Origin of the sequence: uncultured Sphingomonas sp. (genome assembly GCF_937871615.1) — a bacterium.
In the GTDB taxonomy this organism is placed as follows: domain Bacteria; phylum Pseudomonadota; class Alphaproteobacteria; order Sphingomonadales; family Sphingomonadaceae; genus Sphingomonas.
The window spans coordinates 1-115,343 of the sequence record NZ_CALMPA010000012.1; the positions used below are offsets into that span (position 1 = coordinate 1).

The window sequence follows — 115,343 nt, forward strand, 5'->3', positions numbered from 1 at the left end:
GCGCGGCGCGGTCGGCGCGCGCCTGTGCAACGGCGCCGCGCCGGGATTCGGCTGACCGCTGGAGCGCGGAGACCTCGCCCGCGGTCGCGCTGGTATCGGGCAGCGCGACGATCGCGGCCTCGGCCTGCGCGACTTCGGCAGCGACCACATCGCGCTCCGCGCCGGTTTGTGCGGCGCGCGCAGCAAGATCGGTGCGCTGCCCGGCGAGCCGCTCGATCTGATTGGCCGCGCGGTCGATGCGCTGCTGGGCGTCGCGGGCGGCAGCTTCGGCGCGGGAGAGGGTGGCGCGTGCGGTGCCGGCGGCGGTGCGCGCGGCGGCGATCGCGGCGTCGATCGTGGCAAGCGCGGCGTCGGCCATGGTTACGGCGGTGCGCGCGGCGGGTAATTCCTCCTCGATCGCGGCGAGCCGATTGAGCCGTTCGAGCCGCTCCGCCGCCGCTGCTCCGCCGCTCCGTGCGACGAACCCGTCCCAGCGACGAAGCTGCCCCGTCAGCGTCACCAGCCGCTGCCCGACCGCGAGCGCGCGCCCGTCGTCCGCCGGGACGACGATGATCTGCGCCAGCCGCCGCGCGAGTTGCGGCGGCGCGGCGACATGCGCGGCAAGTGCATCCCCGGCGGGCGCGGGATCGCCGGGCAGCGCCGCCGCGCCCGCCCAATGCGCTTGCGCGGCGATATCCAGCCCAACCTCCAGATCGTCGCCCAATGCCGCTGCGAGCGCACGTTCGTAGCCGGGCGTGGCGCGGACGTGATCGAGCAACCGATCGCGGCCCGAACGCTGCGTCGCGCGGGTGAGCGTGGCGGCCTCGCTCTCCAGCGCGGTGAGTTCCGCGCGCGCGGCGGCGCGGCGGCTCTGTGCCTCGTCGCGGGCGGAGAGGGCGGATTTCTCCTCCTCCTCGGCGCAGGAGAGATCGCGCCCCGCCTGTCCGGCGTCGGTTTGAGCGGTCGCCAGCGCCTGCTCCGCGCCCACACGGCCCTCCTCCAGCGGCCCGGCATCGGGCAAAGCGGCGAGAGCGGTGGCGGCGGCGCGTGCCTCGCGTTCGGCGCGTTCGGCGCGGGCGCGCGCGGCGGCGAGTGCCGCATGGGCAACGCGCGTTTCCGCCGCCTCGCTCGCCTGTCGCGCCAGCGCCTGCGCGAGCGCCACCTCGGCGTCGCGCGCGTCGCGCTCCGCTTCGGCCTGCGCATGATCGAGTGCGGGCAGATCGGCGGCGGCGGCGGTGATTTCCGCCTCCAGCGCCTTGCTCTCGCCGGTGAGCCGCGCCAGCGCCTCGGCGGCATCATTGGCGAGTTGCCCCTCGCGCTCGCGATCCGTGGTGATCCGTGCGGCTGCGTCCGCCAGTTCGGCGAGGCGGCGTTCGATCCCGGCCTTTTCGGTGGTGAGTGTGGCGAGCCGGTGCGCGACATCGGTCACCCGATCGCGCGCGGCGAGTGCTGCGGCGCGCGCCTCGGCCAATGTTTCGGTCGCCTGCATCTGATAGGCGGCGGCGGCGTCTTGTGCTTCTCCGGCGCGGGCGACGCGTGTTTCGGCCTCGGCGGCTTCGGCTTTTGCGGCATCCGAAGCGCCTGCCGCCTCGCGCCAGCGGCTGAAGATCATCCGCGCCTCGGCGACGCGGATTTGCGCGGAAAGCACGCGATAGCGCTCGGCCTGTCGCGCCTGCCGCCGCAGCGCCGCCGCGCGTGTTTCCTGATCCGCGATCACTTCGTCGAGCCGCTGGAGATTTGCCTCGGTCGCGCGCAGCTTTTGCTCGGCATCCTTGCGGCGGACGTGCAGGCCAGCGATCCCCGCCGCTTCCTCCAGCATCGCGCGGCGCTCGGCGGGCTTGGCGGAGATCACCGCGCTGATCCGCCCCTGGCTGACCAGCGCGGGCGAATGCGCGCCGGTCGCCGCGTCCGCGAACAGCAACGCCACGTCCTTCGCGCGCACGTCGCGCCCGTCGATGCGATAGGCGGAACCAGCGCCGCGCTCGATGCGGCGGACGACTTCCTTCTCCTCGCCCTCAAGCTCGGCGAGGATGGAGACTTCGGCGAAATCGCGCGCCGGGCGGGTCGCGGTGCCGGCGAAGATCACGTCTTCCATGCCAGCGCCGCGCATCGACTTGGGCGAATTCTCGCCCATCGTCCAGCGCAACGCCTCCAGCAGATTGGATTTGCCGCAGCCATTCGGCCCGACGACACCCGTAAGCCCCGGCTCGATCCGAAGATCGGCCGGGTCGACGAAGCTCTTGAAGCCCGAAAGCCTCAGCCGCTTTATCTGCATCGCGCGCGCCCCCCTTTGACGCCGATGCCGCCGGGATCAGGCGCCTGCGTTCTTCAGCGCCGCTTCGATCTGCGGCCAGGTGACCGATCCTTCGAGCGGCTTGCCGTTGAGGAAGAAGCTCGGCGTGCCGGTGACATTATGCTGCTGCATCCCGGCCTCGGTGATCTTGGCGATCGCTTCCAGCTTCTTGCCATCGGCGAGGCAGGCGCGGGCCTGCGCCTCGGTGACGCCGCGCTGCTTCACGAAATCGAGATAGCCGAGATATTCCACCCATGCGGTCGCCTGCTGCGCCGGGGTCATCGCCTGAAGCTTCTGCTGGAAATCGGTGGGGAGCTTTTCGAGCTTTTCGAGGAACTTGGGCTGCTCGACATACATTTGTTCGAGCAGTGGGAAGAACGGCGCCTCGCCGACGCATTCGCCCAGTGCCGCAACGCCAAGATCGGGGGCGTGGACGAGGAAGTCGCGGAATTCATACGAGACCTTGCCGGTCTTGACGTAATTTTCCTCCAGCGGCTTCATGCCCGTCTGGCCGAACGCGCCGCAGGTGGGGCAGGTGCGCGAGCCATATTCCACCAGCTTGATCGCCGCATCGGGATTGCCCATCAGATAGCCGCCGTCGGCGGTTTTCGAGACAACCTGGGTCCAGTCCTGCCCCGCCGGCGCGGCCACGGCGGCGACCGGCGCGGCAGGAGCGGAGGAATTGCCCGCGCCATTGCCGCCACAGGCGGAAAGCAAAGCGAGCGCGGCGGCCGAAACGGCGAAACGAAGCGTCATGGGTGGTTCACTCCAGAAATTGTCATTTGGCCCGAAGGGTTCATTTGGCACCGGCGGCGCGCAGCATCGGTTCGAGCTTTGCCCAATCGACGCCCTCGATCAACTTGCCGTTCAGTTCGAATGCCGGGGTGCCGCGAATTCTGCCGGCGATCGCGGTGGCGCGCTCCATCACCTTTTGCGCGACGCCGGGGTCGGCGAGGCATTGGTCGATCGCGGCCTGCGACATTCCCGCCTCGCGCGCGATTACGTCAAGCCCCGCGCCCTGCGCGATCAGCCGATATTGCGCCGCCGCGCCGTACAGCCCGAGCCGCTGGGCGTTGGCGGAATCGAAATCCACCGCGCGTTGCAGCCATTGTTCCTGCTGGGCGAACAGCGCATCGTGCAGCTTCGGGAAAATCGCCGGGCCGGAGCAGTGCGCCAGCATCGCCGCGACGAGATCATAGCGATCGTGGATCGAACTGCGAATTTCGAGGCTGAGCGAGCCGGACGCGATCATCCTGCCTTTCAGCACCGCCGCCGAATCGCGCGTGAAATGCATACAATGCGGGCAGGTGTAGCTGACATATTCGACCAGCTTCACCCGCGCCGCCGGATTGCCGATGACATAGCTGCCCTGCGCGGCGGGCGCGGCAACGCTCGCCCATGGGCGCGGCGCGGCGACGAGCGGGGCGGAAAGCGCGAGCGCGAGGATCGGGAGCAATCGTTTCATCGGATGATCGGCAGCCTTGGTGTCGCGACGCCGGAGGCAAGCGCCTCCAGCACCGCCTTGAGTTCGGGATCGCCGATCGCGCGCAGGCTCTCGCCCAGTTCGGCGGGGACGGGGCGTGGCTCGGGGCGCGGGCGGGGAATTGCGCGTGGCGCGACATCGCCCTGCCGGATCGAGACGCGCGCGATCGCGGCATAACCGAAGAAGCGGTTCACCCGCTCGATGATCTCCGGGGTGATATGGCTCATCATCGCGGCATGGGCGCCGCGCACGGTGAGCGTCAGCACGCCATCCTGCTTCTTCCCCTGCGGGAAGCGGATCGATTCGGGGCTGCTGGCGCGGGCCAGCTTCTCGCCAACGATCTCCGGCCAGCGCGTCACCACGGCGGACTGGACGAAGCCGAACCTGCGAAACGCCGCGCCGCCGATCGCCGGCAGCAGTTCGGCCACCTGTCGCGCCCGGTTCTGCCGCACTGGCTCTGGCTGTGGTGCACGCGGGCGCTTGCTCATTCGGCTGCTCATGCCATAGCCGGGGCGTGGACGCCAAGCGCTCGATCAGTGACGATTTGCTTATCTGGTATGACGCGCATCGCCGTGACCTGCCATGGCGCGCGGCACCGGGCGCCCGCGCGGATCCCTATCGCGTCTGGCTGAGCGAGGTAATGCTCCAGCAGACGACGGTGGCGACGGTGATCCCGCGCTTTTCCCAATGGATCGCGCGCTGGCCGGATATCGCCAGCCTTGCCGCCGCCGACGAAGCGGCGGTGATGGCCGCCTGGGCGGGGCTTGGCTATTACGCCCGCGCGCGCAATCTGGTGAAGGCGGCGCGCATCGTTGTGATCGAGCATGGCGGCAGGCTGCCCGATACGGAGGCGGCGCTGCGCGCTTTGCCGGGTCTCGGCGACTATACCGCCGCCGCGATCGCCGCGATCGCCTTCGGGCGGCGCGCGGTGGTGATCGACGCCAATGTCGAGCGCGTTGTCTCGCGGTTGTTCATGGCCGCCGGCAAATCCGCCGTTCGCGCCGCCGCAGAGGCGATCACGCCCGATGAGCGCGCCGGTGATTTCGCGCAGGCGATGATGGACCTTGGCGCGAGCATCTGCACGCCGCGCAGCCCGCGCTGCATGTTGTGTCCGCTCGCCGGGGATTGCGGCGCACGGGCGGCGGGGGCGCAGGAAAGCTATCCGGTGAAGCCGGCGAAAAAGCCGCGGCCACAGCGTTACGGCACGATCTTCTGGCTGGAGCGCGATGGCGCGGTGCTGCTCGTGCGGCGCCCGGCGCATGGGCTGCTTGGCGGGATGCGCGCCTTGCCGACGGGGCCATGGGCCGACAGCCAGCCCGCGCTGGCCGATGCGCCGGTGGCGGGGGAGTGGCGGCTGCTCAACACGACGGTTAGCCATGTTTTCACGCATTTCGCGCTCGAACTCGCGCTTGCCGTTGCCCGCGCGGACGCGCACAAACCGCGCGAGGCTGAGGAATGGTGGCCGGTGGAGACGATTGATTCGGCGGGCTTGCCGACCGTCTTCGCCAAGGCCGCACGGGCGATTAGGGGAGTGTGATGCGGTTAATCCATCTGATCGGCGCCGGTGGCGCGCTGGCGATGATCGCCGCCGGGGCGAGCATCGCGCGGCAGGCGGAGCCCGCGCCGGCGGTGCAGACGCCCGCGATGCCGACGGTCGCTGCGCGCACCAATTCGATCCTGCCCAATATGCAGGCGCTGTTCGATGGCTATGTCGCGGATGGCAAGATGCCCGGCGTGGTCGGCGCCTTCGGCTTCGGCGATCGGCCCACCCTGTTCGTTTCCGCCGGCCGGATCAGCGATGATCCCAATGCCGCGCTCGCCGGGCCGGATAGCCTGTGGCGCGTCTATTCGATGACCAAGCCGATCACCGGCATGGCGGCGATGATCCTGGTGCAGGAAGGCAAGATCCGGCTCGACGATCCGCTCAGCAAATACTTCCCCGCCTTTGCCAAGATGCGCGTGCTGACCAGCCCGGATACCTCGCTGGACAGCGTTCCGGCGAAAAGCCAGATCACGATCCGCGAATTGCTGACCCACACCGCGGGCCTCAGCTACAACATTTCCGCCAAGGGGCCGTTGCTCAAGGAATATGAGCGGCTGGGCATCCTTCCCGGTCAGGTCAATGCGCAGATGGAGGTGCAGGCACGCAAAGCCCGTCCGGCGACGCTCGCGGAATTCGCCGATCGCGTCGCACAGGCGCCGCTGATCGCGCAGCCGGGGACGAAGTGGAGCTATTCGATCGGCCTCGACGTGATGGGCGCGGTGATCGAAAAGGCGAGCGGGATGCCGTTCGATCGCTTCGTCCAGACGAAGCTGCTCGATCCGCTCAGGATGACATCGACCTATTGGACCGTTCCCGCGCGCGAGGCGGGGCGCCTGTCGACCAATTATGTTTTCGTTGGTGACCAGCGGATGCCGATAGATCCGGCGGCCACATCGGTTTACCTTCAGCCGCCGAGCTTTCCCTATGGCGGCGCGGGGCTGGTAAGCTCGGCGCGCGATTATGATCGCTTTCTCCATATGTTGCAGGATGGCGGCACGCTGGATGGCGTGCAGGTGATGAAGCCCGAAACGGCGGCGCTGGCCATGTCGAACCTGCTGCCGGCGGGAGTGATCTTCGGCGGGCTGGGCGATGGCACTGGCGGCAACATGTCCGCGAAGATGGGCTTCGGCGCGGGCGGTTCGGTCTATCTGGAGGATGGCCCCGGCGGGGTGCCGGCGAAGGGCACCTATGGCTGGGGCGGTGCCGCCGGCACGATCGCCTGGGTCGATCCGGTGAAGAAGATACGCGGCACAGTGATGGTGCAATATTTTCCGTCGGAGAAATGGCCGTTGCGGCAGGAAGTGGTCGCAGCACTCGCCAGGGATGTCGCGAGGTTCCACCGATGATCGCGACGGGATTTACCGGCGGCACGCTCGATCGCGCCGATCACATGCGCCACGATGCGGATGCGCTGGCCGCCGCGATCGGCAATTGGCAGGCGCGGCTGCTCAAGCTCGAAGGCTGGGAACCGGAAGTAACCGAGGATGGCCGGCTCGGCTGGACGATGCTGACCGAGGCATCGGACGAGGCGGAGTTCGTGCTGCTCGGGCTGGACGAAGGGCGCCCGCGCTTCGCGGCATACGAACCGGCGGCGGGCGCCGCGCCGCCTTTTCGCTCACCCAGCCTGTTCGGTATGCTCGATCAGCTTCAGGAGGGGGAGGCGGCCACCTTCGCCGCCGCGCGCTCGGTGCTCGATTGGCACGCGCGGCACCGTTTCTGCGCCAGTTGCGGCGGGCCGACGCGGATGTTTCGGGCCGGCTGGGCGCGGCGCTGCGACAATTGCAATTCGGAGCATTTCCCGCGCGTCGACCCGGTGGTTATCATGATCGCCGAGCATGACGGTCGCGCGTTGCTTGGCCGCCAGCCGAGCTGGCCCGCTGGCCGCTATTCCGCGCTGGCCGGTTTCGTCGAGCCGGGGGAGTCGCTGGAAGAAGCGGTGCGCCGCGAGATCGCCGAGGAAGCCGGCGTGCGCGTCGGCGAGGTGCGTTATGTCGCGAGCCAGCCGTGGCCGTTCCCGTCGCAACTGATGATCGCCTGCGTCGGCATCGCCGAGGGGGATGCGCTGACGATCGACAGAAACGAACTGGAAACTGCCGGCTGGTTCACCCGCGACGAGGTGCGCGCATCGCTCGCGGGCGAAGACGCGCCGTTCACCGCGCCGCCGCGCTACGCGATCGCGCATACGCTGCTAACCGAATGGGCGCGGGGATAGCGGGTGGCGGCGCGGGTAACGTCCGCCCCGCGCTCATCCGCCGGTGAACGTCATCCCCGCCTTCGCGATCAGCCGCTTGCGCAGCGCATCGCCCATGATCGCGCCCGGCGTCCATATGCCGCCGCTGCCCGCCACATCCTCGACCAGGCAAAGCGCGCTTTCCGCGAGCATCTTGCTGGTGGAGCCATAGCCCGGATCGCGATCGCCGGTGACGACCGCGTCGATCCGCGTGCCATCGGGCATCAGGCCGATGAACAGCACATCGTAATGCCCGCTGTCGCGTTCTTCCTTCGACGGGCCTTCGCCGGGCTTCGGCCCCTTGTCGCCGCCCAGCGGGTTCATCTTCGCGATCGCTTCGGCGGCGGCCTTGCCGATATCGCCCAGCCCCGCGACCATCATCTCGTCATAAACGAAATCGCCGCCGTATTTCTGCCCGAGGAGGAAATTGGTGCGATGGACGTTCTTGGTGTTGATCGGCGCCATGATGAACGGCGCGACCCAGGCGTTGATCGTCGGATCATATTCCGGAATCAGCCCGGTCGGCTGATGCGGGCCGCTGTGGCCGGGGGTGAGCGCGAACGGGCTGGTGAGCAGCGCGAGCAGCGAGGGATCGCGCGCGGCGGCGGCCAGCGTCGCCTTCAGGCTCGCCGCGGTGCCGCCGGAGAATTTGCCCTTCATCGTCCGCACGCGGCATTTCACGCGCGGCGCGGGTTTGCCGAAGCGCTTGATCGCGGCCTCCTGCAAGGTCAGCACACCCAGATCGAACGGAATCGAATCAAAGCCACAGGAAAAGACGATCCGCGCGCCGGTTTCCTTCGCCCGCGCTTCATGCGCGTCGATCATCTTGCGCATCCATCCCGGCTCGCCGCACAGATCGACATATGCCGTGCCGGTCTCGACGCAGGCGGCGACGAGATCGCTGCCATAGAGTTGATACGGCCCGACGGTGGAGATCACCACGGTCGCGCGGGCTGCCATCGCGCTGAGGCTGGCGGGATCGTCCGCATTGGCGGTGATTAGCGACACCTCGGCGGCGACGCCCATTTCGTCGCGTACTTCCTGAAGCTTGGAGAGCGAGCGCCCGGCCATCGCCCATTTCGGGCCGCCCGCGCCATAGGTTAGCTGGAGATATTCCGCCACCAGCCGCCCGGTGAAGCCGGTTGCGCCATAAACGATCACATCGAATTCGCGGGCCATTGCAGCTCTCCTTGTATTTTCCCCCAATAGGATAGGGACATTTGTGTACCAACCAAGCCCGTCATTTCCGCGAAGGCGGGAATCCTGAGGCACTTGTGTTTCGCTTCTATCAGATCGTTCAGCGTGAATGGATTCCCGCCTTCGCGCGAATGACGGGAGAGCGGCCTGCGCTACGCCGCTTCGCTGAACTGGAGGCTGGCGAGCCGCGCATAAAGGCCGCTGCGCGCCATCAGCGCGGCATGGGTGCCTTCCTCCACGATCCGCCCGTCGTCCATCACCACGATGCGGTTAGCGGCGCGCACGGTGGCGAGGCGATGCGCGATGACAAGCGTGGTGCGATCGGTCATCAGCCGGTCAAGCGCCTGCTGGACGAGCAATTCGCTTTCCGCGTCGAGCGCGCTCGTCGCCTCGTCGAGCAGCAGGATCGGCGCATCGCGTAGCAGCGCGCGGGCGATCGCCACGCGCTGCCGCTGCCCGCCGGACAGCCGCGCCCCGCCTTCACCGAGATAGGTATCCAGCCCATCGGGCAGCGCGCGAAGGAAATCGGCGGCATTGGCGGCTTCGGCGGCGGCCCAAAGCTCATCGTCATGCGCTTCCCAGCGGCCGTAGCGCAGATTGTCCCGCGCGGAGGCGGCGAAGATCACCGTCTCCTGCGGCACCATCGCGATATGCGAACGGATCGCGGCGGGATCGGCATCACGCAGGTCGATGCCGTCGATCGTGATGCGCCCGTTCGCCGGATCGTAGAAGCGCTGGAGCAACTGGAACAGCGTCGTCTTCCCGGCGCCCGACGGGCCGACCACCGCCACGGTTTCGCCCGGCGTGATCGCCAGGCTGAAATCGTGGAGTGCCGCTGTATCCTGTCGCGTGGGATAGCGGAATTCGACATGCTCGAACGCGACCGCGCCGCGCGGCGGCAGCGGGAGCAGCAGCGGGGCAGGGGGCGCGGCGATCTCGGGGCGTTCGGCGAGCAGTTCGGAAAGGCGCCCGGCGGCGCCTGCGCCACGCAACAGATCGCCATAAACCTCGGTCAGCGCGCCGAATGCGCCGGCGACGATCCCGCCGGTCAGCACGAAAGCCGCGATCGCGCCGCCGGAAAGGCGCCCCGCGGCAACGTCGATCGCGCCCTCCCACAGAACCAGCGTGATCGAGCCGAAGATCAGCCCGATGACGATCGCGGTCATCATCGCGCGCACCAGGATGCGGTGGCGGGCGGCGGCCATCGTCGCCTCCACCGCGTCGGAAAAGCGTTGCGCCTCGCGTTCCTCCTGCCCGAACGCCTGCACGATCTTCATCGCGCCGAGCGTTTCGGTCGCCATCGCGCCGACATCGGCGATGCGATCCTGCGAGGTGCGCGAATAGGCGCGCACGCGGCGCCCGAGCAGCGCGATCGGCAGGATCACCACCGGAATGCCCAGCACCAGCATCCCCGCGAGCTTGGGCGAGATCGCGAACAGATAGATCAGCCCGCCAAAGCCGGTGAAAAGATTGCGCAGCGCGACGGAAACGGTCGATCCGACGACATTCTCGATCTGCGCGGTATCCGCCGTCAGCCGCGAGGCGATTTCGGACGGGCGATTTTCCTCGAAGAAACGCGGGGTGAGCGTGAGCAAGTGGCGCTGCACGCGGGCGCGGATATCCGCCACCACACGCTCGCCGAGCCATGACACGAAATAGAACCGGATCGCCGTCGCCACCGCCAGCACCACGACGATCATCAGCAGATAGTGGAACGGGCCGGCTACATCGCCATGCTCTCCGGGGCCGAAGCCGCGATCAATCACGCGCTTGAAGCTATAGGGGATTGCGATCGTCGCCAGCGAAGTGACGGTGAGCGCGGCGCAAGCCGCGGCGATCCTGCCGGGATAGCGGCGCGCGTGCTCCCACACCAACGCGAGATTGCCGAGACGGCGGCGAGGGGCTTCGGTGGGCGCTTCGGTGGACATGTATCGCGCCTAGCAGGGGCGCTCTTCCGGCTCAACGGCGCGGGCGTGCCAACGGAGCGTGCCGAAAGCTGCTTCGCGATTGCAGCATTTTAATTTGTCATCGACCCGAAACGGTTTACCTAGTTTGAATTCAAAGGTTCGGCAGCACAGGATACCCGATGCTCTACGACGCATATGAATTCCAGCGATCGGTGCTCGCCAGCGCGGGGGCGTGGGCCAATTTCGGCGCGGGCATGTTGCAGAATCCGGCAAACCCATTCGCCTATTTCGGCGGCGGCACGGTGATGGCCTCCGCGCTTGAGGTGTTCGCCCATGCCGCCGCGCCGCGCGGCAAGCCGGCGTTCGGGCTCGATCGCACTATCGTCGATGGCCGCGAAGTCGATGTGATCGAGGAAATCGTGCTGCAAAAGCCGTTCGGCCAGCTCAAGCGCTTCGTGCGCAAGGGCGTGACGGGCGGGCCGAAGCTGCTGATCGTCGCGCCCATGTCGGGCCATTTCGCCACGCTGCTGCGCGGCACGGTGGAGCGGATGCTGCCGACGTGCGATGTTTACATCACCGATTGGCGCGATGCGCGGCAGGTGCCGCTGTCCGAAGGCTTCTTCGATCTCGACGATTATGTCGATTATCTCGTTGAATTCATGGAGGCGATCGGGCCGGGCGCGCATATGCTCGCGGTGTGCCAGCCTTCGGTGCCCTGTTACGCGGCGGCGGCGCTGATGAGCGCGGACAAGAATCCGTGCCGACCGAAGACGCTCACCATGATGGGCGGCCCGATCGACACGCGCGAAGCGCCGACAGCGGTGAACACGCTCGCCACCGAGCGGCCACATGCGTGGTTCAGCCAGAATGTCATCGCCACCGTGCCGATGATGTATCCGGGCGCGGGGCGGCGGGTCTATCCCGGATTCCTCCAGCTCACCGGCTTCATGTCGATGAACCTTGGCAATCACATGATGAGCCACTGGCAGATGTTCAAACATCTCGTGCGTGGCGATGGCGAAAGCGCGGAGGCGACCAAGGAATTCTACGACGAATATCGCTCGGTCTGCGACATGACCGAGGAATTCTACCTCCAGACGATCGACGTGGTGTTCCAGGAACACAAGCTGCCGAAGGGCGAGATGACGCATCGCGGGCGGGCGATTGATCTTGGCGCGATCACCGATATCGCGTTGCTGGCGGTGGAGGGCGAACGGGACGATATCTCCGGCATCGGGCAGACCAAAGCGGCGCTGACGCTGGCGACGAACCTTCCGGACGAGAAGAAGCAATATCTGCTTGCGGAAGGCGTTGGCCATTACGGCATTTTCAACGGCTCCAAATGGCGCGATCGCATCGCGCCGGTGGTGGAGCGGTGGATCGCCGATCACGACTGATCGGGTTGCGCGTGCCCCGGCGCGGCCGGGGGCGTATCGCGGCTTAATTCTTGAGCCGCCAGCCGGTGCGAAACACCACGGCGATCGTGGCGAGGCACGCGGCAAGCAGCCCGAGCGTGACGGTGAGGCTCACCGCCACCGCCACGTCGCTGGTGCCGAAGAAGGTCCAGCGAAAGCCATTGATAAGATAGACGACCGGGTTGAACAGCGTCACCGTCCGCCATGGTTCGGGCAGGATATGCACCGAATAGAATGCGCCGCCGAGAAAGGTCAGCGGGGTGACGATCAGCAGCGGGATCACCTGCAATTGTTCGAAGCCCTTGGCGAAAATGCCGATGACGAAGCCGAACATGCAGAAGGTGACCGAAACAAGCACGAGATAGCCGATCATCGCGAACGGATGCTGGACGGTGAGATCGACGAAGATATGCGCGGTCGCGAAGATGATGAGCGCGATCAGCAAAGATTTGCTCGCCGCCGCGCCGACATAGCCGAGCACCGTTTCGAACGGCGATAGCGGCGCGGAGAGCAGTTCATAGATCGTGCCGGTGAAGCGCGGCATATAGATGCCGAAACTGCCGTTCATGATGCTTTCGGAAAAGATCGCGAGCAGCATCAGCCCCGGCACGATGAACGCGCCGTAAGGCACGCCCGACACTTCGCGCATCTGCGATCCGATCGCCGAGCCGAACACGATGAAATAGAGCGAGGTGGTGATGACCGGCACCAGCAGGCTGGTCCAGATCGTGCGGCCGAAGCGCGCCATTTCAAAGCGGTAGAGCGCCCAGACGCCGTTGAGGTTCATCGCCGTTCTTCCCCCACCAGATCGACGAATATGTCCTCCAGGCTCGATCGCGACGTTTCCAGATCCTTGAATGCGATCCCGCGATCGGAAAGCGCGCGCAGCAGCGAGGGGACGCCGGTATGCTCGGCCTGCGCATCGAAAACGTAGCGCAGGGTGTGGCCGTCATTCTCCAGGCGCGGGCTCCATTGCTCCAGCCCGTCCGGCAGCGCCGCGAGCGGCTCGACCAGCGCCAGTTCCAGCTCGCGGCGCCCCAGCTTGCGCATCAGCGCGGCCTTCTCCTCGACCAGCAGCAGCTTGCCACGGTTGATTACGCCCACGCGGTCGGCCATTTCCTCGGCCTCCTCGATATAATGCGTGGTGAGGATGATCGTCGCGCCCGCATCGCGCAGCCGATGGACCAGCTTCCACATATCGCGGCGCAGCGCGACATCGACGCCGGCGGTCGGCTCGTCGAGGAACAGGATCTGCGGCTCATGCGCCAGCGCCTTGGCGATCAGCACGCGGCGCTTCATCCCCCCGGAAAGCTCCAGAATCCGCGCCTTGCGCTTGTCCCACAGCGAAAGATCACGCAGGATCTGCTCGATATAGGCCGGGTTCGGGCCATGGCCGAACAGCCGGCGCGAAAAGGTGACGGTGGCGAGCACGCTTTCGAACGAATCGGTCGAAAGCTCCTGCGGCACCAGCCCGATCGCGCGCCGCGCCGCCTTGTAATCGCGGATCGCGTCATGCCCGGCGACGGTGATCGTGCCCGCCGATGGCTTGACGATGCCGCAGATGATGCTGATGAGCGTTGTCTTGCCCGCGCCATTGGGGCCGAGCAGCGCGAAAATCTCCCCCTTGCGGATCGCGAGATCGACCGGCTCCAGCGCGGTTACGCCGCCGGCATAGGTTTTGGCGACGCCCTCAACGCGGAGGATCGCCTCGCCGGTCACGAACGCGCGGCCCGCGCGGCGGCGATCGCCTCCTGCAATTTGTCGAGCGGCAACGCGCCGGATAATACGCGATCGCCGACGATCCAGCTCGGCGTGCCGCGCATCCCGAGTTTGGCGGTGGTGGCGAGGTTGTTGCGGATTTCGTCGTCGGCATCCGACGGCGTCTTGGCGAGATCGACCCCGGCGGCGCGCGCGGCGGCGGCGATCGTCTGGTCGCTCACCGGGCCGCCGGCATAAAGCGCGTCGTGGAATGCCTTGAACTTGCCCTGCGACGCGGCGGTGAGCGAGGCGCGCGCGGCGGTGAGGCTGGTTTCGGCCAGCACCGGCATTTCGCGGAACACGATGCGCAGCTTCGGATCGGCCTGCACCAGCTTTTCCAGCGTCGGCAGGCTGGCGCGGCAATAGCCGCAATTGTAATCGTAATATTCAACCAGCGTCACATCGCCGTTCGGATTGCCCATATAGGCGTTGCCATAAGGCGTCTCGATCGCCGAGCGCATCGAGCCGATCACCTTGGCGTTCTCGCGATCGTTTAGCCGCTGCATCGCCTCGGGGATGATATCCGGATTGGCGAGGATATAGTCGCGCACGGTGTGTTCGATGCGCGCGCGATCGCCATCGGAAAGCGCGCCCGGCGCGATACGTTCGGCGAGCCAGGTGCCGCCCGCGCCAAACGCCGCGCCGATCACCACCAGCGCCACCAACAGGGTACGGTTCATCTGGATGAAGTCTCGGCTTGAAAGGATAGCGCATCAAACGACACCCCGGCCATTCCCGCGCGGGCGGGAATCCGGAAGCACTGCGGTTGCGGCTCCATCATGGAGACCTGCGAGAATGGATTCCCGCCTGCGCGGGAATGACGGGGCGGCGATTTCATTTGCGTTTATACTTCTTCGGGTTGTCGTTCATGTCGTTCTGCGCCGTCATCGCGATATCCTGCGCGCGAATCCAGTCCGGCGTATTCTGCGGGATGCCGGCCATCGCGATCCGCGCGGTATAGGCGGCGGTGCGCATGTCGCCGTTCATGCTCGCGGTTTCCGCGGTGGCGAGCGCGGCGCGCGCCTGGTCGCCGCTCTGTTCATAAGCGGTGCCGAGTTGATACCAGGCGAAGGGATTCTCGTCATCGCGCGCCACCGCCGTGCGCAGCACCTTGATCGCTTCGGGCAGATTGGCCTTGTTCTCCGTCGCGATCAGCGCGTGGCCGAAGGTGGTGGCGATCAGCGGATTGTTGCGTGACAATTCGGTCGCCGCGCGCAGCGGCGCCAGCGCCTCGTTCGGCTTGCCCGCCTCAAGCAGGATCTGGCCTTTGATCTCAAGGAAATATGGGTCGTTCGGCGCGGCCTTTACCAGCGCGTTCGCTTCCGCATCGGCTTTGTCGGGGAAGCCGGCCTTGTGATAGGCATAAGCCCGCGCGTAATGCGCGTAGATCGACTGGTTGCTTTCGGGATAGGCGGCGAGCGTGCGTGGCGCGGGGTTCACATAGCCCGCGAGCTTCGCCTTGACGCGCAGGAACCGTTCCTGAAGCGCGGGATCGGGCGGGGTGTTATAGGCCGGGGAGGCGGTGATATCCGCCGTCATCGTCTGGATGCGATCGCCCGACAGGGGGTGGGTCTGCATGAACGGGTCGATATTGTTGAGCCCGTAGCGATATTCCTGCTGTTGCAGCGTCTTGAAGAAAGACAGCATCCCCTTGCCGGTGATCCCGGCGGTGTTGAGATATTTCACCGCGCTGGCGTCCGCGGTCGATTCCTGCGTGCGGGTGAAGGCGAGGAACTTGCCCAGCGCGGCCTGTTGTCCAGCGGCCATCACGCCCATGCCCGCTTCGCCCGCACCAGCGGCGGCGGCGGCGATGCCCAGCACCATGCTGAGCAGATAGATCGCCATCGCGGGCTTCGTCCCCGCGCTCGCGTTGACGATATGGCCGTCGGCGATGTGGCCGAGTTCATGGGCGATCACGCCCTGCACCTGATTGGCGTTGTCGGCGCTCTGGATCAGGCCGGAGTGGATATAGACGATCTGGCCGCCGGCCACGAAGGCGTTGATCGAATCATCGTTGACCAGCGCGAATTGCACGTCGCGCGGGCTTAGCCCGGCGGCCTTCACCAGCGGCGCGGACATGTCGCGGAGCAGGGATTCGGTTTCCGCGTCGCGCAACAGCGATTGCGCATGGGCCGGTTGCGCCCAGATGAGGATGGCCGTGGCAAAGGCGGCCAGCGTCCGCTTCATCGAAAGACTTCTTTCCTGCGCATGGCCCGTAAATGGGCGGAGACGACCGGGTTTCTGCGACGGTTGCGATGAACCGACGCTGAAACCCGGTCGCCCACGATCACGCGCCGAACGTCCGCTGCCACCAGCCGCGGCGTGGCGCGCCGGACGCATCGTCTGCGGCGTCACTCTCGCCAGCGTTCGCCTCGGCGGCATCGCTTGCGGTCGCGGCGGCGGGCGCTTCGGCCTCCGCCGCTGCGTCCGCCTTCTTGCGGCGAGTGCGCTTGGGCTTGGCGGGCGCTTCCGCTGCTGCATCGGCAGCGGGTTCGGCGGGCGTCGCCGCAGCGGCGACTGCCGCCTCCGCTTCGATATCCGCCTTCTTGCGGCGGGTGCGCTTCGGCTTGGGCGCCGGCTCCTCGGTCGGCTCCGCAGGGGCCGGAGCCTCGGCTGCGGGCGCCTCCGTGGTGGCGGTTGCCTCCGCCTTGCCGGCAGCGCGCGCGCGCGGGCGGCGGCGCGTTTTCGGCGCGGCTTCCACTGCGACCGGGGCCTCGACGGCTTCCGGCTCGGCGGTCACGACCGCGACTGTTTCTTCCGCGACCGGGGCCTCCTCGTTCGCCTCTTCGGAGGTCACGCCCGCTTCGTCGCGATTCCGGCCACGGCCACGGCGCCCGCGACGGTTGCGACGACGACCGCCCTCGCGCTCGCCCTCGGCCCGCGCCTCGCCGGCTTCGTGATGCTCGTCGGCGTCGGCTTCCGCCTCGTCATCGGCGGCCTCATCGGCAACGCCATCCTCGGACACCTCACCCTCGGGGCGAGCCCGACCGCGACGACCACGGCGACGGCGACGGCGACGCCCGCCTTCGCCTTCCTCACGCGGGCGATCGGTGCGGCGGTCCTCGGCGGCTGCTCCCTCCTCGTCCTCGGCGTCGATCTCGTCCTCGAACTCCTCGGGGTAATCCTCCTCGATCTCCTCGACCGGGGCGGCGAACTTCGGCGCATAGGCGGGCGGCGGGCCGGATGCCTCGACCGACATGCGCGCGCCTTCCTGTTCCCCATCGGGGAGGATTTCGACGCGGACGCCGTAGCGATCCTCGATCTCCGCGATATCGGCGCGCTTGCGGTTGAGGACATAGACCGCCGCCTCGACGCTGGCGCGCAGCGTGAGCAACGAGCCGCGACCGCGCGCCGCTTCGTCCTCGATCAGCCGCAGCGCGGAGAGGCCGGCGGACGATGCGGTGCGGACGAGCCCAGTGCCCTCGCAATGCGGGCAGGCGCGGGTCGATGCCTCCAGCACGCCGGTGCGCAGGCGCTGGCGGCTCATTTCCATCAGGCCGAAGGACGAGATGCGGCCGACCTGGATGCGGGCGCGATCGTTCTTCAGCGCCTCCTTCATCGCCTTCTCGACCTTCCGGACATTGGAATTGTTATCCATGTCGATGAAGTCGATCACGACGAGGCCGGCCATGTCGCGCAGGCGCAACTGGCGCGCGATTTCGTGCGCGGCCTCAAGATTGGTCGCTGTCGCGGTCTGCTCGATATTGTGCTCGCGCGTCGAGCGGCCCGAGTTGATGTCGATCGAGACGAGCGCCTCGGTCGGGTTGATGACCAGATAGCCGCCGGATTTGAGCTGCACCACCGGATGATACATCGCGGCGAGCTGATCCTCGACATGGCTGCGCTGGAACAGCGGGATCGGATCGCTGTAATGCTGCACCCGCCGCGCGTGGCTGGGCATCAGCAGCTTCATGAATTCCTTCGCCTGGCGATACCCCTCATCGCCCTCGACGATCACCTCGTCGATATCCTTGTTATAGATATCGCGGATCGCGCGCTTGATGAGATCGCTGTCGCCATAAACCAGCGCCGGCGCGGACGAGGAGAGCGTCTGCTCGCGGATACCATCCCACAGCCGGGCGAGATAATCGAAATCCCGCTTGATCTCGACCTTGGTGCGCTGCAACCCGGCGGTGCGGACGATGCAGCCCATCGACGATGGCAGCTTCAGATCCGCCATGATCGCCTTCAGCCGCTTGCGATCGCTCGCGTTCGAAATCTTGCGCGAGATGCCGCCGCCGTGCGACGTATTCGGCATCAGCACACAATAGCGGCCCGCGAGGCTGAGATAGGTGGTGAGCGCCGCGCCCTTGTTGCCGCGTTCTTCCTTCACGACCTGCACCAGCAGCACCTGGCGGCGGCGGATCACGTCCTGAATCTTGTAGCGGCGGCGCAGGTTCATGCGGCGCTGGCGCAGCGCCTCCACCTGATCGTCGTTGACGGTCGAGCGGGCCGGGCGCGCTTCGCCATCTAGCTCATCGGCGTCCGTGCCGCCATTGTCGTCGAACTGCTCGCCATCCTCGTCGGACGCCTCATCGGCCTCCTCGGCGGCTTCCTGTTCGGCGCGCAGGGCAGCTTCCTCGGCGGCGTGCTCCGCCTCCTCACGCAGCAATGCGTCGCGATCCTCCTTGGGGATCTGATAATAATCCGGGTGGATTTCCGAGAAAGCGAGGAAGCCGTGGCGATTGCCGCCGTAATCGACGAACGCCGCCTGAAGCGATGGTTCGACGCGGGTTACCTTGGCGAGATAGATATTGCCCTTGAGCTGCTTGCGCTCGGCGCTTTCGAAATCGAATTCCTCGATCCGGTTACCCTTGACCACCGCCACGCGGGTTTCTTCCCGGTGGCGTGCGTCGATCAGCATACGCATTGTCATTGAATAGTCTCCGCGCACGGGCGCCGAATGGCGGCGCTGCCGTGCGATAATCTGGCGCGGGCCGGGCGACGTGCCCGACCGTGCGAATTGTTGGTGAAATCGCCTTCGTCCGCGCCGCACGCCGGGGCGCGTCGCCCCGGAACAAGCCCAAACCCGCGCCGCCGGCGAGAGCCGGGCGGTTCAGCGGTGGGGAAAGATGCGGCATGTGAACGTCAACCTGATAGCCCGATCCCGCGAAAAAGCGGGCGGGCGGTGGGCCGGAAGTGAGCGCGAACAACACGCGCCTTTCCGGTCAAGGTGGTGACTAGCACCGGACTTGTCACGCATCAACCGGCACGTCCTGCCGCAAAACGCTCGTCGCGGCGTCAAGCCCCTGTTAACCCGTATAATGTCAGGCTTTATGGTGAATCGCCCCAACGCAGGGAGGGGCGGGAAAGGGCGATGAGGGCGGCACGGATGGTGGGGCGATGGGCCGATACGGTCGCGCGGCGATGGTGTCGCGCTTCGGCGGCGGTCGTCCTCGCGCTGCTCGCCGGTGTCGCCGATGCCGCGACCGTGCGGCAGATCGAAATCGAACATGATCGCGTGCTGATCCATTTCGATGATGCGGTCGGGCAGGCATCGAGCTTCGTGCTCGATGCGCCGCGCCGGATCGCGATCGACATTGATGGCGCGCGCCCCGGCCCGTCGCTGGCGGGGGATGGCGCGGTTGCCGCGATCCGCCAGGGCTGGCGCGGCAGCGATGGCGCGCGCGTCGTGCTCGATCTGGAACGGCCGATGATCGTTTCGGGCGGCGAGTTTCGCGATGCCGGGCGCACGCTGGAACTGACGCTGGAGCGGGCCAATGCGCGCCGCTTCGCTGAGGCGAGCGGGGAACGCCCGCTGAGCTTTCTGCCGTTTCATTTCGGAGACAGTAGGCCGAAGTACAAGATTTCCGTTCCTGTTCCGCCGGCGAAGCGCGCGCCGTTGCCGCGCGTGTCGGGCGCTGCCGATCGTCCGCTGGTGGTGATAGATGCGGGGCATGGCGGGGTGGATCCCGGCGCGATCAACACCGAGAGCGGGTTGCGCGAAAAGGACGTTACGCTGAAGATCGCACGGGCGATCCGCGACAGGCTCGTCGCCTCGGGCCGCGTGCGGGTGGCGCTGACGCGTGACGACGATCGCTATCTGGTGCTGCGCGAACGCTTCGGGATCGCGCGGCGGCTGCACGCCGATCTGTTCATCTCGATCCATTGCGACAGCGTGGGCGCGGGGGATGCCAGCGGCGCGACCGCCTATACGCTGTCGGAAGTCGCGTCGGACAAGGAAGCCGCGCGGCTGGCGGCGCGCGAGAACAAGGCCGATATCATCGCCGGGGTCGATCTCGATCAGAACCCGGATGTCTCTTCGATCCTGATCGACCTCACGCAGCGCGAGACGATGAACGCGTCCGCAGGTTTCGCCCGATTGCTGGGGCGCGAGGCCGCGCCGCTGATGCCGGTGAAGGCGAATTTTCATCGCATGGCATCGCTAATGGTGCTGAAGGCGCCGGATATGCCCTCGATCCTGTTCGAGACGGGATACATCTCCAATCCGCAGGATGCCGCCTTCCTCGACAGCAAGGCCGGGCGCGAGCGGATCGCGGAGAGCGTGAAACGCGCGGTGGAAATCCATTTCGCGCGGCGCGTCGCCGCAAAATAGCTGTCGTGCGACGGGTGGTCGAGGCTTGGGCTTCCCCAGCCGGGCAATCCTGCTAAACACCGGCGTCGCGTATGGCGTCTTCTCCTCCCGAACCCGCGACGATCAAGCTGCATCGTAATTCTGGCCGCCTGCGTCAGGCGCTCGGCGAAGCATGGGCGAAGCGCTGGGTGAAGCTCGTCGCTGCGCTGGCCGCGCTGCTGGTGGTGGCATTTGGCGTGTTCTGGCTGATCTTCGCGCGCGATCTGCCGTCGGTCGATCAGTTGCGCACTTATGAGCCGCCGCTGCCCACCAACGTGCGCGGAATCGACGGCGCGCCGATCTATTCCTATGCGCGCGAACGCCGGGTGGAGCTGTCGTTCGCCGAATATCCGCCGCTGCTCGTCAAGGCATTCCTCGCGGCGGAAGATAAAAGCTTCTTCGAGCATCACGGCGTCGATTATCCCGGCATCGCGGGCGCGGTGATTGATTATGTGTCGAAGCTCGGGTCTGGCCGGCGCGCGCGCGGTGGTTCGACGATCACCCAGCAGGTCGCGAAGAACCTCTTGATCGGCAACGCTTATTCGCCGACGCGCAAGGTGAAGGAAGCGATCCTCGCGTGGCGGATCGAGAATGCGCTGACCAAGCAGCAGATTCTCGAACTCTATCTCAACCAGATTTTTCTCGGTCGTAACGCTTATGGGGTGGAAGCTGCGAGCCACGCTTATTTCGACAAGGAACTGAATGAGCTGACGCTGCCGCAGATGGCCTATCTCGCCATCCTGCCGAAGGGGCCGGCGAATTACGATCCCTATCGCGATACCGAGCGCGCGATCACCCGCCGCAACTGGGCGCTGGGCGAGATGGCGAGGAACGGCTTCATCACCGCCGCCGAGCGCGATGCGGCGCAAGCGCAGCCGATCGGCGCGATTTCGCATCGTATGCCGAAATTCGAAAGTGTCGGCGGCTATTTCGTGGAGGAAGTGCGTCGCCAGTTGATCGACAAATATGGTGAAACGGCGCGTGACGGGCCGTATAGCGTCTATTCTGGCGGCTTGTGGGTGCGCACCTCGCTCGATCCGAAGATTCAGGCCTATGCCGCGCAGGCGTTGCGCGATGGCCTGATCCGTTACGATCGCGGGCGCGGCTGGGCGGGGCCGTTGCGGCATGTCGATTTCGAAGGCGATGGCTGGCTCGGCGCGCTGATCGGCACCAACATCGGCATCAACTATGCCGATTGGCGTGCCGCGATCGCGATCGCGCGGGATGGCGATGCGTGGCGCATCGGCTTCATCAACGGGCAGACGGGCGAGTTGCCGCGCGATCTGGCGCAGATGCCGGTGCGCGGGAAGGGCGGCAACGCGTTCGCGGCGATCAGGCCCGGAGATATTATCGCCGTCGCGCCCGAAGGGGGGCGGTTCGCGCTGCGCGCGGTGCCGAAGGTTTCGGGCGGGTTCGTCGTGCAGGAGCCGGCGACGGGGCGCATCCTCGCGATGCAGGGCGGCTTCGACAGCTCGATCCAGCCGTTCAACCGCGCGACACAGGCGATGCGGCAGCCGGGATCGACGATCAAGCCGATCGTCTATTCCGCCGCGCTGGAACACGGGATGACGCCGGCCTCGATCATCATCGACGGTCCGTTCTGCGTCTATCAGGGCGCGCGTCTGGGGCAGAAATGCTTCCGTAATTTCGGCAACAGCCGTGGCGCCGGGCCGCACACGTTGCGCTGGGGAATCGAGCAATCACGCAACCTGATGACGGTGCGTCTCGCCGCGCAGACCGGGATGACGAATGTTGTCGGGCTGATGAAGGCGATGAACATCGGCGATTACCAGCCCTATCTCTCCTATGCGCTCGGCGCCGGCGACACCACGGTGATGCGGATGGTCAATGCCTATGGCGTGCTCGCCAATCAGGGGCGCTGGCATTCGCCGACGCTCGTTGATTTCGTGCAGGATCGCCACGGCAAGGTGATCTGGCCGGAAAACTGGCGCGCGTGCGATCGCTGCAACATGCCCGATTGGGATGGCAAGGCGATGCCCCGCCCGGCGTCGCGCGGGCGCCAGGTGGTCGATGCAATGACCGCCTATCAGATGATCCACATCACCGAAGGCGTGATCCAGCGCGGCACCGCCACCGTGTTGCGCGATCTCGATCGCCCGATGTTCGGCAAGACGGGCACCAATTCCGGGCCGACCGACGTGTGGTTCATCGGCGGCACGCCGCAGATGGTCGGCGGGCTCTATATGGGCTACGACACACCGACCAACCTCGGCGGCTATGCGCAGGGCGGCACGATGGCCGCGCCGATCTTCAAGGAATTCGCGATCAAGGCCTATGACGGGCTGGAGAAGCTGCCGTTCCGCGCACCGGAAGGCATCCGCATGGTGCGTATCGACCGCGCATCCGGGCAGCCGGTGTTCGGCGTGTGGCCCTCGACCGGAGACCCCAGGCCAAGCGTGATCTGGGAAGCGTTCAAGCCGCAGAGCGAGGCGCGCCGCGCGCCGCGCCGCCCGGAAGCGGCGCCCAGCGCCGCCGCCACAACGGCTGCGGGGCCGCGCACGCAGGCCAATGACAGCGAATTCTTGCAGCGGCAGGGTGGAATCTACTAAGCCCCGCCGCCACACTTACGTTATCCCGGCGTGATCTGGCACTTCACGTTCGAAACGCGGGGTTTTGCCGCGTCGGATGATGCGACCTTTGGAGAATTGAAATGCGCGCCGAGGCGCAGGCCCATGTCGAGACGATCAAGGAGGCGCTGGCGCTGTTGCGTCGGTTCCTCGATTGGGACCGCGCGCTTCGCCGGCTCGACGAACTGAACGCACGGGTCGAAGATCCGACGCTGTGGGAAAATCCCAAGGCGGCGCAGGAAGTGATGCGCGAGCGTCGGCGGCTGGACGAGGCGATCGGCGCCACGCGCGCGATCGAGCGCGAACTCGCCGACACCAGCGAACTGATCGAGATGGCCGAGGCCGAAGGCGACGAGGAGATGGCGGGCGAGGGCACGCAGGCGCTCGCCCAACTCGCCGTGCGCGCGCAGCAGGACAAGGTGAAGGCGCTGCTCGCCGGTGAGGCCGACAGCAACGATACCTATCTGGAGATCAACGCCGGCGCCGGCGGCACCGAGAGCCAGGACTGGGCCGAGATGCTCCAGCGCATGTACACGCGCTGGGCCGAGCGGCGCGGCTACAAGGTGGAACTGGTGGATTATCATGCGGGCGAACAGGCCGGCATCAAATCCGCGACGCTGCTGGTGAAGGGTGAGAACGCCTATGGCTATGCCAAGGTGGAAAGCGGCGTGCACCGGCTGGTGCGCATTTCGCCCTATGACAGTTCGGCGCGGCGGCACACCAGCTTCTCGTCGGTGTGGGTCTATCCGGTGATCGACGATTCGATCGACATCGAGATCAACGACAGCGAATTGCGCATCGACACCTATCGCGCGTCGGGCGCGGGCGGGCAGCATATCAACACCACCGATTCGGCGGTGCGGATCACGCACTTGCCGACTGGGATCGTCGTCGCCTGCCAGAACCAGCGCAGCCAGCACAAGAACCGCGCAGAGGCCTATAACCAGCTCCGCGCGCGGCTCTACGAGCATGAACTGCGCAAGCGCGAGGAGGAGGCGAACGCGGTCAACGCCACCAAGACCGATATCGGCTGGGGGCATCAGATCCGTTCCTATGTGCTCCAGCCCTATCAACTGGTGAAGGATCTGCGCACGGGCACGACCTCCACGTCGCCCGGCGATGTGCTCGACGGCGATCTCGACGATTTCATGGCCGCAGCCCTGTCGCAGCGCGTGACGGGCGAGACGGTGGAGGTGGAGGACGTCGATTGAGGCTGGCGCCGCTCTCGCTCGTTCTGCTTGTGCTTGCCGGTTGCGACGGATCGCAGCCGCTGATCCGGCATAACGATCGCGAGCCGGGGCCGTTTCCCGCCGCCGATCGCCCGGTGGCGCATATCGTCTCCGCGCGCTGGTCGACCGAGGAAGCGCGCGATCGGCTGAACGAGGCGGGCGAGGTGATGGCGCGCGCGCGGATCGCACCCGGCATGACGGTCGCGGATATCGGCGCGGGCGAGGGCTATTACACGGTCCGCCTCGCGCAGCGCGTCGGCAAGGACGGGCGCGTGCTGGCGGAGGATATCATGCCGGCGGTGCGCGATGCACTGGCCGAGCGCGTCGCGCGCGAGCGGCTCGACAATGTCAGCGTCCGGCTGGGCGTGCCGGCGGACCCCAAGCTGCCGGAGGCGAGCTTCGACCGGATATTCATGGTGCACATGTACCATGAGATCGAGCAGCCATATGAGTTCCTGTGGCGGATGCGCCCGTCGCTTCGCCCCGACGGGCTGGTGGTGGTGGTCGACGCGAACCGACCGACCGCCGATCACGGCACGCCGCCCGCGCTGCTGAAATGCGAATTCGGCGCTGTCGGCTATCAATTGGTGAAGATCGAGAACATGCCGTCGGCGGGCGGCTATTTCGCGACGTTCAAGGCATCTGGCGCAAGACCGGACCCAACCGCGATCAAGCCCTGCCGCCAGCAATCGCTAGAGCAGGCCCCTGGCGCGAAGGCTGATGATGCGCCCACCCGCCAGCACCAGATGGTCGACGAGCCGGATTCCTAAGGCGTCCAGCGCCGTGGCGATCCGGCGCGTCGTCGCCAGATCGTCGCGCGTAGGCTCGGGCTTTCCCGATGGATGGTTGTGCGCCATCATCACCTGATCCGCGCCAAACGCCAGCGCATCGCCCGCGATCGCGCGGATCGGCACCTCCACTTCGGCGGCATGGCCCGACGGGACGTGACGCAGTGCGAGCAATCGTCCGGCCGAATCGAGATAGGCGAATATCGCGATCTCCGTGGTGGCGCGTGCGATCGGCAAAAACAGGCGGGTTATTTCCGGGTCGATCATCGCGGCACGATGCGGGGCGGCGAGGCGTTCGCCACCGCTTATCATCCGAAACGGATTCAACTGCGCCAATAACGGCGATGCCCTTGCGGCACGTGCCGGGGGCTGTCACTGCTGCGGCATGAGCGATGGGCGGCATTACGAGGATCAGTATCTGCGGCTGCTGCGCGACGTGTGGGAACACGGCGACGAGCGGCGCGACCGTACCGGCGTCGGCACGCGATCGCTGTTCGGCCCGACGCTGCGCTTCGATCTTTCGGGGAACCGCGTGCCATTGCTCACCACCAAGCGCGTCGCGTGGAAAACCGCCGCGCGCGAGATGCTGTGGTTCCTCACCGGCGACACTAATATCCGCGAACTGGTGCGCCAGAAGGTGCATATCTGGACCGACTGGCCGCTTGACCATTATCGCCGCGAAACCGGCGAGGCGATCGACCGCGATGCGTTCGAGGCGCGTATCCTTGGCGATGATGCGTTCGCCGCAGCCTGGGGCGATCTCGGCCCGGTCTATGGCAAGCAATGGGTGAAATGGGACACCTATGAACCGGCGGGCGAGGGGCTGTTCCGGCGCGGTGCCCCGGTCAACCAGATCGCGGAACTGGTGCACGCGATCCGGCACAACCCCAGCTCGCGGCGGCTGCTGTTCACCGGCTGGAATGTCGCGGAGCTTGGTGGGATGGCGCTGCCGCCGTGCCACATGACCTATCAATATCATGTCGCGGGCGGGCGTTTGTCGGGCATGTTGTGGCAGCGTTCGTGCGATCTTGGCCTTGGTTTCGCGTTCAACGCCTTTTCGGCGGCGATGCTGCTCAGGATGCTGGCGCAGCAATGCGATCTGGAGCCGGGCGAACTGGTGTGGAGCGCGGGCGACGCGCATATCTATCTCAACCACGCGCATCTGGTGGAGGAGACGCTGGCGCGCTCCCCGCGTGGCGCGCCGCGCCTTCATATCGCGCGGCGGCCCAACTCGATCTTCGATTACCGGATCGAGGATTTTTCGGTGAGCGATTATGATCCGCATCCGCATATCGCTGCGCCGGTGGCGGTTTAGGGCCGACGCGACATTCAACCCATGCCGGCCTGCAAATGGCGGTTTCCCGCGCTTTTCGGTGCTCACGTACCTTTAGTACGCTGCGCTTGCGGGTCACGGAAACCACCATTTTCCGCTCGACCTGACCTGAATGTCGATTGGCCCTAGAACGCCGCGTCGGCGAATATCTCGCGCAGGAAGGCGATGAACGCGGTGACCGCCGGCAGGACGGTGGGCGCGGCGGGATGGACGGCATAGATGCCGACATCGGCCGATCCCTCCCATTGCGGCAACACGCGGACCAGCGCGCCACGCTCCAGCGCGTCGCTCACATCCCATAGCGAGCGCAGCGCGATGCCGGACCCGGTCAGCGCCAGTTCGCGCACGATCTCGCTGGAATTGGTGGCAACCGCGCTCGGCTGATCCACCGTCGCGCGGCGCGTGCCGCTCACCAGCCGCCATGGCATTTGCCCGCTCGCGGCGAGCAGCCGCTGCTCCGCGAGCGCCGCGATCGTTTCCGGCGCGCCATGCCGCGCAAGATAAGCCGGCGCGGCGCACAGCAGACGGTGGCTGGTGCCCAGGCGATGCGCGACGAGGCCCGATGCGATCTGTGGCGCGATGCGGATCGCAAGGTCTATGCGCTGGGCCAGCAGGTCGTCGAACCCGTCGGACAGGTTGAACTCCAGCGCGACAGCGGGATAGGCATCCAGAAAGCGGTGGAGGCGCGGCGCGATATGCAGCCGCCCGAACGACGTGGGTGCGGACACGCGCAGCGGGCCGCCGGGCGCGGCGCTCACCCCGGTGAGGCGCGCCTCCGCCGCCCGAACATCAGCAAGGATCGTCGTAAGATCGGCGTGGAAACGGGCGCCCGCCTCGGTCAGCGCGAGGCGCCGCGTGGTGCGATGGACGAGGCGCACGGCGAGCCGTTCCTCCAGCCGTGCCAGCCTTTTCGACACCATCGCCGGCGAGATGCCGAGCGCGCGACCGGCGGCGGAAAGGCTGCCGGCTTCGACAACCTGCGCGAAAAGCTCATAATCCGGATCGAGCATCATTCATTCCGTTTTGGAAAAGCTGCTTCAATTTCTTCAAGTCTACCGATCAGGTGGTGGATGGTCTATCCGGGGCGTCAAAGGAGCGTGCGATGGCGATGGTCGACAAGGCGGGCTTACGGGTTGCGGAAGAACTGGCGCGGTTCGTGGATGGGCGGGCGTTGCCCGGCACGGGGATTGCGGCGGAGGATTTCTGGCGCAATGCAGCGGCGATCTTCGCCGATCTCGCCCCGGAGAACCGCGCGCTGCTGGCCGAGCGCGAGCGGCTGCAACAGGCGATCGACGCGCGTTACATGGCCGGCGAAGCGGTGGACGCGGCATTCCTGCGCGGCATCGGTTATCTCGCCGACGAGCCGGCGCCGTTCACCGTCGCCACCGCCAATGTCGATGACGAGATTGCGCGGCTCGCCGGGCCGCAACTCGTCGTGCCGATCCTCAATGCGCGCTTCCTGCTCAACGCGGCCAATGCGCGCTGGGGTAGCCTCTATGACGCGCTCTACGGCACGGACGCGATTCCCGGCACGGCGGCGGGCGGCTATGATGCGGCGCGTGGCAGCCAGGTGATTGCCTGGGCCAAAGCGTTCCTTGATGAAGCGGTGCCGCTCGCGCGCGGTTCATGGGCGGAGCTTGCAGGTGATCCGGTGCTTCGCGATCCGGCGCAACTGGTGGGGCAGACGGATAAGGCGCGGCTTTATCGCCACAACGGGCTGCATATCGAGGTCATATTCGATCGCGATCATCCGATCGGGCGCGACGATCCGGCGGGGATCGCCGATGTGGTGCTGGAATCAGCGCTCACCACGATCTGCGATCTGGAGGATTCGGTCGCGGCGGTGGATGCGGTGGACAAGGTGGCGGCCTATGCCAACTGGCTGGGGCTGATGCGCGGCGATCTGGAGGAGACGTTCGAAAAGAACGGTCGCCGCATGACGCGGCGGTTGAACGATGACCGGCGCTATATCGCCATTGATGGCTCCTGCCTCACCTTGCCGGGGCGCAGCCTGCTGCTGGTCCGCAACGTCGGCCATCTGATGACCAATCCGGCGGTGATGCTGCCCGACGGCAACGAGGCGCCGGAGGGCATTCTCGACGCGATCGTCACCAGCCTGATCGCGCTGCATGATCTCAAGCGGCAGGGCGGGATGGCGAACAGCCGCGCGGGGTCGATCTATATCGTCAAGCCGAAGATGCATGGCCCCGCCGAATGCGCGTTCGCCGATCGGCTGTTCGATCGGGTCGAAGACCTGCTGGGGCTCGCGCGCCACACGATCAAGGTGGGGGTGATGGATGAGGAGCGCCGCACCTCCGCCAATCTCGCGGCGTGCATCCACGCGGTGAAGGATCGCATCATGTTCATCAATACCGGGTTCCTCGATCGCACCGGCGATGAGATGCACACCGCGATGCGTGCCGGCCCGATGATCCGCAAAAGCGAGATGAAGGCGGCGCCGTGGATCGCGGCTTATGAGGATCGCAACGTCCAGATCGGCCTTGCCTGCGGTCTTTCGAGGCGCGCGCAGATCGGCAAGGGCATGTGGGCGGCGCCAGACAGGATGGCCGAGATGCTCGATCAGAAGATCGGGCACCCGCGATCGGGCGCCAACACCGCATGGGTGCCATCGCCAACCGCCGCGACTCTGCACGCGACGCATTATCACCGCGTCGACGTGTTTGCGCGGCAGCGGGCGCGCGCCGCCGAGCCAATCGCGCCGCTGGAAAAGCTGCTGACCGTTCCGGTCGCGAGCGGACGCAATTGGCAGCCGGACGAGGTGCGCGAGGAACTCGATAATAACGCGCAAGGGATCCTTGGTTATGTCGTGCGCTGGATCGACCAGGGGATCGGCTGCTCCAAGGTGCCCGACATCCACGATGTGGGGCTGATGGAAGATCGCGCAACCTTGCGTATCTCGTCGCAGCATATCGCCAACTGGCTGCTGCACGGCGTCGCGAGCCGGGAGCAGGTGGACGAAGCCTTCACCCGTATGGTCGCGAAGGTCGATGCCCAGAATATTGGCGACGCCGCTTACCGGCCGATGGCACGGGAAGGGGATGCGAATCTCGCGCTCCGCGCGGCGAAGGCGCTGGTGTACGAAGGCGTCGCGCAGCCGAGCGGCTATACCGAGCCGCTGCTTCACCGCTTCCGTGCGGAGGCGAAAGCCCGTGGGTAGCGCGCTTCCGTTCGACGCGAGATTCCCCTAACCTTCCGCGCATGATCGCATCGGTTCACCCATCGTTCAGCCGTATTGACTACATACGTAGTCAATACTTGGGGAGACGGTGCGATGCGAGACTATCTCATCACGATCATCACCGCCACGGCGGCGGCATGGCTGCTCCAGCATACGGCGCCGCCATCGCCGGTGGTCGCGGCCCGCGCGACGGCGCCAACGGGTGCGGCCACGCACTGAAACGGGGGTGGCGGGCATGACGCGGGTGTCGCTGCACCTCGCGCGCGCCGACAATGGCGTGATCGGCCGCGATGGCGGGCTTCCGTGGCATCTGCCGGCTGACCTGAAGCGCTTCAAGGCGCAGACGATGGGGCGCCCGATGATTATGGGCCGCAAGACTTTCGAGAGCTTTCCCGCGCCCTTGCCGGGGCGGCGCCACATCGTGCTGACCCGCGATCCATCGTGGCACGCGCATGGCGCCGAGATCGCCTCCACCGTCGCGGAAGCGCTGGCGCTGGCGGGGGAGGATGCGGCGGTGATCGGCGGCGCGGAGATATTCGCGCTGTTGCTGCCGTTCGCCGAGCGCGTCGAACTGACCGAGGTGCATCTTGCTGCGGAAGGCGATACGATCGTTCCGCCGTTCGATGGTTGGTGCGAGGTGGGGCGGGAAGATCACCCGGCGGCGGATGCGCGGCCAGCCTATAGCTTCGTCACACTCGCGCGGAAGGCGGACTGACGCGGCGATGCGCGTTGGTGTCGCGGCCTGGGCTGGCGCGGCGGGGATTGTTCCCCGCCGCGCGCCCTATCATGGATTGATGCCGATTAGGCGAGGCTGACGCGCGCGGCATGGCGATGCTTGCGCCGCAGCACGCCGCCGATCGCGCCAAAGCCGAGGATCATCAGCGCCCAGGTGGCGGGTTCGGGCACGGCGCCCGCAAGCCCCGAGATGCTGAACGCCGCGACCTGATCGGCGTGGAAACCCGCACCGGCCTGATAGAGTTGCCCGCCCGCCTTGGCATAACCCGGCACGCCGAGATTCGTCGGGCTGTAGAAACTCACGTCATAGCTGCCGGCGCCAAGCGCAAGGCCAGGCAGCGCGACCGTGATGAGCGCGGTATTGTTTCCGGTCAGCGTGGCCGAGACGAAAGCGGATGGATTGAACGTATAGGACGCGATCGTCGAGCCCGGCAGCCCGCCCGACAAAGTGTGGAAGCTGACGGTAGTTGCGGTGGGATAATTGTAATTCGCCTGGACCGCGAAGGTAATGCTGTTGAGCGTCGATGCGCTGCCGAGCGAGAAAGTGTCGAAAACCTGATAGCTACCGCCGCAACTGCTGCACCACGCATTGGTGGCGGGCGCGACCGTAAGATCGGGAAGCGACTGGAACAGCGTTGCCGCGGAGGCGGCGGCCGGCATTGCCAGGGTGAGCGCCGCTGCGGTGATTAAAAGGCGATTTTTCATTGGACCCCCTTGGTCGGGATCGGCGCCGGGATCGTGCTCCGATCAGGTTGTTAATCGCTCGTTAACAGGAATTGTCGCGCCTGGATCGCGTAATTTTCTGTCGCGCGGCCGAATGGCGTCCCAAATATGGATGAGGCGAACATGAGCGTTTTGAAACGAAAACAGCCGCCGCCCGCATCGCGGACGACGGCCCTTTTCGAACCGGACAAATGACTGCCCGGATCAGTCGTTCAGATATTCGCCCGCGGCTTCATCGCTGCCGTCCCCCGAAGCGACGACCGCGGCGAGTGGATCCTGGCCGCCGCCCTGCGCATCGCGCGTGGAACGGGCCAGTTCGGCGGCGTGCTCCTGCGCCGCGCTCACCGGTGCGGTGATCGCCATCGCCTCGGCCAGCTTGCGCTGTTGCACGCGGAGCGCCGCATCGCGCGAGGATGCCGCGACGCGCAGGCGGTTCATGCCCGCGCCGGTGCCCGCCGGGATAAGGCGGCCGACGATCACATTCTCCTTCAGGCCCATCAGGGTGTCCTGCTTGCCCTGAACGGCCGCCTCGGTGAGGACGCGCGTGGTTTCCTGGAACGACGCGGCCGAGATGAACGAGCGGGTCTGCAACGACGCCTTGGTGATGCCGAGAAGGATCGGCTTGCCCTGTGCGGGCTGCTGATTCTTCGCCAGCTTGTCGTTGGTCGCGTCCATCTCCTCGCGATCGACCTGCTCACCCTTGAGCAGCGTGGTGTCGCCGCCTTCGGTGATCTCAACCTTCTGCAACATCTGGCGGACGATCGTTTCGATGTGCTTGTCGTTGATCTTCACGCCCTGGAGACGATAGACCTCCTGGATTTCCGATACGAGATATTCGGCCAGCGGCTCGATCCCCATCGTTTCCAGAATGTCGTGCGGATTGGGCGAGCCGCCGATCAGATTGTCGCCGCGCTTGACGTAATCGCCTTCCTGAACGTCGATCACCTTCGACTTCGGCACCAGATATTCGACGACCTCGCTGCCATCCTCGGGCTGGATGCCGATCTTGCGCTTCGCCTTGTAATCCTTGCCGAACACGACCCGGCCGGAAACCTTGGCGATGATCGCCGCTTCCTTGGGGATACGCGCTTCGAACAGTTCGGCGACACGCGGCAGACCGCCGGTGATGTCGCGGGTCTTGGCGCTTTCGCGCGCGACACGCGCCAGCACGTCACCGGCCTGCACCGTGGCACCATCCTCGACCGACAGCACCGCGCCCGGCGCCAGCATATAGCGCGCGGTTTCGCCCGAACCCTCATCAAGCAGGGTGATGCGCGGACGCAGATCCTCCTTCGACTTGGTCCCGGCGCGGAATTCGGTGACGACGCGCTGGGCGATGCCCGTCGCTTCGTCGACCTGCTCGGCGAGCGTCTTGTTCTCGACGAGATCCTGGAACTTCACCGAGCCACCGGTTTCCGTAATCACCGGCATGGTGAACGGATCCCATTCGGCCATGCGATCGCCCTTGGAGACGATGTGGCCGTCGTCGAACATGACATAAGCGCCATAGGGGATGCGATCGACCGACAACTCGCGACCGTCCATATCCATGATCGCGATTTCGCCCGAACGGCTCAGCACGACGCGGCGGCCGCGCTGATCCTCGATCAGGCGCAGATCGCGGAATTCCACCGTACCATCGGCATGAGCCTCAAGGTTCGAGGTTTCGTTGAGCTGCGCTGCGCCGCCGATGTGGAAGGTACGCATGGTGAGCTGCGTGCCCGGCTCGCCGATCGACTGCGCCGCGATGACGCCCACCGCTTCGCCGATGTTGACCGGCGTACCGCGTGCGAGATCACGCCCGTAGCATTTGCCGCACACGCCGACCTTGGATTCGCAGACCAGCGGGCTGCGGATCTTGACCGCCTGAACGCCGGTGCCTTCGATCACCGTGACTGCCGCCTCGTCCAGCAACGTGCCGGTCGGGATGATGATCGCGTTGGTCTTGGTGTCTACGATATCTTCTGCCGTGGTGCGGCCAAGGATACGCTCGCCGAGCGACGCGATGGTCGAGCCGCCCTGCACGATCGCCTTCATCTCCAGCGCGCGCTCGGTGCCGCAATCTTCCTCGACGATGACGCAATCCTGCGAAACGTCGACGAGACGGCGGGTGAGGTAGCCCGAGTTGGCGGTTTTCAGCGCGGTATCCGCAAGGCCCTTGCGAGCGCCGTGGGTCGAGTTGAAATATTCAAGGACGGTCAGGCCTTCCTTGAAGTTCGAGATGATCGGCGTTTCGATGATCTCGCCCGACGGCTTGGCCATCAGGCCACGCATACCGGCAAGCTGCTTGATCTGCGCCTGCGAGCCACGCGCCCCGGAGTGCGCCATCATGTAGATCGAGTTGATCGGCAGTTCACGGCCCGTTTCCGGATCGTGCTTCACCGCCTTGATCTCGTTCATCATCGAATTCGCCACCTGATCGCCGCAACGGCTCCAGGCGTCGATCACCTTGTTGTACTTCTCCTGCTGCGTAATCAGGCCGTCCTGATATTGCTGCTCGAAGTCCTTCACCTGATCGCGCGTTTCGTCGACCAGCTTCTCCTTGTCGCCCGGAATGACCATGTCATCCTTGCCGAAGGAAATGCCGGCGCGGAACGCGTGGCGGAAACCGAGCGACATGATCGCGTCCGCGAACAGCACCGTTTCTTTCTGGCCGGTGTGACGATAGACCTCGTCGATAACGTCGGTGACGTCCTTCTTGGTCAGCAGGCGGTTGACCGTCTCGAACGGCACCTTGTGGCTCTTGGGCAGGCATTCGCCGAGCAGCATACGGCCCGGCGTGGTTTCATACCGCTTGAGATACTGGTTGCCCTGCTCGTCGGTCTGCGGAACGCGGCTGATGATCTTCGTATGCAGCGTGACGGCGCCGGCATTCAGTGCCTGATGCACCTCCTGCATGTCGCTCAGCAGCATCCCTTCGCCCGGCTCCTTCTGCTTCTCGATCGAGAGATAGTAGAGGCCCAGCACCATATCCTGCGACGGCACGATGATCGGCTTGCCGTTCGCAGGGCTCAGGATGTTGTTGGTCGACATCATCAGCACGCGCGCTTCAAGCTGCGCCTCAAGGCTCAGCGGAACGTGCACGGCCATCTGGTCGCCGTCGAAGTCGGCGTTGAACGCGGAGCAGACCAGCGGGTGAAGCTGGATCGCCTTGCCCTCGATCAGCACCGGCTCGAACGCCTGGATGCCAAGACGGTGCAGCGTCGGCGCGCGGTTCAGCAGCACCGGGTGTTCGCGGATCACCTCGTCCAGGATATCCCAGACTTCCTTGCGTTCCTTCTCGACCCACTTCTTCGCCTGCTTCAGGGTCATGGAGAGCCCCTTGGCGTCGAGACGCGCGTAGATGAACGGCTTGAACAGTTCGAGCGCCATCTTCTTGGGCAGGCCGCACTGGTGCAGCTTGAGTTCCGGCCCCGTCACGATGACCGAACGGCCCGAATAGTCGACGCGCTTGCCGAGCAGGTTCTGACGGAAGCGGCCCTGCTTGCCCTTGAGCATGTCGGACAGCGACTTCAGCGGGCGCTTGTTGGCGCCGGTGATCGTGCGGCCACGGCGGCCGTTGTCGAACAGCGCATCGACCGCTTCCTGCAACATGCGCTTTTCGTTGCGGACGATGATGTCCGGCGCGCGCAGTTCCATCAGCCGCTTCAGGCGGTTGTTGCGGTTGATGACGCGGCGATAGAGATCGTTGAGATCCGACGTCGCGAAGCGACCGCCATCGAGCGGCACCAGCGGGCGCAGCTCAGGCGGGATGACCGGGATGACCTCAAGGATCATCCACTCCGGCCGGTTGCCGGATTCGAGGAAGCTCTCGACGACCTTCAGCCGCTTGATGATCTTCTTCGGCTTCAGTTCGGACTTGGTGGTGGCCAGTTCCTCAAGAAGCTGCGTCTTCTCGCCCTCGAGATCGAGGCTTTCGAGCATGATACGCACGGCTTCCGCGCCGATCCCGGCGGAGAAAGCGTCCTCGCCATATTCGTCCTGCGCTTCGAGCAGTTCGTCCTCGGTGAGAAGCTGATACTTCTCAAGCGGGGTCAGGCCCGGCTCGATGACGATATAGGCTTCGAAATACAGTACGCGCTCAAGCTGTTTCAACTGCATGTCGAGCAGCAGGCCGATGCGCGATGGCAGTGATTTCAGGAACCAGATGTGCGCGACGGGCGCGGCCAGTTCGATATGGCCCATGCGCTCGCGACGGACCTTGGAGACGGTAACCTCCACGCCGCACTTTTCGCAGACGATGCCCTTGTATTTCATGCGCTTGTACTTGCCGCACAAGCATTCGTAATCCTTGATCGGGCCGAAAATGCGGGCGCAGAACAAGCCGTCGCGCTCGGGCTTGAACGTGCGATAGTTGATCGTTTCCGGCTTCTTGATCTCGCCGAACGACCAGGAGCGGATACGATCCGGGGAGGCGATGCCGATCTGGATCTGATCGAAGGTCTCGGGTTTCGCGATCGGGTTCGCGAAGGGGGTCATCTCGTTCATAATCTCATCCCTCTAGAGGGTAATTCTGCTGGGCGAAGGAAGGGCGGGGCGCCGCCAGCCGGCGACGCCCGCACCCGTTATTCCGCCGCTTCCGCGAGGCCGTCGTCCTCGTCCATCGACTTCAGGTCGACGTTGAGGCCGAGGCTGCGCATTTCCTTGACGAGCACGTTGAAGCTCTCCGGGATGCCGGCCTCGAACGTGTCGTCACCCTTGACGATCGCCTCATAGACCTTGGTGCGGCCGACAACGTCGTCGGACTTCACCGTCAGCATTTCCTGGAGCGTGTATGCCGCGCCATATGCCTGCAGCGCCCACACTTCCATTTCGCCGAAGCGCTGGCCGCCGAACTGCGCCTTGCCGCCCAGCGGCTGCTGGGTGACGAGGCTGTACGGCCCGATCGAGCGCGCGTGGATCTTGTCGTCAACAAGGTGGTGGAGCTTCAGCATGTAGATGATGCCCACCGTCACCTTGCGATCGAACTGATCGCCGGTGCGCCCGTCGAACAGGTCCGACTGGCCCGAGGTGTCGAGGCCCGCCAGCGCAAGCATGTTCGCCACATCCGCCTCGACCGCGCCGTCGAACACCGGGGTGCCCATCGGGACGCCGCCCTTGAGGTTCTGCGCCAGCTCGACGATCCCGTCGCCATCGCGGCTGTCGATATCCGCGAGATAATGCTCGCCATAGATCGTCTTGAGGCGATCCTTCACCGCTTCCGGCATCGCGCCGGCCTTGGCATCTGGGTTCGCCTCGCGCCAATCCTCCAGCGCCTGCGAAACCTGCTGGCCCAAGCCGCGCGCGGCCCAGCCGAGGTGGGTTTCGAAGATCTGCCCGACGTTCATGCGCGAAGGCACGCCCAGCGGGTTGAGCACCAGATCGACCGGGGTGCCGTCGGCGAGGAACGGCATGTCCTCCACCGGCAGGATGCGGCTGATGACGCCCTTGTTGCCGTGACGGCCGGCCATCTTGTCGCCCGGCTGAAGCTTGCGCTTCACCGCGACGAACACCTTGACCATCTTGAGCACGCCCGGCGGCAACTCGTCGCCACGCTCCAGCTTCTCGCGCCGGTCGTGGAACTTGTCGGTGATCCGCTTGGCGGCCTCGTCATACTGCGCCTTGACGGTTTCCAGATCGCTCTGGACCTTGTCGTCGGCCACGGCGAACTTCCACCATTCGTGGCGGTCCACCGAGTCCAGCACATCGGCGTCGATCGTCACGCCCTTCTTGAGGCCCTTGGGAGCCGCGGTCGCGACCTGATCCAGCAGCATCTCGCGCAGGCGCGACCAGGTGGCGCGGTTGAGGATCGTGCGCTCGTCGTCCGAGTCCTTCTTCAGGCGCTCGATCTCCTCGCGCTCGATCGCCATCGCGCGCTCGTCCTTGTCGATGCCGTGGCGGTTGAACACGCGCACGTCGACGATCGTGCCCGCCACGCCCGGCGGCAGCCGCAGCGAGGTGTCGCGCACGTCGCTCGCCTTCTCGCCGAAGATCGCGCGGAGGAGCTTTTCCTCCGGCGTCATCGGGCTTTCGCCCTTCGGCGTGATCTTGCCGACGAGAATGTCGCCCGGCTCGACCTCGGCGCCGATATAGACGATGCCCGCCTCGTCGAGGTTGCGCAGCGCCTCCTCGCCGACGTTCGGGATGTCGCGGGTGATATCCTCCGGCCCGAGCTTCGTATCGCGGGCGGCCACTTCGAACTCGTCGATGTGGATCGACGTGAACACGTCGTCCTTCACGATCCGTTCGGAGATGAGGATCGAATCCTCATAATTGTAGCCATTCCACGGCATGAACGCGACGAGCGCGTTGCGGCCCAGCGCCAGCTCGCCGAACTCGGTCGACGGGCCATCGGCGATGATATCGCCGGCGCGCACCACATCGCCCACCTTCACCAGCGGGCGCTGGTTGATGCAGGTCGACTGGTTAGAGCGCTGGAACTTCATCAGCGTGTAGATATCGACGCCCGATTCCTCGGCCGAAACCTCACCTGTCGCGCGGATGACGATACGGCTGGCATCGACCTGATCGACGATGCCGGCGCGCTTGGCGCCGATCGCCGCGCCCGAATCGCGCGCCACCGTTTCTTCCATGCCGGTGCCGACGAACGGCGCCTCGGCCTTGACCAGCGGCACAGCCTGGCGCTGCATGTTCGAGCCCATCAGCGCGCGGTTCGCGTCGTCGTTCTCAAGGAACGGGATGAGCGAGGCGGCGACCGACACGAGCTGCTTGGGCGACACGTCCATCAGCGTGATCTGATCGGGCAGCGCCATCAGGAATTCGCCCGCCTGACGCGAGGAAACCAGTTCCTCGGTGAAGCGGTTTTCCGCGTCCAGATCGGCGGATGCCTGCGCGATCGTGTGCTTGGCCTCCTCCATCGCCGACAGATAGACGACCTCGTTGGTCACCTTGCCGTCGATGATCTTGCGATACGGCGTTTCGATGAAGCCGTATTTATTGACGCGGCTGAACGACGCGAGGCTGTTGATAAGGCCGATGTTCGGGCCTTCCGGCGTTTCGATCGGGCAGATACGGCCATAATGCGTCGGATGGACGTCGCGGACCTCGAAGCCCGCGCGCTCGCGGGTGAGGCCGCCCGGCCCAAGCGCCGAAACGCGGCGCTTGTGCGTCACTTCGGAGAGCGGGTTGGTCTGGTCCATGAACTGCGAGAGCTGCGACGAGCCGAAGAACTCGCGCACCGCGGCGACCGCGGGCTTCGCGTTGATAAGATCGTTCGGCATGACGGTGGACACGTCGACCGAGGACATGCGCTCCTTCACCGCGCGCTCCATGCGCAACAGCCCGACGCGATACTGGTTTTCCAGCAACTCACCCACCGAGCGCACGCGCCGGTTGCCGAGATTGTCGATATCGTCGATTTCGCCCTTGCCGTCCTTCAGGTCGACGAGCGTTTTCACGACCGCAAGGATATCCTCGGTGCGCAGCGTCGTCACCGTATCCTCGGCGTCGAGATCGAGGCGCATGTTGAGCTTGACGCGACCGACCGCCGACAGATCGTAGCGATCCGGATCGAAGAACAGGCCCGCGAACAGCGCCTCGGCGGTCTCCAGCGTCGGCGGCTCGCCGGGGCGCATCACGCGATAGATGTCGCTCAGCGCCTGCTCGCGTTCCTCGGCCTTGTCGGCCTTCAGCGTGTTGCGGATCCACGCGCCGGTGGTGACATGGTCGATATCGAGCAGTTCGATCTGGTCGACGCCGGCCTTGTCCAGCAATTCGAGGTTTTCAGGCGTGATCTCGTCACCCGCCTCGACGTAGATCTCGCCGGTCGCCTCGTTGATGAGGTCATAGGCCGAATAACGGCCGAAAATCTCGTCGGTCGGGATCAGCAGGTCGGCTAGGCCGTCCTTCGCCGCCTTGTTCGCGGCGCGCGGGCTGATCTTCTGCCCGGCGGGGAACACGACCTCACCCGAGCTTGCATCGACGATGTCGTAGCTCGGCTTCGTGCCACGCCAGTTCTCGGGCTGGAACGGAATCTTCCAGCCGCCTTCGCCACGCAGGAACGTCAGGCGATTGTAGAAGTGATTGAGGATTTCTTCGGAATTCATCCCCAGCGCATAGAGCAGCGCCGTCACCGGCAGCTTGCGCTTGCGGTCGATACGGACGTTGACGATATCCTTCGCGTCGAACTCGAAATCGAGCCACGAGCCGCGATAGGGGATCACGCGCGCGGCAAAGAGATATTTGCCCGACGAGTGCGTCTTGCCGCGATCATGGTCGAACAGCACGCCCGGCGAACGGTGCATCTGGCTGACGATGACGCGTTCGGTGCCGTTGATGAAGAAGGTGCCGTTCTCGGTCATGAGCGGCATGTCGCCCATGTAAACGTCCTGCTCCTTGATATCGAGCACGGAGCGGGTTTCCGTATCCGGATCCACCTCGAACACGATCAGGCGCAGCGTGACGCGCATCGGCGCGGCATAAGTGATGCCGCGCTGGCGGCATTCCTCAACGTCGAACTTCGGCGGTTCCAGCTCGTAATTCACGAAATCCAGCTCGGCCGTGCCGGCGAAATCGCGGATCGGGAACACGCTGCGCAGCGTTTTTTCAAGGCCCGAGACGTAGCCGATCGAGGAATCGGAGCGCAGGAACTGTTCGTAGCTTTCGCGCTGCACCTCGATGAGGTTCGGCATACGCACCACTTCGTGGATGTTGCCGAACACCTTGCGGATGCGCCGCTTGGGCGTGGTTGCGCCCTCGATCGCCTTGGTTGCCATGTAGCTGTCAGCCCTCAGTCAAAAAACCGTTCGAGCGCAAGAACAGACGCCAAAAGGCCGCAGTCAACTCCCCCAATCGGAGCGACGGCAGCCTTGAGCGTCCTTATGAAACCGAAAACTCCCATTCGTCCAATACGGTGCGCGACGCCGCATCATGTCCCGAAGCTTCCGGTAAGGGGCGTGATGTAGGAGACAAGGCGCGCAGCGTCAAGGCGCGTGCGGCAGGTTGATCGTGCCGGGCAACCGGGCATAACCCGGCGCATCATCCGCCGGAACAGGGAAGTTCGATGCACCGCAAATCGCTGATCCTCGCCTGCCTCGCGCTGTCTGCCGCGCCGCTTGCCGCGCAGCAACTGTACGCCCCGCCCGTCGGGGGCGATATCCCCGCGAACTTCGCCTATTCGACCGAGGCGAACGATTATGTGAAGCGCGAAGTGATGATCCCGATGCGCGACGGCGTGAAGCTGCATACGGTTATCGTCATCCCGAAAGGGGCGGTGAACGCGCCGATCCTGCTGACGCGGACGCCCTATAACGCCTCCGCCCGCGTCGCGCGGATGGCAAGCCCCAAGATGATCTCGATCCTGCCGCAGGGGGACGAGCCATTCGCTCGCGCGGGCTATATTCGCGTGTTTCAGGATATTCGCGGCAAATATGGATCGGAGGGCGATTATATTGTCACGCGCCCGGTGGTCGGTCCGCTCAACCCGACGAAGGTGGATCATAGCACCGATGCGTGGGATACGATCGACTGGCTGGTGAACAAGGCAAATCTGCCTCAATCAAACGGGCGCGTCGGGATGCTCGGCTCCTCTTATGAGGGGTTCACGGTGGTGATGGCGCTGCTCCATCCGCACCCCGCGCTGAAGGTCGCGGCGCCGGAAAGCCCGATGATCGACGGCTGGATGGGGGACGACTGGTTCCATTATGGCGCGTTCCGCCTCGCCAATATCGGCTGGCTCGGCGCGCAAACCGGCTTCAAGGGCGCGGGCGATGCGCCGGCGTCCGACGGCTATGACGATTACGAACGCTTCCGCCGCGTCGGCTCGGCTGGCGCATGGGCGGCGAAATCGGGTTATGCCGCCTTGCCTTACTGGGAGCAGATGGCGGCGCATCCCGCGTATGATGGTTTCTGGCAGGGGCAGGCGCTCGACAGGATCGTCGCGGCCAATCCCTCGAATGTGCCGACGATGTGGGAACAGGGGCTGTGGGATCAGGAGGATATGTATGGTGCGATCCATACGTGGGAGGCGCTGAAGGCGAAGGGCAGGCTCGGCACCAACTTCCTGGTGATGGGGCCGTGGCGGCATAGCCAGGCGAATTACGACGGATCGTCGCTCGGTGATTTCCGCTGGAAGGGCGACACCGCGACGGAATGGCGCGACCAATATCTGTTTCCGTTCTTCGATCAGTATCTGCGCGATGGCCGCCCGGCCTTCACCCCGCCGCAGGCGCTGATCTACAACACCGGGGAGAACCATTGGGACAAGCTTTCGGCGTGGCCGCTCGCCTGCGACGCGGGATGCGCCGCGCCGCTCAAGCCGATTTACCTTGAGGCCGATGGCGCGCTCGGTTTTGCCAAGGGCGGGGAGGGGGGCGACAGCTACGTCTCCGATCCCGCCAAGCCGGTGCCGCATCTGCCGCGCCCGGTGAATTTCGGCGACAGCGCGCGCTGGCAGACGTGGCTGGTGCACGATCAGCGTTTCGTTGACGGTCGCACCGATGTGATGACCTACGAAACCGCGCCGCTGACGCAGGCCGTGCGCGTGTCCGGCGCGCCGCTTGCCGATCTGTTCGCGAAAACGACCGGCACCGACGGGGATTTCGTCGTCAAGGTGATCGACGTCTATCCCGATCAATATGCCGATGAGCCGAAGAAAGGTGGATATCAGCTTTCGATCAGTCAGGATATCTTTCGGGGCCGCTATCGCGACAGCTTCGAGCATCCCTCGCCGATCCCGGCCAATAAGGTGCAGCGTTATCGTTTCCGCCTGCCCATGGTGAACCATGTGTTCCAGCCGGGGCACCGCATCATGGTGCAGGTGCAATCGTCGCAATTCCCGCTCTATGATCGCAACCCGCAGAAATATGTGCCGAATATCTTCCTCGCGAAGCAGGGGGATTACCAGAAGGCAACGATCACGCTGATGCGCGGCGGGGCGCAGGCGAGCGCGGTGTGGCTGCCAATCGTGCCCGCGACGCGACCGGGCGAATGAGGATTTTATGGCGCGGTTCAGCTTGGACGGGATAACGCGCGCGGCATGAAGATAAGCATCGAGATGTTGGCGCTCGCCGGGGCGGCGCTGGCGGGCGGACAGGCGATCGCGCAGGCGACGCCGCAAACCGCGCCGGAAAACCTCGCGCCCGCCCCGATCAAGGTGCCGCTGGCGACACCAACGCCTACGCCTACGCCTACGCCTACGCCCACACCTGGGCCGGCGCCGGTGGCGGGCGGGGAGGCGCCACTCGCTATCGTGCCGGTTGAACCGTCGACCGCGCCGCTGGCGCCGCCGCGCGCGCGGGCCACGCCTCGCCCGGTCGAACCGGCGGCGCTGCGTCAGCCGGTGCCACGCCCCACCACGCGTGCGACCCCTCAGGCGAACGCGCCGCGCGCGGAGCTGGCTGGCGTACCAATTGCTGCGCCGGTGATCGAGCCGACGCCCGCGTCGTCTGCGGCGCCCGCTGCACCAGCCTCAGCCGCCGTTGCTCCAGCGCCCGAGCCGGAAATCGCGGAAGGTTGGCCGGGCTGGCTCCTCCCTGCGGCGCTGGGCGGAATCGCGGCGCTGGTTGCGGGGCTAGCGGCGCTGAAACGGCGTCGTGGGATAACGGAGACCGCAGGCGCCGCGCCCGGCGCCCCGATCCGGGGCACGTCGCAGCTCGTGCCTGATGATCCTGAACCGGCGGCGGCACCCGTCGTCCCCGCGGCAGCGCCGGCTTCGCGGCCAGTGTCCGCGCCGGTGGCCGATCCGCCGCAGTTTCTCGAACGCAGCGCGCCGAGCGAGCGCGCATGGCTCGATCTCGCCGCCCCGGTGGTGCATCGCGCGGGCATCAACTTCGTTACCGCCACTGCGGATGTCGAACTGGTCGTCCGCAACGAGGGAAGCGCGCCGGCGCGTGGCGTGCGGCTCGCGATCCGGCTGACCAGCGCGCAGCCGGGGCAGGATGCGGTGCTCGACGCGCTGTTCGCCGAGCCGATCGAGCGCCCGGCGACGCCGCCGTTCGATCTCGCGCCGGGTGAGGAACGGGCCGTGCGCGGGATCGCCACGTTGGCGCGCGACGCGATCGTCGCGCTTGATGCGGGCGGGCGACCGATGTTCGTGCCGGTCGTCGCGCTCAACCTGCTTTATGACGCGGGTGGCGGTGCGCCGGGGCAGACGACCGCGGCATTCGCGGTGGGGGTTGAACGGGCGGATGGGGCCAAGCTCGGCCCGCTGTGGCTCGATGAGCCGGCCCGGATGCATGACGCGATCGGCATTCGCGCGCATGGGACGACCGTGAAGCGATAGCGCGCGGTTTGAGTGCGACGAAAAAAGGGGCGGCTCCCGCAGTGGGAACCGCCCCTTTCTTTTTGTCGGCCCGCCACGGGCAAAGCCCGTGACGTCGGACGCGGCCATGGGCCGCGCCGGCCGGCCTTGTGCGAGTTGCGGGCTGGCGTGCCAGCCCGCATCCGCACAGCGGCTTACTTCAGCTCGACGGTCGCGCCAGCTTCTTCAAGCTGCTTCTTGACCTTCTCGGCCTCGTCCTTCGAGACGCCTTCCTTGATCGGCTTCGGGGCCGACTCAACGAGCGTCTTGGCTTCGGTCAGGCCGAGGCCGGTGATCGCGCGGACTTCCTTGATGACGTTGATCTTCTTGCCACCGTCGCCGGTGAGGATCACGTCGAACTCGGTCTTCTCGTCAGCCGCAGCAGCCGCACCGGCGCCGCCGGCCGGAGCCGCAACCGCAACCGCCGCAGCGGCGCTCACGCCCCACTTCTCTTCGAGAAGCTTCGACAGCTCGGCCGCTTCGAGAACGGTGAGTTCGGAAAGCTGGTCAACCAGCGCGTTCAGGTCTGCCATTGTTCATTTCCTTCAAATCGTTGCCCGGCGCATTTCGCGCAAGGCATCAAGATTGGTTGATAAAGACGCCTGAGGGATCAGGCGGCTTCCTTCTCCGAATATGCCTTGAGCACGCGCGCGAGCTGGCCCGCGGGCGCCTGGGTGATGGTCGCCAGCTTCGTGGCGGGTGCCACGAGAAGCCCGACGATCTTCGCCCGCAGCTCGTCCAGCGACGGCAGCGAGGCGAGCGCCTTCACGCCCTCCACATCGAGCGCGTTCGCGCCCATCGCCCCGCCCACGATTTCGAACTTGTCGTTCGTCTTCGCGAACTCGACCGCCACCCTCGCCGCAGCGACGGGGTCGATCGAGCTGGCGAGACCGACCGGACCCGTGAGCATTTCGCCCAGCGAGAGATAGTCGGTGCCGTCGAGCGCGATCTTGGCAAGCTTGTTCTTCGAGACCTTGTAGCTGGCGCCGGCCTCCCGCATCTTGTTGCGCAACTGGGTTGATTGCGCGACGGTCATCCCGAGATTGCGGGTGACAACCACCACGCCGACCTCGGAAAAATTGCGGTTGAGCTCGGCGACGGCAGCGGCCTTTTGACCACGATCCATGCCATTCTCCACGTTCTGGGCACAAGCCGAAGCCCATGCCCGGTTGCATTGCCCCACGCGCCTTGCGGGCGCATGAGATTGTCCAGCGATGGGGAATGGGAAGCAGACGCATCGCCTGCATGAGCAGGCCGCGGCAGACCGGCGCGGCACGAATGACCAGCCGGTAAAATCCTGTCCCCGTCTCGGTAGGAAGATTAAGCCGGCTGACCGGCACCTACTGTCTCGGACGGTGCCCGGCGGCACGAAGCTGCCGGACGAGCGCGGGCCATTACAGGCTGCGCGGTGAAAGTCAATTGCGGCGGAGGGAAATGACTTTCCCCGTCATTCCCGCGCAGGCGGGAATCCGCTCTCGCACGCGCCCCGGATGGAGCCTTGACGACAGTGCTTATAGATTCCCGCCTGCGCGGGAATGACGGGGACGACAGGAAAGCGAGGGGTTACCGATCCGTCCGCCGCGCGCCCTCCGCGCGGACCGCCGCCAGCGTGGGATAGCCATTGACCGCCATCAGCAAATCCGCTTCAGCGAGGATCGACTTCAGCACGTGCGCTGCGCCATCCGCGCCGGCGAGGGCGAGGCCATAGGCATAGGGCCGACCGATCCCCACCGCATCCGCGCCCAGCGCGATCGCTTTGATTACATCGCTGCCCGAACGGATGCCGGAATCGAACAGCACTGGCACGCGCCCCTGAACGGCCTCCGCGACCCCCGGCAGCATGTCGATCGCGGCGATCCCGCCATTTGCCTGCCGCCCGCCATGGTTTGAAACGTAAATGCCGTCCGCGCCGCTATCGAGCGCGCGGCGGGCATCATCGGGGTGGCAGATTCCTTTCAGAACGATCGGTAGCCGCGTGAGCGATTTGAGCCACGGCAGATCATCCCAGGTCAGCACCTTGCCGAAGGTCCCGCTCCATGTGCCGATCGCGGCCCGCAAATCGTCTTCCGGCGTCTTGACGAGCAATTTGCGAAATGCGGGGTCGACGAAATAATTGGTCAGCACGTGGCCGCGTAGTTGCGGAAAATTCGATACGTTGAGATCGCGCGGGCGCCATCCCGTCACCCACGTATCGAGCGTGACGACGATCGCCTTAGACCCGGCGGCCTCGGCCCGGCTGACGAGGCTTGCCGCGACATCCCTGTCGCGTGGGGTGTAGAGTTGGAAGAAAGCAGGTGTTTCGCCACATGCGGCGTGCACGTCCTCCAGCGGATCGTTCGACAGGGTGGAGGCGCAGAGCGGCACTCCGCTCGCCGCCGAGGCGCGCGCGGCGGCGAGATCGCCGTGCTGGTCGGGCGTGACAATGCCGGTGACGCCGATCGGCGCCATGAACAGCGGCGAGGGGAGCTTCTGCCCGAACAATTCGATCGACAGGTCGCGGTTCGTGCAATCCACCATCATGCGCGGCACCATGCCCCAGTGGCGGAAGGCGCGGGCGTTTTCGTCTTGCGTGAATTCGTCGCCGCAGCCGCCCTGCACGTAATTGAGCACCGAGGGCGGCATCGCGGCTTCCGCCCGCGCTTTCAGTGTCGCGAAATCCACCGGGAGCGTCGGCTGGATGCCGGTGAGCCCGGCGCCATAGATCAAATTCTGGAAATCGCCGTAATGCGGCATCCTCGCCTCCGCCTGTCATGCTTGTGCCGGTGTTTTCGGCCAGCATGAGCGGCGGCGTCAAGGATCACCGCATCCGATAGCGCACGCCCAGCCACAAGGTGCGCGGCGTGGCCCGCTCGACGATATTGTTTCCGCTGATCCCGGCTTCCACCCGCGCATCGAACGCATTTTCCGCGCGCGCCTCGATCAGCCACGCTCGGTTGAGCGGCACTGTGGCCACGGCGTCCATCGTGGTGGCCGGGCGCAGGCTGCGCGTATTCTGGTCATCGTCGAATTGCCGCGCGACATAGCGCAGCGTCGCCGCGAGCGACGCGGCGCCCGCGCGCCAGCCGAGCGTGCCGGACACCTGATCGAGCGGCGTTTGCGCCGGGCGCAGACCGTCGAGCCGCGCCGCCGCGCCCGATGCGACCACGCGCGGATCGACATGCTGCCATGAGGCGCGCGCGCTGAACGGCCCGATGCGCCAACTGGCGTCCAGTTCCACCCCGGTAGAGGTGATCGCATCGAGATTCTGGCGGATGCGATAGACGCCGCCCGCCGCGACGAAGCCGACGCCGGGGAAATTGCCCGGCCCGGTGCCGGCGGTGACGTTGGCGATCGCATCGTCGAGCCGGTTGTGGAACACGGTGACCGCGATCGAGGTGGTGGCCGTCGGCGTGATCGTCAGCCCGCCCTCATATCCCGTCAGCTTCTCCGGGTTCAGCGCGGCATTGGCGGCGGTGGCATCGGCGCCGACGCGGAACGGGCGATAAAGCTCGTTCAGCGTGGGCAGCCGCCAGCCGCGATAGGCCGCCGCGCGCACGGTGATCGCGTCGATCGGCCGCCAGGCGATGCCCACGCGGCCGGTCGCCTCGCTCCCGTCGCGGTTCGGGAAGCGCAGGTTGTTGAGCGAGGCGCCGGTCGCCAGCACATGCTCGCTGAGATAGCCGTCGGCGATCCGCCACCAGTCGATCCGCCCGCCGAGATCGAGCGTCACCCGCCCGAGCCGGGCGCTGCCGTCCGCGAACAGCCCGGCGTTGCGCGTCTCGCCGCCGGCATAACGCTGGCGGGTCGGCGCGGCGGCGACATAGCTGAACAATTCCTGCGTCCGGCCCGATACCGCGCGCACGTCCGCGCCGAGCCGCAGCGACAGCCCCTCACCGATGGGCGGGGCGACTTCCAGCCGCGCGCCGATCCCGGTCGCGGGGGTGTTATACTGGTCGAGCGTTTCGGTCGCGGCGGTACGCGTGGCGTTGATGCTGGCGAAGTTCGAGGCGAAAGCGCGCGTCTGGAGATAGGCGAGCGCGGACCAGTTCCACGCGCCATGCCCCACCAGCCGCAGGCTGGCGTCCGCGCCCTTGCTTGTGTTGGCGGTGAAGGCGGTGCCGCGATCGCGCGTGTCGGTGAAGGCGCTGACGTTGGCCTGAAGCTCGGTCGCCGGCGCGATGCCGATCACGCCGCGAAATGCGCCGCTCGCCTGCTCATAAGGGGCAGGGCGATCGACCGGCCCGCGCGATTCGGCCACTGTCGGCGTGAAGCCGTCGCCGCGCGCATAGCTGCCGGAGATGGTGGCGAAGCCGCCGTCGCGCACCAGCGCCGCGCTGCCGTCCGCCTCCAGCGAATTGCGGCTGCCATAGGCGACGCCCATCGCGAGCGGGGAAAGCTGATCCGGGGTCGCGCTATCCATCTCCACCGTGCCGGCGAGCGCGCCCGGCCCGAAATAGCCGCTGCCGCCGCCACGCGTCACGCGGATCCGACCGAGCCGTTCGGGCGCATAGGCGGGGAAGGGCACCCAGCCGCCGAACGGATCGGCCTGCGGCACGCCATCGAGGATCAGCAGCGCGCGGCTGGAGGCATTGCCGCCGATGCCGCGCAGCGAAATGCCCTGGCTGCTCGCATTGGCCGAAGTCGAGTCCGAGCGACGGAATTGCTGGAGCCCCGCTGCATCGCGCAGGATGCTTTCCAGCCGCCCGCTCGCGTTGTCGGTGATTCGATCCCGGTCGATCGTCACCACATCGAGCGCGCTGTCGCCGACACGGTCATCCAGCCCGCGCCCGGTGACGACAACGTCGGGCTGCGCAGAGGGTTCGACGGCCTGCGCGATGGCGGGCGACGCGGCGGAGCAGAGCAATGCGATGGCGAGCAAGCGGATCATGCGCGTCCCTTTAGTGGGATATCAAACTATTTTAAAGCGCGTAATATCTGCCGCGCACATGAAAAGAGCCGGGATTTCTCCCGGCTCCTTCCCGATATCCGTACAGGAAAGTACGCTGGCTCAGGCGCCGGCGACTTCCGCCACGTCAACCTTGATGCCCGGACCCATCGTCGAGCTGACGGCGATCTTGCGGACATATTTGCCCTTGGCGCCCGACGGCTTGGCCTTCACCACCGCATCGACCAGCGCGTCGAAGTTGCGGCGCAGATCCTCGGCGGCGAAGCTCGCCTTGCCGATGCCGGAGTGGATGATGCCGGCCTTTTCGACGCGATATTCCACCTGGCCGCCCTTGGCTGCCTTCACCGCTTCGGCGACGTTCATCGTCACGGTGCCGAGCTTCGGGTTCGGCATCAGGCCCTTGGGGCCGAGCACCTTGCCGAGACGACCGACGACGCCCATCATGTCCGGGGTCGCGATGCAGCGATCGAAGTCGATCGTGCCGCCCTGAATGGTCTCCATCAGGTCTTCCGCACCGACGACATCCGCGCCAGCCTCGCGGGCCTCGTCAGCCTTCGCGCCCTTGGCGAACACGCCGACGCGCACCGTCTTGCCGGTGCCGGCCGGCAGCGTGACGACGCCGCGCACCATCTGGTCGGCATGGCGCGGATCGACGCCGAGGTTCAGCGCGATCTCGATCGTTTCGTCGAACTTCGAGGTGGCATTGGCCTTGGCCAGTGCGATCGCCTCATCGACGCCGTGCAGCTTCTCGCTGTCGACCTGGTTCGCCTTCTGCTTCTTGGTCAGCTTCGCCATGTTCAGCCCTCCACCACTTCGAGGCCCATGGCCCGCGCGCTGCCTTCGATGATCCGGGTTGCGGATTCGAGATCGGTCGCGTTCAGATCCTTCATCTTGGTCTGCGCGATTTCCGAAAGCTGCGAACGCTTGATCTTGCCCGCGCTCACCTTGCCCGGCTCCTTCGAGCCGGACTTCAGGTTCATCGCCTTCTTGATGAGGAAGGTCGCCGGCGGGGTCTTCGTCTCGAACGAGAATGAGCGATCCGCATAGACGGTGATGATCGTGGGCAGCGGCGCGCCCTTTTCCATGTCCTGCGTCTGGGCGTTGAACGCCTTGCAGAATTCCATGATGTTCACGCCACGCTGACCGAGCGCCGGGCCGATCGGGGGCGAGGGGTTTGCGGCGCCGGCGGGCACCTGCAACTTGATATAGCCGGTAATCTTCTTTGCCATGTCACTCTCTCAATCCGGTCGGCTCGTGGGCGAAGCCACGCGGCGACCTGGTTTCAAGTTTAGCGGTTCGATCGGGCATTCGCCCTCCCGCAAGCATTCCCACGCTATCGCGGGGAAGCTGGCGCCGTTAGCCGAAACGGCGCGGCCTTGCAACCGCGCGGATCAGATGACGCGGAAGCTGTAGCTGTAGCTCGATTGCGGCGCGCCGCTCACGCCGTTGATTCTCACGGTATAGGAAACGCCGGCCTGAAGCCCGGTGACGCGCCACTGAAGGCTGTTGGGCACGCCATAGCCCTGATTGTCGATGGCGATGTCGGTAACGGTCATCGGGCCGGACGGGCCGGTGACGGTGATCGTCGCGCTGGCGAAGCTGACGCTCTGATTCGCCCAAGAACTGGTGGGATCGGCGATCGCGGTGAACGACAGATAGTTCGACAGCCCGAAATAACGCTGCGGATAATCGCCATAAGGATAAGCGACGAACGGCGGCACGCCGCCCGGCACCGGCGGATCGCTCTTGAATTTGAACACGCGCATTGATGCCGCGCTGGCCCGCGTCCCGTCCGGCAGGACCACCGCGACGCGGCCATAGGATGTCTTGCCCAGGAACGGACTCAGGATCCACCGGCGATGGCCGATGTCGGCGGACCCGCCTTCGGTCAGCCATAGCCCGAGATAATCGTCCTCGCTGTGGAACGGCAGGCTCGTGCCCCAGCCGCCGACGAGATTGCTCGATCCCGCGCCGCTCGCCCCGCTCGCGCTATAGCAGCGCCAGTTCGTATCCGGCTCATGGCTGAGTTGCTTCGCCAGCACCATCATCAGCGATGAATCCGCTTCCTGCCCGTCCTCGTCATCCGAATAGGTCACGGCGGGAAGATTGTGCAGCGCGCGAATGCCGTTGAGCCTGTTGAGGAAATCCTGCTTCACCGATGCCTTGAGCGTGCCGGATGTGCAGGCGGAGACATTGGGCGGTACATCATAAAGCGCGGCGGCGAGGCCGGCCCAGCTATTCGATGCGGTCGGTGTCGCGGTTGGCGTCGGCGATGGCGTTGCGATCGGAGGCGCGATGCCGCTTCCCGCCGATCCGCCGCCATCCGATCCGCCACAGCCGGTGACGAGAATCGCGACGGCCAAAGCGGCAAGGGAGCGGGGCGGGATTCGCATGGCCTGCCCCTAACCGGAAAACTCCTGCGAATTCGCAAAAAATATTGCGGCGGCGGGTGGCAACGTCGCTTCCAGCCCGCCGCCGCCGGAATATCAGCGCATTATCTCGCCACCCGCTTCACGCGAACAGCGCGACCGACTGCATCTGCTCCGCCACCATCTCGCCGCTCGCGTTCCAGATCCCCATCTGCTGCGAGGAACTGCCCGAGCGGGCATAATCGGCGTTGGAGCGCAGCAGCCACCAACCGTCCTCGGTTGAAGGCGAGGGGCCGAGCAGGTTCAATATCCATGTCATCGAACTCATCGGCACATTGCGCCCGATCAGGCGCAGCGCGGCGGGCGGGAGGCAATCGCCGACCGCGATCAGTTCGACCATCGGATCAAGCCCCTCGCGCTCGTTGAGCCGGGTCCAGCGCAGCCATTCCGCGGGCTGAAGACCAGGCCCCTCGCGCCGATCGACGAATTCGAAGTTGCGGGTGAAGGATACGTGAGCGTTGCCCCTGAACGTCGTGTCGCCGGGGCCGGGGCGGGGAAAATCGGGCAGAACGGTGGTTTGATAATCCACTTCGCTTTCGATCGCGCGCATGAAAACGAAGGTGCAGCGCAGGCCGAGGCCCGCCTCGCTCTCGATATCGGCCTGGATGAACGCGGCGTTCTTGCCGCGCCGCAGCCGGTGCGTCGTCACCAGGATCGGGCCGGAGAGCGGGCCGATGAACGAAACCTGCGCCGAACGCAGCGGAGGCAGATTTTCATCGGACTGCATCGCGCAATGCAGCGCGATTGCCGCTGAAACGCCGCCATAAGCGGTGCGGCCCTGCAACCAGTCGTCGGGGATCGTCCCACGCCAGCCGATGCCTTCGGCAAGTGGCTCCAGCGCGTCGAGTATCTGCTTCAGGCTTGTCATGCGAACTCCCCCGCCGCGAGGCGATCCCGCAACTCGCGCTTCAAAACCTTACCGATCGCGCTGCGCGGCAATTCGCGCGCGCCGAACAGCGCGGACAGCCGCTGCGTCTTGCCCAGTCGTGCATTCGCCCATTGGCGGATGTCTTCCGCGCTATCGGTCGCATCGGCGCGCGGCACATAGAAACCAACCGGCGTTTCGCCCCATTCCTCGCTTGGCACACCGACCACGGTGCAGTCCGCCACAGCCCGGTGCGTGGCCAGCACGGCCTCCAGATCCGATGGATAGATATTGAACCCGCCGGAGATAATCATGTCCTTCTTGCGGTCCATGAGCGTCAGGAAGCCGTCCTCGTCGAACCGCCCCACGTCGCCGTGCCGCAGCCAGCGATCGCCGTTTCCGTCGAACCATTCGGCATCCCGCGTCGCCTGTTCGCGGCGGTGATAGCCGTTCATCATCGCGGGCGAGCGACCGACGATCTCGCCGATGCCGCCGGGGGGCACTTCGTTGCCCTCGTCATCCAGCAGCTTCGCTTCATGCCCCGGAAGCAGGCGGCCCACCGTGTGAAGCTTGTCCGGAAACTCGTCCGCCACCAGCGCGAAGGATGCGCCGCCCTCCGTCATGCCGTAATATTCCACCAGCTTGCCCGGCCAGCGCGCGATCACGTCGCGCTTCAGTTCGGCCTTGAACGGCGCCGAGGTGCAGGTCTTGAAGCGGAAGGCGGAAAGATCGAAGCGATCGAAATCAGCCAGCGCCATGATCCGCTGATATTGCACGGGCACCAGCATCGTGTGCGTCGCGCGATATTCCTCGGCCAGTTCGAGGAAGCGGCGCGCCTCGAACTTCTTCATCAGCACGACGCTGCCGCCCCATGCCAGCGTTGGCAGGAAGCTGACGAGCGTGGTGTTCGAATAGAGCGGGGTGGAAAGCAACGTCACCGCCGAGCCGAACCCGGCGGCCGCATTGCGCGAGAAATGCTGCCAGCGCATCGCATGGCTCTGGACGATGCCCTTGGGCAGCCCGGTGGTGCCCGACGAATAGATGATGTTGAAGCCGTCGTCCGGCGCGATTTCCACCGGGGCGGGCGTGGCGCCTTCCGGGGCGAGCCAGTCGTCCAGCGCCTCCAGCGGCACGACGCGCGCGGCGAGCGACTGATCTTTCAGCGCCTCGGCATTGGCGGCGTCGAGAAAAACGAGGTTCGCGCCGCTGTCCGCCACCATGCCCGCGATCTGCTCCGGCGTGGCGGAGGGCTGGATCGGCGCGGCGATGCTGCCCGCGCGCAACGCGCCAAGGAACACGATCGCCTGCCGGACGGACGGATAGGAAACCATCGCCACTGCCTGACGTTGCGCGGTGCCGTCGCGTTGCAGCGCGGCGGCCACGCGATCCATCGCACGATCCAGTTCGGCATAGCTGACCCGCGAATCCTCGTCGGCGATGGCGAGCTTTTCCGGCTGGGTGGTCGCATGGCGGCGGATGAGGTCGGGCAGGAGCCCGAACGGCTCGGCGAGCATCGCGGCGGCGTCGATCATGGACAACGGCGCTAGGCGATGCGATCGCCGAATGCCATACGCGATTTTCGAAAAAGCATCAGGAGGGATGGATGAAGGGCTCGGTAGCGATCGTGACCGGCGGTGGCACGGGGATCGGCGCGGCGGTGGTGCGGCGACTCGCGCGGCGCGGGGTGGCCTGCGTCATCAACTACGCCCACAGCCGCGCCGAGGCGGAGGCGCTAGCAGTTGAGGTGGGGGTGGGCGCGATCGCGGTTCAGGCCGATATCACCGAGGACGCCACGTGCCGCGCGCTCGTCACGACCGCGCTGGAACGGTTCGGGCGCGTCGATTTCCTCGTCAACAACGCGGGGCGCACCAAGCATATGGCGCATGAGCGGCTCGACGGGCTGGAGGCGGAGGATTTCATCGACATCTATCGCCTCAACACGATCGCCGCCTTCCAGATGACGCGCGCGGGCGCCGCGGCGCTGGGCGAAAGCCCGCACGGCGCGGTGGTCAACGTCGCCTCGGTCGCGGGGCTTCACGGGATCGGCTCGTCGATCGCCTATGCCGCGTCGAAAGGCGCGATGATTACAATGACGCAGAGCCTCGCACGGGTGTTGGCGCCGAACATCCGGGTGAACGCCGTGGCGCCCGGCTATGTCGGCACCGGCTGGTTCGAAAAGGCGCTGGGGGCAGAGGGCAAGGCCGCGCTCGACACGCGCATCGCGGGGATGACCCCGATGGCGATGGCCCCGCAGGCGGAAGATATCGCCGGCCCGATCGAGATGCTGCTAGACCCCGCCGCCCGCGCGATCACCGGCGAGGTGTGGCGGGTGGACGCGGGCGCACACCTCGACGTGGGGCTGAGCCGCCGACCGGGGCGGGAGATGGGGTGAGCGCGGCGGGTTGCGCGCCGGATTGTGGGCGTGACTGTGACGGGGATTGGGTGAATTCTTGCCTGTCTCTTTCCACGTGTGCATCGTGATCTCGGGCCATTCGCGAGAGCATGATGCAAGACATTCTGGAAGGATATGCCGCTGCCGCCACAGCGGACTTCGTCGCTGCGTATGACGGCCTTTCTCCGGAAAGCATATACGAGCACGTTATTGATCTGTTCCCAACTAGAAATGCTAAAGTTGCAGATATCGGGGCCGGGACGGGGCGGGACGCAGCTTGGTTCGCCGGTAAGGGGCATTACGTGCTTGCAGTCGAGCCGGTCCGGGAACTTCGCGAGGCAGGCCGGGCGCTCCACACCGCCGGAAATATTGAGTGGATCGACGATCGCCTGCCGCACCTTTCCGTCGTCCCCGCCTCGGCTTCGTTCGATCTGGTGATCTTGTGCGCCGTGTGGCAGCACCTGACGGATGAGGATCGTACGGTCGCGATCTCACGCCTCGCGACGCTCATCGCACCAGAAGGAATCCTCATTGTGTCGCTTCGGCACGGCCCTGGCGGCGTGGGCCGCAGAGTATTTCCGGTGTCGCCTGACATGATGGTCGAGGAGGCACGGACTTGCGACCTGCATCTTATACGCAGGCGGGAAGCCAAGTCCGTGCAATTGAACAATCAGGTGATGGGGGTATCTTGGACGTGGCTCGCGTTCCAGAAGATCTGATAACGGGATACAATACGAAGGGATCGGCAGGCTCATTTTGCGGCGCTTCCCGCCACCGCGCCGCTTCCAACCTCACCCCCGTGCCGTCTGCCCGAACAATATCTTCTTCGCCTCCTCGCTCAGCGTCTGTTGCTGCGGGGCGATCGCTTTGCCTTTCGCATAGGCGCGTTCGGTGGCGGGGCGGGCGCGGATCGTGGCGCGCCAGCGGGCGAGGTTGGGGAAATCGGCCATGTCCTGCCCCTGTATCTCGGGCAGGATCCATGGATAGCTCGCCATGTCGGCGATCGTGAAATCGTCTCCGATGATGAATTCGCGCCCCTCCAGCCGCCGGTCGAGCACGCCGTAGAGCCGGTTGGTTTCCCGGACGTAGCGATCGACCGCATATGGGATTTTTTCAGGCGCGTAGCGGGTGAAATGGTGGTTCTGCCCCAGCATCGGGCCAAGGCCGCCCATCTGCCACATCAGCCACTGGTTCACCTTGGTCCGTTCGCGCAGCCCTTCGCCGCCGAACCTGCCCGTCTTTTCCGCGAGATAGAGCAGGATCGCGCCGGATTCGAAGATCGCGATCGGCTCCCCGCCGTCGGATGGCGCGTGATCGACGATCGCGGGCATCCGGTTGTTCGGGGCGATCGTCAGAAACTCGGGTTTGAACTGCTCGCCCCCGCCGATATTGACCGGCTTGATCGTGTAATCGAGCCCGGCTTCCTCAAGAAACAGCGTGATCTTGTGGCCGTTCGGCGTGGGCCAGAAATGCAGGTCGATCATTGGATTCCCCTTCGCGACGAAGATGGGCGGGCGCGAACGATCACGCAAGCGCGCCCTGCCGCCGCACGACGCCAAGCCAGATCGTCACCAGCGACAACCCGGCCAATATCGCGGCGAGCAGGAAGGCGCTGCCCGGTTCGCCATGATCGGCGCCGAACGCCAGCGCCTGCGTCATCGCCAGCGGCCCGACGATCGAGGAGATGCTGGCAAGGCTCGCCATGCCGCCCTGCAGCGCACCCTGATGGCCGGCATCCACTCGATTGGACAGGATCGCGTTGATCGACGGGAAGATCAGCCCGGTCAGCGCGCCGCCCAGAATCAGCGTATAGGCCTGCCAGCCCTTCGTCACGAAGACGAACAGGAAGAATTCGATCACGCCGATCGCCAGCCCGATCAGAACGGTGCGTTCCTCGCCGAACCGCTCGATCGCGCGCCCGGTTAGAAATATCTGCACCAGCATCATCGTCGCGCCGACGGCGGCGAGCGACCAGCCGATCGCGCGCGCATCCCAGCCGAGCGCGATCTCCGCGTAGAAAGACCAGGTCGCCGGATAGACCATATGCGCGATCTGCCACATCAGCGCGGCCAGCAGCAGCGGCGCGGCGCCGCCCGCGTGAAGCAGCGGTGCGAAGGCGCCGAACACATTGGCGCGTTTCCACTCGAACGGGCGCCGGCGCTCGCGTGACAGGGTTTCGGGCATGATGAGCGCGATCGTCGCCGCATTGGCGAGCGCGAGGCACGCCGCCGCCACGAAGGGCGCGCGGGGGCCGAGGGTGGAGAGCAGGCCGCCGATCGCCGGGCCGATGATGAATCCCGCGCCGAATGCCGCGCCGACCAGCCCGAAGGTCGCGCCGCGCTTTTCCGGCGGGGTCACATCGGCCAGCACCGCATTGACCGGGCCATAGGTCGCGCCGGTTATCCCCGCGATCACGCGACCGAGGAACAACCAGCCGATCGTCGGCGCCAATGCCATCAGCGCATAATCGGCGGAAAAAGCCGTCATCGCGGCGAGCAGCACCGGGCGGCGGCCGAAACGGTCCCCCAGATTGCCCAGCACCGGCCCCGCGAAGAATTGCGCCACCGCAAAGGCGATCAGCATATAGCCACCGATCCGGGTGGCCTCGGGCAGGCCGACATGCGCCAGCTCGACGATCAGCGTCGGCAGCACCGGGGTGACAATCCCGAACCCGATCGTGTCGATCAGCACGGCGGCCAGCGCGATCGGCACCGCGCGATGGTGGAAACGGATCAAGCGGCCCCCTCATGTTGCGATCCGGCGCGAGCCGCGCCTGTCGTCCGGTGTGTTTTTATCAGGTCGCGATCGCGCTGTCCCTTTGCATCTTCGTGCGAGTCGTGCGATGCCGCTTGCCATACCCGATCTTCAGATTTGCGAATCGTGGAGTAATGCCGATGGCGACAGCCGCCGATTTGGACCGTCCTGCCGACAATCTCGAAACCTTCCGTGATGAAGCGCGCGCGTGGCTTGGGGAGAATTTCCCCGCCGAGTTGCGCGGGCACGACAATGCGATGTCCGCGGTGGACGGGCCGACCGCCGAAACGCCCGCGCAGAGGAAATGGCGCGAGGCGATGGGCGACAAGGGCTGGGGCGTGCCGACCTGGCCGACGGAATATGGCGGCGGCGGCCTTTCCCGCGCGCAAGCCCGCGTACTCCAGGAGGAAATGGGCCGCATCGGCGCGTGGAACCCGATCGGTGGGATGGGCGTGATGATGTTCGGCCCGACCTTGCTCGAATATGGCAGCGAGGCGCAGAAACAGCAGCATATCCCCGGCATCGTCCGTGGCGAGGTGCGCTGGTGCCAGGGCTATTCCGAGCCGGGCGCCGGCTCTGATCTTGCGAGCCTGCAGACCTTCGCGGAGGACAAGGGCGATCATTATATCGTCAACGGGCAGAAGACGTGGACGAGCGGCGGCCAATGGGCCGACAAATGCTTCGCGCTCGTTCGCACCGACAAATCCCAGAAACATGCCGGGATCAGCTTCCTTCTGCTCGATATGACGAGTGCGGGTGTGGAAACCCGGCCAATCCGGCTGATCTCCGGCTCGTCGCCGTTCTGCGAGACCTTCTTCACCAACGTGAAGGTGCCGAAGGAAAATCTCGTCGGGCGCGAAGGGCAGGGCTGGGAAATCGGCACGCGCCTGCTTCAGCATGAACGAAATTCGCTTTCGGGCGGCGGCGGTTCGGCCGGGCGGATGAATGCCGGCGAGCGCGTGGCGGATATCGCCAAACGCTATCGCGAAACCGATGCGTCGGGGCGTCTCGCGGATGCTGATCTTCGCACGCGGATCATCAAGCACGAGATGGATCAGCGCGCCTTCGCGCTGACGCTGCGCCGCGCCGCGCTTGAGGCGAAGGGCAATGCCGGCCCCTCCGCCGCGACGAGCGTGATGAAGAATGTCGGCGCGCGCATCACGCAGGATCGCGCGGAACTGAATGTGGAGATCATGGGGCTGCAGGGCCTCGGCTGGGAAGGCGAGGGCTTCACCCAGGCCGAACTCGAACAGACGCGCACCTGGCTGTGGGGCAAGGCGGTGTCGATCTACGGCGGCTCCAGCGAAATCCAGAACAACGTGATCGCGAAGCGCATTCTGGGGATGCTGGATCACCAGTGATGCATGATGGTTAGGCGCATGGGGATCGAGCCCCAGCGTCTGGAGAGGGCCGGGTGGAGGAGGGTGCGCCAGATGCCCTCCTCCCCGGTAATTCCAAGAGGGAATGAAGATGGCGGCACTGAACGAAGAACAGGTGATGCTGCGCGATATGGCGCGCGAATGGGCCGATAACGAAAGCCCGGTCGCCGCTTTCCGCAAGTTGCGCGATGCGGGCGCGGGCAAGGGCTTCGATGCGGAGGCGTGGGGCGCGATCGGCGGCATGGGCTGGGCCGGGATCGTTATCCCGGAGGAGTTCGGCGGATCGGCGTTCGGCTATCTCTCGCTCGGGCTGGTCATGGAGCAACTCGGTCGCAACCTCGCCGCCTCGCCGCTTGCCTCGACGGCGGTTGCCGCCAGCGCGATCGTGATGGGATCGTCGGACAAGGCGAAAGGCGACTGGCTGCCCCGGCTCGCTGCCGGCGAAGCGATCGCCACGCTGGCGATCGACGAGGGGCCGAGCCACGATCTGAAGATTGCCGCAAGCGTTTCAGGCGGCAAGCTGAGCGGAACCAAGCAGTTCGTCGCGGAAGCCGAGAGCGCGGACGCGTTCGTCGTCGCCGCGACCGACGGGCTTTACCTCGTCGCCAAGGGCGAAGGCGTAACGGTGAGCCCGCGGCGCATGGCCGATAGCCGCAGCCGTGCGGCGGTGACCTTCAAGGATGCGCCCGCCGAGAAACTGGGCGATGTCGCGCTGACGCAGGCGGTTGCCGATCGCGCCGCCGCCGTCACCGCCGCCGAGATGCTCGGCATGGCGGACAGCGCGTTCCACCAGACGCTCGATTATCTTAAGCAGCGCGTTCAGTTCGGCCAATTGCTCTCCACCTTCCAGGCGCTCCAGCACCGCATGGCGAAGATGCTGACCGAACTGGAACTGATGCGTTCCGCGGTGGAAGGCGCGCTGGAAGCGATCGACGCGGGGCGTTCGGACGTGGATCAGGCGGTAAGCCTCGCCAAGGCGGTGGCCAATGATACGCTGCGTCTCGTCAGCCGGGAGATGGTGCAGCTTCACGGCGGCGTGGGCATGACCGACGAATATGATGCCGGGCTGTATCTGAAGCGCGCGGCGGCGCTGGAGGCGATGTGGGGAACGGCATCCTATCATCGCGATCGTTTCGGACGCCTCAACGGCTATTGAGCGGCAGGCGTTCCAGCGCTCGTCCGGGTGAATATATTGTAATTCAATATCTTATTCCGGTTGCAGCCATTTCGGTACCGTTCTTTTCCCGGCGATGGTCTCGGCGCGCGTCGGTCCTTTCCGCCATGTTTTCCTTTATCCGCGCGAACGGTTTCTGAAACGAAAACAGCAGGCGGTGGCGTGGATCGCAAAAATTGATCGCAAAATTGGTAGCAAATGTTGACCTTTTTGGTGCTAACGCCATTCTCAACGGGTGAGGGATGAAATGGCGAACGCGGATAACTCGCCCGTCACTTTCTGGCGGGCGAGTGAAAGGTTTGAAGGGCTGGTAACAGGGTTTCACCGTTTCCGGCTTGGACTTCCCTCCGCGGTGCCGTTTCGAGACGTTTTCTTTCCGAGCTTCGCCACTATTCGGTTTGCGATCGAAGATGCACGGCCCTGGTCGATGCGGCTTGGCGCGCGCCGGTTTGACATGCCGTTCGCCTCGTTCGCCGGGCCAACCGACGTGGCCGGCTGGGTGGAGGCGCAGGGCGGCGCGGTTGTCGGCCTCGGGCTGCGCGCGCAAGGGTGGGCGCGGTTGTTCGGTGGCGATCTTTCCGCCTACGCCAACCGGGTCGTCCCGCTCTCAACGCTTGATATCGGCGCCGACGCGCTGCTCGACAAGCTTGACGGATGCGAGCATCCGCCGGCGGTGTTCGAGCGATGGCTCGATTGCCTGCTCGCCGCGCGCCGCACGGTCGATCCGCGGCTGACGCGGCTGGAGGCGCTGATCGCGGACGCGGCGACGGCGCGGATCGAAACGCTCGCGGAGGAACTCGATCTCACCGCGCGCCAACTCGGCACGCTGTCGCGGCGGAATTTCGGGTTCACCCCCAAGGTGCTGCTGCGCCGCCGCCGTTTCCTTCGCGCGCTGAGTGTCACGCTGGATGCCGCGCCCGAGGAATCTGGCGGGTTGCTGGCAGAGGCGGGTTATTGGGATCGCTCGCACTTCCTGCGCGATGCGCATCTTTTCCTTGGTTGCTCGATCCGAGAATTCCGCCAGCGGCGCGGCCCGCTCCACGCGCTCGTCATGCAGACCCGTGCCGAAGTGCTCGGCGCGCCGGTCTAGGGCCGATCGGCATCCAACCCATGCTGGCCTGCAAATGGCGGTTTCCCGCGCTTTTAGGTACTCACGTACCTTTAGTACGCTGCGCTTGCGGGTCACGAGAAACCACCATTTCCGGCTCGACCTGGCCTGAATGTCGATCGGTCCTAAGCCGCGATCGCGCGATCGTCGAACAGGCCGAACATGAGGGTGGAGGCGTAGAGCGCGATGGCGCGTTCGCGCGGCATCGACCAGGCCCATTTGCGCATATCGAACGCCGCGTTGAGAAACGCCATCAGCGCCTGCGCCGCGATCAGCGCATCGACCGGGCGGATCGTTCCTTCGGCGATGCCATCGGAGATGGTGCCGGCGAAGCGCCGCGCGATACGGTTCGATCGCTCCACCATCACCTGCCGCACGCCCAGTGGCAGCGCGGTGAGCGCGGTGGTGCGAAGCAGCGGCCCCAGTTCGGAGAATTGCACGTCGAGCAGCGTCGCGATCATGCTCGCCAGCCGCTCCCAATGGTTGCCGTCGCGCTCGTCTGCCAGGCGCTGCGCGGCGGCGATCGCGTCGAAGCTGCGCTTGTAGCAGGCGACCACCAGATCGTCCTTGGCGTCGAGATGATGGTAGAAACTGCCCTTGGTCACGTTCAGTTCGGACGCGATCCGCTGAACCGATGCGCCGCGATAGCCGAGTTCGTTAATCAGGCGCGTCGCGGCGAGCAGGAAGGCTTCGCGCCCCGGCACCGCCTCGTCATGCGGCAGGCCGATCGGCTCGGGCCGCCAGATGGCGTGCGGCCCGGCGATGCCATGGCGGAACACATCCATCAGCCGCGCTTCGGCCCGGCCATATTGATCGGGCTCGTAACGCCCCAGCCACACCGGCAGCCAGAAGGTGTTTTCCAGCAGCACGTGCGCGCGCGCGCCCTTGAGATCGGTTTCGTCACGGGTCTGGGCCGGCCCCCATAACAGCCGGGTGCGGCGGAACACCTCGCGCCAGCGCGCCATCAGCCGCGATCGCACGGGTTCGTCCATCGCGCGCAGATCGGAAAGGCCGGCCATCTGCCGTTCCTCGCCGCGCTGAACCCGCGCCAGCCGCGCCATGTTGAGCGCGAGATAGCGTTCGACCCGCGCCTCCGGCGTCGGCTCCGTCATCGCCTGATCGAGCATGTCGAGCAGCGAATCGAGCGTATGCTCGAACGCGGCGGCGGCGAGATCCTCCTTGCGCTTGAAATAATAAGTGACGCTGGTGGTGTTCAGGCCCACGCGCCGCGCGACATCCGCGAAGGTCATGCCCTTCGCGCTCTGTTCGTTGATTGCGTCAGCGGCCGCGGCAAGGATCGCATCACGCTTCGCCCGGAAGCGGCGCGTGCTCGTATCCTCCCCCCGGCCGGTTTCCCCAGAGCCGTGCATTCAGCCACTCTAGCAGCAAGATTTCGAAGAAACAGTCCCTTTCTATATGCCCGTTTCGGCGCGCATTCATATGGGGCGAAATGATGATTAGATCGCTTTACCGAAAGATGGGTACGGTCTAGAGCGGTTCCCGAAACAGGCTTTGGAGGGATGCAATGGACTTCACGCTGACCGAGCGCGAAACATATTTCCGGGACCGGGTACGCGATTTCATCGACCAGCATATTCGCCCTCGGCAGGAAGAATATGAGCGCCAGCACCACGAGGGCGATCCGTGGAAGGTGCTACCCGTGATCGAGGAGGTGAAGGCCAAGGCCAAGGCCGCCGGGCTGTGGAATTTCTTCATGCCGCCGCATTCCGGGCAAACCCATGTCGACGACACGTTCGAATTCGAGGGCACGCAGCTTACCAACCTCGAATATGCGCTGTGCGCCGAGGAAATGGGCAAGATCGGCTGGGCGAGCGAATGCTTCAACTGCTCCGCGCCCGATACCGGCAACATGGAAGTGCTGCACCGCTACGGCACGCGTGAGCAGAAGGAGCAATGGCTCCGCCCGCTGATGAACGGCGAAATCCGCTCCGTATTCCTGATGACCGAGCCGGCGGTCGCTTCGTCCGATGCGACCAATATCGAAACGCGGATCGAGCGTGACGGCGATCATTACGTCATCAACGGGCGCAAATGGTGGTCTTCCGGGGTGGGCGATCCGCGCTGCAAGATCGGCATCCTGATGGGCAAGACGAGCTTCGAAGGCTCGCGCCACCAGCAGCAGAGCCAGATCCTCGTTCCGATGGACACGCCGGGCGTGAAGGTCGAGCGGATGCTGTCGGTTTACGGCTACGATCATGCGCCGCACGGCCATGGCGAGGTGAGCTTCACCAACGTCCGCGTGCCGGTGGAAAATCTGCTGCTCGGCGAGGGCCGCGGATTCGAGATCGCGCAGGGGCGGCTCGGGCCGGGCCGCATCCACCATTGTATGCGCACGATCGGCGTGGCCGAGGTCGCGATCGAGAAGATGGCGAAGCGCCTCGTCAGTCGCATCGCGTTCGGCAAGCGATTGTCCGATCATAGCGTGTGGGAACAGCGCATCGCCCGCGCGCGCATCGACATCGAGATGACGCGGCTGCTGTGCCTCAAGGCAGCCGATCTGATGGACAAGGCCGGCAACAAATCCGCCAAGCTCGAGATCGCGATGATTAAGGTCTATGCGCCGAACATGGCGCTCCAGATCATCGACGATGCGGTGCAGGCGCATGGCGGCGGTGGCGTGGCGGAGGATTACGGCCTTGCGCACGCCTGGGCCTCGATGCGCACGCTGCGGCTCGCCGATGGGCCGGACGAGGTTCACGCCCGCGCGATCGCTCGCGACGAATTCGGCAAATATGCCGATTGGAAGGCCGAGCGCCCGGCGCCCCGTCAGGGAAGCGACGTATCGAGCGGGGATATCGGCGTTTCGCGCTGATATCCCCGGCGCGGGCCGGAGCATCGCAGCAGAAGTAATGCCGCCACCCTGCGGTCGCGGCAAGGATATGGATAGGAGAGGCGCATGAAGGCCGCCGTTTTGTTCGAAGCCAAGAAGCCGCTGGAAGTGACCGACGTGCTCGTCGCCAAACCGGCCGCGCACGAGGTGCTGATCCGCACGCTGGCGTGCGGCGTGTGCCGATCGGACCTGCATTTCGTCGACGGCGCCTATCCGCATCCGCTCCCGGCGATTCCCGGCCATGAAGCCGCCGGGATCGTCGAGGCGGTGGGCGATGAAGTGCGCACCGTGAAGCCGGGCGATCATGTCGTCACCTGCCTTTCCGCGTTCTGCGGGCATTGCGAGTTCTGCGTCACCGGGCGGATGTATCTTTGCCTTGGCGCCGATACGCGGCGCCCGGCCGGCGCGGAGCCGCGCCTGCGGCTCGCCAGCGGCGATCCGGTCAATCAGATGCTCAATCTGTCGGCCTATGCCGAAATGATGCTGGTGCATGAACATGCCTGTGTCGCGATCGACCGCGATATGCCGCTCGATCGCGCCGCGCTGATCGGCTGCGCGGTGACGACCGGGGCGGGCGCGGTGTTCAACACGACGGATGTGTCTCCGGGCGAAACGGTGTGCGTCGTCGGTTGCGGCGGCATCGGGCTTGCGGCGGTCAACGCGGCGAAGATCGCCGGCGCGGGCAAGATCATCGCGCTCGATCCGGTGCCCGAAAAGCGCGCGATCGCGGAGAAGCTGGGCGCGACGCACAGCTATGATCCGATGGCGGAGAATGTCGTCGCCGAAGTGATCGAGGCCACGAAGGGCGGGGTCGATCACGCGATCGAGGCGGTCGGCAGGCCGCAATCGGCAGCAACCTCCGTGGCGGTGTTGCGGCGCGGCGGCACGGCGACCATCCTCGGCATGATGCCGCTCAGCGAGAAGGTGGGCCTCTCGGCGATGGATCTGCTTTCCGGTAAGCGCCTTCAGGGCGGGATCATGGGTTATAATCGCTTCCCGGTCGATATCCCCCGGCTGGTTGATTTCTATCAGCGCGGGCTGCTCGATCTCGATACGATCATCGCCGATCGGATGCCGCTCACCCGTATCAACGAAGCGTTCGACGAACTTCGCAAGGGCGATGCGACGCGCAGCGTGATTGTATTCGATCAATGAGCGATAGCAGCCTTCAGACCGAAATCGCCGAACGCGACCAGCTCGATACCGGGCGGCTGGCGGTGTGGATGAGCGAGAACGTGCCGGAATTCGCCGGCCCGCTCAGCTACGCGAAGTTCGCGGGCGGCCAGTCAAATCCGACCTACAAGCTTACCACGCCGGAGCGCAGCTATGTGCTGCGCCGCAAGCCGATGGGCCAATTGCTCCCTTCCGCGCACGCGGTCGATCGCGAATATCGCGTGATCGCGGGGCTTCATCCCACCGGCTTCCCGGTGCCGCGCCCGTTCGGGCTGTGCGAGGACGATGCGGTGCTCGGATCGGCCTTTTATGTCATGGAAATGGTGGAAGGCCGCACGATCTGGGACGGCGCTTTCCCCGGCATGGATGCCGATACGCGGCGCGCGCATTACAATGCGATGATCGACACGCTGGCCCAGCTTCACAACGTGGATTACGCCGCCGCCGGGCTGGAGAGCTTTGGCCGCCCCGGCAATTATTTCGAGCGGCAGGTATCGCGCTGGACGAAGCAATATCGCGGCGCCGAGACCGAGCATATGGAGCCGATGGAGCGGCTGATCGAGTTTTTGCCGCGCACATTGCCGCCGCAGACGCGCACCTCGATCGTCCATGGCGATTATCGCTGCGACAATATGAAGTTCGCGCCGGGCGTGGAGCCGCGGGTGGCGGCGGTGCTCGATTGGGAATTGTCGACTCTGGGCGATCCGATCGCCGATCTGTCCTATTTCCTCATCTCCTGGGTGACCGAGCCGGAAGGGCGCTCGGGCGTGAAGGGCATGACCGGCCCGGAAACCGGCATTCCCACGCTGGAGGAAGTCGTCGCGCGCTATTGCGCGAAGACCGGGCGCGACGGGCTGCCCGATCTCAACTGGTATATTTCGTTCAACCTGTTTCGCCTCGCCTCGATCGTGCAGGGCATCAGGAAACGCTTCCTGATCGGCACCGCATCCAACGCCAATGCGGAGGCGACCAGCGCGCGCGTGCCGCTGCTCGCGGAGGCGGCATGGGAATTCGCGGTGAAGGCCGGCGCGTAACGGGAGGATTTCGCGATGTCGTTGTTCGATCTGACGGGGAAGATCGTCCTCATCACCGGCTCGTCACGCGGGATCGGCAAGGCCGCCGCCATCGCCTGTGCCGAGCAGGGGGCGAAGGTCGTCATCTCCAGCCGCAAGCAGGATGCCTGTGACGTGACCGCGAAGGAGATCAACGATCGGTTCGGCGCGGGCACCGCGATCGCGGTGGCGGCGAACATCTCCGACAAGGCGGGGCTTCAGCATCTCGTCGATGAGACGCGGCGCGCGTTCGGGCGGATTGATTGCCTCGTCTGCAATGCCGCCTCCAATCCATATTATGGGCCGCAGGAGGGGATTGCGGATGAGCAGTTCCGCAAGATTCTCGATAACAACATCATCTCGAACCACTGGCTGATCTCGATGGTCGCGCCGGAAATGAAGGCGCGCGGCGAGGGCTCGATCGTCATCGTCTCCTCGATCGGCGGGCTGCGCGGATCGACGGTGATCGGTGCCTATTGCATCTCCAAGGCCGCCGACATGCAACTCGCGCGCAATCTGGCGCACGAATATGGGGCGCACGGCATCCGCGTGAACTGCATCGCGCCGGGCCTCATCAGGACCGATTTCGCCAAAGCGCTGTGGGAGGATGAAGCCGCGGTCGCCGAGCGCAACCGCACGACCCCGCTGCGCCGCATCGGCGAGCCGGAGGAGATTGCCGGCGCGGTGGTCTATCTCGCGTCGCGGGCAAGCGGGTTCATGACCGGCCAGGTGATGGTGATCGACGGCGGCGTGACGATTTAAGCAGGAGAGTGTGGGGATGGGCAGGTTTACCGACAAGTCGATTATCGTCACTGGCGCTGGCTCCGGCATCGGGCGCGCCGCCGCGACACTGTTCGCGGCGGAGGGCGGCAGGGTGATCGTCGCCGACCTGTCCGATGGCGCGGAGCAGGCCGCGAAGGCGATCCGCGATGCCGGCGGCGTGGCGGAGGCGATCCGCATGGACGCGGGCTCCGAGGATGATGTGATCCGCACCGTGGCACTCGCCTGCGATCGCTTTGGCGGGCTGGACGTGATGTTCGCCAACGCCGGCATCTCCGGCGGGATGGCGAACATCTTCGATACCGATGTCTCGCTCATCACCGAAGTGCTGCGCGTCAACCTGATCGGCCCGTATCTCGCCATCAAACACGCCGCCCCGCGCATTGCCGAGCGCGGCAAGGGCGCGATCATCCTCACCGCCAGCGTCGCGGGCATCCGCTCGGGCGCCGGGTCGCCGGCCTATTCCGCATCGAAGGCCGGGGTCATCAATCTCGCCAAGGTCTCGGCGCAGCAGCTTTCCGGCTCCAACGTGCGCGTCAACGCGATCTGCCCCGGCCTGACCGAGACGGGCATGACGCGCCCCACCTTCGATTATGCGCGCGATGCGGGCAAGATGGATCGCCTCGGTCGGCTCAACCCGCTGCGCCGCGGCGCGCAGCCGGAGGAACTGGCGAAGGTCGCGCTGTTCCTCGCCTCCGATGATGCGAGCTACGTCAATGGTCAGGCGATCGCGGTGGATGGCGGCCTGTCGTCAAGCCATCCGGTGACGAAGCAGGAATATGGGCGGACGGCGGTTTAGGGGGGACAAATGGCTGAAGGCGGGTGGGAAGCGGTCTGGTAGGTTTTGTGCGGAACCTCATTGTTTCCCGGCGTAAGGATTCGCGATGATATCACCCGGCTGCGATAACCAATGAACTAAATCCGATCGGTATCCCTCGTCCTTTTCATTCAGAGCGCAGAAACCTTGAGGCATATCGATATTGAGGAATATCTCGGCGTACCGCCCATTTTCAACACCATCGTCAAAAAATAATTTCATACGCACGAAATCGCTTGAAATCGCGGCTGGATTCGATGCGATTCCTACCGCGAAGCACTCGATGCTATTTGCGAGCGACCATTCAGCAGACAAAAGAGAGTCTTTAGGTTGAAAATTCTTTTTTTTTAACCACCCGCTACTTGCCGAAGGCGTCGTAGAAATCCCGTAATATTCTGCCAGAAGTGCAAGCAACCTATCGCTATCGTCTCCTAAAGATTTTAGCGTGACTGGTCCCCAGAAGCTGTGGAACGCGTCATCGCCTTCACCTTCGACTTGTTCGCGCCAACCTGTCACCGGGATAATCGCGCAAAATCCCACCGGTTCATACGGGGTAGCATCCGCGCGAAAAACCAACCGCCATGACGATGCCTCCTCATCGTAAACCTTATCGATGATTTCGAAAGTCATGTCGCATAGCGGCGCTAGGCCGTCCTCCATTTCTTCGAGATGGCAAAACACATGCACCATTCACAAGCTCCACAAGGCAGTCTCCAGCGGCGGTGTGTCGGCTTTGGAGTAAGCGCACAAGCCTCCCTGATGACCGATGCTGGGGCGTTTCCCGCCGCCCGCTCGCGCCTCGCTTACACCCCCGCCCAGCGGTCCACCACCTTCGCCAGCACGCCGAGCGGCACGCCGCCGGTCTGCACCACCGTATCGTTGAAGCCGCGCACGTCGAAGCGCGCGCCCATCTTCGCCCTGGCCGCGTCGCGCAGGCGGTTGATCTCGTTATGGCCGGTCTTGTAGCCCAGCGCCTGCCCCGGCCAGGTGCAATAGCGATTCAGCTCCGATCGCGCCTGGCTCGCGGTGAAGCCGGTGGCGGCCATGAACCACGCCATCGCCTGCTCCATCGTCCAGCGCTTGTGATGTAGCCCGGTGTCGGCGACCAGCCGCGCGGCGCGGAAGTTCATCGACTGGAGATAGCCGATCCGGCCCAGCGGATCGTCAGCGTAGAAGCCCACCTCGTCCGCGATCTGCTCGGCATAAAGGCCCCAGCCTTCGGAATAGGCGTTGAAGCTCAGCAAGGTGCGGATCAGCGGCAGATCGAAAGTATATTCGCCCTGCCAGATATGCCCCGGAATGCCTTCGTGGAAGGTTAGCGTGGGGAGCGAATAGCGCGGCCAGATGCCGGTATCGCGCAGGTTGATATAGTAAGTGCCGGGGATCTTGCCGTCGATCGAGCCGGGGCCGGCATAACCGTTGGGCGCGCCGTCCTGGATCGCGGGCGGCACGCGCTTGATGTTGAGATTGCCGCGCACCAGCTTGCCGAACGCATTGGGCATCAGCGGCCTGATCTTCGCCACCACGCTGTTGAGATAGGCGAGCAACTCGGCGCGGCCCGCATCGGTATTGGCGAACAGCAGATCGGGGCGCTTGCCGAGTTGGGCGAGCCGCTCGCCAGCGGTGCCCTGTGTCAGGCCCTGCGCGCGGAGCAACGGGTCCATCTGAGCCGCCAGCGCCTTGCATTGCTCCAGCCCGGCGGCGTGGATTTCCTCCGGTGTGCGCTTCGTCGTCGTGCCGGCCTCCACCAGCCAGCCGTAGATATTGTCGGCATCGGGCACCCGCCACATGCCCGCGACATCGGGCGCGCGGGGGCGCAGCGCGACGAACGCATCGGACTGCGCGGCCAGTGCGGGCGCGATTTCCTGCTCGGCGATCGCGGCGGCGCGTGCGGTCCAGTCCCCGGCGAGCTTCGCTGCGCGTGCCTTCGCACCCAGCCCGGTGACGATCGCCCAGTTCGCCGGATCGGCGGCGCCGTTGCGAAGCTGGCGCGCGGTGATGTCATTGAGGAAGCGGGGGAGATAGACGCCCTTCGCCGCATCCGCCTTCAGCCGCTCGGTCTCGTCGCGCACTTCCTGCGCATAGGCGCGCATCCGGGTGAGATAGGCATCGGCATCGGCGGTGTCCGCTATTTGATGCTTGTTTTCGAGCAGATCGGGCACGTCGACGAACGCGCCATTGCCCTGGCTGACGATATAGGGGGTGGAGCGATATCCGTTGGCGGAAAGGAAGGCCATGTCGCCCACTGGCATCCGCCGCCAGCCATCGAGCGCGATCTCATGCGCCACGGTCACCGTTTCGACATGGGTGGTGACGGTGGGGGAGAGGGAGCTACGGTCGATCGCCTTCAATTCGGAAAGGCGCCGTGTCGCGTCGATCCGGCGCTTCGCCTCCGCTGCGGCGCTATGATCGCTCAGCATGGATTTGAGCGCGGCGCGCTTGCCGGTGTCGATGCCGAGGAAGGCGGCGTTTTCGGGATAAGTGGCGAGCAGCGCCTCGGCCTGCCGATCGAGCACCGCCATCGCGGCGGCGTCGCCGGAAGCGGCGGCGCGCGCGGGAAGGGCGGTGGTTACGCCCAGAGCGGCGGCACCGACAACGAACCCGCGACGATCGACCTGCATGATGATTCCCCCTCCCTTATCCGATTGACTTCACGCGCGTGGCTGGCGCTGGCGGATCAACCCCTCCTGCGCGACGCTGGCGACGAGCCGCCCGTCGCGGGTGAACACCTGCCCGCGATTCATCCCCCTCGCATGGCCCGACCATGGGCTGTCGGTGGAATAGAGTAGCCAGTCATCGGCGCGAAAATCCTCGTGCAGCCACACGGCATGATCGAGGCTCGCGCTCTGGAAACCGGGCGTCGTCCAGTTCACGCCATGCGGCAACATGCACGTGCCGAGCAGCGACATATCTGACGCATAGGACAGGATCGCACGGTGGATCGCGGGATCGTCTCCCACCGGCGCTACGACGCGGAACCAGCTATGCTGGATCGGCGCTGTCGGTGTGGGGTTGAACCATTTGCGCGGGTAAACCGGGCGTATCTCGATCGGGCGCGGGCGGGTGAGTTGCTTGCGAAAACGCTCGTCGACGTGCGCGCTCTCCCGCGCGCGGATCTCCGCTTCGTTCTCCAGTTCCTCCGGCGCGGGGACATCGGGCATCTGATCCTGATGGTGGAAGCCTTCCTCCGGAAGCTGGAAGGATGCCGCCATGTTGAGGATCGGCGCGCCGCGCTGCATCGCGATGATGCGGCGGGTGGCGAAGCTGCGGCCCTCGAAATCACGCACCACGCGATAGATGATCGGGTAATTCTCGTCGCCCGGCCGCATGAAATAGGCGTGGAGCGAATGCGCGGTCTTGGGCGCGTCGGTCGATCGTTGCGCGGCCTGCAGCGCCTGCGCGATCACCTGCCCGCCGAACACGCGACCCACCCCGCCATTCGACCGGCGCCCGCGATAGAGATCGGTGTCAATCTCCTCCACATCGAGCAGATCGACGAGATCGGCGGCGAGTTCTGCCGGGGTGGGTGGGGTATCTGACACGTTGATCGGCTCCTTTGCGGTGGCCGGGGTAACGGATAAGGCGGGTGATGGACAAGCGCACGCTCATTCCTCCCCTCCATGGGAGGGCAGGGGGCGATACCTCGCCGAGATCATCCCACTGACCGCCCCACCCCAACCCCTCCCCTGAAGCGGAGGGGCTTTGATTCTCGCTCCCTCAATATCCCGCCGCCCGCGCCAGCAGATCGGCATGGAAATTGGCATCGCCGAACATCTCGGCCAGCACGCGCTGGCGCTTCATGTAGAAGCCGATGTCATATTCGTCGGTCATGCCGATGCCCCCGTGCATCTGCACGCCTTCCTGCACGCTGAGCATCGTCGCCATGCCCGTCATCGCCTTGGCGACGGAGACGGCGGCGTCGCCCTTCGCGTCGCCCGCGTCGAGCAATTGCTGCGCCTTGAGCACGGCGGCGCGCGCCACTTCCATTTCGCTATAAAGATGCGCGGCGCGGTGCTGGAGCGCCTGGAAGCTGCCGATCAGCGTGCCGAACTGCTTGCGCTCGCGCAGATAGGTGATGGTCATGTCCATCGCGCCCGCGCCGACACCGAGCATCTCGGCGGCGGCACCCGTGCGCCCGGCACGGAGCAGGCGCGCGAGCGGTCCGCGCCCGCCATCGACCTCGCCGATCACCGCATCGGCATCCACCTCCACCCCGTCGAACTCGATCCGCGCGGCAAGGCTGGAATCGGCCAGCCGTTCGGGCGTGACGGTCATCTTCGCCGCGCCCTGCGGCACCGCGAACAAGGTGACGCCGGCCTCATCATCGGGCGCGCCCGCCGTGCGCGCGGCGACGATCAGCAGATCGGCCACATGGCCGTGGGTGACGAATTGTTTCCTGCCCGTGAGACGGAAACCGTTACCGGCGCGCTCCGCCTTCAGGCCGACGCTGGCACGATGCTTCGCGGCTTCGTCGATCGCCAGCGCGGCGATCGTTTCGCCCTTCAGGATGCCGGGATACCAGCGCCCGGCGTGCCCGGTGCCCTTCAGCGCCTCCACCGCCGCGACGGCGGTGGAGAGAAATGGGGAAGGGGAAAGGTTGCGCCCGATCTCCTCGAGCACCACGCCCGCTTCGACATGGCCGAGGCCCAGCCCGCCATGATCTTCGCCGATCAGGATGCCGGTGAAGCCCATGTCGGCGAACTGCTTCCACAGATCGCGACTGAAGCCGGTCTGGTCATTGTCGTCGCGCAGCTTGCGCATATGCTTGACCGGCGCGTGCTCCGCGACGAAATCCTTCGCCGTATCGCGCAGCATCGACTGTTCATCATTCAGGAAAAGCGGCATTATCTTGCTCCGTCGCCCCGGCCGGGCCGGGATCGAGTGATAACTGGATGGCGGGGGCGATCAGGCGCCCGGCAGTTGCAGGATGCGCTTGGCGATGATGTTGAGCTGGACTTCCGATGTGCCGCCCTCGATCGAATTCGCCTTGGTGCGCAGCCACGCGCGCGCCTCGTGCCCGCCATCGGAGGCCGTGCTTTCCCATTCCAGTTCGTCCGAGCCGCCCGCCGCCATCATCAGTTCATGGCGAGACTTGTTCAGTTCCGTGCCGTAATATTTCATCATCGATGGCTGGGCGGGGTGCGCCCTGCCGGCTTTCAATTCGTCGATGAACCGCTCGGATTGCGCCGCGAACGCCTTGGTGCGCACTTCGAACAGCGCGATCTGCGCGCGGAGCAGCGGATCGGCGAGCCGGCCATCGGCGTCCAGCCCGATCGTCGCCTTCGCGCCCTCGATCAGCGGGTTTTTGCCCCCGCCGCCAAGGCCCATGCCGGAGATCATCTCGCGCTCGTGCCCCAGCAGATATTTGGCGACATCCCAGCCCCTGTTCAGTTCGCCGACGAGATTTTCCTTGGGCACCTTCACATTGTCGAAGAAGGTTTCGCAGAACGGCGAATAGCCCGAGATCAGCAGGATCGGCTTGGTCGAGACGCCGGGCGTGCGCATATCGAACAGCACGAAGCTGATGCCGTTGTGCTTGTTCGTCGGATCGGTGCGTACGAGGCAGAAAATCCAGTCCGCCTTGTCGGCATAACTGGTCCAGATTTTCTGGCCGTTGACGAGGAAGTGATCGCCCTTGTCCTCCGCCCTGGTGGCGAGGCTGGCGAGATCGGAGCCTGCGTTCGGCTCCGAATAGCCCTGGCACCAGCGGATTTCGCCGCGCGCGATCCTGGGCAGATGCTCCTTCTTCTGCGCCTCATTGCCATATTTGAGCAGCGCCGGCCCGAGCATCGAAATGCCGAACGAGGAGAGCGGATTGCGCGCGCGGATCGCGGCCATTTCCTCGCGCAGCACCTTGGTTTGCGCCGCCGAAAGGCCGCCGCCGCCATATTCCTTCGGCCAATCCGGCACGGTCCAGCCGCGCGCGCCCATCCGGTCCATCCATTGCTTCTGCGCCGGCGTCATCGCGCTCTGATCGCGACCGCCCCACACGGAATCCTTCTCGGTACGGACCGGCTCGCGCATCTCCGGCGGGCAATTGGCTTCGAGCCAGGCGCGCGTCTCGGCGCGGAATAGTTCGAGATCGCTCATTACTTGCTCCATGCGAGTTCGTGCGCCGCGCGTGCGGCGGCGATGGAAAGATGATCCTGATAGCGATCGGCGATCACCTGCACGCCGATCGGAAGCCCGCCCGCGCCCATTGCCACCGGCACGCTGGTCGCGGGGAGATTGGCGAAGGTGGCGAGCCCGGCCCAGGCGAACTGCGCGGCGAACGAACTGTCGCGCCCGTCGATCTCCAGCCGGCGCTCGGGCAGCGGGGTGTCGTCGTGCGGAAAGGCGGTGGTGCCGAAGATCGGCGCGATCACCACGTCATAGCGGCCAAACACCTCATGCCACTGGCGGATATTGCGCGCCTGCTGGTCGGCAAGGTCGAACCATTCGGCGAGCGTCGGCACGCCGCGCACCGGATCGGGCGCGCCGCGTGTCATCGCGATGTTGAGCATGTGCATGTAATCACGGTGCTGCACGGCCAGGTCGGGCAGCAGGTCGCTCTTGCGATCCACCTTCGCGCCCGCATCGGCGAAGGCCGCGCCGACCTTTTCCAGCGCCGCGCGCATTTCCCCGGAAATGCTCGTTTCGGGATGATCGGCGAGGATCAGGATGCGCCATTCGCCCGGCTTGCGCGGCTTGGCGGGGGCGACCGGATGGTCCGCCAATATGTCGAGCGCGACCGCCAGATCATCGGCATCCCGCGCCATCGGTCCGCAGACGCTGAGCGCGACGCGCGCGCCATCCATGCCGGGGAAGCTGTGGCCGGTGGTGGAGAGCAGGCCGAACGTTGGCTTCAGCCCCCAAACGCCGTTGAATGCCGCCGGGGTGCGGATCGAGCCGCCGATATCGGAGCCGATCTCCAGCGGCACCATGCCGGAGGCCAGCGCCACGCCGCTGCCGCCCGACGAGCCGCCGGCGGAGCGGCCATGATCGTGCGGATTATGCGTGCGCCCGTAGATCGGGTTGTTCGACTGCACGTCCGCGAGGCCCACTGGCACGTTGGTTTTGCCCAGCACGATCGCCCCGGCGTTCTTCAGCCGCTGCACCAGCACCGCGTCGCGCTTCGCGGTGAAGTCGCGATGCTCGGTGAAGCCCCATGTCGTCCTGAGGCCGGCGAGGTCATAGCTTTCCTTCACCGTCATCGGCACGCCGAGCAGCGGGGCATCATATCCCTTGCCGATCCGCTGATCGAGTTCGGCGGCGGCGTGTCGCGCGCGGGCGAAATCACGCACCACCACCGCGTTGAGCGGGCCGTCTCGCGCCTCGATGCGGGCGATCGCCGCCTCGGTTTCGAGCAATGCGGTGGTTTCGCCGGCGCGAACGGCGGCGGCGGTTTGAAGGGCGGAGCGTTCGGTCATGAAGGGCAACTCCAGCTTTTTACGGGATATCGGTCACCCCGGCGCGGGCCGCCGGGGTGATGAGGGCAGGGGCCTATTTCAACTGGCCGCCGCTTTCAGCCGCCGCCTTCAGGCTTTCGGCGACCTTGAAGCCGTGCTTCTCAAGCCCCGCGACGACCTTTTTCAGCCCTTCGCTCTGCGCCCAGAACATCGGGCCGCCGCGATAGACCGGCCAGCCATATCCATAGATCCACACCACATCTATGTCAGACGCGCGCTGTGCCTTCTTCTCCTCAAGGATCAGCGCGCCTTCGTTGACCATCGAATAGAGCGTGCGCTCGACGATCTCCTGATCGGTGATCTCGCGCTTGGGCAGGTTCGATTTCTGGCGGAATTCCTCGATGATCTCGGCCACGCGCGGCGAGGGGGTGGGGTTACGCTTTTCATCGTAATCGTAGAAACCGGCCTGCTTTTTCTGCCCCCAGCGGCCCTCGGCGCAAAGCGCGTCGCGGATCGTTTCGATACGGCTCGGATCACGATGCCAGCCGATATCGACGCCGGCGAGATCGGACATCTGGAACGGCCCCATCGGCATCCCGAAATCGGCGTGGACCTTGTCGATCTGCTGCGGCGTCGCGCCTTCCATCAGCAGCTTGTTCGCCTCAAGCTGGCGGGGGCTGAGCATACGGTTGCCGATGAAGCCGTGGCATACGCCAGCGACCACCGCGACCTTGCGGATCTTCTTGGCGACGGCCATCACCGTGGCGAGCACGTCCTTCGCCGTCCTGTCGCCGCGCACCACCTCCAGCAGCTTCATCACATTGGCGGGGGAGAAGAAATGCATCCCGAGCACATCCTCGGGCCGGCTGGTCGCGGCGGCGATCTCGTTCACGTCGAGATAGGAGGTGTTCGAGGCGAGGATCGCGCCCGGCTTCGCGATCTTGTCGAGCTTGCCGAAGATATCCTTCTTCACATCCATATTCTCATAGACCGCCTCGATGATGAGGTCGCAGTCCTTGAGATCGTCGAGGCTGAGCGTGGGGGTGAGCAGCGCCATCGCCTTTTCCGGCGCGTCCGGCTTGATCCGGCCTTTGGCGGCGGATGCCTCGTAATTCCTGCGCATCACGCCGGTGCCGCGATCGAGCGCCTCCTGCTGCATCTCGACGATGGTGACGGGGATGCCCGCTGACAGGAAATTCATGCTGATCCCGCCGCCCATCGTGCCCGCGCCGATCACGCCGACGCGGTTGATCGGGCGCAGCGGTGTCTTCGGATCGACATCGTCGATCTTGGCGGCCTGGCGCTCGGCGAAGAAGATGTGGCGCTGCGCGGCGGACTGGACGCCCATCATCAGCTTCATGAATTCGTCGCGCTCGAACTTCATGCCTTCGTCGAAGGGCAGTTCGGTCGCGGCGATGGCGCAGCGGATGTTGGCTTCCGGCGCGTCGAAACCACGGAATTTCTTCGCATTGGCCTTGCGGAATTCCTCCACCACCTGCGGGTCGGCCTTCGCCTCCCTGTCGCGGATGCGCGGGATCGGCCGTTTGGCTGCGATCTCCATCGCGAAGGCGATCGCCTCGCCTGCAAGGTTATCCTCGCGAACCACCTGGTCGATCAGGCCAAGCTCGGCCGCCTTCTTCGCCGGCACCGGATCGCCGATCGCCAGCATCGGCAGCGCGGCCTTCATGCCGATCAGGCGCGGCAGGCGCTGTGTGCCGCCAGCGCCGGGGAGCAGGCCGAGCTTCACCTCCGGCGTGCCGATCATCGCAGAGGGCACCGCGACGCGATAATGGCAGGCAAGCGCGGTCTCGCATCCGCCGCCCAGCGCCGTGCCGTGGATCGCCGCGACGATCGGCTTGGGCGAGGCGTCGATCATGTCGATCACATCGTGCAGTGACGCGCCCATCGGCGGCTTGCCGAATTCGGTGATGTCTGCGCCCGCGAAGAAGGTGCGCCCGTCGCAGCGCAGCACCATCGCCTTGATCGAGGCATCGGCGATGCCTTCCTTCACGCCCGCCTCCAGCCCGTCGCGGACGGCGGCGCCGAGCGCGTTCACCGGCGGCGAATCGGAGATGATGACGAGGATTTCGCCGTTGCGTTCGGTGCGTACGGGGGAGGTCATGCAAATATACTCCAGTTGGTCGTTGCCCCGCGACGGGAGCGAATCAGGCGTGGTTCGCGCGGATCAGGTCAGCGCGGAATAGATCATCGTCTTCAGCTCGCGGCGGATCGGGTAGATCATCGACGGCGACAATTGTGTCATGAACACCATTGATATCCGCTCGACCGGATCAATGAAGAAGGCGGTGGAGAACATGCCCCCCCAATAATATTCGCCAACCGACCCCGGCATCATCGAGCGTGCCACGTCGATCGTCACCGCGAAGCCGAGGCCGAAGCCGGTGCCCGCGTTCTGCGTTTCGCTGAACAGCGAATCGGACATGGCGGCGAGATCCGCGTTGCCGGGCAGGTGGTTTTTGGTCATCAGCTCGATCGTCTTGCGACCGAGGATGCGCGCGCCGTCCAGTTCGCCGCCGTTGAGGCACATCTGGCAGAAACGGTTATAGTCGAGCGCGGTGGAGACCAGGCCACCACCGCCGGAGACGAAGGTGAACGGCGTCGCCCACATGCTGTCGTCCGCGCGATCGAACATCTTGCGGCCTTTGCCCGGCTCCAGCGTGTAGCAATCGACCAGCCGATCGAGCTTGTCGGCGGGCACGGTGAAGAAGGTGTCGTGCATCTTCAGCGGCTTGAAGATGCGTTCAGCGAAGAAGCGCTCCAGCGGCATCCCCGAAACGCGCTGGACGACTAGCCCGAGCACGTCGGTCGCCACCGAATAATTCCAGCGCGTGCCGGGCGAGAATTCCAGTGGCAGCTTGCCGAGTTCCGCGACGAACCCGTCCATGTCATAGCCGCCGTGCCAGTTCTCCAGCTTCAGCGAGCGGTGCGCCGCGTCGATGTTCGAGCGGTTCTGGAACGAATAGGTGAGCCCCGCGGTGTGGCGCAGCAGATCGACCATCCGCATCGGTTCATCGACAGGTTTGGTAATGAACGGCACGCCAGCGCCGCCGCCGTTATAGACGCCGACCTTCTTCAGTTCGGGCAGGACGTGGTGGACCGGCGTGTCGAGCGCGACCTTCGCCTCCTCCACCAGCATCATGAACGCGAGGGAGGTGATCGGCTTGGTCATGGAAGCGATGCGGAACAGCGAATGTTCGTCGATCGCCTTGGCAGAACCTTCCCGCGCGGTGCCCTGTGAGGAGAAATGCACGATCTCGCCATCGCGCGCGACGAGCAACTGGGCGTGTGGGAACTCGCCCGAATCGAGGTAACGCTCCTTGACCAGGCGATCAATCGCGGCCAGCCGACCTGAATCGAAGCCGTGTTCTTCTGGCCTGGCGATCTTCATGCCGTCTCCATACCCCTGTTTCAAATCGTCTTCATGCCCTATCGCTTGAGCGGCGCTGAAATCAATCATAACCTCAGTGCCGACAAACCCGTTTTTCTAGTGGGAGAGGATCACCGTGGAGAATCAATCGTCAGCCGCAAGCGCATGGCCGGCTGTGTCGCTGGCCGAGGCAACGAGGATTCTTACCGCATCGGGCTCCCGTTTCGAAATGGAGACTGTGGAAATAGATGGCCGGCCGACGCGGGTGTGGAAGAATGTCCCGCCGCACATGGCGGCGCTGGTCCGGCTGTCGCGCACTCATGGCGAGCGGCTGGCGACGATCTACGAGAACGAGCGGGTCAGCTATGAGGTGCAGTTCCGCGCGATCGCGGCGCTGGCGGCGGACCTTCGCGCGCACGGGGTGGAGAAAGGCGATCGGGTGGCGATCGCGATGCGCAATCTGCCGGAATGGGTTGTCGGTTTCTTCGCGGCAACGGTGCTTGGCGCGATCGCGGTGCCGCTCAACGCGTGGTGGACCGGCGATGAACTGGCCTATGGCCTGAGCGATTCGGGGGCGAAGCTGCTGATCGCGGATGAGGAGCGCTGGGCGCGAATCGCGCCGCATCGCGATGAACTGCCCGCGCTCACCCGCGTGCTGGTGAGCCGCGCCGTCATGCCGCTCACGCCGCCCGCCGAGCGGCTGGAGGCGGTGATCGGCGCGCCCGGCGAGTGGATGGCGCTCGCCGATCGTGATTTGCCCGAAACCGATCTCGCGCCCGACGACGAAGTTTCGATTCTCTATACCAGCGGGACGACCGGCAATCCGAAGGGCGCATTGGGCACCCATCGCAATTTCATGACCAATATCCTGTCGAGCGGCTTTGCGATGGCGCGGATGTTCGTGCGGCGCGGCGAGCCATTGCCCGAACCGGCGCACAAGGTGGGGCTGACGGTGATCCCGCTGTTCCACGCGACGGCGCTGTCCGCCGGGCTGATGAGTTCGATGGCGGCGGGCAATACCACGATCTACATGCGCAAGTTCGAGGCGCTCCCCGCGATGGAGATCATCGAACGCGAGCGGGTGAATTCCACCGGCGGCGTGCCGACGATCGCCTGGCAATTGCTGGAACATCCCGAGCGCCACCGCTTCGATCTCTCCAGCCTGGAGATGATGGCTTATGGCGGCGCGCCGTCCGCGCCCGAACTGGTGCGCAAGATCGCGGCCGATCTGAAGGCGCTGCCCGCCAACGGCTGGGGCATGACCGAGACCACCGCCACCGTCACCACGCACGGCGCGGAAGATTATCTCAACCGGCCAGATAGCGCGGGGCCGCCGGTCGCGGTGGCCGACCTGAGGGTGATGGACGCGGACGGGGAGCGCGAATTGCCGATCGGCGCGATCGGCGAATTATGGGCGCGCGGGCCGATGGTGGTGAAGGGCTATTGGAACAAGCCGGAAGCGACAGCGGCAACCTTCGTCGATGGCTGGGTGCGCACCGGCGACCTTGCGCGGCTGGACGAGGAGGGCTTCTGCTTCATCGTCGATCGCGCCAAGGATATGCTGATCCGGGGCGGCGAGAACATCTATTCAAGCGAGGTGGAGAATATCCTCTACGATCACCCGGCGGTGACCGATTGCGCGGTGATCGGCGTGCCGCATCGCACGCTGGGCGAGGAACCGGCGGCGGTGGTCCATCTCGCGCCCGGCGCCGAGGCGACCGAGGCGGAGCTTCAGGCATGGGTGCGCGAACGGCTGGCGGCGTTCAAGGTGCCGGTGGCGATCCGCTTCTCCCCCGAAACGCTGCCGCGCAACGCCAATGGCAAGATCATGAAGCGCGATCTGAAGGCGCTGTTCGAGGATCGCGTCGCGGCCTGATCGCGGGCGTCGGCGGTCCGTGCATCCACATCTGGCGCGGTGGCGCAGGTCCGTTGCCGGAATATCGCGATCGGGCGGTGGCGGCGCGATGGATTGGCGGGGAGGGCTGGTCCGTGCGCCTGCTTGCGTGTGGCTTTGCTGCTACGTGGCCAAGCCGCGCTCTCTTGTGCGCCGTGAAAAGCGCGGCTTTGCGAGAAGCCCGCCCGGCGACCGGCTTCACCGGGCGATCACGACGTTGTTCTATCCGAATTTGGCCCCTAGGGTCGCCCGATGGCCGAGCGGTCCGCAAACCAATCCGATGAACCAGCGCCGCCGCCACTTTCCGGGCCGGCGGGGGAGGGCGCGTTCGGGCTGCCGCTGACCGCGAACGGAATCGAGGATGCGCGGATCGCGCTGCGACGGGATCGCCTGCTCGCCGCGCTGACCCTGCTTGCCGGCCTTGGCGTGGCGCTCGGCACGCCGTTCGCGCTGAAGGCGGGGGCGGAGTTCTTCCTGCCCACGACGGTGGCACTGGTCGTCGGCATCGCGCTGATACCGCTGCTCGAATGGCTGGAGCGGCGGCGCATCCCATCCGCGCTCGCGGCCCTGTTCTGCGTGCTGCTGTTCCTGCTCGCCGCGAACGTGGTGGTGGCGGCGATCGTTTTTCCCGCGATCGACTTCTTCCGGCTGCTGCCCAAGCGAATCGGGCGGATTCAGGAAAATCTCGCGCCGCTGCTCGATCTTTATTCGAACCTCGAACGCTATGCGAACCGCACGCTGCACCAGATCGCGGCGACCCCGGTTCGCCCGTCGCCGACCGCCGCAGTCGCGCCGCCCAGCTCGATTCTGGAGCTTGCCGCCACCTCGGCCCCGGCGGCGGTCGTCCAGCTATTCTACGCGGTGCTGGTCGCCTTCTTCTTCCTTTCGGGCTGGACGCGGATTCGCGAGCGCGCGATCACCAGCCGTACCAGTTTCGGCGGCGCCATGGCGACCGCGCGGGTGATTCAGGACGTGGTGGACCATGTGTCCTCGTATCTGGGCACGATCACGGTCATCAACGTCGCGCTCGGGTTGATCGTCGCGGGCGCGCTGCACCTGCTCGGGATGCCATTCCCCCTGATGTGGGGCGGGATCGTCGCGCTGCTGAACTATATCCCCTATTTCGGGCCGGTCGTGGCGGCGCTGCTGATCGCGGTGGGCGCGTTGATGACGTTCGGCGACGTATGGACCGCGCTGGCCGCGCCGGGGATCATGTATGCCTGCCATCTGATCGAGGCGAACGTGCTGACCCCGCTGATCGTGGGGCACCGGCTGACCATCAGCCCGATTCTGATTCTCATCTCGATCAGCTTCTGGGGCTGGATCTGGGGGACGCCGGGCGCGCTGCTCGCGGTTCCTCTGCTGGTAATCATTCAAACCGTGCTTGGCGCGGCGGGCAGGCCGGACATCGCCGGATTCCTTTTTGAGCATGGCACATTGGTGCGTCAGGAACGCCGCCGTTCACGAAGATTTGAAAAAGGTTCGCCAACCCCTGTTGACAGCCCCGGCGCCCCCGCCTAGTTGGCGCGCCTCACGCTTTCCAAGCGGGTGTAGCTCAGTTGGTTAGAGCGCCGGCCTGTCACGCCGGAGGTCGCGGGTTCGAGCCCCGTCACTCGCGCCATCCCTCTCCAGGGGGAAGGCGTAACTCCAGAAAATCGCAGCAATGTTTGCCAGGCTGGGATCGTCCGTAGGGCGGTCGGCTCACGTCCGGGCGGCGGCAAATCGGGCCGTGCTGACTGGGCCATTTGCTGATCCCTTGGGCGAGCAATCCAGCGATCAGGCGCGTGGTTTCCGCCTGCGGCTTGCCGAAGCGATCCGGGCGGTATAGAGGCGCCCACTTCGGCGGTGTCCCATGCGGGCGTGGCGGAACTGGTAGACGCGCTGGATTTAGGTTCCAGTATCGCAAGATGTGGGGGTTCGAGTCCCTTCGCCCGCACCAGTACCCCGCGCAGAAGCGGGGCGGCACCACCTCTTCCGTATTTCCCTTTACGAAGGCTGACGATGCAGACTGTCGAGACGTTGAACGAAGGCCTGAAGCGCGGCTACACGCTGACCATCACCGCCAAGGACATCGAGAAGAAGGTCGATGCCGAACTGAAGCGCGTCGCGCCGCAGGTTCGGATGCCCGGCTTCCGCCCCGGCAAGGTGCCCGCCAATCTGGTGCGCAAGATGCACGGCCCCGCGCTGCTGCAGGACGCGCTCAACACCTCCATCCAGGAAGGCGTGCAGACCCTGCTCGCCGACAAGCAGCTTCGCCCCGCGATGCAGCCGTCGGTGGAGCTTGGCGAGGGCTATGAGCCTGGCAAGGATGCCGAGATCAAGGTCGCGCTCGAAGTGCTGCCGCAGGTGCCGGCACCGGCGATCGACGCGCTGAAGCTTGAGCGGCTGACCGTGCCCGTTTCCGACGAGGCGGTGGACGAGCAGCTCAAGAAGTTCGCGGACCAGATGAAGCGTTGGGAAGACGCCAAGGCGAGCCACAAGGCGAAGCTCGGCGATCAGGTGACGGTCGATTTCGTCGGCAAGACGCTCGACGGCGTCGCGTTCGATGGCGGCACCGGCACCGATATGGCGATCGAGCTTGGCTCGGGCCGCCTGATTCCCGGCTTCGAGGATCAGGTCGTCGGCGTGAAGAATGGCGAGGAGCGCCAGATCAAGGTCACCTTCCCGGAAGATTATCCGGCGAAGGAGCTGGCCGGCAAGGACGCGACGTTCGATCTCACCGTGAAGTCGGTGCAGGTGGCCGCCGAGAGCAAGATCGACGAGGATCTGGCCAAGAACCTCGGGCTTGAGAGCCTTGAGCAACTCAAGGGCCTGCTCAAGGGGCAGATCGAGCAGGAGCATAACGGGCTTACGCGCACCTATATGAAGCGCAAGCTGCTCGATCAGCTCGCCGCGGGGCATGATTTCGAAGTGCCGCCGTCGATGGTCGAGGCGGAATTCACGCAGATCTGGCAGCAGCTTGAGCATGAAGCGACCCATGAGGCCGATCCGAAGGCCGCGATGGAGGAGCTGGAGAGCGATCGCGACGATTACCGCAAGATCGCGGAGCGCCGCGTGCGGCTCGGCCTGCTTCTGTCGGAAATCGGCCAGGCGAATGGCGTCGAGGTGACCCAGCAGGAAATGAACCGCCTGATCGGCCAGGCCGCGCAGCAATATCGCGGCGAGGATCAGCAGCGCTTCATCCAGTATATCCAGCAGGAGCCGATGGCCGCCGCCCAGCTCCGCGCGCCGCTCTATGAGGACAAGGTCGTCGATTTCCTGTTCGACAAGGCCGAGATCACCGACAGCGAAACCACCCGCGAGGCGCTGGAAGCCGCGATCGAGAGCGACGACGGTTTCTCGACCGGCACGCACACCCACGATCACGACAACCACAAGCCGCGCACCAAGAAGGCGGCGGCGAAAAAGGCTGACGTGAGCGAGGACACCGCGGAGAAGCCGGCGAAGAAGGCTCCGGCCAAGAAGGCTGCGGCGAAGGACGAGGCGCCGGTCGAGGAAGCCGCCAAGCCCGCCGCCAAGAAGGCCCCGGCGAAGAAAGCCGCCGCTGAGGAAGCCCCGGCTGCTGACGACGCCGCCAAGCCCGCCAAGAAGGCGCCGGCGAAGAAGGCCACCGCCAAGGCCTGATCTTTACGTCCTGTATCAACGGAGCGGGCGGGGTTGTCGTTGGACGACCCCGCCCGTTTCGTATCAAGCCACCTTCGCGATGATTCGCTCGACGCCCTTGGGGTCAGCCTGGATCATTTTCAGCAGCACGACTGATCCTGCGTCGGGGCTTCTCCGGCCCTGCTCCCAATCGCGCACGGTGCCGATCGGGAAGTGATAGGTCTTGGCGAACGCGGTCTGAGTCAGCGCGGCGCGCCTCGCGCACAGCTTTGACATTCACCGTGGCAGTTCGGCCTCGACATTCATCGCCCTTCGCATAGGCGATGGCGTCTTCCAGTCCGTCTGCGATTTTGTCGAATGCGCTTTTCATCGTGGATCCTGCGATGGGTCGGCGTCGAAAGCCAAATGCGGTCCGTTCGCCCTGAGCTTGTCGAAGGGCTGCCCTTCTCCTTTGGAAGAAAAGTGCAGGGCTTCGACAAGCTCAGCCCGAACGGGGATAAGCAGTCGCTCGCTGGATAGGACATATACAGGATCAGTGCGGCATTGCCGTATCGTCGTGCTTCGGCCACCGCCTGATCGGAAGCAGGCTCTGCCAACAAATATATCGAAGCCGCGCGCGATCCTGTTATTGGGGCGATATGAGCCCCACGATCGCCGTCCTGCTGCCGTGCTATAATGAAGAAGCCGCGATCGCGCAGACGATCGCCGGTTTTCGCGAGGCGCTGCCAACGGCGGCGATATATGTTTACGACAATAATTCGCGCGATCGCACGATCGAGGTGGCCCGCGCCGCCGGGGCGATCGTCCGTTCCGAGCGCATTCAGGGCAAGGGCGCGGTGGTGCGGCGGATGTTCGCCGACGTGGATGCCGACATCTATGTGATGGCGGACGGCGACGCGACCTATGACGCCGCGTCCGCGCCCGCGCTGGTGGCGCGCCTGCTCGACGAGCAACTCGACATGGTGGTCGGCAGCCGCGTCGGCGAAGCGACCGAGGCCTATCGGCGCGGGCATCGTTTCGGCAACGCGCTGCTCACGGGTATGCTCACCCGGCTGTTCGGGCGCAGCTTCACCGACATTCTGTCGGGCTATCGCGTATTCTCGCGCCGATTCGCCAAGAGCTTCCCGGTGCTGTCGGCGGGTTTCGAGATCGAGACCGAGATCAGTGTCCATGCGCTGGAACTCAAGATGCCGGTGGCGGAGATCGAGACGCCGTATTTCGCGCGACCGGAGGGCTCGGTTTCGAAACTCTCCACCTATCGCGACGGCTGGCGCATCCTGCGCACGATCATCACGCTGTATCGTATCGAGCGGCCCTTGTGGTTCTTCGGTGCGATCGGCGCGCTGCTACTGCTGCTGGCGCTGATCCTCGCGGCGCCGCTGGTGGCGACCTATGCGCAGACCGGGCTGGTGCCGCGTTTCCCGACCGCGATCCTCGTCACGGGGCTGACGATCCTCGCCGCGCTGAACGGATTCGCCGGGCTTATCCTCGATACGGTGGTGCACGGGCGGCGCGAGGTTCGGCGGCTTGCCTATCTTGCGCATCGTGCCCCGTCGCGCGGGGCTTGAACAAGCCTCGCGGAGCGCCGATGTTGGCGATCCATCCTGCAAAGAGAGTCTTCCATGCACAATCCGTTCGACACTGGCGATTTCGCGGGCAAGCTGGCCAGCGCGGGCCTCGGCCTGCAGCAGACCCAGGCCGGCCTCGTTCCGATCGTCATCGAGCAGTCGAACCGCGGCGAGCGCTCGTTCGACATCTTCTCACGCCTGCTGCGTGAGCGAATCGTCTTCGTCACCGGCGGGGTCGAGGATGGCATGGCGAGCCTCATCACCGCGCAGTTGCTGTTCCTCGAATCGGAAAATCCGAAGAAGGACATCTTCATGTACATCAACTCGCCGGGCGGGGTCGTCACGGCGGGCATGGCGATCCACGATACGATGCAATACATCCGCCCGCGCGTGGGCACGGTGTGCATCGGTCAGGCGGCGTCGATGGGGTCGTTCCTGCTCGCCGCCGGTGAACCGGGGATGCGCGTGGCGCTCACTAATGCGCGAATCATGATCCACCAGCCTTCGGGCGGCGCGCAGGGCATGGCCGCGGACATCGAGATTCAGGCGCGCGAAATCCTCAGGATGCGGCATTTCCTCAATTCGCTATATGCGAAATACACCGGCAAGCCGCTGGATGAGATCGAGCGTTCGATGGATCGCGACAAGTTCATGTCCGCGGACGAAGCGAAGGAATTCGGCCTGATCGACGAGGTGTTCGACAAGCGCCCCGCGCCGGCCGATGATGTGGCGGCAGCGGCCTGAATGCCCGCGTGACTGGCGGCGCACGTTAGTCACATTCAGGCATTGCCGTTTCGTGACGGGCCGGGTTACCATGCTCGGCCCGAATGCCGCCCCCCGCGCGGGGGCGCGAAAGGATTGATTGAATGACGAAGCTCTCCGGCGGCGACTCCAAGAGCACCCTCTACTGCTCGTTCTGCGGCAAATCGCAGCACGAGGTCCGCAAGCTCATCGCCGGCCCGACGGTCTTCATCTGCGACGAGTGCGTCGAGCTGTGCAACGACATCATCCGCGAGGAAACGAAGTCCGCGCTCGTTTCCAAGAAGGATGGTGGCGTGCCGACGCCGCAGGAAATCTGCGACGTGCTCGACGATTACGTGATCGGGCAGAAGCAGGCGAAGCGCGTCCTGTCGGTCGCGGTGCACAACCATTACAAGCGGCTCAATCACGGCGCCAAGGGTGCCGATGTAGAACTGGCCAAATCGAACATCCTGCTCGTCGGCCCCACCGGCTGCGGCAAGACGCTGCTGGCGCAGACGCTGGCGCGCATCCTCGACGTGCCCTTCACCATGGCCGACGCGACGACGCTGACCGAGGCGGGCTATGTCGGCGAGGATGTCGAGAACATCATCCTGAAGCTGCTCCAGGCATCCGACTATAATGTCGAACGGGCGCAGCGCGGCATCGTCTATATCGACGAGATCGACAAGATCAGCCGCAAGGCCGAGAATCCGTCGATCACCCGCGACGTTTCGGGTGAAGGCGTGCAGCAGGCGCTGCTCAAGCTGATGGAGGGCACCACCGCCAGCGTTCCGCCGCAGGGCGGGCGCAAGCATCCGCAGCAGGAATTCCTGCAGGTCGACACGACGAACATCCTGTTCATCTGCGGCGGCGCGTTTTCTGGTCTCGAAAAGATCATCGGCGATCGTCTTCAGGGCAAGTCGATCGGTTTTGGCGCCTATGTCGCGGCGCCGGAGGAGAAGCGCACCGGCGAGATGCTGCGCCAGACCGAGCCGGAGGATTTGCTCAAGTTCGGCCTGATTCCAGAATTCGTCGGGCGCCTGCCGGTGGTCGCGACGCTGGAGGATCTCGACGTGCCGGCGCTGGTCAAGATCCTGACCGAGCCGAAGAACGCGCTGGTGAAGCAATATCAGAAGCTGTTCGAGATGGAGGAGGTGAAGCTGAGCTTCACCGACGACGCGCTCGTCGCGGCGGCGAAGAAGGCGATCGAGCGCAAGACCGGCGCTCGCGGGCTGCGTTCGATCCTGGAGGGCATATTGCTCGATACGATGTTCGACCTGCCCGGCATGGAGGGCGTTGACGAGGTGATGATCGACAAGGACGTGGTGGAGGGCCGCAAAGAGCCGATCCGCGTCTATGCCGAGAAGAAAAAGGCCGGCGACGCGGCGTGATCCTGTCGCCGGCGGGATAATCGGGCGGGCGTCGCGATGAGCGGCGCCCGTTTCTGTTTGGTCTTTCCGCAAACTTCCGGACGGCAGGTTCACTAGTAAGTGAGGATAGAAGGATAGCCATGGATCGACGGAGCAATGCGGTGGGGAAGGTCGCCTTGGCACTTGTCGCTTATGCTGTCCTGTGGGCATTGTTCGCGGCGTTCATGCCCGTTAACACCGCAGAAATGGTCGGACTTTCCGTGTTGTTCGGCTTTTCCATTTATGGCGGGCTGTGTCAGATGCTGGGGATCGGTATCCAGCTTGCGGTGCCCGCTGCCGGGGTGGCGGTGGCGGCGGTGCTCCTGTGGTCGGGTGCGATGGCCGCGCGCGCGGTCGCGCGCGGTGATGCGCTGACGTTCGCGATCAAGGGGGCATCTTGCGTCACGATCGGTGGCGTGCTGGCGGCGGCATGGATCGGCATAAGGACTTTTATCGCCCACGCGCACTGAGCCTGTCGCGCGCATATTTCGTAAAACGATGGAAAGAAGCCGCCGCTTGGTGCATTCCGTTCCCTGAACGAAACGGGAGGAACGATGGCAGCAGACCATGCCAACGGACCGCTGGACGCGGTGTCGATCCGAAAGGGCATCGGGCTGCCATGGTGGTCGCTCGCCTTTCCCGCGCTGGCGATCGTCGCGGTGCTGGCCGGGCTGGCGAAGATGGGGACGCCCGGTGTGCTTGTCGCCGCAGCGATCCTCGTCGGCAGCGTGCTGGCGGCGGTGCATCATGCCGAGGTGGTGGCGCACAGGGTGGGCGAGCCGTTCGGCACGCTCGTGCTCGCCGTCGCGGTGACGGTGATCGAGGTGTCGCTGATCGTCAGCCTGATGCTGTCGGGCGCAGGGGACGCCTCCACGCTGGCGCGCGACACGGTGTTCGCGGCGATCATGATTATCCTGAACGGCATCGTCGGCGTCTGCCTGCTCGCGGGCGGCGTGCAGTTTCGCGAACAGAGCTTCACGCAGACAGGCGTATCGGCGGCGCTCAACGTGCTGGTGGCGATGTCGGTGCTGACACTGGTGCTGCCCAATTACGTCGAAAGCGCGCCCGGCCCGGTCTATGCGCCATCGCAACTGGTGTTCGTCGCGATCGTTTCGCTGATCCTCTATGGCACGTTCGTGGTGGTGCAGACGGTGCGGCATCGCAGCTATTTCCTGCCCGAAGGCGGCGGGCGGGAAGAACATGCCGATGCGCCGACCGTGCGCACGACCTGGGCTGCGCTGGCGGTGTTGCTCGTCGCGCTTGGCGGGGTGGTGTTCCTGGCGAAGGGACTGGCCGGGACGATCGAGGCGGCGGTGCTGAGCGCGGGGCTGCCAATCGCGGTGGTCGGCGTGGTGATCGCGGCGCTGGTGCTGGCGCCCGAAAGCGTCGCGGCGTTTCGCGCGGCGCGGCGCGACCGGCTGCAAACCAGCCTCAATCTCGCGCTGGGATCGGCGCTGGCCTCGATCGGGCTGACCATCCCCACAGTCGCGGTGGTGTCGCTAATGCTCGGATTGCCGTTGACGCTGGGTATTGGCGCCAAGGGCCTGACGCTGCTGATCCTGTCGCTGTTCTCGATCACGCTGTCGCTCGGCACCGGGCGGACGACGATATTGGGCGGGGTGGTGCATCTGGTGATTTTCGCGGTCTATCTGTTTGTCACGGTGGTGCCATGACGATGCGCGTCGCCGGCAACGCCGATCGCGACGCGATCGCGGCGATGCTGGCGCGCGCGTTTCAGGATGATCCGGCGACTTCCTGGATATTGCCCGATCCCGCCGATCGCGCGCGCCGCCTGCCGCGCCTGTTTCGTTTGCTGTTCGATGGCGATGCCGGGGGGATGCGGCTGGTGACGCCGGGCGGCGAGGCGGCGACCTTGTGGCGCGGGCCGGGCGATGCCGACCTTTCGACATGGGAGATCGTGCGCAATGCGCCGGCGCTGCTCCACGCGCTCGGTATCGGCGGCGCCCGGCGCGCGCTGATCGTCTCGGATGCGATCGCCGCGCATCATCCGGGCGGCGATTATTGGTATCTGCATATCGCCGGATGCGACACCGTGGCGCAGGGCAAGGGGCTGGGCGGCATGGCGGTGCGCGGCGGGCTTGAGCGCGGGGCGGGGCGGCTACCGGCCTATCTCGAAACCGCGACCGAGCGGAATCTCGGCTTTTATCGCGCGCTCGGTTTCGAGATCACGGATGAATGGCACGTGCCCAAAGGCGGCCCGCGCTTCTGGTCGATGCTGCGCCCGGCGGGGTGAGGGGCGGCTATTTCAGTTGCGGCTGGCGATCGCGCCAGGCCTGATATTGCTCCACCGCGATCGAGCGCCGCAGCACGCGGGCCATCGGATCAATCACGACATGCGCGCCGGTCGGCACCGCGAGTGTCGCTGCACCCCCCGGCATTTCGACGCGGCGCGCAATGCCGTCGATCGAAAGCTCGATCGGCATCGGGAACGGCCCGCCTGCCTGCCATCGCAGCGTCAGCGAATCGCCGTCGCGCGTTGCGATCAGTTCGGGCAATGCCGCGCGGCGGAGATAGACGTCGAAGAACCAGCCGAGATCGCGCCCGCTCGCCGTCTTCACCGCGCGCTCGAAATCCGCGGTCGAGCCATAGCGCGGCGCGAAATTGCCCGGCTTCGGATCGGGTCGGCCATAGACCAGTCGCCTCGTCGCATCGAAGAACGCGGCATCGCCGATCAGCCATCGCAAGGTGTGGAGCGTCCAGGCGCCCTTATAGTAAATGTCCGTCGCCGGGCCGCCCTTTGACGGTTCATAGACTTCTTCTTCCGTTCGCGGCTGGCCGGAGATCAGCGGCGCGCGGTTGAGAATCTGGTTCCGCTGCTGATCGAGCAGCACGATGTAGCGCGCTTCACCTTCGCGCCAGAGGCCGTAGAGCGGCTGCATGTAGCTCGCGAAGCCCTCGTGCAGCCAATAATCGTCCCAGTCGGCGGCGGTCATCTGGTTGCCGAACCATTCGTGGGCGAATTCATGCTGGAACAGCCAGTCGAACCCCTCGGGCGCCTTGGCATAGCCGTTGCCATAAGCGTTGATCGTCTGGTGCTCCATGCCCTTGTACGGCGTCTCGACCACGCCGACCTTTTCGTCGCCGAACGGATAGGGGCCGATCACGCTTTCGAAGAAATCGAGCGTGGGGGCGAATTCCGCGAACAATCCGCGCGCCTGCGCTTCCTCGCCGGGCAGATACCAGTAATGCAGCGCGATCGTGTTGCCGAAGCGGCTGTGGTAGCTGCCCGAAATCTCCTCATAAGGCGCGATGTTGAGCGCGATGGCATAAGTGTTCGGTTGGCGCGCGCGCCAGTTCCAGCGCGTGCGGCCATCGGGCAGGGTATCGACGCCGAGCAGCACGCCGTTGGCGGGCGCTTTCAGCCCCTTGGGCACGGTTATGTGCAGATCGACCAGCGCCGGCTCCCCGGTAGGAAAATCGAGGCAGGGCCACAGCAGATCGCAGCCATAGCCTTCGTCGGTGGAGGCGATCCACGGGCGCTTGTCGGGCGTCCGTGCCCAGACCATCCCGTCGTCCCACGGGGGATTGGCCGCGACATGCGGTTCGCCGCCGTAAGTGATCTGCACGCGCACTTGGCCGCCGATCGTGACGGTATGGGGTAGGGTGATGGTCAGTCGCCCCTCGGGATTGCGCCATGCGGCTTTCGGCAGCGCCACATCGTTCACCGCGATGGCCGAGATGGCGTAGTTGCGATCGAGATCGAGCACCACCCGATCGAGCGGCGCGCGCGCGGTGAAGGTGAGTATCGCGATGCCGCTCAACGCGCGCTTTTCGGGATAGACCTCGAACGACAGATCGGCGTGATCGAAGGCGAGCTTAGCCTGTTCGGGGTCGATCGCGCCGCCCGATCGCTGCGTCTGCGCGGTGAGCGGCGGCATTCCCTTCGCCGGCAATTGCGCGGCCGCGGCAAGCGCGAGGAGGATCATCATAAAGCCGCGATGAGCACAGCATGATTGATGCATCGGGCCGCATCACCATATAATGATAGTTCGCCGCCCGGTCGGGGCGGCTGTGGAGTATCCATGAGCCAGAATCTTCCCGTACTTCCGCTGCGCGACATTGTTGTCTTTCCGCAGATGATCGTGCCGCTGTTCGTCGGTCGCGACAAGTCGGTCGCGGCGCTGGAAGCCGCGATGGCGGGTGACAAGGAGATTTTCCTCGTCGCGCAGCTCGATCCGGCGCAGGACGATCCCAAGGAAGACGATCTCTACGACATCGGCGTCACCGCGACGGTGCTCCAGTTGCTGAAGCTGCCGGACGGCACCGTGCGCGTGCTTGTCGAGGGTAAGGCGCGCGGGCGGCTCGGCGGGCTGATCGAGGCCGATGGCTTCCTTTCGACACGGCCCGTGCCAGTGGAGGAAACCGCTGCGGAAGGCGCCGAAATCAACGCCTTGATGCGCTCGGTGGTCGAGCAGTTCGAGAATTACGCCAAGCTCAACCGCAAGCTGCCGGCGGAAACCTCGGTGCAACTCGCCGAGATCGAGGATGCGGCGCGGCTGGCCGATGCGGTTGCCGGCAATATCGCGATCAAGGTTTCCGACAAGCAATCGCTGCTGGTGGAGGTCGATCCGGCCAAGAGGCTGGAGATGGTCTATGCCTTCATGGAGGGCGAGCTTGGCGTCCTGCAGGTCGAGCGCAAGATCAAGAGCCGCGTCAAACGCCAGATGGAAAAGACGCAGCGCGAATATTACCTCAACGAGCAGTTGAAGGCGATCCAGCGCGAACTCGGCAACGAGGGCGAGGAAGGCGAGGGCGACGAGATCGCCGAGCTGACACAGAAGATCGCCACGCTCAAGCTTTCCAAGGAAGCGCGGACCAAGGCGACCGCCGAGTTGAAGAAGCTCAAGACGATGGCGCCGATGTCCGCCGAGGCGACGGTGGTGCGCAATTATCTCGACGTGCTGCTCGGGCTGCCCTGGGGCAAGAAATCCAAGCTGAAGAAGGATATCGCCGCCGCGCAGGCGATCCTCGACGAGGATCATTACGCGCTGGAGAAGGTGAAGGACCGGATCGTCGAATATCTGGCGGTCCAGGCGCGCACCAACAAGCTGAAGGGGCCGATCCTGTGCCTCGTCGGCCCGCCGGGCGTGGGTAAGACCAGCCTCGGCAAGTCGATCGCCAAGGCGACCGGGCGCGAGTTCATCCGCCAGTCGCTGGGCGGCGTGCGCGACGAGGCCGAGATCAGGGGGCATCGGCGCACCTATATCGGCTCGCTGCCGGGCAAGATCGTCACCAACCTGAAGAAGGCCGGCGCGTCGAACCCGCTGTTCCTGCTCGATGAGATCGACAAGCTGGGGCAGGATTTCCGTGGCGATCCGGCCTCCGCGCTGCTTGAGGTGCTGGATCCGGAGCAGAACAACAAGTTCAACGATCACTATCTGGAGATCGACATTGATCTCTCGGACGTGATGTTCGTCACCACCGCGAACACGCTGAACCTTCCGCAGCCGCTGCTCGATCGCATGGAGATCATCCGGCTTGAGGGCTATACCGAGGACGAGAAGGTCGAGATCGCCGAGCGTCACCTGATCGCCAAGCAGGTGCAGGCGCATGGCTTGAAGCCCGGCGAGTTCACGCTGACCAACGAGGGGCTGCGCGCGCTGATCCAGCGCTACACCCGCGAGGCGGGCGTCCGCACGCTGGAGCGCGAGATCGCCAAGCTGGCGCGCAAGGCGCTCCGCCGGATTCTGGAGGGCAAGGCTGTGTCGGTGACGATCACGCCCGAGAACCTCCACGAATTCGCCGGCGTGCAGAAATTCCGCCACGGCCTGTCCGAGCAGGAAAATCAGATCGGTGCCGTCACGGGGCTCGCCTGGACCGAGGTGGGCGGCGAATTGCTGACGATCGAAAGCGTCACGGTGCCGGGCAAGGGCGCGGTCAAGACGACGGGCAAGCTCGGCGATGTGATGAAGGAATCGGTGCAGGCCGCCTTCAGCTTCGTCCAGGCACGCGCGCCGTCGTTCGGGATCAAGCCGAGCCTGTTCCATCGCAAGGATATTCATATCCATCTGCCCGAGGGCGCGGTGCCGAAGGATGGCCCGTCGGCGGGGATCGGCATCGTCACCTCGATCGTTTCGACGCTGACCGGCGTGGCGATCCGGCGCGAGGTGGCGATGACCGGCGAAGTCACGCTCAGGGGGCGCGTGCTGCCGATCGGCGGGCTGAAGGAAAAGCTGCTCGCGGCGCTGCGCGGCGGAATCGAGACGGTGCTGATCCCGCAGGAGAATGAGAAGGATCTCGCCGAAATCCCGCAGAATATCCGCGACGGCCTGAAGATCATCCCGGTCGAGCATGTCGACGAGGTGCTGCGGCTGGCGCTGACCGAGCCGCTGGAGCCGATCGACTGGACCGATGCGGACGAACTGGCAGCGCTCCCCGCGGCGCCGACCACGCCGACGGGGGGCAAATTACATCATTGATCGCAATGGCGTGCGGGGGATCGTTCACTTCCCCGCGCGGGTTTTGCGTGATAGTGATTAGTTTCGTTTGACACTCGCCGAGCCACGCGCCTTACTGCCGTGATCGGCGTAGTGGCCGCGAATCCATTCTTACCTATCCAACTATCCAGCCATCGGGGGTCACTGGACATGAACAAGCAAGAACTGATCGCGGCGGTGGCGAATGCCTCCGGCCTCGGTAAGGGTGATGCCAGCCGGGCCGTCGAAGCGGTTTTCGACACGATCTCGGCCAGTCTGAAGAAGGGCGACGAAGTGCGCTTGGTCGGTTTCGGCACCTTCGCAGTCTCAAAGCGCAAGGCCTCCACCGGTCGCAATCCGCGCACCGGCGAGCCGATGACGATCAAGGCGTCGACCCAGCCGAAGTTCAAGGCGGGCAAGGTTTTGAAAGATTCGCTCAACTGAGGCGAAGCGCGGGCTGGACAGGCGCGGCTCCGGCGCCTAAAGGCCCGCTTCCGGTTTTGCCCACAGGGCGATCGGGCGCGTAGCTCAGCGGTAGAGCACACCCTTCACACGGGTGGGGTCACAGGTTCAATCCCTGTCGCGCCCACCATTTAGAGCCCGTCGGTCAGCGGATCGGCGGGCTTTTTGGTTTTCCGCCGGGCACGTCATTCTGTCCCAACGCGGGATTCTCCGGGGTGGCGATTCTTGCGCTGAATCAAGGTTAACATTCTTGAAACGAATTGGCTCGTGGGTTAGTCCCATCATCGAGCTACAAAAACCAAAGAAGCGCAGCGGTCGTTTTCGTTCGCCAATTTTTTGAATAGGGGATTGGGTATGCGTATCATTCTGAAGATCGCCGCTGCCGCCGCCGTCGCGGCTGCTGTTCCGGCCAGCGCGGTGCCTGTCATTACTTCGGCTGCGGTGACCGGCCCGTCGGGCACCGTGTGGAACACGACCGTCGACAGCTATTTCACGCTGTTTCTCCAGAATCCTTACGGCAACAACCTTAACCCGAACGACAATTTCACCTCCGCCGCGCTCGATCCGGGCCGCACGGACGTGACGATCGCGGGTGACGGGTGGCCGCAGCATACCAGTGCGGGGAATTCCGATCCTTTTTATACCCTGACGCTGATCCTCAAAGAGAATAACGTGTCGAAGACGCTGTCCGGCATCTTCACCGAGCCGACGTCATTTGGCAGCAATGGAACCTTCGCCCCGGTCAACGGCGTGGTGAATTTCTCGGGAGTGAATTACTCGCTGACCGATTTCAACTGGTTCCGCGGCATGTCTAACATCGTCGGATCATATTCCGTTGCCAGCAAGGATGATCCGAATCGCCCGATCGGCGCGAACTATGATTATCAGGGCGCCTTCACGATCAAGGCGGCAGGTGTGCCCGAGCCGGCGACCTGGGGCCTGATGATCCTCGGCTTCGGTGCGGTCGCGGGCATGATGCGCCGCCGTCGCGAAGGCGCGGTCGAAGCCACCGCCTGATCCGAATCCGCAAGACGCATAAGGAGCCGGCTGGTCGCCATGACCCGCCGGCTCTTTGCGTTTTGAGGCATGGGTTATCGCCTGTCGTGGGCCAGTGGCGAAATTGAGCGGACGTGCGGTGAGTAGTGTGCGAGCTGTGCTCGGTTCGTGGTGATTCGCAAGCGGTGGCGCGCGGTGTTGTTCGACCCTTGAGGGTGAGATCGCGGCGCGCCGAGGTCGATTGCGGTGCGCGAAAACGGGGGCGTCCCTGATCGAACTCAGGTAATCGATCGGCTGGAGGGGAGGCGGTCTGAGCCGGCGTATCGTCTTGTCTTCCGGCCGAAGCGACGACGCCCCAGCCGCGTGGCGCATCATCGGTAGGCGGTGCGCGGCAAGCGCCGGATGGGCGAACGCGCGAGAGAAATATTACACAAACCGCCGATCTGTCGTTAGGGTCGTGCCCGTACCGGCCGCGCGGGAATTGGTCACGCCACATGAAATCGAGGTTCGACGCTCGCGCGCGAGCGATCATGAGACGATTGCCGACGGCGAATGCCCGTTCGCTGGCGGAACTGGCGTTGGTGGCCGGCCTCGCGGTGGAAGTCGCGCGACTGGCCTGGGCGGTGGTCACGCCGATCGCGCCGCTGGGGGACTGGAGGTCGATCGCGCCGACGATCCCCGCAGCGCCCGCCGACGTGCTGCGCGGCTTCGATCCCTTTTATCGGCTTGGCGGGCAGGGCGATGGCGCGCCGGCAGTCGTCACCTCGCTCCATCTCACCCTGTTCGGCACGCGGATCAACGAGGCGACCGGGCGCGGATCGGCGATCCTCGCCGGGCCGGACGGCGAGCAGAAAAGCGTGAACGTGGGGGATGAGATCATCGCTGGCGTGGTGCTCAAGGAAGTGGCTTTCGATCATGTGACGATCGAACGCGGCGGCGCGCGCGAGGATCTGTTTCTCGATCAATCCGCGAGCGGGGCCGGCGCCGGGGCGCCTTTGCCGGGCGCATCGGGGCCGGGCGTATCCAGCGCGCCGTCGCCGTCGGCAACTGGCGAGGCGATCACTATCGAGAAATTTCAGGCTGACGTAGGGCTGGTGCCGCGCGTCGATGGCGGGCGGATCGTCGGCCTCGTCGTGCGGCCGCAGGGCTCCGGCGCGGCCTTCCGTGCCGCCGGGCTGAAGGAGGGCGACATCATTACCTCGATCGGGGGCCGACCTGTGAACAACCTCGCTGATTTCGACAATGTCGCCGCGGGCCTCAGCGAAGGGGGGACGCTCTCGCTCTCGGTGTCGCGCAATGGCCGGACGGTGGCATTGTCCGTGCCGGTGGCGACGCGATGAGGGTGCTGCCGCTGGCGACGGGCCTCGCGCTTGCACTGGCGATGCCGGTGGCAGCGCAAACGACGCTCAACGTGCGCGATGCCGATATCCGCGCCTTTATCGCGGATGCGGCGAAGGTGACGGGGCGCGTCTTCATCATTGATGGCCGGGTGCAGGGCAAGGTCACGGTGGTGACCGATCGTCCGCTCAGCAAATCCGAATATTTCGAGGTGTTTCTCTCCACGCTGCGCGCCAACGGGCTTGTCGCGGTGCCGACCAGCGACGGTGCGCTTCGCGTGCAGCCGATCGACAATGCCGCTACCCAGCCAGGGCGGGTCGGCCTGAAGGGAGCCGCGCGCAACCAGTTCGTCACCGAGATCGTGCGGCTGCGCTCGATCGACGCGCAAAGCGCGGTGGACACGGTGCGCCCGCTGGTCAGCCCGCAAGGCTCTGTCACCGCCAATCGGGGCGGGAATTCGATCGTCGTCGCCGATTTCGCCGATAACGTCCGGCGTGTGCGCGAGGTGTTGCAGCGGATCGACAACGACAACGCATCCACCCGCGTGATCGCGCTGAAGAACGCCGGCGCGCGCGATATCGCCACCGCGCTTCAGGGGCTGGTCGGCGCCCCGGCGCAGGGCGGCGGCCAGCAGACCAGTGTGGTCGCGGTGGAGGGAGCCAATTCGGTCGCGCTGCGTGGCGATCCCTCAACCGTCGCGCGGCTCGCGCAGGTGGCGCTCGATCTCGATCAGAAGGCCAAGAGCGGCACCGAGATTCGCGTCGTCTTCCTCGAACATGCCGATGCCGCGCAGCTTCTGCCGGTGTTGCAGCAGCTTGTCGGCCAGGCCCCCGATCAAATCCCGCAGAACACGCTGACGCAATCGAATTTCGGTGCGTCGTCGTCGGGCACGGGTGGGCGCTCAGGCGGCAGCGCGCCGCTCGCGAGCATGGCCTCGCAGGCGCAGTCTCAGGCGGCGCCCGGCGGCGGTGCTGCGGGGCAGCCGGCGATCACCGCGCAGGGTGGCCGCGCGCCGGCGGTGGTGACGCGGTTCGTCGGCGCGAACGCGATCGTCATCGCCGCGCCCGCCGATATCCAGCGCCAGCTTTCGGAAGTTGTGCGTCAACTCGATACCCGGCGCGAGCAGGTGCTGGTGGAGGCGATCGTCGCGGAGGTTTCCGATACGACCGCCAACCGGCTCGGCTTCCAGTTCCTGCTCGGCAGCCTGAAGGGCGGGGCGTTCGGCGCGACGAGCTTCGCCGGGTCCGCGCCCAATCTGCTGACGATCGCGGGCGCGATCGGCGCGCGGAAGCTCGCGACGACCACCACGACGGTCAACGGCCAGACCACGGTTACCACCACCAACAACACCGTCAGCGACGCGCTCGCGCAACAGGCGGTGAACTCCATCCTCGGCGCGAGCGGAGGGTTCGCCGGCTATGGCGGCCAGATCGGCGACACGATCTTCGGCACGATCATCAATGCGGTGAAATCCGATACCACGTCGAACCTGTTGCAGGCGCCCAGCCTGATAACCCTCGACAATCAGGAGGCGCGCATCCTGGTGGGGCAGGAAATCCCGATCACCACGGGCCAGGCGCTCAGCCAGAATTTCGACAACGCCTTCCGCACGGTGCAGCGCGAGAATGTCGGCATCCAGCTTGAGGTGCGCCCGCAGGTCAATTCGTCCGGCTCGATCAAATTGTTCCTGCATCAGCAGGTCAGTTCGATCGCCGGGCCGGTTTCGAGCGACAATTCGGACCTGATCCTCAACAAGCGCGAGGTGGAGACGACGCTGACGGTGGATGATGGGCAGATCGCGATCATCGGCGGCCTGCTCGACGATAACGAGCGGCGGACGATCGAAAAGGTGCCGTTGCTTGGCGATATTCCGGGGCTAGGCCAGCTTTTCCGATCAAGGGCCAAGACGCGGACCAAGACCAATCTGATGGTGTTCATCCGCCCGACGATCCTGCGTGACGCGGGCGACAATCGCCGCGTGACCGAGCAGCGCTACGGTTATCTCCGCCTCCAGCAGGGAATCCAGGATCCGAAGCGCGAGCCGTCGATCGACGAACTGGTCCGCGATTATATGGGCGCCGCGCCGCCGATCCCGCCGGCGCCGGTGCCCGGCAATATCGAAGACCCGCGCGTCAACGTGCCGATCCAGCGCAACTCGACCGTGACGATCAAGCGCGGGAAACCGAAATGATTGATACCGGCGGCGTACCGGAGGCTGCGCCCCGGCCAGAGGCAGCCGCTGAAATGGCGGCGTCCGTCATTCCGCCGGTGCAATTGCCCTATGCCTTCGCGCGGCGCTTTGGCGTGATCCTCGATGGCGCGCGGGTCGCGTTGCGCGAGGGAGCGGACCCCAAGGCGCTGATCGAGGTGCGCCGCGTCGTCGGCCATCCGTTCGATGTGGAGACGGTGGCCCCGGCGGCGTTCGACCGGCTGCTCAGCGATCATTATGCGATGGACGGGCAGGCGACCGCGCTGGCGGCGGTCGGCATGGGGGATGAACTCGATCTGCTCGCGGATGGCATCCCGACCGCCGAGGATCTGCTCGATACCGCCGACGACGCGCCGGCGATCCGCCTCATCAACGGGGTGATCGCCGATGCCGCGCGGCACGGCGTCAGCGATATCCATATCGAGCCGTATGAAACCGGGCTGGTCGTCCGTATGCGGATCGACGGCGTGTTGCGCGAAACGCTCAGGATGCCGCCGCATGTCGCATCGGTGGTGGTGAGCCGGATCAAGGTGATGGCGCGGCTCGATATCGCGGAGCGGCGCGTGCCGCAGGATGGCCGGATGGGGCTGACGCTGGGCGGCAAATTGCTTGACGTGCGCGTATCGACCCTGCCGAGTCGCGCGAGCGAGCGCGTGGTGCTGCGCATCCTCGACAAGGACAATGCCGGGATTGATCTCGATGCGCTCGGCATGAGCCAACGGATGCACGGGCTGATCGACCATGCGATCCACGAACCGAACGGCATCGTGCTCGTCACCGGGCCGACCGGCAGCGGCAAGACGACGACGCTATATGCCGCGCTGCGCATGTTGAACGACGGCAGCCGCAATATCCTGACGGTGGAAGATCCGGTGGAATATGCGGTTGACGGCGTGGGGCAGACGCAGGTTAATCCCAAGGTTGGCCTCACCTTCGCGGCGGGTTTGCGCGCGATCCTGCGGCAGGATCCCGACGTTGTGATGGTCGGCGAAATCCGCGATCGCGAAACGGCGGAGATCGCGGTGCAGGCCTCGCTCACCGGGCATCTCGTGCTCTCCACGGTCCATACCAATGATGCGATCGGCGCGATCACGCGGATGCGCGATATGAAGGTGGAGCCGTTTCTGCTCGCCTCCACTCTGCGCGCGGTGGTGGCGCAGCGGCTGGTGCGGCGATTGTGCCCGTCATGCCGACGCCCGGTGAAGGCGGGCGAAACGGTGGCGACCCTGCTCGGCATCGCGCCGGAAACGATCGTGTTTGCGGCAAATGGTTGTGCTGAGTGTTCGCACACCGGCTATAAGGGGCGCGTCGGCGTGTTCGAGGCGGTTCGCGTGGACGATACGATCCGCCGGTTAATCAACGAGGGCGCCGACGAGGTGGCGATCGCACGCCATGCTTTTGCGGTAAACGAAACGCTGGCCGATGCCGCGCGTCGGCTGGTCGAACAGGGCGTGACGACCGCGGAGGAGGCGGTGCGCGTTTCCCGCCACGACGCGATGGATGTCGCGGAGGCGACCGATGCCTGATGCAAGCCGCGCGGCGCATGGCTGATTTCGACTATCTCGCGATCGACACGCGCGGGAACGAGACGCGCGGGCATGTCGCCGCCGCCGATGCGCAGGCCGCGCGGGCGGTGCTCGATCGGCGGCGGCTGTATGTCGTGCGGATCGAGCCGGGGGCGCCGCAGCCGGCGCGCGGCAAGCCGCTGTTCGGGCTGCAGTTGCTGCGCGGGCGCATGTCCGCGAAGCAACTCACCCTGTTCACCCGCCAGCTCGCCACGCTCAATCGCGTTTCTCCGCTGGAGGAATCGCTGCGCACGATCACGCGGCAGACCGAGCAGGAAAGCGTCCGCGCGATCGTCGCCACCGTCCATGCCGGCGTGGTGGAGGGGCGGCGGCTGGCCGATGCGATGGCGCGCGAGCCGCGCAGCTTCCCGACGCTCTATCGCGCGATGGTGGCGGCGGGCGAAAGCTCCGGCACCTTGCCGACGATCCTCGATCGGCTCGCGGTGTTGCTCGAGCGACAGGCGGAAATACGCGGCAAGATACTGACCGCGCTCACCTATCCCGCGATCCTCGCGATCGTCGCGATGGGCGTGGTGCTGGCGCTGATGGCGTTCGTCGTGCCGCAGGTGGTGGAGCAGTTCGATACCGTGGGGCAGCAATTGCCGCTGCTCACGCGGATCGTGATCGCGATATCGCATCTGCTGGTCGGTTGGTGGTGGGCGATGCTGCTCGGCCTCGCCGCGCTTGGCGGGCTGGCGTGGCTCGCGCTGCGGCAAGCGCCGATCCGGCTCAGGTTCGACACGTGGCTGCTGCGCGTGCCGCTGTTGGGCCGGCTGATCCGCGATCTCCACGCCGCGCGCATGGCGCGGACGCTGGCGACGATGGTGGCGAGCCGGCTGCCGCTGCTGGAGGGGCTGGCGCTGACGGCGGGGACGATCCACAATCGCCGCCTGCGGCTTGCCTCCGATGAGATCACCGCCTCGATCCGGGGCGGGGGCAGCCTGTCCGGCGCGATGCGGCGGACGGGGGTGTTCCCGCCGCTGCTTACCTATCTTGCCGCGTCGGGCGAGGCGGCTGGGCGGCTGGACGAGATGCTGGAGCGCGCCGCCGATTATCTGGAGCGTGAATTCGATCGCTTCACCGCCACCGCGCTTTCGCTGCTGGAACCGGCGATCATCGTCGTGATGGGCGGGGTGGTGGCGACGATCGTGCTGTCGATCCTGCTGCCGATCCTCCAGCTCAACACGCTTGCAGGCCAATGAGGAATCCGATGTTTACCGACGAACAGAAGCGCCATTTCGAGCCCAGCCGCCGCCGGCGCCGCCGCCGCGAGGATGGGTTCACGCTGGTAGAACTGATGGTGGTGATCGTCATCATCGGCCTGCTCGCCACGATCGTCGCGATAAACGTGCTGCCCTCGGGTGACACCGCGCGCATTCAGAAGGCCAGGGCCGATATCGCCAATATTGAGCAGGCGCTGGAACTCTACAAGCTTCAGATCGGCAGCTATCCCACCACGTCTCAGGGGCTTGGCGCGCTCGTCACCGCGCCGACGGGGGTTGATGTGGCGCGCTATCAGGCGGGCGGCTATCTGAAGAAACTGCCCGACGATCCGTGGAATCGCCCGTATCTCTATGCGTCACCGGGGAAACATTCCCCCGCGGACGTGTGGAGCCTGGGCGCGGACGGCAAGGAAGGCGGCGAGGGCGTCGATGCTGATATCGGCTCCTGGCAATAGCCCGACGCGACCGTTGCCGGGTTCCGCCGAACACGGCTTCAGGTTTTCGTGGCGTTCCGCCGAACACGGCTTCACGTTTTCGCGACGTTCCGCCGAACACGGCTTCACGCTGATCGAGCTGATGGTCGTCATCACGGTGATCGCGCTGGCGGCGTCGGCGGCGGTGCTGGCGATGCCTGATCCGCGCGGGCGGGTGATCGACGAGGGTGCGCGCTTCGCCGTCAGGGTGCGCGCGGCGCGCGACGGCGCGATCGTCAACGCGCGCCCGACGAGCGTATGGGTGACGCCGCAGGGCTATGGCTTCGATCGCTGGGATGGTGGCCGGTGGGTGGCGATGGATGAAAAGCCGCTGAAGGTGGCGCAATGGGCGCGTGGCACCAGCGCGACGATCCCGGACCGGATGCGCGTGACCTTCGACACCACGGGCATGGCCGATCGCCCGGCAACGATCCCGCTGCTGCGCGAGCGCGCGCGGGCGACCGTGACGATTGATCCCACCGGCGCGGTGCGCGTCGGTGGCTGAGCGATGCGCGCACGGCGATGCCGGGGCCGCGGCACGCTCCGCCGAACACGGCTGCGGCGTTCCACGACGTTCCGCCGAACACGGCTTCGTGTTTCCGCGACGTTCCGCCGAACACGGCTTCACGTTGATCGAGATCATGGTCGCGCTGGTGGTGTTCAGCCTCGCCGCGCTGGCGCTGATCCGGCTGGAGGGCGCGACGATACGATCTACCGGCACGCTGGATGCGACGTTGCTCGCGCAGACGGTCGCCCGCAACATCGCGATCGCGGCGGTGACCGATGCCGCCCCGCCGCCCGCCGGGAAGGCTGAAGGGAGCGAGCGTAACGGCGGCGCGGACTGGCATTGGGTGCGCCAGGTCAGCGCGATCGGCGACGGTCAGGTGCTGCGCGTGGATGTGTCGGTCGCGGGGCGCGATGGCCGGCAGATCGCCAGGCTGACGATGGTGCGCCCGCCCGCCGATGTGGCGCGATGAACATGCGCCGCGCCGCCGATGCGGGATTCACGCTGGTCGAGGTGATGATCGCGCTGCTGATTTTCGGCATGATCGCGGCTGCCGGCGTGGCGATGCTGTCGTTCAGTATCCGCGCGCAATCGGCGGTGGGGGATCGGCTTGACGATCTCGGCGCGGTCGAGCGGCTTTCCTCGATCCTCGGCGCGGATCTGGCGCAGGCGGTCGATCGGCCGACCCGCGACGAACGCGGCACGCTCGTTCCCGCGTTCGTTGGCGATGCCACCTCGCTGAAGCTCGTGCGCGGCGGGTGGAGCAATATCGACGCGGGCGCGCGGGCGTCCTTGCAAAAGGTGGAATATCGGCTGGACGGGGATACGATCGAGCGCATCGGCTATCCGATGCTCGATGGCGCGGAGGCTTTTCCGCCGGGCGCGATGCTGGGCAAGGTGCAGGCGATCGCGCTGCGCTATCGCTTCCATGGCGCGTGGAGCGATCGCTGGGACGGGACGCAGGGCGCGCCGCTGCCGCAAGCGGTGGAACTGGCGATAACGCGGCGTGATGGGATCGTACTGCGGCAGATGTTCCTGACCGGCACCGGCTATGCTGTCGCGCCACCTGGCGGCAATCATGCGCCCTGAGCGCGAACGCGGCGCCGCGCTGCTCACCGTCCTGCTGCTCGTCGCGGTGATCGCGGTGATGGCGGCGACCGGGCTGGAGAAATTGCGCATCGCCACCCGGCTTGGCGGGAACACGATCGCGCTCGATCAGGCGCGGGCCTATGCGCAGGCGGTGGAGACGCTGGCGACAACCCGCGTCACCGCGCTGCTTAGGCAGGATGCGACCCGCGTGACGCTGGCTGGCGGCTGGAGCGGGCGGCCCTTCGCCCTGCCGGTGCCGGAGGGAACGGCGGTGGCGCGGGTGACGGACGGCGGAAATTGCTTCAATCTCAACAGCCTGGTCAAGCGCGAAGGGGATGGGCGCTATGTCGCTTATACGCCGGCGATCGAGCAGTTCGCGCGGCTGATGCGGCTGATCGGCGCGCCCAACGGAAACAGCATCGCCGCCGCCGCCGCGGACTGGATCGACAGCGATGACACGCCATTGCCCGGCGGCGCGGAGGACGTGACCTATCTCGCGAGCCAGCCCGCTTATCGCACCGCCGGCACGCTGATGGCGGACCCGAGCGAATTGCGCGCGGTCGCCGGGGTGACGCCTGAGGCTTATGCCGCGCTCAAGCCATGGATTTGCACGCTGCCGCGCGCCGAACGATCGGTCATCAACGTCAACACGCTCGGCCCGGAACAGGCGCCGCTGCTCGCCATGCTGCTGTCCGACGCGATGGGTGTCGCCGGTGCGCGCGCGATTCTGGCGCGTCGGCCAGCGGGCGGTTATGCGAATCGCGATGCGATCTGGCGCGCGCCGGGGCAGGCCGGGATCAGCCCCGATCCACTCGCGATGGATCAGGTGGATGTGACATCGCGCTGGTTCGCGCTGCGGGTGGATGTGGCGCTGGCGGGCGTTTCGTTGCAGGAACGGGGGCTGATCGACGCGACCGCACTTCCCGCGCGGCTCGTATCGCGGCAATGGGGAGAGCCGTGACGACCGCAACCCTGCTTTTCCTGCCGCCCCGCATCGGGGAACCGTGGCGCTGGCTGCGGATCGCGGGCGATGCGATCACCGCGCGCGGCGAAGGCGTGCCGGAAGCGGATGGCGCGCCGATCGTCGCGGTCGCGCCTGCCGATGCGGTGACGCTGCACTGGGCGGCGCTGCCCGATCGTTCGAGCGCGCAGGCAATGGCGGCGGCGCGAATCGTTGCGGGCGAAGCGAGCGCCTCGCCACAGGAGCAGCTTCACGTCGCGGTCGGTAACCTCGACGATGCGGATCGCGCGATCGGCGTCGTCGCGGTCGATCGGATGCGCGAGTGGCTCGATGCGTTGCGCGCGATCGGCATTGATCCCGCCGTGCTGGTTCCGGCGCCGCTGCTGCTCCCGCCCGCTGCCGAGGGGTTCGTTCGCGCCGATCTGGGCGGGCAGGCGGTGGTGCGCGGGCAGGCGAGTGGCTTCGCCGACGAGGCCGGGCTGACCGAATTGATTACCGGCGGCGGCACGATAGAGACGCTGGATCGCGAAACGCTGGAACGCGCGCTGGTGCAGGCCGCTGGCGCGCCCGCACTCAACCTGCGACAAGGCGCCTTCGCGCGCCGCCGCCGCCGTGAGATAGATTGGCCGTTGGTGCGCCGAATCGCGGTGCTGGCCGGCCTGATCTTGCTGGCGATGCTGGCGATGGATCTCGTCAGGATCACGCGTTACTCGCTCGCGGCGGATCGGCTGGAGGCGCAGGCCGATGAGATCGCCCGTCAGGCGCTACCGCGCGGCGCGGCGGAAACCGGGGGCACGAATCGCTTGCTGGTGGAGCGCCTCTCGCGGCTGCGCGGGCCGGGGCAGGGCTTCACGCGGACGCTCGCCGCCATGCTCGCCGCGATCCGCGCGACGCCGGGCAGCGAGGCGACCGCGCTCGATTTCCAGCCTAACGGCGATTTGCGCGTTACCGTGATGGTGGAAGGGGATGCGCAGGCCAATGCGCTTCAGGCGCGGCTGCGTGCCGCCAATTTCACGGTCAGCGCGGGGCCGTTCGAATCGACCGGCGGCCAGTTGAAGGGCGAATTGACGGTGAGTTCGCGATGAGCGCCTTGCGGACATGGTATGCCGCCCGCTCGCCGCGCGAACGCAGGCTGATCCTGCTCATGCTCGCGCTGTTCGCGGTGACGATCGTGTGGGCCGGCGTGATCCGCCCGGTTCGCGAGGGGCTTGTTTCCACGCGGGCGCATTATGATGAAGCGGTACGCCGGCTGAGCGAGACGCAGGCGATGGCCGGCGCGATCCACGCGATCCAGCGCGGCCATCCGCAGCCATTGGGCGCGCCGTTGCCGGATGCGGTGCGGGAGCGCGCGGATGCCGCGGGGTTCACGCTCGCCAGCCTCGATCCCGATGGCGAGAATGTGCGGATCGTGATTTCGAGCGCGAAGGCAGCGCCGTTGCTCGGCTGGGTGGCCGGGCTTGAAGCCGATGGCGTGCTGGTCGACGCCGGAACGATCACCGCCAATGGCGATGGCACCGTGGCCGCGCAACTCACGCTGAAGGCGCGGCGCCCGTGATGCGGCATCGCTTCGCCTCCGGGCGCGGCATATTGTTCGTCGCGGTGCTGATCGTGGCGCTGATCGTCTTTCTGCCGATGCGACTGGCGCTCGGGTGGTTCGGTGTCGCCGAGGCGGGGATGACCGCGTGCGACGTGAGCGGCACGATCTGGTCCGGCGCGTTGACCGATTCGCGATTCGGCGATATCGCGATGGGCGATCTTTCGGCGCGCGTCTCGCCGCTGCAATTGCTGCTCGGTCGGGCGCGGATCGCGCTTGCAGCCCCCGATGGCGCGACGGGGCCGCGCCTTACCGGCGCCGTCGACGTGACGCGGCATAGCGTCGGGCTGAGCGATGTTACCGCGAGCCTGCCCGTCGGCAACGCCTTCGCGCCAGTGCCGGTGACGATGCTGGAGCTGGATAACGTAAGTGTTAGTTTCAAAGCCGAAAATTGCGATCGCGCGGCGGGGCGCGTGCGCGCGGTTCTGACGGGTGATGTCGCGGGGCAGGTGATCCCCACTTCGATGAGCGGCACGCCGCGGTGCGATGCCGGCGCGCTGCTCCTGCCGCTGACCAGCCCGGCGGGCGAGGGCTCGACGATCCGCATCTGGCCCGACGGGCGCTATCACGCGGACCTCACGCTGGCGCCCGCCGATCCCGCGCAGGCGGCGCGTTTGCAGGCATCCGGCTTCGTCCAGACGCAACAAGGTTGGCAATTGGCGATCGAAGGACGGTTCTGATAGCTTGACCAGATGCCCACACCCCCGCTAGGGGCGCGCATCCCATATGGCGATCGTAGCTCAGTTGGTTAGAGCATCGGTTTGTGGTACCGAGGGTCGCGGGTTCAAGTCCCGTCGATCGCCCCATTTCCCACCACTTCTGAAATTGGCTGGCAATCGGCTGGCTATAACTTTATTGCGTGCTCAAGTATCTTTCTTGCGCACGAGATGAGGTTGCGATGATGACGGACTGGGGCTTTGCCGATTTCGACGCGCATGAAGGCGTCCACCTGTTCACCGATCCCGCATCGGGCCTCCATGCCGCCGTCGCGATTCACTCCACCGCGCTCGGCCCCGCCGCCGGCGGCGTACGATTCTGGCATTATGCGAGCGCGAGCGGCGCGATCACTGATGCGCTGCGCCTGTCGCGCGGGATGAGCTACAAGAATGCGATGGCCGATCTCGCGCTCGGCGGTGGCAAGGGCGTCGTGCTGGCGCCCGCGCCGGGCGCCACGATCAGCGAGGCGCAGTTGAAGGCATTCGGTCGCGCGGTCGAATCGCTCGGCGGGCGTTACGTGACAGCCGAGGATGTCGGCATGTCGGTGGCGCGGATGAAGGTGATCGCGGGCGAAACGCGCTACGTTTCGGGCCTGCCGGTCGAAAGCGGCGCGGCTGGCGGCGATCCCAGCCCGTTCACCGCGATGGGCGTATATCTCGGCGTCAAGGCGGCGGCGAAGCGCGGGTTGGGCGCGGGCGACGTGAAGGGCGTGCGAATCGCTGTTCAGGGCGTCGGCGCGGTCGGTGGCGGCGTTGCTCGCCTGCTCGCCGCGGATGGCGCGATACTGACGCTCGCCGATATGGATCAGAAGCGCGCGGAGGCGCTGGCGGCGGAACTCGGCGCGAACGTGGTGCGCACCGATGAGATCCTCGCGCTGGATGTCGATATCGTCAGCCCCAATGCGCTGGGCGCCGTTCTGCATGAAGCCTCGATCGCGGCGATGAAGGCGAAGGTGGTCGCGGGCGCCGCGAACAATCAACTCGCGACGAGCGAGGATGGCCGCCGCGTTCACGAACGCGGGATTCTCTACGCGCCCGATTATGTCATCAACGCGGGCGGCATCATCAACGTCGGCCTCGAATATCTCGGCCACGGCGATGAAGCGGAAGTGCGGGCGCGGATCGACCGTATTCCGGATCGGCTCAATCAGGTGTGGGATGAAAGCGCGGCGAGCGGCGATCCAGCCTCGGACGTGGCCGATCGCATCGCGCAGCGGCTGATCGGGCGCGGCTGAGCCATCGTTGCCTTCGGTGAAAACCGGGGCGGGGAAGGGCAGGGCGCGCGCAGGCGCATCTCGTTCCGGTGGTGCGGGAAGTGGGGTGACGCACGCGCGTTCTTGCCATATTGGCCGAGCACCGTGCCCGCGCTTCATGCCCTTGCCAATCCCGCCCGCTTCCTGAAGCTGGCGCGCCCGTTGACCCCGGCCGCCACCTGGCTGGGCATCGCGCTGATCGCGCTCGGCTGCTGGGCGGGGCTTACCCAGACGCCGCCGGATTACCTTCAGGGGGAAACGGTGCGCATTCTCTACATCCATGTGCCCGCCGCGTGGCTGGGCATGGGCGGATGGAGCGGGATCGCGCTGTCGAGCATCGCCTTTCTCGTCTGGCGGCATCCGCTCGCCGATGTCGCGGCGCGCGCGGTGTCGGTGCCGGGGGCGGCGTTCGCGCTGATCTGCCTTGTCACCGGCGCGATCTGGGGGCGGCCCACCTGGGGCACTTACTGGCAATGGGACGGGCGGCTTACCTCGATGCTGCTGCTGTTTTTCGTCTATCTCGGCTATATCGCGCTGGCCCGCGCCGATCGGGAACGCGGCGGGGACGGGCGCATCCCCGCACTGTTCGGCATCGCCGGCACGATCCTGCTGCCGATCATCCGTTATTCGGTGGTATGGTGGAACACGCTGCATCAGGGGCCGAGCATCGGGCTGACCAGTTCCTCGATTGATCGTTCGTTGCTGTGGCCGCTCCCGATCATGCTCGCCGGCTTCTCGCTGCTGTTCGTCGGCATCGTGCTGATGCGGATGCGCGCGATCCTTGGCGCGGCCAAGGCGGAAGCGCGGATGCGCCGGAAGGCGGCGGCGTGAACCCCTGGCCTTTCGTGACGGCGGCCTATGTGGTCACGCTGGCCGGCGCGGCGCTCGTCGCGCTGTGGAGCTGGCATGTGATGCGAAAGGCGGAGAAGTGAAGGCGAAGCATCAACGCCTGACGCTCGCGTTGCTTGCTGTCGCGGCGATCGTCGGCGCGGCGCTGCTCGCGCTTTCCGCGCTCAAGGATCAGGCGGCGTTCTTCTACGCGCCATCGGATGTCACGCCGCAAACGCTGCCGCTGGGCCGCGCCGTGCGGCTGGGCGGAATGGTCGAAAAGGGGTCGATCAGGCGCGCGGGCGATGGGGTGACGATCCATTTCCGCGTCACCGATGGCCGCGCCACCACCCCCGTCAGCTTCACCGGGATCGCGCCTGATCTGTTCAAGGAAAATTCTGGCGTGGTGGCGGAGGGTGAGTTCCATCCCGACGGCTCCTTCGTCGCGACCAACCTTCTCGCCAAGCATGACGAGAAATATATGCCACCGGAAATGGCCGGAAAGATGCACGAAACGAAGTCGCTCGAACAATGAGCGGCTATATCGCGCTCGCGTTGCTTGGGTTGCTGGCTTTTGCGGCGCTCGTCGTGTTGCGGCTGCCCAGGATGCTGTGGACCTTTGCGGGGGCGGCGCTGTTCCTCGGTGCCGCCGGTTATGCCTGGCAAGGGCGACCGGGCGTGCCGGCATATGACGCGGTTGCCGCGACTCAGCCGATCGCGGTGGAGCCGGCGGTGATCGCGCTGCGCGACCGGCTGATGGGGCGCTATACCGCCGATGGTGCCTATCTCATCGCATCCGATGCGATGCTGCGCACCGGAGACACCGCCGCGGCGACCCAGGTGGTGCTGGGCGGCCTTCGCGCATTCCCGAGCAGCTTCGTTCTCTGGACCCAGTTGGGGACGAATCTGGCGTTGCATGATGGCGATCAGATGTCTCCGCCGGCGGTTGCCGCGTTCCGGCAGGCGATACGGCTGGCGCCCAGGCATCCCGCGCCGGTTTATTACATGGGGCTGGCCTATGTTCGCGCCGGAAACCTCCCGGCGGCGCTGCCGCTGTGGAAGCGCGCGGCGGCGCTTTCCGCGCCGGGATCGGATTACGGGCAGGATATCGCGCGCCAACTGGCGCTGCTCGAACGCGTGCTGCGGATGCCGCCGCGCGGTGTCAGCGCGCGCTAACCGCCCTGATTTTTCGGGACAGCGGCCCCCGTGGCTCTTGTTGCGGGGCGATTGGGGCCGTGCTAGGCGCCCCGCTCCAACAGGGTGATTGCAGGTTTTCTGCCGTGATTTCGGTGTCTGCGAACATTTAGTGAGCACTTCCCAAACCTTGGGTGTGGCGCCAGGCCACGACCTGCGCCGCGACAGCCTTGCCAAGCTGGCGGTGGGCGCGATCGGCGTCGTCTATGGCGATATCGGCACCAGCCCGCTGTACGCGATGAAGGAGGTGTTCGTCGGCCATCATCCGCTGACGGTCGACCAGCTTCATATCTTCGGCGTCGTCAGCCTGATCTTCTGGTCGCTCGTGCTGATCGTCACCTTCAAATATGTGATGGTGATCCTGCGCGCCGATAACGAGGGCGAAGGCGGTAGCCTCGCGTTGCTCGCGCTGATCCAGCGACGCAGCGGGGCGGGCAAAAGATGGGGGCCGAGCCTCGTCATCCTCGGCGTGCTCGCGTCCGCGCTGTTCTTCGGGGATTGCATGATTACCCCCGCCGTCTCCGTCCTTTCCGCGGTGGAGGGGCTGGCGACGGTGGAGCAGGGGTTCGACAGTTTCGTCATTCCGATCGCGGTCGCGATCCTCGTCGGGTTGTTCTACATCCAGTCGATCGGCACCGCGCGGGTGGGCAAGTTTTTCGGCCCGATCATGTCGGTCTATTTCATCACGCTCGCGGTGCTCGGGCTGATCCACATCATCCAGCAGCCGCATATCCTGCAGGCGCTCGATCCGCGCTGGGCCGTTCGATTCGCCACCACCGACGGGAAGCTGGCCTTCCTCGCGCTCGGCTCGGTGGTGCTGGCGCTGACCGGGGCGGAGGCGCTCTATGCCGATATGGGGCATTTCGGGCGCAAGCCGATCGCTTATGCTTGGCTGTGGTTCATCTTTCCGGCGCTGATGCTCAATTATCTCGGGCAGGGCGCGCTGCTGCTCGGCCAGCCGGCTGCGGCGGAAAATCCGTTCTTCCTGATGGCAAGCGAGGAATGGCGCCTACCGCTCGTGATCCTGGCGACGGTGGCGACGGTGATCGCCAGCCAGGCGGTAATCACCGGCTGCTATTCGGTGGTGCAGCAGGCGATCCAGCTCGGCCTGATGCCGCGCCTGCGCATCAGCCACACCAGCGCGTCCGAAGCGGGGCAGATCTATATCGCGTCGGTCAACTGGACGCTGATGGTGATGGTGCTGTTGCTGATCTTCGGCTTCCGCGCGTCGTCCAACCTCGCTGCGGCTTATGGAATCGCGGTGACGGGCACGATGTTCATCTCCACCTGTCTGGTCGGGGTGCTGATCTATCGCGTGTGGCGCTGGCCGTGGTGGGTGGTCGCGCCGTTCGTCGGCGTGTTCGTGTTCATCGACGGCCTGTACTTCTCGTCAAACCTGACCAAAATCCTCGATGGTGGGTGGTTCCCGCTGCTCGTCGCGATGGTCTGCTTCGTCCTGCTCACCACCTGGGCGACCGGGCGCAAGCTGATGATCCAGCGGATGCGCGAAGGCGCGATGCCGATCAAGATATTCATCGGCTCGGCGGCCAATTCGGCGACGCGCGTGCCGGGCACCGCGGTGTTCATGACCTCGACGCCGGAGGGCGTGCCGCACGCGCTGCTCCATAATCTGAAGCACAATCGCGTGCTGCACGAACGGGTGATCCTGTTGACCGTGAAGGTCACCGACATGCCCTATTTCCCTGAAGATGATCGCTTCCTGCACGATGATCTGGGGCAGGGTTTCCACCGCGTGATCCTGCGCTACGGCTTCATGGAGGCGCCGGACGTGCCCGCGGCGCTGAAGAAGTTCCACGGCTGCGGCGCGGACATCCGCATGATCGACACCAGCTTCTTTCTCTCGCGCCAGACGCTGCTGCCGTCCGAGCGACCGGGAATGATGATCTGGCGCGAGAAGCTGTTCGCCTGGATGCTGCGCAACGCGGAAAGCGCGATGGAATTCTTCCATCTGCCGACCAACCGGGTGGTGGAACTCGGCACGCAGATCGAGATTTGAACGCCCCGATCGTCGTGACCGCGCTGTTCGCGGCGGCGGATCAGGCGTGGTTCGATTCGCTGCGCCGCGCGCATTATCCGGCGGAGCGCAATCGGCTCCCCGCGCATCTCACGCTGTTTCATCATCTCCCGCCATCGCAGGCGGCGGAGGTGAAGCACCGACTTTCGCTGGAAACGCACGGCGTGGCGCGCCCGCCCGCTACATTGCGTGAACCTTATTCGCTGGGCAGCGGCGTGGCGTGGCGAATCGAAAGCGCGGCGCTTGCGGATATCCGCGCGCGGCTTGGCGAGGCGTTTGCCGGGCTGCTGGTTCCGCAGGACATGGCGGGGTGGCGCCCGCATGTCACGATCCAGAACAAGGTCGCGCCCGATACTGCGCGGGCGCTGCTGGCGGCGATGCGCGCCGGCTTTCGCGCGCGGCCTGTCACGATCACCGGCCTGGCCGCCTGGTGGTATCGCGATGGGCGATGGGAGCCGTTGTCACGGCATATGTTCGGATAACGAATGGTAGCGGAGGAGGGACTTGAACCCCCGACACGCGGATTATGATTCCGCTGCTCTAACCAGCTGAGCTACTCCGCCCCAAGGCGTTTTCGCCGAAGCGAGGGGGCCTATTAGCAGTGCCGCCGGAGCGGTCAAGCGCGCAGTTCGTTCCGGGCGTCGATGGGGGCGCCGAACAGATCGTGTTCATCGGCATCCTCGATCGTTGCCGGCACGATGTCTCCGACAGAAAGGTGCCCCGCGTCGCGCAAATGCACCTCGCCGTCGATATCCGGCGCGTCGGCATAGGAGCGGCCAGTCGCGCCATCCTCGCCGACCGCGTCGATGATTACCTCCAGCGTGCGCCCTATCTTCGCCTGCAGCTTGGCGGCGGAGATCGCGGCGGTTTTCTCCATCACGCGGGCGTAGCGTTCTTCCTTCACCTCATCGGGCACGTGATCGGGAAGCGCATTAGCCGCCGCCCCTTCGACCGGCTCGAAGCGGAAGGCGCCGACGCGATCGAGCTGAGCTTCATCCAGCCAGTCGAGCAGATACTGGAAATCGTCTTCGGTTTCGCCGGGGAAGCCGACAACGAAGGTCGAGCGGATCGCGATATCCGGGCAGATTTCCCGCCACGAGCGGATGCGCTCCAGCACCTTCGCTTCGTTGGCCGGGCGCTTCATCGCCTTGAGCACCGCGCGGCTGGCGTGCTGGAATGGAATATCCAGATACGGGAGCACCAGCCCTTCCGCCATCAGCGGGATCACCTGATCGACGTGCGGATAGGGATAGACATAGTGCAGCCGCACCCATGGCGCGATCCGGCCCAGCTCGCGCGCCAGATCGGTCATGTGCGAGCGGACCTCATCGCCCTTCCACGGCCATGATTTGTGCCGCAGATCCACCCCGTAAGCCGAGGTGTCCTGGCTGATGACGAGCAACTCCTTCGTGCCCGCTGCAACCAGTTTCTCGGCCTCGCGCAGGATCGCATCGGGCCGGCGGCTGACCAGATCGCCGCGCAGCGAAGGGATGATGCAGAAGGCGCAGCGATGGTTGCAGCCCTCCGAAATCTTCAGATAGCTGTAATGGCGCGGGGTGAGCTTCAGCCCCGCGTCGGGGATCAGATCGACATAGGGCGAGATGCTGGCCGGCGCCGCTTCATGCACCGCCTCCACCACCTGCTCATATTCATGCGCGCCGGTGATCGCGAGCACGTTGGGGAAACGCGTGCGGATCAGTTCCGCTTCCTTGCCCATACAGCCGGTGACGATGACACGGCCGTTTTCAGCGATCGCCTCGCCGATCGCCTCAAGGCTTTCCTCCTTCGCCGAATCGAGAAAGCCGCAGGTGTTGACCAGCACGACATCCGCCCCGGCATAATCGGGCGACATCTGATAGCCATCGGCGCGAAGCTGGGTGAGAATCCGCTCGCTATCGACCAGGTTCTTGGGACAGCCGAGTGAGACCATGCCCACGCGGGGCGGGGAGGGGAGTTTGGTAGCCATAGGGGAACGCGCCACATAGCGATTCGCGCGGGCTTTTCCTAGGGTGCTGCGCATATGGCGCACTATACCCTGATCCCGCATCCCGAATTTCCGCCGCTGGCCGTGCGCGCGGTGACCGTCGAACTGACCGATGGCGGCGACCGGCTGGACATTTTCTATCGAGTCGAGGGCGCGGCGGAAATGGTCTGGCCGGCGCCCGCCTTGCCGGTCCGGACGGATGGGTTGTGGAAGGCGACGTGCTTCGAACTGTTCCTTAAGCCTGTTGATCTTACGGGTTATTTCGAGTTCAATTTCTCCCCGTCCGGTCAATGGGCAGCCTATGCGTTCGACGGTTATCGGACGGGAATGCGCGACCTGTCACAACCGAGGCCGCCACATATCAGGCGAGGCGGCGACAGGGTCGAGGTCGATTGCGCGCTTGCCGGCCGGCGAGACGCGCCGATGCGGGTGGCGCTGACGGCGGTGATCGAGGAAAGTGGCGGCAGGCGTTCCTTTTGGTCGCTGGCGCATCCCCCCCGCGCGCCGGATTTCCACCACGACGATTGCTTTGTCGCGCGGCTCGCGGCACCGGGGCGGCCATGAAGTTCGGGATTGATCGCCTGCTCGCCGACGCGAGCCTCAGGAAGCCGCTGGAGGGGAAACGCGTGGCGTTGCTCGCGCATCCCGCCTCCGTCACCGCCGATCTGACGCACAGCCTCGATGCGCTGATCGCGGCGGGGGTGAAGGTAAGCGCGGTGTTCGGGCCGCAACATGGCGTGCGCGGCGATCTTCAGGACAATATGATGGAGTCGCCGGACTTCACCGATCCCACCTACGGGATGCCGGTGTTCAGCCTCTATGGCGAGGTGCGGCGACCCACCAGCCAGTCGATGGGGACGTTCGACGTGCTGCTGGTCGATCTCCAGGATGTCGGCTGCCGCATATACACCTTCGTCACGACGCTGCTTTACGTGCTGGAGGCGGCGGCCGCGCACGGCAAGGAAGTGTGGGTGCTCGATCGCCCTAATCCGGCCGGCCGGCCGATCGAGGGGCTGACCTTGCGCGCCGGCTGGGAAAGCTTCGTCGGTGCAGGGCCGATGCCGATGCGGCATGGGCTGACGCTGGGTGAAATGGGGCGCTGGTTCGTCGATCATTTCCGGCTCGACGTGGCATATCGCGTGATCGGGATGGACGGGTGGCGGCCCGATGCGGCGCCCGGCTATGGCTGGCCGGCTGATCGTGTGTGGATCAATCCCAGCCCCAATGCCGCCAACGTCAATATGGCGCGCGCCTATGCCGGCACGGTGATGCTGGAGGGGACGACGCTGAGCGAGGGCAGGGGAACGACGCGCCCGCTGGAACTGTTCGGTGCGCCCGATATCGACGCGCGCGCGGTGATCGCGGAGATGCGCAGGCTCGCGCCCCAATGGCTCGCGGGCTGTGCGTTACGTGATTTCTGGTTCCAGCCGACCTTCCACAAGCATGTCGGGCAGCTTTGCACCGGCGTGTTCATCCACGCTGAAGGCCCGGCTTATGACGATGCCGCTTTCCGCCCGTGGCGGTTGCAAGCGCTGGCGTTCAAGGCGATCCGGCGGCTTTGGCCCGATTATCCGCTATGGCGCGATTTTCCGTATGAATATGAATTCGGCAAGCTCGCG

95 protein-coding genes and 5 tRNA genes (1 of these 100 running past the window's edge) are annotated in these 115,343 nt (G+C 65.7%); 60 read left to right on the forward strand and 40 right to left on the reverse strand.

What is annotated here, in order from left to right; translation table 11 throughout:
• The 4 genes from Q0316_RS01720 to Q0316_RS01735 all read right to left on the reverse strand — a co-directional run.
• A partial coding sequence (locus tag Q0316_RS01720; RefSeq protein WP_298668782.1) for an AAA family ATPase occupies positions 1-2,254 on the reverse strand: 2,254 nt, incomplete at its 3' end.
• Positions 2,255-2,290: 36 nt separating this feature from the next.
• Complete coding sequence (locus Q0316_RS01725; RefSeq protein ID WP_298668785.1) at positions 2,291-3,028, reverse strand: thioredoxin domain-containing protein; 738 nt, start codon at positions 3,026-3,028, stop codon at positions 2,291-2,293.
• 40 nt (positions 3,029-3,068) lie between these two features.
• On the reverse strand, positions 3,069-3,737 hold the full coding sequence (locus Q0316_RS01730; RefSeq protein WP_298668788.1) for a thioredoxin domain-containing protein: 669 nt from the start codon (positions 3,735-3,737) through the stop codon (positions 3,069-3,071).
• The gene (locus tag Q0316_RS01735; protein WP_298668791.1) at positions 3,734-4,255 is read right to left on the reverse strand and encodes a DUF721 domain-containing protein; all 522 of its coding nucleotides are present in this window, start codon (positions 4,253-4,255) and stop codon (positions 3,734-3,736) included. Before Q0316_RS01735 ends, Q0316_RS01730 begins: the two co-directional genes overlap by 4 nt.
• Positions 4,256-4,269: 14 nt before the next feature.
• On the opposite strand from Q0316_RS01735, the gene Q0316_RS01740 reads away from it, so the two are divergent.
• From Q0316_RS01740 to nudC, 3 genes are read left to right on the forward strand one after another with little or no spacing between them, the layout of a single operon-like run.
• Positions 4,270-5,292: an A/G-specific adenine glycosylase gene (locus Q0316_RS01740; RefSeq protein ID WP_298668793.1), complete on the forward strand. Its 1,023-nt coding sequence runs from the start codon at positions 4,270-4,272 to the stop codon at positions 5,290-5,292.
• Positions 5,292-6,644 (forward strand): serine hydrolase, encoded by a 1,353-nt coding sequence (locus tag Q0316_RS01745; RefSeq protein ID WP_298668796.1) that lies wholly within the window; start codon positions 5,292-5,294, stop codon positions 6,642-6,644. The genes Q0316_RS01740 and Q0316_RS01745 overlap by 1 nt, the downstream gene beginning before the upstream one ends.
• Complete coding sequence (gene nudC / locus Q0316_RS01750) at positions 6,641-7,510, forward strand: NAD(+) diphosphatase (protein ID WP_298668798.1); 870 nt, start codon at positions 6,641-6,643, stop codon at positions 7,508-7,510. The genes Q0316_RS01745 and nudC overlap by 4 nt, the downstream gene beginning before the upstream one ends.
• A 33-nt stretch (positions 7,511-7,543) precedes the next feature.
• On the opposite strand, the gene Q0316_RS01755 is transcribed toward nudC, so the two are convergent.
• On the reverse strand, positions 7,544-8,707 hold the full coding sequence (locus Q0316_RS01755; protein ID WP_298668801.1) for a saccharopine dehydrogenase NADP-binding domain-containing protein: 1,164 nt from the start codon (positions 8,705-8,707) through the stop codon (positions 7,544-7,546).
• A gap of 170 nt (positions 8,708-8,877) precedes the next feature.
• The gene (locus Q0316_RS01760; RefSeq protein WP_298668804.1) at positions 8,878-10,653 is read right to left on the reverse strand and encodes an ABC transporter transmembrane domain-containing protein; all 1,776 of its coding nucleotides are present in this window, start codon (positions 10,651-10,653) and stop codon (positions 8,878-8,880) included.
• A gap of 158 nt (positions 10,654-10,811) precedes the next feature.
• Between Q0316_RS01760 and Q0316_RS01765 the strand changes: the two genes are divergently transcribed.
• The gene (locus tag Q0316_RS01765; protein WP_298668807.1) at positions 10,812-12,029 is read left to right on the forward strand and encodes a polyhydroxyalkanoate depolymerase; all 1,218 of its coding nucleotides are present in this window, start codon (positions 10,812-10,814) and stop codon (positions 12,027-12,029) included.
• Positions 12,030-12,072: 43 nt separating this feature from the next.
• On the opposite strand, the gene Q0316_RS01770 is transcribed toward Q0316_RS01765, so the two are convergent.
• The 5 genes from Q0316_RS01770 to Q0316_RS01790 form a co-directional block, all read right to left on the reverse strand.
• On the reverse strand, positions 12,073-12,834 hold the full coding sequence (locus Q0316_RS01770) for an ABC transporter permease (protein WP_298668810.1): 762 nt from the start codon (positions 12,832-12,834) through the stop codon (positions 12,073-12,075).
• Positions 12,831-13,766: an ABC transporter ATP-binding protein gene (locus Q0316_RS01775; RefSeq protein WP_298668813.1), complete on the reverse strand. Its 936-nt coding sequence runs from the start codon at positions 13,764-13,766 to the stop codon at positions 12,831-12,833. Before Q0316_RS01775 ends, Q0316_RS01770 begins: the two co-directional genes overlap by 4 nt.
• Positions 13,763-14,485: a DsbA family protein gene (locus Q0316_RS01780; protein ID WP_298668815.1), complete on the reverse strand. Its 723-nt coding sequence runs from the start codon at positions 14,483-14,485 to the stop codon at positions 13,763-13,765. Before Q0316_RS01780 ends, Q0316_RS01775 begins: the two co-directional genes overlap by 4 nt.
• A gap of 154 nt (positions 14,486-14,639) precedes the next feature.
• Positions 14,640-15,992 carry a M48 family metalloprotease gene (locus Q0316_RS01785; RefSeq protein ID WP_298668818.1) on the reverse strand — a complete coding sequence of 451 codons (1,353 nt, stop codon included), beginning with the start codon at positions 15,990-15,992 and terminating at the stop codon, positions 14,640-14,642.
• Between the two features lie 100 nt (positions 15,993-16,092).
• Positions 16,093-18,669 carry a ribonuclease E/G gene (locus Q0316_RS01790; protein WP_298669061.1) on the reverse strand — a complete coding sequence of 859 codons (2,577 nt, stop codon included), beginning with the start codon at positions 18,667-18,669 and terminating at the stop codon, positions 16,093-16,095.
• A 453-nt stretch (positions 18,670-19,122) separates the two neighbouring features.
• On the opposite strand from Q0316_RS01790, the gene Q0316_RS01795 reads away from it, so the two are divergent.
• From Q0316_RS01795 to Q0316_RS01810, 4 genes are all read left to right on the forward strand, one after another.
• Positions 19,123-20,361, forward strand: a complete 1,239-nt coding sequence (locus Q0316_RS01795; RefSeq protein ID WP_298668821.1) for an N-acetylmuramoyl-L-alanine amidase — start codon at positions 19,123-19,125, stop codon at positions 20,359-20,361.
• Between the two features lie 71 nt (positions 20,362-20,432).
• Positions 20,433-22,949 carry a transglycosylase domain-containing protein gene (locus Q0316_RS01800; protein WP_298668825.1) on the forward strand — a complete coding sequence of 839 codons (2,517 nt, stop codon included), beginning with the start codon at positions 20,433-20,435 and terminating at the stop codon, positions 22,947-22,949.
• Positions 22,950-23,050: 101 nt separating this feature from the next.
• Positions 23,051-24,178, forward strand: coding sequence for a peptide chain release factor 2 (gene prfB, locus Q0316_RS01805; protein ID WP_298668828.1), 1,128 nt, complete (start codon positions 23,051-23,053; stop codon positions 24,176-24,178).
• Entirely contained in the window at positions 24,175-24,966 is a 792-nt protein-coding gene (locus Q0316_RS01810; protein WP_298668831.1) for a class I SAM-dependent methyltransferase, read from the forward strand. Before prfB ends, Q0316_RS01810 begins: the two co-directional genes overlap by 4 nt.
• Here the strand turns inward: Q0316_RS01810 and Q0316_RS01815 are convergent.
• Positions 24,889-25,296 carry a JAB domain-containing protein gene (locus Q0316_RS01815; protein WP_298668834.1) on the reverse strand — a complete coding sequence of 136 codons (408 nt, stop codon included), beginning with the start codon at positions 25,294-25,296 and terminating at the stop codon, positions 24,889-24,891. The two genes, Q0316_RS01810 and Q0316_RS01815, sit on opposite strands and share 78 nt — an antisense overlap.
• Positions 25,297-25,369: 73 nt before the next feature.
• Between Q0316_RS01815 and thyA the strand changes: the two genes are divergently transcribed.
• Complete coding sequence (gene thyA / locus Q0316_RS01820) at positions 25,370-26,299, forward strand: thymidylate synthase (RefSeq protein WP_298668837.1); 930 nt, start codon at positions 25,370-25,372, stop codon at positions 26,297-26,299.
• A gap of 143 nt (positions 26,300-26,442) precedes the next feature.
• Here thyA and Q0316_RS01825 read toward each other — a convergent pair whose 3' ends face one another.
• Positions 26,443-27,327, reverse strand: coding sequence for a LysR family transcriptional regulator (locus tag Q0316_RS01825; RefSeq protein ID WP_298669063.1), 885 nt, complete (start codon positions 27,325-27,327; stop codon positions 26,443-26,445).
• 98 nt (positions 27,328-27,425) lie between these two features.
• On the opposite strand from Q0316_RS01825, the gene Q0316_RS01830 reads away from it, so the two are divergent.
• The 3 genes from Q0316_RS01830 to Q0316_RS01840 all read left to right on the forward strand — a co-directional run bounded on the left by Q0316_RS01830 (position 27,426) and on the right by Q0316_RS01840 (position 30,231).
• Positions 27,426-29,495 carry a malate synthase G gene (locus tag Q0316_RS01830; protein ID WP_298669065.1) on the forward strand — a complete coding sequence of 690 codons (2,070 nt, stop codon included), beginning with the start codon at positions 27,426-27,428 and terminating at the stop codon, positions 29,493-29,495.
• A gap of 114 nt (positions 29,496-29,609) precedes the next feature.
• Positions 29,610-29,735: a hypothetical protein gene (locus Q0316_RS01835; RefSeq protein WP_298668840.1), complete on the forward strand. Its 126-nt coding sequence runs from the start codon at positions 29,610-29,612 to the stop codon at positions 29,733-29,735.
• A 16-nt stretch (positions 29,736-29,751) separates the two neighbouring features.
• Complete coding sequence (locus Q0316_RS01840; RefSeq protein ID WP_298669068.1) at positions 29,752-30,231, forward strand: dihydrofolate reductase; 480 nt, start codon at positions 29,752-29,754, stop codon at positions 30,229-30,231.
• Positions 30,232-30,317: 86 nt separating this feature from the next.
• Here Q0316_RS01840 and Q0316_RS01845 read toward each other — a convergent pair whose 3' ends face one another.
• From Q0316_RS01845 to rpoB, 3 genes are all read right to left on the reverse strand, one after another.
• Positions 30,318-30,956: a PEPxxWA-CTERM sorting domain-containing protein gene (locus tag Q0316_RS01845; protein ID WP_298668843.1), complete on the reverse strand. Its 639-nt coding sequence runs from the start codon at positions 30,954-30,956 to the stop codon at positions 30,318-30,320.
• A gap of 222 nt (positions 30,957-31,178) precedes the next feature.
• Positions 31,179-35,462: a DNA-directed RNA polymerase subunit beta' gene (rpoC, locus tag Q0316_RS01850; RefSeq protein ID WP_298668846.1), complete on the reverse strand. Its 4,284-nt coding sequence runs from the start codon at positions 35,460-35,462 to the stop codon at positions 31,179-31,181.
• Positions 35,463-35,539: 77 nt separating this feature from the next.
• Positions 35,540-39,688, reverse strand: coding sequence for a DNA-directed RNA polymerase subunit beta (gene rpoB, locus Q0316_RS01855; protein WP_298668848.1), 4,149 nt, complete (start codon positions 39,686-39,688; stop codon positions 35,540-35,542).
• Between the two features lie 287 nt (positions 39,689-39,975).
• Between rpoB and Q0316_RS01860 the strand changes: the two genes are divergently transcribed.
• Together Q0316_RS01860 and Q0316_RS01865 are read left to right on the forward strand one after the other, a co-directional pair.
• Positions 39,976-41,904: a CocE/NonD family hydrolase gene (locus tag Q0316_RS01860; protein WP_298668851.1), complete on the forward strand. Its 1,929-nt coding sequence runs from the start codon at positions 39,976-39,978 to the stop codon at positions 41,902-41,904.
• A 45-nt stretch (positions 41,905-41,949) separates the two neighbouring features.
• Positions 41,950-43,194 carry a hypothetical protein gene (locus tag Q0316_RS01865; RefSeq protein WP_298668854.1) on the forward strand — a complete coding sequence of 415 codons (1,245 nt, stop codon included), beginning with the start codon at positions 41,950-41,952 and terminating at the stop codon, positions 43,192-43,194.
• Between the two features lie 173 nt (positions 43,195-43,367).
• On the opposite strand, the gene rplL is transcribed toward Q0316_RS01865, so the two are convergent.
• The 9 genes from rplL to Q0316_RS01910 all read right to left on the reverse strand — a co-directional run bounded on the left by rplL (position 43,368) and on the right by Q0316_RS01910 (position 52,923).
• Positions 43,368-43,745 (reverse strand): 50S ribosomal protein L7/L12, encoded by a 378-nt coding sequence (gene rplL, locus Q0316_RS01870; protein WP_298668857.1) that lies wholly within the window; start codon positions 43,743-43,745, stop codon positions 43,368-43,370.
• Positions 43,746-43,822: 77 nt separating this feature from the next.
• Positions 43,823-44,338: a 50S ribosomal protein L10 gene (gene rplJ, locus Q0316_RS01875; protein ID WP_298668860.1), complete on the reverse strand. Its 516-nt coding sequence runs from the start codon at positions 44,336-44,338 to the stop codon at positions 43,823-43,825.
• Between the two features lie 437 nt (positions 44,339-44,775).
• Positions 44,776-45,945, reverse strand: a complete 1,170-nt coding sequence (locus tag Q0316_RS01880; RefSeq protein WP_298668863.1) for an alpha-hydroxy-acid oxidizing protein — start codon at positions 45,943-45,945, stop codon at positions 44,776-44,778.
• A gap of 64 nt (positions 45,946-46,009) precedes the next feature.
• Positions 46,010-48,079 (reverse strand): TonB-dependent receptor, encoded by a 2,070-nt coding sequence (locus tag Q0316_RS01885; RefSeq protein WP_298668866.1) that lies wholly within the window; start codon positions 48,077-48,079, stop codon positions 46,010-46,012.
• Positions 48,080-48,199: 120 nt separating this feature from the next.
• The gene (gene rplA / locus Q0316_RS01890) at positions 48,200-48,892 is read right to left on the reverse strand and encodes a 50S ribosomal protein L1 (RefSeq protein WP_298668868.1); all 693 of its coding nucleotides are present in this window, start codon (positions 48,890-48,892) and stop codon (positions 48,200-48,202) included.
• 2 nt (positions 48,893-48,894) lie between these two features.
• Entirely contained in the window at positions 48,895-49,326 is a 432-nt protein-coding gene (gene rplK, locus Q0316_RS01895) for a 50S ribosomal protein L11 (RefSeq protein ID WP_298668871.1), read from the reverse strand.
• Between the two features lie 162 nt (positions 49,327-49,488).
• A complete protein-coding gene (locus Q0316_RS01900; RefSeq protein WP_298668874.1) occupies positions 49,489-50,490 on the reverse strand; it encodes a CAP domain-containing protein in 1,002 nt (333 codons plus the stop codon).
• 118 nt (positions 50,491-50,608) lie between these two features.
• Positions 50,609-51,394, reverse strand: coding sequence for a thioesterase family protein (locus Q0316_RS01905; RefSeq protein ID WP_298668877.1), 786 nt, complete (start codon positions 51,392-51,394; stop codon positions 50,609-50,611).
• Positions 51,391-52,923, reverse strand: coding sequence for a class I adenylate-forming enzyme family protein (locus Q0316_RS01910; protein WP_298668879.1), 1,533 nt, complete (start codon positions 52,921-52,923; stop codon positions 51,391-51,393). The genes Q0316_RS01905 and Q0316_RS01910 overlap by 4 nt, the downstream gene beginning before the upstream one ends.
• A 71-nt stretch (positions 52,924-52,994) precedes the next feature.
• Here Q0316_RS01910 and Q0316_RS01915 point away from each other — a divergent pair, with 71 nt between their 5' ends.
• Both Q0316_RS01915 and Q0316_RS01920 read left to right on the forward strand, forming a co-directional pair.
• On the forward strand, positions 52,995-53,783 hold the full coding sequence (locus Q0316_RS01915) for an SDR family NAD(P)-dependent oxidoreductase (protein ID WP_298668882.1): 789 nt from the start codon (positions 52,995-52,997) through the stop codon (positions 53,781-53,783).
• A gap of 110 nt (positions 53,784-53,893) precedes the next feature.
• Entirely contained in the window at positions 53,894-54,502 is a 609-nt protein-coding gene (locus Q0316_RS01920) for a bifunctional 2-polyprenyl-6-hydroxyphenol methylase/3-demethylubiquinol 3-O-methyltransferase UbiG (protein WP_298668885.1), read from the forward strand.
• Positions 54,503-54,574: 72 nt separating this feature from the next.
• Here Q0316_RS01920 and Q0316_RS01925 read toward each other — a convergent pair whose 3' ends face one another.
• Together Q0316_RS01925 and Q0316_RS01930 are read right to left on the reverse strand one after the other, a co-directional pair.
• The gene (locus Q0316_RS01925) at positions 54,575-55,267 is read right to left on the reverse strand and encodes a glutathione binding-like protein (protein WP_298668887.1); all 693 of its coding nucleotides are present in this window, start codon (positions 55,265-55,267) and stop codon (positions 54,575-54,577) included.
• Between the two features lie 40 nt (positions 55,268-55,307).
• Complete coding sequence (locus Q0316_RS01930) at positions 55,308-56,519, reverse strand: MFS transporter (RefSeq protein ID WP_298668890.1); 1,212 nt, start codon at positions 56,517-56,519, stop codon at positions 55,308-55,310.
• A 158-nt stretch (positions 56,520-56,677) separates the two neighbouring features.
• On the opposite strand from Q0316_RS01930, the gene Q0316_RS01935 reads away from it, so the two are divergent.
• From Q0316_RS01935 to Q0316_RS01945, 3 genes are all read left to right on the forward strand, one after another.
• Positions 56,678-57,898: an acyl-CoA dehydrogenase family protein gene (locus Q0316_RS01935; RefSeq protein ID WP_298668893.1), complete on the forward strand. Its 1,221-nt coding sequence runs from the start codon at positions 56,678-56,680 to the stop codon at positions 57,896-57,898.
• Between the two features lie 109 nt (positions 57,899-58,007).
• Complete coding sequence (locus Q0316_RS01940; RefSeq protein ID WP_298668897.1) at positions 58,008-59,072, forward strand: acyl-CoA dehydrogenase family protein; 1,065 nt, start codon at positions 58,008-58,010, stop codon at positions 59,070-59,072.
• 445 nt (positions 59,073-59,517) lie between these two features.
• Positions 59,518-60,180, forward strand: a complete 663-nt coding sequence (locus tag Q0316_RS01945; protein ID WP_298668902.1) for a helix-turn-helix domain-containing protein — start codon at positions 59,518-59,520, stop codon at positions 60,178-60,180.
• 143 nt (positions 60,181-60,323) lie between these two features.
• Here Q0316_RS01945 and Q0316_RS01950 read toward each other — a convergent pair whose 3' ends face one another.
• The gene (locus Q0316_RS01950; RefSeq protein WP_298668905.1) at positions 60,324-61,568 is read right to left on the reverse strand and encodes a TetR/AcrR family transcriptional regulator; all 1,245 of its coding nucleotides are present in this window, start codon (positions 61,566-61,568) and stop codon (positions 60,324-60,326) included.
• A 155-nt stretch (positions 61,569-61,723) separates the two neighbouring features.
• Between Q0316_RS01950 and Q0316_RS01955 the strand changes: the two genes are divergently transcribed.
• The 5 genes from Q0316_RS01955 (at position 61,724) to Q0316_RS01975 (ending at position 66,853) form a co-directional block, all read left to right on the forward strand.
• Positions 61,724-63,031: an acyl-CoA dehydrogenase family protein gene (locus Q0316_RS01955; RefSeq protein ID WP_298668908.1), complete on the forward strand. Its 1,308-nt coding sequence runs from the start codon at positions 61,724-61,726 to the stop codon at positions 63,029-63,031.
• Between the two features lie 84 nt (positions 63,032-63,115).
• Entirely contained in the window at positions 63,116-64,204 is a 1,089-nt protein-coding gene (locus tag Q0316_RS01960; protein ID WP_298668911.1) for a Zn-dependent alcohol dehydrogenase, read from the forward strand.
• Complete coding sequence (locus Q0316_RS01965) at positions 64,201-65,256, forward strand: phosphotransferase family protein (protein ID WP_298668914.1); 1,056 nt, start codon at positions 64,201-64,203, stop codon at positions 65,254-65,256. The genes Q0316_RS01960 and Q0316_RS01965 overlap by 4 nt, the downstream gene beginning before the upstream one ends.
• Positions 65,257-65,271: 15 nt before the next feature.
• Positions 65,272-66,036: an SDR family NAD(P)-dependent oxidoreductase gene (locus Q0316_RS01970; RefSeq protein WP_298668917.1), complete on the forward strand. Its 765-nt coding sequence runs from the start codon at positions 65,272-65,274 to the stop codon at positions 66,034-66,036.
• 16 nt (positions 66,037-66,052) lie between these two features.
• Positions 66,053-66,853 (forward strand): SDR family NAD(P)-dependent oxidoreductase, encoded by an 801-nt coding sequence (locus Q0316_RS01975; protein ID WP_298668920.1) that lies wholly within the window; start codon positions 66,053-66,055, stop codon positions 66,851-66,853.
• 57 nt (positions 66,854-66,910) lie between these two features.
• Here the strand turns inward: Q0316_RS01975 and Q0316_RS01980 are convergent, their stop codons facing one another.
• The 8 genes from Q0316_RS01980 to Q0316_RS02015 all read right to left on the reverse strand — a co-directional run bounded on the left by Q0316_RS01980 (position 66,911) and on the right by Q0316_RS02015 (position 77,668).
• The gene (locus Q0316_RS01980; protein ID WP_298668922.1) at positions 66,911-67,561 is read right to left on the reverse strand and encodes a hypothetical protein; all 651 of its coding nucleotides are present in this window, start codon (positions 67,559-67,561) and stop codon (positions 66,911-66,913) included.
• Positions 67,562-67,674: 113 nt separating this feature from the next.
• Complete coding sequence (locus tag Q0316_RS01985) at positions 67,675-69,492, reverse strand: DUF885 family protein (protein ID WP_298668924.1); 1,818 nt, start codon at positions 69,490-69,492, stop codon at positions 67,675-67,677.
• 30 nt (positions 69,493-69,522) lie between these two features.
• Positions 69,523-70,413, reverse strand: coding sequence for an acyl-CoA thioesterase II (locus Q0316_RS01990; protein WP_298668926.1), 891 nt, complete (start codon positions 70,411-70,413; stop codon positions 69,523-69,525).
• A gap of 175 nt (positions 70,414-70,588) precedes the next feature.
• Positions 70,589-71,716: an acyl-CoA dehydrogenase family protein gene (locus Q0316_RS01995; RefSeq protein ID WP_298668929.1), complete on the reverse strand. Its 1,128-nt coding sequence runs from the start codon at positions 71,714-71,716 to the stop codon at positions 70,589-70,591.
• A gap of 60 nt (positions 71,717-71,776) precedes the next feature.
• Positions 71,777-72,961: an acyl-CoA dehydrogenase family protein gene (locus Q0316_RS02000; protein ID WP_298668932.1), complete on the reverse strand. Its 1,185-nt coding sequence runs from the start codon at positions 72,959-72,961 to the stop codon at positions 71,777-71,779.
• Complete coding sequence (locus Q0316_RS02005) at positions 72,961-74,280, reverse strand: amidase family protein (protein WP_298668935.1); 1,320 nt, start codon at positions 74,278-74,280, stop codon at positions 72,961-72,963. Before Q0316_RS02005 ends, Q0316_RS02000 begins: the two co-directional genes overlap by 1 nt.
• 73 nt (positions 74,281-74,353) lie before the next feature.
• On the reverse strand, positions 74,354-76,381 hold the full coding sequence (locus Q0316_RS02010; RefSeq protein ID WP_298668938.1) for a 3-hydroxyacyl-CoA dehydrogenase NAD-binding domain-containing protein: 2,028 nt from the start codon (positions 76,379-76,381) through the stop codon (positions 74,354-74,356).
• 63 nt (positions 76,382-76,444) lie between these two features.
• The gene (locus Q0316_RS02015) at positions 76,445-77,668 is read right to left on the reverse strand and encodes a serine hydrolase (RefSeq protein ID WP_298668942.1); all 1,224 of its coding nucleotides are present in this window, start codon (positions 77,666-77,668) and stop codon (positions 76,445-76,447) included.
• A 208-nt stretch (positions 77,669-77,876) separates the two neighbouring features.
• On the opposite strand from Q0316_RS02015, the gene Q0316_RS02020 reads away from it, so the two are divergent.
• From Q0316_RS02020 to tig, 5 genes are all read left to right on the forward strand, one after another.
• Positions 77,877-79,523, forward strand: coding sequence for a class I adenylate-forming enzyme family protein (locus Q0316_RS02020; RefSeq protein WP_298668945.1), 1,647 nt, complete (start codon positions 77,877-77,879; stop codon positions 79,521-79,523).
• Between the two features lie 270 nt (positions 79,524-79,793).
• A complete protein-coding gene (locus Q0316_RS02025) occupies positions 79,794-81,062 on the forward strand; it encodes an AI-2E family transporter (RefSeq protein WP_298668948.1) in 1,269 nt (422 codons plus the stop codon).
• Between the two features lie 23 nt (positions 81,063-81,085).
• Positions 81,086-81,162, forward strand: a tRNA-Asp gene (locus tag Q0316_RS02030).
• 233 nt (positions 81,163-81,395) lie between these two features.
• Positions 81,396-81,480 (forward strand) — tRNA-Leu (locus tag Q0316_RS02035).
• A 62-nt stretch (positions 81,481-81,542) separates the two neighbouring features.
• A complete protein-coding gene (gene tig / locus Q0316_RS02040; RefSeq protein ID WP_298668951.1) occupies positions 81,543-83,165 on the forward strand; it encodes a trigger factor in 1,623 nt (540 codons plus the stop codon).
• A gap of 63 nt (positions 83,166-83,228) precedes the next feature.
• On the opposite strand, the gene Q0316_RS02045 is transcribed toward tig, so the two are convergent.
• A complete protein-coding gene (locus Q0316_RS02045; protein WP_298668954.1) occupies positions 83,229-83,420 on the reverse strand; it encodes a hypothetical protein in 192 nt (63 codons plus the stop codon).
• Positions 83,421-83,782: 362 nt separating this feature from the next.
• On the opposite strand from Q0316_RS02045, the gene Q0316_RS02050 reads away from it, so the two are divergent.
• The 6 genes from Q0316_RS02050 to Q0316_RS02075 all read left to right on the forward strand — a co-directional run bounded on the left by Q0316_RS02050 (position 83,783) and on the right by Q0316_RS02075 (position 89,116).
• On the forward strand, positions 83,783-84,712 hold the full coding sequence (locus Q0316_RS02050) for a glycosyltransferase family 2 protein (protein ID WP_298668956.1): 930 nt from the start codon (positions 83,783-83,785) through the stop codon (positions 84,710-84,712).
• 54 nt (positions 84,713-84,766) lie between these two features.
• Positions 84,767-85,456 (forward strand): ATP-dependent Clp protease proteolytic subunit, encoded by a 690-nt coding sequence (locus tag Q0316_RS02055; protein WP_298668960.1) that lies wholly within the window; start codon positions 84,767-84,769, stop codon positions 85,454-85,456.
• A 122-nt stretch (positions 85,457-85,578) separates the two neighbouring features.
• Positions 85,579-86,844, forward strand: a complete 1,266-nt coding sequence (gene clpX, locus Q0316_RS02060; protein ID WP_298668963.1) for an ATP-dependent Clp protease ATP-binding subunit ClpX — start codon at positions 85,579-85,581, stop codon at positions 86,842-86,844.
• A 119-nt stretch (positions 86,845-86,963) separates the two neighbouring features.
• A complete protein-coding gene (locus tag Q0316_RS02065; protein WP_298668966.1) occupies positions 86,964-87,332 on the forward strand; it encodes a hypothetical protein in 369 nt (122 codons plus the stop codon).
• An 84-nt stretch (positions 87,333-87,416) separates the two neighbouring features.
• Positions 87,417-88,535, forward strand: a complete 1,119-nt coding sequence (locus tag Q0316_RS02070; RefSeq protein ID WP_298668969.1) for an ionic transporter y4hA — start codon at positions 87,417-87,419, stop codon at positions 88,533-88,535.
• Positions 88,532-89,116 carry a GNAT family N-acetyltransferase gene (locus Q0316_RS02075; RefSeq protein ID WP_367179607.1) on the forward strand — a complete coding sequence of 195 codons (585 nt, stop codon included), beginning with the start codon at positions 88,532-88,534 and terminating at the stop codon, positions 89,114-89,116. The genes Q0316_RS02070 and Q0316_RS02075 overlap by 4 nt, the downstream gene beginning before the upstream one ends.
• A 7-nt stretch (positions 89,117-89,123) precedes the next feature.
• Here the strand turns inward: Q0316_RS02075 and Q0316_RS02080 are convergent, their stop codons facing one another.
• On the reverse strand, positions 89,124-90,809 hold the full coding sequence (locus Q0316_RS02080; RefSeq protein ID WP_298669073.1) for a M1 family metallopeptidase: 1,686 nt from the start codon (positions 90,807-90,809) through the stop codon (positions 89,124-89,126).
• A gap of 96 nt (positions 90,810-90,905) precedes the next feature.
• On the opposite strand from Q0316_RS02080, the gene lon reads away from it, so the two are divergent.
• The 23 genes from lon (at position 90,906) to Q0316_RS02195 (ending at position 112,222) form a co-directional block, all read left to right on the forward strand.
• Positions 90,906-93,302 carry an endopeptidase La gene (gene lon, locus Q0316_RS02085; protein WP_298668972.1) on the forward strand — a complete coding sequence of 799 codons (2,397 nt, stop codon included), beginning with the start codon at positions 90,906-90,908 and terminating at the stop codon, positions 93,300-93,302.
• Positions 93,303-93,470: 168 nt separating this feature from the next.
• Positions 93,471-93,743, forward strand: a complete 273-nt coding sequence (locus Q0316_RS02090) for an HU family DNA-binding protein (protein ID WP_179512043.1) — start codon at positions 93,471-93,473, stop codon at positions 93,741-93,743.
• 73 nt (positions 93,744-93,816) lie between these two features.
• Positions 93,817-93,891: transfer RNA gene (locus Q0316_RS02095), tRNA-Val, on the forward strand.
• A gap of 224 nt (positions 93,892-94,115) precedes the next feature.
• On the forward strand, positions 94,116-94,778 hold the full coding sequence (locus Q0316_RS02100; RefSeq protein WP_298668975.1) for a PEPxxWA-CTERM sorting domain-containing protein: 663 nt from the start codon (positions 94,116-94,118) through the stop codon (positions 94,776-94,778).
• Positions 94,779-95,287: 509 nt separating this feature from the next.
• A complete protein-coding gene (locus tag Q0316_RS02105) occupies positions 95,288-96,097 on the forward strand; it encodes a type II secretion system protein N (protein ID WP_298668978.1) in 810 nt (269 codons plus the stop codon).
• Complete coding sequence (gene gspD, locus Q0316_RS02110) at positions 96,094-98,286, forward strand: type II secretion system secretin GspD (RefSeq protein WP_298668981.1); 2,193 nt, start codon at positions 96,094-96,096, stop codon at positions 98,284-98,286. Before Q0316_RS02105 ends, gspD begins: the two co-directional genes overlap by 4 nt.
• A 53-nt stretch (positions 98,287-98,339) precedes the next feature.
• Complete coding sequence (locus Q0316_RS02115; RefSeq protein WP_298669080.1) at positions 98,340-99,830, forward strand: ATPase, T2SS/T4P/T4SS family; 1,491 nt, start codon at positions 98,340-98,342, stop codon at positions 99,828-99,830.
• Positions 99,831-99,847: 17 nt separating this feature from the next.
• Positions 99,848-101,071 carry a type II secretion system inner membrane protein GspF gene (gene gspF, locus Q0316_RS02120; RefSeq protein WP_298668984.1) on the forward strand — a complete coding sequence of 408 codons (1,224 nt, stop codon included), beginning with the start codon at positions 99,848-99,850 and terminating at the stop codon, positions 101,069-101,071.
• Between the two features lie 8 nt (positions 101,072-101,079).
• Positions 101,080-101,547 carry a type II secretion system major pseudopilin GspG gene (gene gspG / locus Q0316_RS02125; protein WP_298668987.1) on the forward strand — a complete coding sequence of 156 codons (468 nt, stop codon included), beginning with the start codon at positions 101,080-101,082 and terminating at the stop codon, positions 101,545-101,547.
• Positions 101,522-102,070 (forward strand): GspH/FimT family pseudopilin, encoded by a 549-nt coding sequence (locus tag Q0316_RS02130; RefSeq protein ID WP_298668990.1) that lies wholly within the window; start codon positions 101,522-101,524, stop codon positions 102,068-102,070. Before gspG ends, Q0316_RS02130 begins: the two co-directional genes overlap by 26 nt.
• A complete protein-coding gene (gene gspI / locus Q0316_RS02135) occupies positions 102,063-102,542 on the forward strand; it encodes a type II secretion system minor pseudopilin GspI (protein WP_367179608.1) in 480 nt (159 codons plus the stop codon). The genes Q0316_RS02130 and gspI overlap by 8 nt, the downstream gene beginning before the upstream one ends.
• On the forward strand, positions 102,539-103,159 hold the full coding sequence (gene gspJ / locus Q0316_RS02140; protein WP_298668993.1) for a type II secretion system minor pseudopilin GspJ: 621 nt from the start codon (positions 102,539-102,541) through the stop codon (positions 103,157-103,159). The genes gspI and gspJ overlap by 4 nt, the downstream gene beginning before the upstream one ends.
• Positions 103,122-104,120: a type II secretion system minor pseudopilin GspK gene (gene gspK, locus Q0316_RS02145; protein ID WP_298668996.1), complete on the forward strand. Its 999-nt coding sequence runs from the start codon at positions 103,122-103,124 to the stop codon at positions 104,118-104,120. The genes gspJ and gspK overlap by 38 nt, the downstream gene beginning before the upstream one ends.
• Entirely contained in the window at positions 104,117-105,205 is a 1,089-nt protein-coding gene (gene gspL, locus Q0316_RS02150) for a type II secretion system protein GspL (RefSeq protein WP_298668999.1), read from the forward strand. Before gspK ends, gspL begins: the two co-directional genes overlap by 4 nt.
• On the forward strand, positions 105,202-105,675 hold the full coding sequence (gene gspM, locus Q0316_RS02155; protein ID WP_298669002.1) for a type II secretion system protein GspM: 474 nt from the start codon (positions 105,202-105,204) through the stop codon (positions 105,673-105,675). The genes gspL and gspM overlap by 4 nt, the downstream gene beginning before the upstream one ends.
• Positions 105,675-106,394, forward strand: coding sequence for a type II secretion system protein N (gspN, locus tag Q0316_RS02160; RefSeq protein WP_298669005.1), 720 nt, complete (start codon positions 105,675-105,677; stop codon positions 106,392-106,394). The genes gspM and gspN overlap by 1 nt, the downstream gene beginning before the upstream one ends.
• A 49-nt stretch (positions 106,395-106,443) precedes the next feature.
• A tRNA-His gene (locus tag Q0316_RS02165) sits at positions 106,444-106,520 on the forward strand.
• A gap of 92 nt (positions 106,521-106,612) precedes the next feature.
• Positions 106,613-107,665 (forward strand): Glu/Leu/Phe/Val dehydrogenase dimerization domain-containing protein, encoded by a 1,053-nt coding sequence (locus tag Q0316_RS02170; RefSeq protein ID WP_298669008.1) that lies wholly within the window; start codon positions 106,613-106,615, stop codon positions 107,663-107,665.
• Between the two features lie 123 nt (positions 107,666-107,788).
• A complete protein-coding gene (gene ccmC, locus Q0316_RS02175) occupies positions 107,789-108,514 on the forward strand; it encodes a heme ABC transporter permease CcmC (protein ID WP_298669011.1) in 726 nt (241 codons plus the stop codon).
• Positions 108,515-108,611: 97 nt separating this feature from the next.
• The gene (gene ccmE, locus Q0316_RS02180) at positions 108,612-109,046 is read left to right on the forward strand and encodes a cytochrome c maturation protein CcmE (RefSeq protein ID WP_298669015.1); all 435 of its coding nucleotides are present in this window, start codon (positions 108,612-108,614) and stop codon (positions 109,044-109,046) included.
• Positions 109,043-109,687: a hypothetical protein gene (locus Q0316_RS02185; RefSeq protein ID WP_298669018.1), complete on the forward strand. Its 645-nt coding sequence runs from the start codon at positions 109,043-109,045 to the stop codon at positions 109,685-109,687. The genes ccmE and Q0316_RS02185 overlap by 4 nt, the downstream gene beginning before the upstream one ends.
• 130 nt (positions 109,688-109,817) lie before the next feature.
• A complete protein-coding gene (locus Q0316_RS02190) occupies positions 109,818-111,722 on the forward strand; it encodes a potassium transporter Kup (protein WP_298669021.1) in 1,905 nt (634 codons plus the stop codon).
• A 14-nt stretch (positions 111,723-111,736) separates the two neighbouring features.
• Positions 111,737-112,222 (forward strand): 2'-5' RNA ligase family protein, encoded by a 486-nt coding sequence (locus Q0316_RS02195; RefSeq protein ID WP_298669024.1) that lies wholly within the window; start codon positions 111,737-111,739, stop codon positions 112,220-112,222.
• A gap of 4 nt (positions 112,223-112,226) precedes the next feature.
• Here the strand turns inward: Q0316_RS02195 and Q0316_RS02200 are convergent.
• Positions 112,227-112,303, reverse strand: a tRNA-Met gene (locus Q0316_RS02200).
• A 53-nt stretch (positions 112,304-112,356) separates the two neighbouring features.
• Positions 112,357-113,706, reverse strand: a complete 1,350-nt coding sequence (gene rimO / locus Q0316_RS02205; protein ID WP_298669027.1) for a 30S ribosomal protein S12 methylthiotransferase RimO — start codon at positions 113,704-113,706, stop codon at positions 112,357-112,359.
• A gap of 54 nt (positions 113,707-113,760) precedes the next feature.
• On the opposite strand from rimO, the gene Q0316_RS02210 reads away from it, so the two are divergent.
• Positions 113,761-114,288: a DOMON-like domain-containing protein gene (locus Q0316_RS02210; RefSeq protein ID WP_298669030.1), complete on the forward strand. Its 528-nt coding sequence runs from the start codon at positions 113,761-113,763 to the stop codon at positions 114,286-114,288.
• A protein-coding gene (locus Q0316_RS02215) for a DUF1343 domain-containing protein (protein WP_298669035.1) crosses the window boundary here: on the forward strand, positions 114,285-115,343 show its 5' portion. Its footprint extends 138 nt past the window's final position; only the first 1,059 of its 1,197 coding nucleotides appear in the window; its start codon is at positions 114,285-114,287; its stop codon lies off the right edge, out of view. Before Q0316_RS02210 ends, Q0316_RS02215 begins: the two co-directional genes overlap by 4 nt.

Excerpts from the sequence above, each read along its gene's own strand:
- Q0316_RS02170 (WP_298669008.1), top strand. The coding sequence starts at position 106,613 with ATGATGACGGACTGGGGCTTTGCCGATTTCGACGCGCATGAAGGCGTC.
- Q0316_RS02055 (WP_298668960.1), top strand. The coding sequence starts at position 84,767 with ATGCACAATCCGTTCGACACTGGCGATTTCGCGGGCAAGCTGGCCAGC.
- gspG (WP_298668987.1), top strand. The coding sequence starts at position 101,080 with ATGTTTACCGACGAACAGAAGCGCCATTTCGAGCCCAGCCGCCGCCGG.
- Q0316_RS01935 (WP_298668893.1), top strand. The coding sequence starts at position 56,678 with ATGGCGACAGCCGCCGATTTGGACCGTCCTGCCGACAATCTCGAAACC.
- nudC (WP_298668798.1), top strand. The coding sequence starts at position 6,641 with ATGATCGCGACGGGATTTACCGGCGGCACGCTCGATCGCGCCGATCAC.
- Q0316_RS01885 (WP_298668866.1), bottom strand. The coding sequence starts at position 48,079 with ATGATCCGCTTGCTCGCCATCGCATTGCTCTGCTCCGCCGCGTCGCCC.
- Q0316_RS02000 (WP_298668932.1), bottom strand. The coding sequence starts at position 72,961 with ATGAGCGATCTCGAACTATTCCGCGCCGAGACGCGCGCCTGGCTCGAA.
- Q0316_RS01900 (WP_298668874.1), bottom strand. The coding sequence starts at position 50,490 with ATGCGAATCCCGCCCCGCTCCCTTGCCGCTTTGGCCGTCGCGATTCTC.
- Q0316_RS02025 (WP_298668948.1), top strand. The coding sequence starts at position 79,794 with ATGGCCGAGCGGTCCGCAAACCAATCCGATGAACCAGCGCCGCCGCCA.
- Q0316_RS01860 (WP_298668851.1), top strand. The coding sequence starts at position 39,976 with ATGCACCGCAAATCGCTGATCCTCGCCTGCCTCGCGCTGTCTGCCGCG.
- Q0316_RS01915 (WP_298668882.1), top strand. The coding sequence starts at position 52,995 with ATGAAGGGCTCGGTAGCGATCGTGACCGGCGGTGGCACGGGGATCGGC.
- Q0316_RS01880 (WP_298668863.1), bottom strand. The coding sequence starts at position 45,945 with ATGCCGCATTACGGCGATTTCCAGAATTTGATCTATGGCGCCGGGCTC.
- Q0316_RS01815 (WP_298668834.1), bottom strand. The coding sequence starts at position 25,296 with ATGATAAGCGGTGGCGAACGCCTCGCCGCCCCGCATCGTGCCGCGATG.
- tig (WP_298668951.1), top strand. The coding sequence starts at position 81,543 with ATGCAGACTGTCGAGACGTTGAACGAAGGCCTGAAGCGCGGCTACACG.
- Q0316_RS01760 (WP_298668804.1), bottom strand. The coding sequence starts at position 10,653 with ATGTCCACCGAAGCGCCCACCGAAGCCCCTCGCCGCCGTCTCGGCAAT.
- Q0316_RS02010 (WP_298668938.1), bottom strand. The coding sequence starts at position 76,381 with ATGACCTCCCCCGTACGCACCGAACGCAACGGCGAAATCCTCGTCATC.
- Q0316_RS01925 (WP_298668887.1), bottom strand. The coding sequence starts at position 55,267 with ATGATCGACCTGCATTTCTGGCCCACGCCGAACGGCCACAAGATCACG.
- Q0316_RS01800 (WP_298668825.1), top strand. The coding sequence starts at position 20,433 with ATGGCGTCTTCTCCTCCCGAACCCGCGACGATCAAGCTGCATCGTAAT.
- Q0316_RS01745 (WP_298668796.1), top strand. The coding sequence starts at position 5,292 with ATGCGGTTAATCCATCTGATCGGCGCCGGTGGCGCGCTGGCGATGATC.
- Q0316_RS01735 (WP_298668791.1), bottom strand. The coding sequence starts at position 4,255 with ATGAGCAGCCGAATGAGCAAGCGCCCGCGTGCACCACAGCCAGAGCCA.
- Q0316_RS01905 (WP_298668877.1), bottom strand. The coding sequence starts at position 51,394 with ATGACAAGCCTGAAGCAGATACTCGACGCGCTGGAGCCACTTGCCGAA.
- rimO (WP_298669027.1), bottom strand. The coding sequence starts at position 113,706 with ATGGCTACCAAACTCCCCTCCCCGCCCCGCGTGGGCATGGTCTCACTC.
- Q0316_RS01825 (WP_298669063.1), bottom strand. The coding sequence starts at position 27,327 with ATGCTCGATCCGGATTATGAGCTTTTCGCGCAGGTTGTCGAAGCCGGC.
- Q0316_RS01920 (WP_298668885.1), top strand. The coding sequence starts at position 53,894 with ATGATGCAAGACATTCTGGAAGGATATGCCGCTGCCGCCACAGCGGAC.
- Q0316_RS01725 (WP_298668785.1), bottom strand. The coding sequence starts at position 3,028 with ATGACGCTTCGTTTCGCCGTTTCGGCCGCCGCGCTCGCTTTGCTTTCC.
- Q0316_RS02065 (WP_298668966.1), top strand. The coding sequence starts at position 86,964 with ATGGATCGACGGAGCAATGCGGTGGGGAAGGTCGCCTTGGCACTTGTC.
- Q0316_RS01730 (WP_298668788.1), bottom strand. The coding sequence starts at position 3,737 with ATGAAACGATTGCTCCCGATCCTCGCGCTCGCGCTTTCCGCCCCGCTC.
- gspK (WP_298668996.1), top strand. The coding sequence starts at position 103,122 with ATGCTGTCGCGCCACCTGGCGGCAATCATGCGCCCTGAGCGCGAACGC.
- Q0316_RS01950 (WP_298668905.1), bottom strand. The coding sequence starts at position 61,568 with ATGCACGGCTCTGGGGAAACCGGCCGGGGGGAGGATACGAGCACGCGC.
- Q0316_RS01910 (WP_298668879.1), bottom strand. The coding sequence starts at position 52,923 with ATGATCGACGCCGCCGCGATGCTCGCCGAGCCGTTCGGGCTCCTGCCC.
- Q0316_RS01960 (WP_298668911.1), top strand. The coding sequence starts at position 63,116 with ATGAAGGCCGCCGTTTTGTTCGAAGCCAAGAAGCCGCTGGAAGTGACC.
- Q0316_RS01835 (WP_298668840.1), top strand. The coding sequence starts at position 29,610 with ATGCGAGACTATCTCATCACGATCATCACCGCCACGGCGGCGGCATGG.
- Q0316_RS01790 (WP_298669061.1), bottom strand. The coding sequence starts at position 18,669 with ATGCTGATCGACGCACGCCACCGGGAAGAAACCCGCGTGGCGGTGGTC.
- Q0316_RS02210 (WP_298669030.1), top strand. The coding sequence starts at position 113,761 with ATGGCGCACTATACCCTGATCCCGCATCCCGAATTTCCGCCGCTGGCC.
- Q0316_RS02015 (WP_298668942.1), bottom strand. The coding sequence starts at position 77,668 with ATGAAGATCGCCAGGCCAGAAGAACACGGCTTCGATTCAGGTCGGCTG.
- rpoB (WP_298668848.1), bottom strand. The coding sequence starts at position 39,688 with ATGGCAACCAAGGCGATCGAGGGCGCAACCACGCCCAAGCGGCGCATC.
- Q0316_RS02080 (WP_298669073.1), bottom strand. The coding sequence starts at position 90,809 with ATGATCCTCCTCGCGCTTGCCGCGGCCGCGCAATTGCCGGCGAAGGGA.
- rplA (WP_298668868.1), bottom strand. The coding sequence starts at position 48,892 with ATGGCGAAGCTGACCAAGAAGCAGAAGGCGAACCAGGTCGACAGCGAG.
- Q0316_RS02100 (WP_298668975.1), top strand. The coding sequence starts at position 94,116 with ATGCGTATCATTCTGAAGATCGCCGCTGCCGCCGCCGTCGCGGCTGCT.
- clpX (WP_298668963.1), top strand. The coding sequence starts at position 85,579 with ATGACGAAGCTCTCCGGCGGCGACTCCAAGAGCACCCTCTACTGCTCG.
- Q0316_RS01940 (WP_298668897.1), top strand. The coding sequence starts at position 58,008 with ATGGCGGCACTGAACGAAGAACAGGTGATGCTGCGCGATATGGCGCGC.
- Q0316_RS01965 (WP_298668914.1), top strand. The coding sequence starts at position 64,201 with ATGAGCGATAGCAGCCTTCAGACCGAAATCGCCGAACGCGACCAGCTC.
- thyA (WP_298668837.1), top strand. The coding sequence starts at position 25,370 with ATGAGCGATGGGCGGCATTACGAGGATCAGTATCTGCGGCTGCTGCGC.
- prfB (WP_298668828.1), top strand. The coding sequence starts at position 23,051 with ATGCGCGCCGAGGCGCAGGCCCATGTCGAGACGATCAAGGAGGCGCTG.
- Q0316_RS01980 (WP_298668922.1), bottom strand. The coding sequence starts at position 67,561 with ATGGTGCATGTGTTTTGCCATCTCGAAGAAATGGAGGACGGCCTAGCG.
- Q0316_RS02115 (WP_298669080.1), top strand. The coding sequence starts at position 98,340 with ATGGCGGCGTCCGTCATTCCGCCGGTGCAATTGCCCTATGCCTTCGCG.
- Q0316_RS01795 (WP_298668821.1), top strand. The coding sequence starts at position 19,123 with ATGAGGGCGGCACGGATGGTGGGGCGATGGGCCGATACGGTCGCGCGG.
- rplJ (WP_298668860.1), bottom strand. The coding sequence starts at position 44,338 with ATGGATCGTGGTCAAAAGGCCGCTGCCGTCGCCGAGCTCAACCGCAAT.
- Q0316_RS01865 (WP_298668854.1), top strand. The coding sequence starts at position 41,950 with ATGAAGATAAGCATCGAGATGTTGGCGCTCGCCGGGGCGGCGCTGGCG.
- Q0316_RS02075 (WP_367179607.1), top strand. The coding sequence starts at position 88,532 with ATGACGATGCGCGTCGCCGGCAACGCCGATCGCGACGCGATCGCGGCG.
- gspJ (WP_298668993.1), top strand. The coding sequence starts at position 102,539 with ATGAACATGCGCCGCGCCGCCGATGCGGGATTCACGCTGGTCGAGGTG.
- lon (WP_298668972.1), top strand. The coding sequence starts at position 90,906 with ATGAGCCAGAATCTTCCCGTACTTCCGCTGCGCGACATTGTTGTCTTT.
- Q0316_RS01975 (WP_298668920.1), top strand. The coding sequence starts at position 66,053 with ATGGGCAGGTTTACCGACAAGTCGATTATCGTCACTGGCGCTGGCTCC.
- Q0316_RS02070 (WP_298668969.1), top strand. The coding sequence starts at position 87,417 with ATGGCAGCAGACCATGCCAACGGACCGCTGGACGCGGTGTCGATCCGA.
- gspD (WP_298668981.1), top strand. The coding sequence starts at position 96,094 with ATGAGGGTGCTGCCGCTGGCGACGGGCCTCGCGCTTGCACTGGCGATG.
- Q0316_RS01770 (WP_298668810.1), bottom strand. The coding sequence starts at position 12,834 with ATGAACCTCAACGGCGTCTGGGCGCTCTACCGCTTTGAAATGGCGCGC.
- Q0316_RS02090 (WP_179512043.1), top strand. The coding sequence starts at position 93,471 with ATGAACAAGCAAGAACTGATCGCGGCGGTGGCGAATGCCTCCGGCCTC.
- Q0316_RS02105 (WP_298668978.1), top strand. The coding sequence starts at position 95,288 with ATGAGACGATTGCCGACGGCGAATGCCCGTTCGCTGGCGGAACTGGCG.
- Q0316_RS01755 (WP_298668801.1), bottom strand. The coding sequence starts at position 8,707 with ATGGCCCGCGAATTCGATGTGATCGTTTATGGCGCAACCGGCTTCACC.
- Q0316_RS01985 (WP_298668924.1), bottom strand. The coding sequence starts at position 69,492 with ATGCAGGTCGATCGTCGCGGGTTCGTTGTCGGTGCCGCCGCTCTGGGC.
- Q0316_RS01840 (WP_298669068.1), top strand. The coding sequence starts at position 29,752 with ATGACGCGGGTGTCGCTGCACCTCGCGCGCGCCGACAATGGCGTGATC.
- Q0316_RS01845 (WP_298668843.1), bottom strand. The coding sequence starts at position 30,956 with ATGAAAAATCGCCTTTTAATCACCGCAGCGGCGCTCACCCTGGCAATG.
- Q0316_RS02130 (WP_298668990.1), top strand. The coding sequence starts at position 101,522 with ATGCTGATATCGGCTCCTGGCAATAGCCCGACGCGACCGTTGCCGGGT.
- gspN (WP_298669005.1), top strand. The coding sequence starts at position 105,675 with ATGCGGCATCGCTTCGCCTCCGGGCGCGGCATATTGTTCGTCGCGGTG.
- Q0316_RS01780 (WP_298668815.1), bottom strand. The coding sequence starts at position 14,485 with ATGAACCGTACCCTGTTGGTGGCGCTGGTGGTGATCGGCGCGGCGTTT.
- Q0316_RS02185 (WP_298669018.1), top strand. The coding sequence starts at position 109,043 with ATGAGCGGCTATATCGCGCTCGCGTTGCTTGGGTTGCTGGCTTTTGCG.
- Q0316_RS01765 (WP_298668807.1), top strand. The coding sequence starts at position 10,812 with ATGCTCTACGACGCATATGAATTCCAGCGATCGGTGCTCGCCAGCGCG.
- Q0316_RS01955 (WP_298668908.1), top strand. The coding sequence starts at position 61,724 with ATGGACTTCACGCTGACCGAGCGCGAAACATATTTCCGGGACCGGGTA.
- gspM (WP_298669002.1), top strand. The coding sequence starts at position 105,202 with ATGAGCGCCTTGCGGACATGGTATGCCGCCCGCTCGCCGCGCGAACGC.
- rplK (WP_298668871.1), bottom strand. The coding sequence starts at position 49,326 with ATGGCAAAGAAGATTACCGGCTATATCAAGTTGCAGGTGCCCGCCGGC.
- Q0316_RS02045 (WP_298668954.1), bottom strand. The coding sequence starts at position 83,420 with ATGTCAAAGCTGTGCGCGAGGCGCGCCGCGCTGACTCAGACCGCGTTC.
- Q0316_RS01830 (WP_298669065.1), top strand. The coding sequence starts at position 27,426 with ATGGTCGACAAGGCGGGCTTACGGGTTGCGGAAGAACTGGCGCGGTTC.
- Q0316_RS02050 (WP_298668956.1), top strand. The coding sequence starts at position 83,783 with ATGAGCCCCACGATCGCCGTCCTGCTGCCGTGCTATAATGAAGAAGCC.
- rplL (WP_298668857.1), bottom strand. The coding sequence starts at position 43,745 with ATGGCAGACCTGAACGCGCTGGTTGACCAGCTTTCCGAACTCACCGTT.
- Q0316_RS01970 (WP_298668917.1), top strand. The coding sequence starts at position 65,272 with ATGTCGTTGTTCGATCTGACGGGGAAGATCGTCCTCATCACCGGCTCG.
- gspF (WP_298668984.1), top strand. The coding sequence starts at position 99,848 with ATGGCTGATTTCGACTATCTCGCGATCGACACGCGCGGGAACGAGACG.
- Q0316_RS02005 (WP_298668935.1), bottom strand. The coding sequence starts at position 74,280 with ATGACCGAACGCTCCGCCCTTCAAACCGCCGCCGCCGTTCGCGCCGGC.
- Q0316_RS01945 (WP_298668902.1), top strand. The coding sequence starts at position 59,518 with ATGCGGCTTGGCGCGCGCCGGTTTGACATGCCGTTCGCCTCGTTCGCC.
- Q0316_RS01995 (WP_298668929.1), bottom strand. The coding sequence starts at position 71,716 with ATGCCGCTTTTCCTGAATGATGAACAGTCGATGCTGCGCGATACGGCG.
- Q0316_RS01785 (WP_298668818.1), bottom strand. The coding sequence starts at position 15,992 with ATGAAGCGGACGCTGGCCGCCTTTGCCACGGCCATCCTCATCTGGGCG.
- Q0316_RS02020 (WP_298668945.1), top strand. The coding sequence starts at position 77,877 with ATGGAGACTGTGGAAATAGATGGCCGGCCGACGCGGGTGTGGAAGAAT.
- rpoC (WP_298668846.1), bottom strand. The coding sequence starts at position 35,462 with ATGAACGAGATGACCCCCTTCGCGAACCCGATCGCGAAACCCGAGACC.